Here is a 115,343-nt window from a genome sequence, read left to right as displayed (position 1 = left end):
CGAGTGATGCGTGGAACGGGCAGACGGAAGCGAGCCGTCAGGGTCTCAAACTCCGGCCAGCCCATGCGCCGGCTTTTCTGACTACGCCGTCTCAGACAGCGCAGCCAGGTCCGACGCACCTCCCGGTAGAAGCCGTTGAGCGCCGGATAATTGTGCGGTCTGCCATAGTAGCCGTAGTGTCCACGCAGAACGGCGGTGAGCCATTCGTGTTGCATGGCCAGTGGCGTGTGCATGAACCGCCAGACCTCCTGGCGCAACGCCGTCAGCTTACGCGTCAGGCGTTTCCCTTCCGTCTTGTGCTTCACGATGAACCGACCATCTCGGGTCCGCCCGCAGTAGTGGGTGAAGCCGAGGAAGGCGAAGGTCTCTGGCCGCCGCTCGCCGCGCCGCTGACGCGAGAGTGCCGCGAACCGGCCAAACTCGATCAGTCGCGTCTTGCCCTCATGGAGCGTCAGGCCGAAGCTGGCCAGCCGCGCCTTGAGAGCCAAGAGCATTTCCTGCGCATCTACCTTGTTCTCGAAGCCCATAACGAAGTCGTCCGCATAGCGCACTGTCACAATGCGACCGCGTGCATGGCGACGACGCCATTGGTGGACCCAGAGATCGAGGATGTAGTGCAGGAAGATGTTGGCAAGGAGCGGGCTGATGCCTGCCCCTTGCGGCGTGCCTCTGTCCGTATCGTGCTTCTCGCCGCTCTCAAGAATGCCAGCTCGTAGCCACAGCCCGATGAGCCGTAAGATGCGAGGATCGGCGATCCTGTGCGCCACCATCCGCAACAGCCACTCGTGGTCGACCGAGTCGAAGAAGCTGCGTATGTCGGCATCGAGCACCCAGTTCACGCGCTGACTCATGATCGCTGTATGCAAAGCATCAAGCGCCATGTGCGGATTGCGCCCCGGCCGGAAGCCGTAGGAGAACCCGAGGAAGTCGGCCTCGTAGACGGCGCTCAACACCTCGGCCACTGCGCTTTGGACGATCTTGTCCTCTAACGCCGGCACACCGAGAGGCCGCTTACCGCCATCGGCTTTGGGAATGTAGACCCGCCGCACCGGCTGTGGCCGGTAGCGACCAGTGTGGACTCGTGCGCAGAGGTCGCGGACGTTATCCGTCAGCCCCTCTTCGTACTTCGCCACCGTCACCCCATCGACTCCCGCGCTGGCCTGCCGCTTTTGTCGTCGGAACGCCCGAAGAAGAGCGTCTTCGTCGACATGGTGCAGCAGGGCCGTGAACCGGGTTTGGGCGGCCTGGCTGGCCGCCGCGTTCACCCGCTTGAGGTTCGGCGGCAAGGCGACCCGGCTCTGTGTCCGGACCCTGGCCTTCTCGCGCAGGCTCCCCTCGGGCTGGTCCCTTCCCTCCATGCGTCTCGTTACCTTCGACGACTTCACAGGTAGTATGGACCAGTCCGACTCCCGACCTCAGCTCGGACCGCGGCTCTGGCAGTGCCTTGCCGCTGTCCCCCACTGGAGACCAATCCAGCGGATCCGGTCGGGCCTCTCATGTTCCGATGATTGCCTTCCATGCGTGATCCGGCCATCGACCCCGACGGAGCGGCATCGTCTCGCATAACGACGATGCTCGTGTTGCCTTCGTGACTAGGGAACACACTCGGCCTCCGCGAACATCCACCTTTCGAGGCTCATTCCCGCACCCCGCATGGCTCCTGTCTACACTTCAGACCTCGCGTTGCCACGACGCCCGCAAGACTCGGTCCCGGCTCGCCTGCTGCGGCTTTGGCCGGATGGGACTTGCACCCACAAGCATTCATCAGCTTGGCATGACGTACTCCCGTGGCGTGGTGTAGCTGAGTGCGGGTCACCGCGTTCGCCGGCATGGGCCGGATCGGTCGCTGGCGATTGCCGGGAAGCTGACGGCGGGATCATCGCCCAACGGGACGATGGTTTCCAGTGTCATGTAGCGGCCGCGCTGGACCGCCCACTCGTCGTTCTGGTCGAGCAGGATCGCACCGACGAGGCGGACGATGGCGTCTTCATTGGGGAAGATGCCGACCACTTCGGTGCGGCGCTTGATCTCGCCATTGACCCGTTCGAGCGGATTGGTAACCGGTATGAGATTTCTCGGTGCCAACGTTCCGCTGCGGTGTTCGACATCGTGGCGTATGGTGCGACCATCGGGACAGAGGCACCGGGAGCACGAACGTGCGGGCAGGCCGATACACACGATGAGCCGAGAGCTCGTGTTAGTAGCTGGCCGCCTCTGCGACTTGCCCGGTTGCGCCGTGAGCGCGAGTCCGTAGTTGTCGTGTCGCCCGCCGCTCCCGCAATAATCAACGGAAGGGAGGACGCGCAGATGCGACGCGTGATTGGTATTGATGTTCACCGAACCTTCGGCGAGGTGGTAATCTGGAAAGACGGCATCCTTCGACATGCGGGCCGGGTCGACATGACCCGGACCGCCCTTGAAGGGATGGGCAAGAGTCTGCGGTCGACCGACGAAGTGGTGATCGAGGCGACTGGAAATAGCATGGCGGTGTCGCGGGTGCTGACGCCATTCGTGGCGCGGGTGACTATCGCCAATCCGTTGCAGGTGAAGGCGATCGCTCAGGCGCACGTCAAGACTGACAAGATCGACGCCGGTACACTCGCCAGCCTGCAGGCGGCGGGCTCCCTGCCGCAGATCTGGACGCCTGATGCGGAGACCGAACGCAAGCGCAGGCTGGTGGCGCGGCGCTACCAGGTCGTGCGGCATCGCACGCGGCTCAAGAACGAAGTGCATTCGATCCTGAATGCGCACCTGATCCCAAAGTGCCCGCATGCCGATCTTTTCAATGCCCGCGGCCGGGCGTGGCTGGCCGTTCAACAGTTTCCGGACGATGAGCGCGCGGCGATCGATCGGCACGTTCGTGAGCTCGACCGGCTGGCGGAGGACTTGGCCCTGCTCGACCGCGAGATCGCGCAGGACGCCATCGACGATTCCGCGGTCAACAGAGTGATGACGATCACCGGCGTGAATGTGACAGTCGCTACCGGGATCGTGGCGGCGATCGGCGACATCAGCCGGTTCAGCAGCCCGCAGAAGCTGGTGAGCTATTTCGGGCTGAACCCGAGGGTGCGGCAGTCGGGACTGGGAGCCGCCCATCACGGTCGCATCAGCAAGATCGGCCGCAGTCACGCACGCGCCATACTGGTTGAGGCGGCCTGGGCAGCGGCCAAGGCGCCCGGTCCACTGCATGCTTTTTTCGTGCGCATCCGTGCGCGGCGTGGCCACCAGATCGCCGCGGTCGCCGTGGCTCGGAAGCTCACTGTGCTCTGCTGGCATTTGTTGACAAGGGGCGAAGATTACCTGTGGGCCCGCCCAGCGATGGTCGCCAATAAGACCCGCGCGATGCAACTTCAAGCCGGACATCCGCAACAGAAAGGCAACCGGCGTGGACCAGCCTATACCTGCAACATCAAGGCGCTGCGCGACCGCGAGATGTCGATTGCCGCCCAGGCGGAGCGAAGCTACGAACGGTTCATGTCGCAATGGAAAGCGCGGCGGCCAAAAACCGGCGCGCGGGCGCCTCAGTTCGGCAAGACAAAATAGGGCAGTCCGGTGACGCTTGCAGCCGACGCGTCACGCTTCGCCACGAGGTCGCCCGCGCCCAACAACCATAATCGCAGCTGACGGCAACTTCCAGCCGGGCCAGTCCCGTTCCACGCAGCCGCCGTGCTCGGGCGGATCAAGGCCAAGCCTTGCTGTAGCCGCAAATGCGGCCAGCCTTGGCCGCCTCTGCGCGCGGCGGCTGCGTGATCGGTGGCCGGGACGGAAGAATGACCCGCGCGACCGAACAAAAGAATGGACTTACAGCGATTTTCGCAGTCGTCGTCTCGGTTTGAAGAAATCGCTTGTCCATCTCATCCGTCGAGTGCAGCTTGGCGCGATGCGCGGCTGGGAAGCTCATGTAGGCGAGCACGTCGGTTTCGGCCTCGTCGAGGAAGGCGGCGAGCTTCGGGAGCTTGGGGCGGAGCTGGTCGGTGATGCGCCGCCATTGCGCCCGCGCCTCCTCGGCATGGTCCTGGGCAAAGGCGGTGGCGATGAAGGCGGAGACGACGCGCCGGCCGCTCTTGCCGGCATGCGCCAGCGCGTTGCGCATGAAGTGCACGCGGGGGTCGTTGAAAAAGCTGAAATTGGCTGATTCCGTTCTCGTCGGCGATTCGCGATTGGCGGAGCAATCGAGATGCTGGGGCGCAAGGAGCGGGATCAGTTGGAGCTCTTCATCACTGGCTCGCTCAGACAGCTCGTCCCAGATGAGCACGTGCTGGCACGGGTCGATCGTGTGCTCGACCTATCTTGGCTAAGGGAAGAGGTCTCCGACCGCTATAGCGCGAACGACGGTCGGCCGGGCATCGATCCGGAGGCCGCGGTCCGCCTGATGCTCGCGGGTCTGCTCACCGGCATCGTACACGATCGCAAGCTGATCCGAGAGGCTCAGGTTAACATCGCCATTCGCTGGTTTGCTGGTTATGGCCTGCATGAGCGGCTACCGCACCATTCCAGCCTGACGCGCATCCGCCAGCGCTGGGGCGAAGAGCGATTCCGTAGGATCTTTAAACGCACGGTCCAGGCCTGTCTGAAGGCCAAGATCGCAACAGCCGAAGTGGTTCACATCGATGCGTCGCTAATCCGCGCCAACGTGAGTTGGGACAGCCTCACCGAGCAGCATGTGGTGGATGTGCTGAGCGAAAATCAAAGCGAAGATGAAAGCGAGGATGAGAGAAAGGGCCGGCAAAGCGGGAAGTACAAAAAGGTCTGCACGACTGATCCCGATGCGACAATGGCTACGAATGCCCGAAACCGGCGGCTGGAACCCGCTTACAAGCAGCACACTGCCGTCGATGACAAGGTCGGTGTCATTCTGGATGTCGCGGTCACGACTGGACAAACGAACGAAGGAGAGATGATCGAGCCGCAAGTCGATGAGATCGAAGCGATTACGGGCATCGACATCAAGGTCGTCACCGCCGATGCGGGCTATGCCTACGCTAAAGTCTACGGCGCGCTCGAGCGGCGCGGCATTGATGCCCTCATCCCAGCTAAAGCCGAACCAATCAAGAGTCGCGTACCGCTCAGATGCTTCCGGTACGATGCCAAGAACGACATCTTGAAGTGCCCGCGAGGACGTATCTTGCGCCCCGCGCGGCCCATCAAGCACGGCCGTTTCTTTTACTCGAAGGCGAAGGATTGCACCCGGTGTCCGCTCAAGGGGGATTGCCTATCCAAAGGGCGGGTTAACAAAGCGGTCGTTGTCGGTGACCATTATCCGGCACTGCTGCGCGCCCGCCGCCGTCGCGAGCGATGGAGTAAGCAGGATCGACATCTCTATCAACGCCATCGCTGGCGCTCAGAGGGCTTCCACGGCGAAGCCAAAACTTGGCATGGGCTGGCGCGCGCCGTACGGCGCGGTCTACCTGACGGCGTCCGCCAACAACCTCAAGCGGCTGGCAACCGCTCTCCTTGCGCTTATTCTGTCTTGGATTGTCCCTCATAATGCGTTTGCGGCTTCAGATCGCGCCGTAGCGCGGGCTTTGACGCGAGGGCCATGATAGGCCGGTCGCTGCATCGCGCGAATCTATGGGCCACTTCTTCAACGACCCCACGCGGCAGCGCTGCCAGGAGGCGTTGAGCACCTTGGCCACGGTCGCCTTGATCCCCTCGTGGGCGTCGGAGACCACCAGCTTGACGCCGCGCAATCCCCGCCGCGCCAGCTTGTGCAGGAACGCGGTCCAGAACGTCTCGGCCTCGGACGGGCCGATGTCCATGCCGAGCACCTCGCGCCTTCCGTCGCTGTTGACGCCGACCGCGATGATCACCGCGACCGAGATGATGCGCCCGTTCTGGCGCACCTTCACATAGGTGGCGTCGATCCACAGATAGGGCCAATCGCCCTCGATCGGGCGGTTGAGGAAGGCCTTCACCTTGTCGTCGATCTCACCGCACAGCCGCGACACCTGGCTCTTGGAGATGCCGCTCATGCCCATCGCCTGCACCTGGTCGTCGACCGAGCGGGTCGAGACGCCCTGGACATAGGCCTCCTGCACCACCGCGGTGAGCGCCTTCTCGGCCATCCGCCGCGGCTCCAGGAAGCCGGGGAAGTAGGAGCCTTTGCGCAGCTTGGGAATGCGCGGCTCGACGGTGCCGGCGCGGGTCTCCCAGCTCCGATCGCGGTAGCCGTTACGCTGGACCTGCCGCTCTTGGCTCTTCTCGCCGTACGCGGCTCCGGTCAGGCCCTCGACCTCCAGCTCCATCAGCCGGTGGGCAGCAAAGCCGATCATCTCGCGCAACAGATCAGCATCGGGGATCTTCTCTACGAGCGCGCGCAGGTTCATCATGTCGTCGGTCATCGGTGGTTCCTCGGTTGCGTTGGCGTGTCACAACCCGATCCTACCGGAGAACTGCCGGTGACCACCGCAAAGCCGCCCGCCCGCTACGGCGCTATTTGAGGGCGCGCGTCCGGGCGGCTTTGCTCTACCGAGCTACACCACCTCTGAGGAGTACGTCATGCCAAGCTGATGAATGCTTGTGGGTGCAAGTCCCATCCGGCCAAAGCCGCAGCAGGCGAGCCGGGACCGAGTCTTGCGGGCGTCGTGGCAACGCGAGGTCTGAAGTGTAGACAGGAGCCATGCGGGGTGCGGGAATGAGCCTCGAAAGGTGGATGTTCGCGGAGGCCGAGTGTGTTCCCTAGTCACGAAGGCAACACGAGCATCGTCGTTATGCGAGACGATGCCGCTCCGTCGGGGTCGATGGCCGGATCACGCATGGAAGGCAATCATCGGAACATGAGAGGCCCGACCGGATCCGCTGGATTGGTCTCCAGTGGGGGACAGCGGCAAGGCACTGCCAGAGCCGCGGTCCGAGCTGAGGTCGGGAGTCGGACTGGTCCATACTACCTGTGAAGTCGTCGAAGGTAACGAGACGCATGGAGGGAAGGGACCAGCCCGAGGGGAGCCTGCGCGAGAAGGCCAGGGTCCGGACACAGAGCCGGGTCGCCTTGCCGCCGAACCTCAAGCGGGTGAACGCGGCGGCCAGCCAGGCCGCCCAAACCCGGTTCACGGCCCTGCTGCACCATGTCGACGAAGACGCTCTTCTTCGGGCGTTCCGACGACAAAAGCGGCAGGCCAGCGCGGGAGTCGATGGGGTGACGGTGGCGAAGTACGAAGAGGGGCTGACGGATAACGTCCGCGACCTCTGCGCACGAGTCCACACTGGTCGCTACCGGCCACAGCCGGTGCGGCGGGTCTACATTCCCAAAGCCGATGGCGGTAAGCGGCCTCTCGGTGTGCCGGCGTTAGAGGACAAGATCGTCCAAAGCGCAGTGGCCGAGGTGTTGAGCGCCGTCTACGAGGCCGACTTCCTCGGGTTCTCCTACGGCTTCCGGCCGGGGCGCAATCCGCACATGGCGCTTGATGCTTTGCATACAGCGATCATGAGTCAGCGCGTGAACTGGGTGCTCGATGCCGACATACGCAGCTTCTTCGACTCGGTCGACCACGAGTGGCTGTTGCGGATGGTGGCGCACAGGATCGCCGATCCTCGCATCTTACGGCTCATCGGGCTGTGGCTACGAGCTGGCATTCTTGAGAGCGGCGAGAAGCACGATACGGACAGAGGCACGCCGCAAGGGGCAGGCATCAGCCCGCTCCTTGCCAACATCTTCCTGCACTACATCCTCGATCTCTGGGTCCACCAATGGCGTCGTCGCCATGCACGCGGTCGCATTGTGACAGTGCGCTATGCGGACGACTTCGTTATGGGCTTCGAGAACAAGGTAGATGCGCAGGAAATGCTCTTGGCTCTCAAGGCGCGGCTGGCCAGCTTCGGCCTGACGCTCCATGAGGGCAAGACGCGACTGATCGAGTTTGGCCGGTTCGCGGCACTCTCGCGTCAGCGGCGCGGCGAGCGGCGGCCAGAGACCTTCGCCTTCCTCGGCTTCACCCACTACTGCGGGCGGACCCGAGATGGTCGGTTCATCGTGAAGCACAAGACGGAAGGGAAACGCCTGACGCGTAAGCTGACGGCGTTGCGCCAGGAGGTCTGGCGGTTCATGCACACGCCACTGGCCATGCAACACGAATGGCTCACCGCCGTTCTGCGTGGACACTACGGCTACTATGGCAGACCGCACAATTATCCGGCGCTCAACGGCTTCTACCGGGAGGTGCGTCGGACCTGGCTGCGCTGTCTGAGACGGCGTAGTCAGAAAAGCCGGCGCATGGGCTGGCCGGAGTTTGAGACCCTGACGGCTCGCTTCCGTCTGCCCGTTCCACGCATCACTCGCACTTGGGCGCAGGCGCGGATATGACGCGGGTTACCCTCGGGAAGAGCCGGGTGCGGGAAATCCGCCCGCCCGGATCTGTGAGGGCGAAAGCCGAATGGCTGAGCTACTCGACCACGATCTCGAATTGGTCGCAAATCATAAGAGTTTGTCGCTGATCTCGTAGCTGCAGAACTCCAAGGCCGGCCCCAATTAGACTCGAGCCAGGCTGAGTGTCAGCGCTTTTGGGTTAAGGCGCAAGGGAGAGCATCAATTTTGCCCCACGCAACGCCGCGCGGCTCTGGGCTCTTACATCATCACGCGCCCAATCGAGACCGTAACTCCACGTCCCACTGATTGGGCCGCACGAACGAGTACGGTCCATCAGGAACTTGCCGCGAGGTCCTCGAAGCAGCACAGTTCTTCGAGTAACAGAACGTAACAGCTACTCGTTGCACTACAAGCTTCTACTCTGTTGAAGCGAACCAGCGGACACTTCGCTTCTGATCGAGGCAATCAAAGGCAGCCGCGAGGATGGCGCGACGGCATGCCACAATACCCATGCTCCTGCCTAACACAACGGCAGACAGCGCTTCGAGATCGCCGAGAGAACAAGTCGATTCGGCTCCATCAACGAGCCCTCGTTTGAGACCCGACAAGCGGTCCTTTGGCACCCCTGCAAAGCGAGCTCGCGAACCAGCCCCTTGCGCGCGGATTAACGGCTCGATCATCCACCGCTAAACGCGCCATCTTCTCGCAGATCACAAGACGTTCGGCGTCACGGAGCATGGAGCGAACTGCGACCATGCAGCAAGGACACAGCGCTTTGCACGGCACGTGCCGCGAATCACAAATAGGTTGGCCTAAGGCCCACTCTCATCTGTTATCGTCTACGATCGTCGGGGCGGTCCGGCAGCAGCTGGTCGTGCCGAACCCGCCCCTAACATCACCACAAGGGAGGCGGGATGGTGATGCTTCTTTGTAGGCAGCAAGAGCCGTGCCTCGACTAACCAAGAGAGAAGAGGGGGGACACGCTGAGAGGCGACAAGATGAACTCACTGCCCTGCATGCCGTCGCATAGAAGTAAGTTGCCAAATGAGCGTCGAGTTCTGGCCAAGACTAGATAAATTCCATGCGATGGACAGGCAGCCCGACCACGGAACGCTCTTCTGGCATTTCCTTCGAAGCGAGCCCACCGGCCATGACCACCGTTCCGCAACCATCCTTGTATTTCCCGGGGAGCGAGGCCAGCCGAGGTACGGTTGCGATGGCATTCGCGCAAGCGGTAGTCACCGCTGAGATCAGGAGCGAAACGAGCGGCCGAGGACGGTGGGCCGGCCGTGCCCGGTCCCTTTTCGTACAGAGGCGTTGGATAGCGCGCATGCGACGTTTTTTTGGGGGCACACCTCTGTGCTCCTCGTCTGAAACGAAACACCTCACCGCGCCAGCCGTGCTCGGCTGACTTGAATGAGCTAAAGCGAGAGCCCCTTGGGTCCCAACAACTGTTTGTTTTAGATCGCTCCATAACTAGCGTTGATCTCTCACAATTTGTCTTGGCTCAGCAGAGTGACTGACAAGACGCTTACCTCCCAATATTCCGCTAAAGCAAGGCCTCGCTAGACGGCGTAAATCGCCGCATCTGAGCACCGTATACGCTGGTGTTATTAGCCGCTTGACGGTGCCTTCGATACCGCTGAGAGCGGGCACCACGCTTAGCCCGGGCATGCAGCGGCTAAGAGATCTCACGATAGAACGTTGCAGCGCGCCCGACTGTCATGCCCGAAGATCGGCGATCGTCTTTTGAGAACGGAACCCAAATCAACACGCCTGATTCAAACGTGCCGCTTAGCAGGGTCTCTCGGCCAGAGCCGCTCCTAAGCGATAACGGATTTCCTCAGGAAGTTAGCGAGCTCTGGGCAACTGCGCTCGCGTGGCATCCGATCGATACCCCTTGGGGCATTTCGGCTGACCCATAGTCCCTGTTTCATTGTGATCGCCTGCTCGCGATCACAAGCGAAGACTTCCATCTTCAAGAACAGAAGTCACCGCTCTCGCCCATCAGCTGTGCATTACCCGCTAGTTCTATTGTGCTCCTAAGCACGCGTATCACCACGGCATTCTTAACAACAATCGTAACATGGCGCCTGCATGCAGCTGGTCGACCCAGCGGCACGCAACTTGCTCACCGAGCATAAACGCGTTGGAGATCCACATGAGCAATGGCTTCGTAGCTTGTCCCCACTCAGACACCGAACAGCGGCGCATACGCAATAGGAACACCGCAAGGAAGCGCGTCAAACCCGGTCATAGAGTTGTGAATGCTCACGACAACCGCGCGACGCTGACCTCGCGATTACCTAAAAAGTTACGTCTTTGCGTTCATCCGAGCCTATGTGGACGCCGCACGCGCCTTAAACAAAGCAGGGCCTTTAGGCAGCACGTCGTTAGTTTTGCTCGCCGGCTTCCGCAGCGCCGGTCCGCCGGATACATCCCGCTCGTCCTGCACGAGTCGGAACAAGCGGCGCATCACACCGTAGGAGCGACGGCACCGCCCGCACCCAGTCTTATGCCAAAGCGCCAAGAAAGGCAGTCGCTACTACCGTCTCGGAGTGAGGACCTACAACCAAGCCCGCTGGTCCTCATCTCGGCGGCCACCGGGAGACGGATGACAGTCGATATCAGTCGGACCGCTCGTCTACCCCGCAATCAACTCCCCAAGCATGAACCCATCGCGTGGCAGCTATGAACTACGACTTGATCAATTGCGCAGCCAACACGCAGTCGCTTTCACCTCTGTTCCAAATGCTGGTAAGCAAAGCAGGAAAGCTGGGCTTCGGTTCAGTAGCATATGCGGCAGTAACATACGCCCCGCCCAAACGCCTTCGTGAAAGTCCTGCCCCCATGATCGCCTCGAACTTTCCATCCCACTGGAGTAAGCCCTACGCAGAACACGAATACGGCAATATAGACCCCGCAATTCATCGATCACGGCGTTTTTCACGCCCAATATGCTGGGAGGAGCTGTCTGCACGATGTCGATTGCTGCCAGAAGAGCAACGCGCACTGGATTTCTACAAAATAGCGGGCTTTAAGCGCGGCGTAAGCGTTCCCCTTTTCGCAGCGCAGGGCCATGTATCCGTGGCGCTGTTTGCCTCCGAAAGCGATCGGGCTGATCCGAAAGGCTCCTTACTTCACCTCGCCGCTCTGGCCTCTCAATTCCACATCGGTTATGGCCTTATCGCGCCCCTACCAGATGAGAACCGATATCTGAATGTTACTTTCACTCCACGTGAAAAAGAGATCCTCTTGCACGCGGCGGAAGGCAGGTCTTCCTGGCATATCGGCCGGCTCCTCCACATCAGCGGGAATTCAGTCGACTTCCACATGAAAAACATCATGCGAAAGATGGGTACAAGTACGCGCACTGTGGCAATCAGAGAAGCCTACCGCGCCGGCCTTATTCACTACGCTTCCCCAACGAACGAGGAGTGCCGCTTCTCAAAGGGACATACAGTGAAATCGAAGAACCGTACTTTGGCAAGGCAATGAAGCATAGCCGCTGCCGGTGCCCACAAGTTCAGACGATCCCCTGAGCTTTTCTGGTCCTGATCCGACGGATGCCCGGCGCGCGAACTGCTCAGAGAATAATTCCGGTGCTACCGATCCAACGCTGCGCTTGGTCACGTCCGGCTAAGTGAGAACGACCATAGCTTGCACCCGAAGTGATGGATAGTTCGCTTACAATGCTCGACACTGCGCCGCCTAACTTGCGTGGGAGATCAACACGTTCGCTGCGCCCCGATTTCTCAGGCTCATGCCGCGCGGCAATTAGGGTGGAAGCTCCCCACCCAGATTGTCGCGCTATACAGGCTCACTTGCTTTCAAGCGAGAGGAACGGTTGATGCGACTGCGAACAGATACTCCCGATCCATCATGCGCTCGCAAGTCCCGACTGTTCGCGGATCAATCCTTGCTGATGATGCAAATGCGACGCTGGCACATTCAGGCGCTTCCCCCGGGGTGGCGATAAAAGATGCCGCCGAAGACATGCCGCTCTTCACGAATGAGGCTGGCACGGTCGCCGACTAGCGAATGCATCCCAGAAGTGCTTGTAAGCCTTGGCAAGACCGGTGCCTTCCTGATATTGTTCGCGTAAATAGGACACCGGAGCAAGTATGGCAAAACAGGTAAAGAAGAAGATTGCGCGACGCGAGTACAGTAGAGCGGACGTGAAGGAACTCCGCGCCCATTCAAGGGCCAAAACACCGGTCATTCAAATTGCAAAGCTTACAAAGCGTACCGTTGGGTCGCTGCGTCAGAAGGCGCGAAAACTTGGCTTGCCTCTCGGTCACCGGCGCTAATCAGGGTCCTAACTCGATGACTCTCTATTATTGTCCCTCTCGTAACCACGCCATTGATGATGGCATTAGCTAGTGATCCGCCCTTCAGGGCGCCTGCGCCCGAAGCAGCAGTCGTGGGCAACGACAAACCTTCGCTATCAGGCCAGTGCGATCCTCTCGTGTTCCATGTGGATTGGAACGTGCGGGGTCGTTCCCTTATTCCACAACATCTCGGTAAATTCGTCGCCCCCCGGGCAGGATGCTGCATCTCGTTCACCCTTGAAGGGAAGGGCGCAAATAGAGCTTGAGCCCCCTAACCCGATTTGGCGGTTTCGCGATCGCATTTGATGTCTGTATCTCGTCTGGCTTGCCCAATCACAAGCGTCACATTATGCAACTCTCAAAGCATGGTGCCCCGCGGACCAAACGAGCTCTGCGCCTGCCGTCACGACATCGCGTTTTGACGAGTTGAGTCTGGATTATTGCGCTGCATCGCTCGGCTCTCACGAGCTTATCGTGGTGCGGTGATCCATTCATGTGTGTCTACCTTACAGCGATCAGGCGCGAGCATCTCCTGCAAATGGGACGCTATTTGACTTGCCCAGCCGCGCATTCGTCTCTCTTAGCTTTCTGATATCCCCTGGAGCTCGCGTTCGGTTTTCGATTTAATCCACCAGGTGTGTGCGGCTACCAAGTGGGTTTCAGATACCTCGGGTAAGAGTGGATGATCGCGCTAGCTCCTGTCGCCATGCGCACGCGGCTCTGCCGGGCTGGTTGAGCGATCCACGAGCCGAATAGCCGGCACTAGCCGAGCCGCGGCAGCGAGGGAGAGCCCCGGCAACTAACCGGATCTAGTGACTTTTATCGCGGGGAAGGCCCCCCGTCCGCCAGCGGCGGGCTCGCCACAAAGCCGTGGGACCGTGCCACGACCCTTGTCGAGGCGTGGCCCAACGCGAGCCGTCGCTGGACTTTGTGCAAGACAGGTTCTCCAGTGGATCTCAGGATGGCGCGTCGCCCGCGAACTGACGGCGATCGTCGAGCGACGCGACAAGCCAGGAATGATCGTGTCCAACCACGGCACAAGTGTAAGCGGCAAGGTGAGGCCGTCAGATGGCGTGGTTCCATGGCATAAGGGCGTGGATTTCGCTGCTCAGCCAGCCGTTGGCGATACGCTGAAGCGTGAGAGCAAGCCAGGCGAGCGGATCGACGTTGTTCTTCTTCGCTGTCTGCAACAGTGTCGCGATGGTCGCCCAGGTTCGTCTGCCGCCGTCGCTGCCGGCAAACAGACTATTCTTTCTCGTAATTGTTTGTGGCCTGATGGCGCGCTCGACGACGTTGGAGTCGAGCTCGATGCGACCATCGGTCAGGAAGCGTTCGAAGATGGCACGTATCCCTCCGCCAAAGGCCGTCTTGTTTGAGGGACGCGAGCGCTGCAGGTCCTAGGGGTAATCCTAGGAGAAGCGCTATGACGATTTCGAGGGCGGAGGTGATCACATCGGTCGAGCGGCGGCGCCGGTGGTCGCAGGATGAGAAGGAACGGCTCGTTGCAGCATCGCTCGAGCCTGGAGCCAGTGTTTCCGAGGTGGCTCGCATGGCCGGCCTGCATGTGAGCCAGCTGTTCAGGTGGCGCAAAGAGCTTTGCAACCACGGTGAAGCGAGTATAGCGCCATTCGTGCCGGTCGAGATTGGGCCGTCTGTTCCGCCGCGGGAGGTGGCCGCAGCGTCATTGACGACGGCGGCGGTGCGTCGACGGAAGAGCGAGGGCATCATCGAGATTGATCTTGGTAGCGGCCACCGCATCCGGGTCGATGGCGAGGTTGATGGAGACGCGCTACGTCGCGTTCTCGATGCTTTGGTCCGCCGATGATCCCGGTTCCGACGGGCGCACGGGTGTGGCTCGCGACAGGCTACACGGACATGCGCCGAGGCTTTCCCTCGCTGGCACTCCAGGTGCAGGAGGTACTGCGCAAAGACCCGCTCAGCGGTCATCTGTTCGTCTTCCGCGGTCGCCGAAGCGATCTTGTGAAGGTGATCTGGCACGATGGCCAGGGAGCGTGCCTGTTCACCAAAAGACTCGAGAGAGGAAGGTTCATCTGGCCATCGGTTGCCGGCGAAGCAGTGACGATCTCGCCGGCGCAGATGAGCTACCTGTTGTCCGGAATCGATTGGCCTAACCCGCAAGAAACCCAGCGTCCGACGCGGGTCGGATAGCCGTTTTGGGTTTGAGTTTGCTGTTTGATCTGATTCAATGGCTTCATGACATCGAAGCCGGGCGCTCTTCCTTCGGACCTCGCGAGTGCCTACATGGCGCTGCTGGCCGAGCGCGAGGCTTTGCAGGCAAAATGCGATGTGGCCGTCGCGGATGCTGCCAGTGCGCGGGCGGAGCTGTCGGCCAACGAGGCGCTGATCGCGCACCTTGAGCTGCGGATCGAGAAGCTCAAGCGCGAACTGTACGGGCAGCGCTCCGAGCGCACGGCGCGGCTGATCGAGCAATTGGAATTGGAACTCGAAGAACTCGTCACCACGGCGAGCGAGGACGAGCTTGCCGCGCGGGCCGCCGCGGCGAAAACCCAGAGCGTGCGCGCCTTCACGCGCAAGCGGCCGGTACGCAAGCCCTGGCCGGACGACATCGAACGCGAGCGCATCGTCATTGAGGCACCAAAGACCTGCGCCTGTTGCGGTGGGGTGCGCCTTGCGAAGCTGGGCGAGGATGTGACCGAGACGCTGGAGGAGATCCCGCGCCGGTTCAAGGTCATTGAGACCGTGCGCGAGAAGTTCACTTGCCGCGATTGCTAGAAGATCAGCCAGCCGCCGGCACCGTTCCATACCACGCCGCGCGGCTTCATCGGTCCGCAATTGCTGGCGACGATCCTGTTCGACAGTGGGGTCGAGGACTGGCGCGCCGCTTAACCAGTTTTCCCGGTCATGCACGTTTCCAGCCCGCGCCACATCGCACGCAGCATGCAGATTTCCCGCACTACGCGCTCCCATTTGCTTCATGACAAGGCTTATGGACCTATCATGTTGGAGCAGCTTTTACTTCGGCGGCACTCGCCCGGTAGCCGTTGAACAGCTTCAAGGTGTCGTACAGCCACGAGTTACTCCACTGCTTCCAGCCGAAGCCCTTTTGTTTCCGTGCCTTCGCCAGATGGCGTCTGACCTTCCTCTCTACCCAGTCTCTGATGTAGGCGAAGCATTTACTGGACTCGCCTATGCGGAAGTAGTTTACCCATCCTCGGAGCTTTGGATTGATCAGGCTTATCACCCGACTAATCGGTTGCGACCGATAGCTGCGAAACACTTCCTTGAGCCCCCGCAGAAGCGCCGTCCGCTTTTTGAGCTTGGGCGTGTAATACGGCCGCATCACTCCGCGCGGACTGCGGAGATAGCGGAAGTCGACTCCCAGGAAGCCGAAGCTCTCGCCTCGGGCCAGGTCAACTATGCGACTCTTCTCATCATTCACCTCAACCTGTAACTTGGCGAACTCCTCCCGCAAGCGCTTGTTTATAGCGCCGAGCAGCCAGTCATGTCGCTGGTGGGCATCGATCAAGACAACCATATCGTCAGCAAAACGTGCATATTCGATATTGGTGTACTTGCCGCGACGTGTAACTTCACGTGCTCGCTCCAGCATCTTGTCCACCTCATTGAGGTAGAGGTTACTGAGCAAGGGTGAAATTACGCCGCCTTGCGGAACGCCTTTCTTGCCAGAAGCTTTCAGCATAAGCCGCAGAAGATGCATGACGTCCCCATCATCAACCCGCAGGGCTACCTTCTCCAGAATCCGATCATGCCGGACGTTGTCGAAGTAGGCCCGCAAATCAAGATCGAGAACCCGCGTCTTCCGCTCAGCTATTGCTTTAGCAACTCGCTTGATCGCTTCATGTGTTGTCCGCTTGGGCCGATATCCAAACGATCCCGGTTGGAAATCCGCCTCGAATACAGGTTCGAGTATGAGCTTGAGCGCCCCCTGTACCACTCTGTCGCGGATAGCCGGAATCGACAGAACGCGGACCTTGGAGCCCCCGTCCTTCGGTATTTCCCGCTTCCTTGATGGAAGTGGCTTATAAGTGCGCTCGATCAGTTCGTCTTGTAATTGCTCGAGCAGAGACTCCACGCCTCGCGCTTCGATGGCTTCGAACGTCACCCCGTCTATTCCCGGTGCGCCGTCGTTTTCTTTCGCCATCTCACACGCTGCGCGCAGGGTCTCCATCTTGCACACGTGGACGTATAGACCCCAGAAACGCCAGGACGGTTCAGCCTTCGCCTTGACGTATAGTCTCCGCCTCAGGTCTTGCAAATCGATGGACGCCTTTATCATCTCGTCCTTGCCTTCCTTACGTTAGAGACATCACAAATGGCAGGGACCCTTTGCTCCACGGGAGTTACTCCGCTTCATCGCTACTCCAGTCCCGGCCGCCACCTTCTCATCTTCGGTCGATTTCCCGGGATCTCCGGTTATACGACCTACCTTCTTCCGGCGATTTCTCTCCGGGATGAGGAAGGCTTCTCCAGTTGCTCAGCATGTCCTTGTCACCGTGCTGTCGCTTTCACCCCGCCGAAATGACCCGTCGTGTCAGTTAGCATTCGACGGATCATGCTGCCTTCGCCCCTAAACTGCGGGCTCGACTTTCGGTTTTCAGCATTTTCGAGGCCACAACGCGTTCTCTTTTGATACGGCCCGATGACTCGTGGTCTCCCCAAGGGAGTTTTGTCGATAGGCTTCAAAGGTTCTATTTCTATCTCCTCTGCTATCCACACTACGGGGAGCTAACTTTTTCCCCGGCAGGACTTACTCCTGCTGAACATGCCAGCCTTCGCTGGACGCACAGTTCGGCATGCATATCCCGCTCAACCGCCAGAGTGCGCGCTTCAAGGCTGAGCGGATCGACCTGCCGCTGTCGACGCTGGCCGACCAGGTCGGCCACGGAACCTTCGCCGTCATGCCGTTGTTCCAGCTGATCGAGCGTCATGTGCTCGCGGCCGAGCGCCTTCATGGCGACGACACCACCATCCGGATCCTGGCGAAGGGCAAATGCACGACCGGCCGGATCTGGACCTATGTGCGGGATGACAGGCCCTACGGTGGGCCGGCGCCGCCGGCTGCGGTGTATTACGCCTCGAGCGACCGACGGGGCGAGCATCCCCAGAAGCATCTGGCCGCCTTCGCCGGTATCCTGCAGGCGGATTGCTATAGCGGCTTCGAGCCGTTGTTCGACCCGCAAAGGAAAGCGACGCCGATCGCGTCGGCATTCTGCTTCGCGCATGCGCGGCGGGGCTTCTTCGAGCTGGCCGATATCGAGAAGAACGCCAGGGAAGGCAGCAAGGGTAAACCGGTCTCCCCGATCGCGCTGGAGGCGGTCAGACGCCTCGATGCGTTGTTCGAGATCGAGCGCGCCATCGACGGCCGCAGCGCCGACGAGCGGCGTGCCGTGCGCCAGGAGAGAAGCAAGCCGCTTCTTGAGGACATGCACGCCTGGCTGCTGCGCGAGCGCGAAACCCTCTCGCGCTCCTCCGAGGTCCTGAAGCCCATGAATTACATGCGTAAGCGGCAAGCTGAGGCCGTCAGATGGCGTGGTTCCATGGCATAAGGGCGTCGATTTCGCTGCTCGGCCAGCCGTTGGCGATACGCTGAAGCGTGAGAGCAAGCCAGGCGAGCGGATCGACGTTGTTCATCTTCGCTGTCTGCAACAGTGTCGCGATGGTCGCCCAGGTTCGTCCGCCGCCGTCGCTGCCGGCAAACAGACTATTCTTTCTCGTAATTGTTTGTGGCCTGATGGCGCGCTCGACGATGTTGGAGTCGAGCTCGATGCGACCATCGGTCAGTAAGCGTTCGAATATGGCACGGCGCGAGACGGCGTAGCGGATCGCCTCAGCCAGTTTTGATTTACCCGAGATCCGCGGCAAGGTCTGCTGCCAGAGATCGAAAAGATCTGCGACGATCGCCGCGGAGGCTTCCTGGCGCGCGGCAACGCGAGCGTCGGGGCTTTGACCGCGCACGGTTTTCTCGACCTGCCAGAGCTTTGCCATCCGCTCCACCGTCGTCGTTGCCACTTCCGAGCTCTCTGCAACATGCAGCTCGTAGAACTTGCGCCTGCTGTGTGACCAGCAGCCAGCCAATGTGATGGCATCATTGCCGTGATCGGATCGCGCGAGCTTGTTATAGGCGGCATAGCCATCCACTTGCAGGATCCCGCGATAACCATTGAGATGCCGGACCGCGCATTCGCCGGAGCGGCTGTCTTCGAAGCGATAAGCCACCATCGGGGGACCGCCGCGGCCAAAGGTTCGGTCATCCCGGGCATAGGCCCATAAGTAGGCTGTCTTCGTCGATCCAGAGCCAGGAGCAAGCGTCGGCAAGGTGGTTTCGTCGGCAAAGACTCGCTCGGCCTTCTTGACCTCGCTGAAGACGTAGTCGGCCACGATCTCGAGCTTGAAGCCTAGCTTGCCCATCCATTGCGCCATCAGCTGGCGGTCGAGTTCGACATCATCGCGCGCGTAGATCGCCTCCTGTCGGTAGAGCGGCAGGCCATCGGCGTATTTGGCGACGGCGATCTGGGCCAGAAGCGCTTCCGTCGGAATGCCTCCTTCAATGATATGGGCCGGGGCCGGCGCCTGGATGACGCCATCCGCGTTCTTGAAGGCATACTTGGGACGGCGGGTGACGATCACACGGAACCTCGCCGGCACCACATCAAGACGCTCCGACACGTCCTCGCCGATCAACACCTTCTGCTTGCCGGCATGCTCAGCCAGCTCTTCCGGCTCAATGACTGTTTCGATCCGTTCCAGATGGGGCGCAAAGCCCTTGCGCCGACGAGGTGCGCGCTTGCTGCCCGCTTGCTCACGGCCCTTGCTGACCTGGGCCTTGATCGCAGCGATGCCAATCTCGATTTCCTCGAAGACGAGGGCCTGCTGATTATCGTCCTCGTTCGCAGGGTCGAGCTTTCCGATCGTCGGCCGAACCGGGCGCGGTCGGAGGCCTTCAGGATCTGAGTCAACCGCGCGATCCGTGCATCGGCATCGGCGTTGCTCGCCTTGAGATCGGCGATCTGGCTCTCCAGGGCGTCGGCGCGAGCCGCTTTCTCAGCCATGGCAAGCACCATGGCTTTCAACATCTCTACGCCATTCGGGAGGTTGAGATCGGGCGGCGACATCGACCCGACCAGAGCACATTTTGCTCCGTTCCTCTTGCCCTTTCAGGCCCACTGATTCACTTCGCCGCAGTGCTTTTACCCAACAATCTCTGGCGGCTTGACCGCCACGGTCTGGACCCGCTTCCAATCCATCCCATCCACCAGTGCCATCAACTGCGCCGGATTCATCTGCACCCGATGATGCCCGATCCGCGGCCAGTAAAACTTCGCCTTTTCAAGACGTTTTAAATAGAGGCACACGCCGGACCCGTCCCACCACACGATCTTTATTCTGTCGGCTCTTTTGGCCCGGAACACATACAGCGCGCCGTCGAACGGATCTGAGCCGGCATCCCGCACAAGCGCAACAAGGCCATCGATACCCTTGCGGAAGTCGACTGGATGGCTGGCGAGGAACACCTTCACACCAGAGGGGATCATGCCGAACGGACCGCCCGGAGCACCCGCTGCAAGTGCGCCTCGTCGACATCCACGCCGACGCGCACCATGACCTAGCCAATGGTAATCTCGATCACTGCGCCCGCCACCGAAGCCACCACTCCCTCGCAACCCCAATGCCGCGAGCGATGACGCCGCTCGGCCCGCGCGTCACGTCGCCAGGCGAACAGCTGTGACGGGTGAATGCCGATCCGGCGGGCGATCGCCGAGACGCTCGCGCCGGGCTCCAGTGCCTCTGTCACAACTTGCGCCTTGAACTCGTCCGACCAGCATCGGCGAAGCCGCGGTGCCCCCTCAAGGCGGTCGGCGACCGCTTCGATCATATGGAAGGTTCTAGTTTCAGAACTAGGCGCAGACATAGAAGCTCACATCGGCTCACAAACTCAGCAGCCAATAGCCGATCGCTCATCTCCTCCGCCAGACGGGATCTCCTTGCCGCTTACTTACATGCTCAGGCGCTGGGCCGACTTTGCGCGCTTCCTCGACGATGGCAAGATCTGCTTGACCAACAATTGCGCTGAGCGTGCATTGAGAGGCATTGCCTTGGGAAGGCGCAACTGGACCTTCGCTGGCAGCCAACGTGGCGCCGACCGTGCCGCTATCATGCTGACGATGATCACGACCTGTCGCCTCAACGACGTCGATCCCAAGGCTTGGCTCGCCGACGTCCTCGCCCGGATCGCCGATCTTCCCACCTCGCGTCTGCGCGAACCGCTGCCCTGGGAATGGAAGCTCCTGCACCAAGCCGACGAGCCCACCGATCAGCAAGCTGCCTAACCTTCACGCAGCGCTATCATAGCGCTACCCGGCCCCCGCATGCATGCGTCAATCGGGCGGCCTTCGTCGTATGCGTACTACCTGGCGTCACGACGCTAAACGCTTCTGTCCCAAACGGAGACCACACGGCCAATAGCGATCCGAGTAGCGCTCCGGCGACACTCCTAGATCCTTCGAAGGCCGCGCACAACCCACTGCATCGCTGCGGCGATGACAACAATTCCCGCCCCTAGCGCCGCAGCGATTGCGATTCTAACTGATAGCTTGAAAGGTCTTTCAAACGAAATAAAGTCCATCAAGCGGAACACGGTGCCCTGGATCAGATAAAGGACCAGCGTACGCTGCCCAAGACCTACCGCAACGAAGAGAACCACGCGACTAGAACAGCCAAAGCGCCAGACCTGCAGCAACACTTCCATTGCAATTGCCGAGGCAGATGCAGAGCCAAAAAACATAAGCAACACTTGCTTGGCGGACTCTGTATCGTGAACCAGTACTAGGTTGTTGTAGGCGTAGGTAGTTTTGTTCCAGTTGAAATAGCACGCACAAGCCATTCCACTAAGCAAGACCATCAAGAGCGATTTGTATCGTGAGATTATGGCCGTCCGCCATTCCTTCGAATGAGCGAACACGACTCCAAGGCAAAAGAATGGGTAAGTGTATCGCGCCAATGGCACTATCGAAACTGTCAACGGAGTGAGGGCAACAACGATCGCTGACGTGCCAATCACCCAGGCCGATACCCGGCCGCACAACGCGAAAAGACTCCTCATGAAGAGGAATGAGGCAAATGTGGTCCAAATGAACCAATATGAGCCTACTAGCTCCTTCGCAAGGTCAAACAGTACATCACGCAGGCTTGTTGGCGCTGACCCCGTAGCTAGCTTGAACGCCCCCAACTTGATTGCTTCGAGAAGCGTGCCGCAAAATAGCGCCGGCAGCAACAATTGCTTCACACGATCAGCGACGCTGCGCGACAGCGACTTGTAAACTAGCGCTCCGTGGGACAAATAGCCGCTTATCGCCATGAAGAGCGGCATGTGAAACATGTAGATGAACTTGAAGTAAGGCGAATGCCAATATTCGTTATCTCTACAAATAACGTATTGTATCAAATGTCCGATGATCACCAAGATGATGAGCATGCCTTTAGCAAAATCAAGGCTTAGGTCTCGCGGCGCTCCTTTGAGCGCCTGCGAACTACACTCGGTTGATTGTGCTGAGCAATGAAACATGATGCCTCGGCATACGATTTACGACCCGCGGAGCGCCAGTTGGGCTGACCCGATCGGGCTCGAAGGCTTCCCGACCGATTGGTGCACCCTCCGACGAAACTGACGTAATCATTGCGACGAATGCGACAATTCCGCCGTTCCGTTCCTCGTCTTTGCTCATCTTTCCAGATTGGTACAATCGGTTGTATTGATGCGACACATCCAGATGGTGAATGATGTGAGACGATCGCCGCCCGGCCACCGTTACCAGAGCTCTTGCACAATTAGTCGTCTTGCTACCCGCAATCAATCGGCTGCGTTTACGCACCCCATGGTCTCCGCAATAATAAGGCTCTCCTTGAACAGTAACACTCGTGGCACGCAGTTTGCTCTTTTAGGGCAAAGCTCACGAGAATAGGGGAGGTCCGCATGCACACTTCGTCTGCATGATCCAGATGCCCGGGAATAACCAGATTCCTCATCCCGTTACTATCATGCGCCACGCAGCCTGATCGATCTCGAAGACGAACGCAGTCTTCTCTAGCGAGGCGCCCTTAGACATTGGATGCAGGAACGTGAAATAGTGAAGTACCTGCGCTTACGCCCACAGACCCCCTTGGCGGAACGCTGCGACTGGAGATGAAGGTCGTGATTTTGGATCACCTAGACTGGGAGCGTGTAGGGCAGCTATGGCCCGCTGACCGGTGGCGACGAGGCTGCGCAAAAACAGCTCAATCGCTGGCTCTTTTTGGTTTGATCCACGACAGCCTAAAAATACTCGAATGAACTCGGGATCGGCCTGAGGCGAAACCGCTTAAGCCGCCTTCCTGAGCACGCCCACATGCCCCAATAACATGCCGGCCACTATGCCTCACTGGCCTGCCAACGCCAAAGCTCGTTCTGCACACTGGGAGCCGATCGCCAGGAAGGATGGAGACATGATCAAACCCATTGCAGGCGTCGGGCGCGCCGAGCAGCCGCGTGCCGGAGCCCGCTCACATAAAATGCTATATGTCCAGGTTTTGGCGGCAATTGCTCTCGGCGGCATCGTCGGCTGGCGCTGGCCGCACCTGGCCACTAATGACTGGATCAAGGCGCTGGGCGAGGGCTTCATCAAGTTGATCAAGATGGTGATCGCTCCGATCGTCTTCTGCACCGTCGTCTCCGGCATCGCCCATATCCATGATGCCAAGAAGGTCGGACGCATCGGCGTGAAGGCGTTGGTCTATTTCGAGGTCGTCTCCACCTTCGCGCTCATCATCGGCCTCATCATCGGCAACGTCGTGAAGCCGGGCGCGGGCTTCACCAGTGCGGCAGCCAACGCCCAAGTCGTCGCCCATTACGCCATGCAGGCCGAAGGCCAGAAGTCGGTCGATCTCATCCTGCACATAATTCCCGACACCGTGGTCGGCGCCTTCGCGCAAGGCGAGATCCTGCAAGTGCTGCTGTTCTCCGTCCTGTTCGGCTTCGCTATCCTTGGGCTCGGCGAACGCGGCCATGTGATCCGCAGCTTCATCGATGATGCCGCGCATGCGGTGTTCGGCGTGATCTCGATCGTAATGCGCGCGGCGCCGGTCGGCGCCTTCGGCGCGATGGCCTACACGATCGGCAAGTTCGGGACCAGCGCGATCCTCAATTTGATGGGCCTGATCGCGACCTTCTACGTCACTGCGGCGCTATTCGTGCTCCTGGTGCTCGGCATCATCGCGCGCCTTGCCGGCTTCTCGATCTTCAAGTTCCTCGCCTACATCAAGGACGAGCTGCTGATCGTGCTCGGCACCTCGTCCTCGGAGAGCGCGCTGCCGTCCTTGATGGAGAAGCTGGAACGTCTCGGCTGCTCAAAATCGGTGGTCGGCCTCGTGGTGCCCACGGGTTATTCGTTCAATCTCGACGGCACCAACATCTACATGACGCTAGCGACGCTCTTTATCTCGCAGGCGCTCGGCTACGATCTGACGTTCAGCCAGCAACTCACGATCCTGCTCGTGGCGATGCTGACCTCGAAGGGGGCCTCTGGCATCGCCGGTGCAGGCTTCATCACGCTGGCGGCGACGCTCGCGGTCGTAGATCCACGGCTCGTGCCGGGCATGGCCATCGTGCTGGGCATAGACAAGTTCATGAGCGAATGCCGCGCGTTGACCAACCTCTGTGGCAACGGCGTGGCCTGCGTGATCGTTGCCTCGTCCGAGGGCGAGCTCGACCGAGAGACCTTTAATGCGGCTCTGAGCTATTAGTTGCAGCCGTTATGGCCGTCATCTCGCACCCTGTCATGGCGCGGCGGCCTGCACGGTGCACAAGTTGGTATGAACATACGTCTTGAAACCGAGCACCGGAGCCGTTCACTCGGCAGTATGTCAACGGCCATTGATGCCATCTTTGTAAGTGACGTGCCATCGTGGTGTCGCACATCAACTTAGAGAGGGCAGGGCATCGGGTCCCCACCTAAGTTTGAATGACCATAATCATCGCGAGTGCGGGTGGCCCCGTACGCCCGGCAGCACGCGGCCCGACCCCAGGCGCCACCATCGGACGGTGATTGCGCGTGTGTTGTATTTAAATGACCTTTTCGCTGGCCTCTGGAGGCCAACTATCCATTAGCCAAATATAGCCCATCATTGAAATCGATTGTACAGCGGCGGGTGGGCCGCGCAATAGTAAGCAGCAGCTCGGTGCGAGCTCGCAAATAGAGATCCCTCGATGAATATTAGGGCGCAGAGCGCTACCGGAAGCACGATTGTTGATGCGCTCCTATTTGCCTACTGCTTGGTCAGATCTCACCGATTGTGGACGCTCTATCCAACCATAGGGTTGCCTGTCTCGCCTGCGACCGCGTGCTCTCGGGTAGCCGCACCGTTTCCTCGACCTCGCAATTTCCACTTGTGAACGCGGATCTGAGCCAAAGGCGACTTACCCCGGTCAAATGATCCGCCAGAGCCTCGCAACAGAGCTGCCATTGCCCTCTTCTCAACGTTGTTTCTCGTTACTCGACGAGTGCCCTTATTGAGCAACCCGCCGGCGCGTCCCAGGCTCCTGGCTCCACCGGTTAACACACATCGCAACGAAAAGGATAAGGACAGATGCCAGAGTCGTTACCTACACTGGAAATACACCAGAAGATCGTTTCTCATCTTCGGGTGACATGCCCGGTTATCTTGGACATTGGATGCAATGATGGTAGCGACACACAGCGATTTCTTGAGCTGTGTCCAGACGCCAGCGTCTACTGCTTTGAACCTGACCCTCGCGCAATAGCTCGCTTCAAGGAGAATAAGCGTCTGGCTCGACCCAACGTGGCGCTCATGCAGCTCGCCATCAGTGATCGAAACGGTACCATCGAGTTTCATCCAAGCAATGGGGACGGAGATGCGAGGGGGTGGGACTTATCGGGCTCCATACGTAGACCCAAAAATCACCTTTCAGAATATGATTGGGTTCGCTTTGATGACTCGATTCTGGTCGAGACCCGGCGACTAGATGACTGGAGCGGCGAAGCTGGTCTCAGCGGCCCTGTTGATCTACTCTGGATGGATGTTCAAGGAGCTGAGTCGGACGTAATCGCTGGCGGTCAGAAAACCCTGGGCAGAACACGGTTCATCTACACCGAGTATAGTGACCGCGAACTGTACGAAGGCCAGCTTTCACTGCGCTCCATCCTTGACCTCCTTCCCGCGTTCGAAGTGGTTACTCTGTATCCGCGAGAGATTGAGGGCGACGTTCTGCTTAGAAACAAGGTGCTCCGGTCTGTTTGAGGAAAGCCACGCTCGGCAGAGTGGACGACCGACATGCGCGGTTCGCGGGCTTGTTTGTACCGCAGCACTCCCATCGCGGGGCCGACGATGAAGTGGCAAGTTGCCGAAGCTTTGTTTGCATACCGCCTAGGGTGGCTCGTTGGCTATCCAAAGCGCGCCAGGATACGGCTCAGACAATTCCCAGCCCGGAGGCATGCATGGGCAGATCGCAGGCGGCGCATAGATCGATGCGTTCCCGTGGGAGATGCTCGGCCAGTGGCCGGCGGGCTGGCTTGCGGCGCTCGAACGATGGCACCGCCATCTTGTCCGCTGCCACCTGAGACCGGTCTGGGCTGCACAGCTTTTTCCTCCAGGCCAGCGAGCGGTAGCTCGAGCCAGCCCAGCAATGCGCCTCGCCCCGGAGGACTGTCCGAACTGCTCGTGCTGGAGCTTCTTGAGCGTGAGCTTGAGCTTCTCGATCAGCTAGGTCCCCGCTTGCCTTCCGCCTCCCGGCGAACCGGACTTACGTCCGCCGCGCAGGCTGTCTGCAGCGTCCGAACCGCTGATCGCGCAACCGATTTAACTCCATTGAGCGCGGCAACTCCAAGATGGTGGTCAACGACAACACCGAGGCCGACAGCAATGGCATCATGTCGTGGGCTGATCAGAGCCGCCTAGCCTGGCACTAAATCGGGCCCGACAAGCCTATGCAGAATGCGCATCGAAGACTTCAATGGCCAGCTGCGGGGCGAGCCGCTGTTTACGTCCCTGCCCAGGCCCGTGTCGCGCCTGGGTGCCGGCGGGCCGATTACAACGACGCGCGACCACACTCCCAGCTCGGATGGAAGACCCCGTTCGGGTTCGTCTTCACCTGCCATCCGTGCCGGGATCTGGCGCTGCGCTATGCGAAGGCTCCGCGTCAACTCCCGTCGCTACGACCCCAGTCGGGACTCCAACAGCCGGAGTGTACTCAGGGCTGGATAATCGTTGGGGGTCAGTCAAAGTCTACGGCTGCTGATGTAGTTCCAGATGGAGTCGCCAAGTTCCATCCCTTTGACGGAACGAGCTGCCCGTCCAACAGTCAAGCACGGATGACGCCAGACTGAAGAGAGGGACGGACGCCGGCACTGTCGTCCCCCGGAATGTCTACTGAAGGAGCAACAACGGCTCACATCTAGGGCCAAGTAATCTCACCCCACGCGCCAAATTGCTACCTCTCGGTAACATGGCATGATCCAATCCGTCGGGCAGGAATGACAAATTGGGGTTCGCTTGCTGGCTGTGGGTCCATCCGGTTTGGACCGTGCAAACCACAGCCACGGCAATCGAGGACGACGAACTGTCCGTGATGACGACTACCGCATCCTGCTCACATCTCGACAAAAGCTCGACAAGTTCACAAACCTTCATCTTCCTAACCAACTTCTCGCCATCTAACCTCCTACAACAACAGCTTCTGACTCTCTTTGACATTTCGCATTGCTCGGCTGACTGATCCGCCCTCAGTCGGTCGTCATTCTCCTGTTAAATACAGAGCCCACCTCGTGGTCATCGCCTTCCCTATAGCCGCTCGGCATCTCCTCGCCAATCGCGACAGCAATGAGCTTTGCGTGGACGCACCCCTCATTACAGGTAATTTGGACAGGGCTGCCTCCACCGCGGACGCAATGTATGTTGGAGCCGCTACGGCGGTCAGCAGCCTATCTCTACTCGCGCGCTCATTGTCCTTGCATCATAGATTTTGTGTTGGCACGTCGTTCACAGGAACCGCAATGACTTGACGGCCGCGTATGTAGTCCGGTGCTATATACACCGAATAACTGTGCGTCTTGCGATCACCCCAGCCGTTCGCCACATCGACCTCGCCACCTTGCGAGGCACCACCACTCGCTCGCTCAGCGCCCGGAAAGCCCGCCGAATGAGCAGACCTGGCGTACTCACCGGCGCCGCCTGGGACAACCATGCTTCGAACACTCGATGTGCCCTCTCGACTGCACTAGGTTGCAGCCGAGGGGGCATCCGCTTCACAGGCGCTCGACCTGGCGCCGCAGCGCCTGTCCGGAGAGGGTCATGGGCTTCAGCCCACCGAAAGGTTTATCACTCTTGTCCTAAGAGGTTCATGGGCCGCCTCCCGCCATAAGTTCGGACCGGAGAATAGTCGCCGTGTTCAAGGCCGCAACAAGCGGGAGATCGCCAAAGGCCACTTGGCAGAGAAGATAGTTAGCTCCCGCTTGCTCCAGGTGATCAATAAGGACACTTCGCACAGAAGCGGCGGTTCCGACAACGCACAATTCACTTTCAATTGCTGCTTCGAAGGTTGGCGGAAGGTTCGGAGGGGCAGGTACCCCGCTGAGATCATATAGGACCCTAAAGCTCGTGAGCCATCTGTCGTAAGCCGCTGCAGCTAGCGAATACGCATGAGCTTCCGAAGTGTCTGCTACAATCATGCGAAGCAAACCGAGAAGCGGAGCCCCTCCGCGCCAATTGCACGCGCGGTACGCGTCAGTCGATTTCCGAACCATAGAGGCCGGGCCAATGCTCGCGATATTGGCACCGATCTCAGCGGCCGCTCGCGCAGAGCCGGGCTGGCTCACGGGAATCCAGGTCGGTGGATGGGGACGCTGATAAGGCGTAATTGCTAGCGGCACTTCGTGGAGGCGATAATGCTGACCTTCGTAGGACAAGGTCCCGCCTCGCATCGCTCTGAACAAGATCTCCATTCCTTCGGAATACAGCTCGCGAGCGCTCTCGGCGCTAACCCCGAAGTACCCCAATTCAATCGGTAGAGAGCCCCACCCGATACCGAGCTCAAGACGACCGCCGCTCAAATGATCCAGCATGCATGCCTCTTCATAGGCCCGAAGGGGGTGCTGAAGGCTTAGCAGCATGACCATCGGCCCAATGCGGAGCTGCTTCGTACGCTGCGCAACGCTCGACAGAAATACGTTAGGCGAGGGCGATCGCCCGTGCGGTGTGCAATGGTGCTCGGCAAGATGGTACGCGTGGTATCCCAACCGGTCACACGCTTCGGCCAACACCAGTCGATCGTTATATTGCTGCGATAAGTCGAGACCGTCTTCGTCCAAGTGGTCAAAGATTCCAAGCCGTATTCGACGTGATACATTTGCCACGTTAGTCCTCCCGATTCGACGACATCGTTCTTATTAATCAGATCAGCCCCCCGGCAATGTCACTGACCACAGATAAACAGGTGTCCATCTGCTCCGCCGTACCTATTGAGATTCTTATGAAGCCCCCAAGGTCCCCCTCGGGAAACACTGCAACGTTCACATTCTTCCTCTCTAAGGCTTGCTGCCACCATCTACCGTCGTACCCAAGCGGTACGCGAGCCAATACAAAGTTTGCATGTGATGGCAGGACATAGAATCCAAGCGCCGACAGCGCCACCATAGTCCTCTCCCTTTCCTGAACAATGCATTCAATGCACTGATCGTAGGCATTACGATGCTCGAGGATGCTGACGCCAACGGACTGGCTAATCACGCTCATGTTGAAAGGGTTCTGTATGCTACGCAGTCTTGCAATCACCCGCGCGGTTACCGAGGCCAAAGCCGATGCGAAGGCCCGCTGCAGCGTAACTCTTCGAAAACGTCCTTAGCAGCAGAAGATTCTGATATCGGTCGATCAGACCCAGTGCATTGTCTGGAGCAAAGTCGACATACGCCTCATCGAGCACGATAAGCTGATCCGTTTCAGCGACCAGTCGCTCAATTTCCGCAATCTGAACGAATGTCCCTGTTGGGTTATTTGGGTTGGCGAGCACGATGAACTTTGCGTCTCCTGCCGCCTGCCGAACACTTTGGCTCGCCGGCAGAGCATTGTGATCGGCCCAATCAACTTCAAGCAAGCGCGCTCCGTTCACCGCTGCCAATTTATGATTGAACGAAAAGCCGGGCGACAACATTCCGACAGTATCGCCAGCAGCAAGAAACCCCCGGTAAATCAGTGCGAGAATCTCCGATGAGCCATTTCCTGCGATCACCTGCTCGACAGAGACCCCATAGGCTCGCGCGGCCGCTGATCGTAAACCGCCGCTGTCCTCCTCCGGATACCTATTATGGGTTCCAATCGCGGCAAACGCAGCCCGCATGACTACGTCAGGCATCGGGAACGGGTTTTCGTTCCTGTTGAGGTTCACGCATGGCAGCGAGTACGCGGCGATCCCGGCGGATGTGCCTTCCGCGAGACTCCTGTCTGCCATAGCATGTCGATGAACGTATTCCTCGTCACCTGACATCCAGATCCTCCTCTACGCAGCCCGACATCCGCCTGCTGCCGCAGGTCGCGCTGCTTTCCCAATCTCTGTTGCGGACCAGCCGCACCTCACCTCTTGGTTTGTTCAAAGCCGGTCACAGTGGCCCACATTGCGCTCTATGGATTCGGTTGAAGACACTCGAGGCTGTCACACAGCAAGGCGTCAGAATGCAGCCCTAACCGACAGCATCTAGCGCGATCGCCATAGCCATTGCTTACCAATCGAGCTCACTCGGCACGCCTGTGCGCTTCCACCTTTTCAGTGTACAACCTGACCCTGCGTTCGATTCAAGTGCTTTATCCCAAGCCGCTCCTGCAAGACCGACGTTATCGGCTGGAAGCACACACAATCCGAACCAATAATGCCGCGTTCACAGATCACTCCTTTCGCCACAGGGCCGCGAAAAGCAAACCGCCTGCCCCGCCGAGCCTGTTCAAATGACCTGTTGAGCCTCTGCCGCTGAATGCCGCACCGATCAGAATCAGCCCGGTGCCACACCGCACGATGGCTCCGATATTACCGATCTCCCTTGTTGCACCCGTGCTCTCCCGCCGAGAAGGATCGTTCAAAGTGCCGCAAACTGCCACGTCCAACCGAGCGGCCCGCAACCGATCAACTGAAAACATGGATTTGCCATCGAGAGGAGGGCGCTGAGTCGGCGAGCGAGGCGCTTGCTCGCTCTATCGCGCCGCTAGTTGCTGCACGCTCACTTCCGCCAACCATATCTACTTTCGATTAGCCCATCTTCGTGCTGGCAGCCCGCAGCCGACGTAGTGATCAGACCGACCGTAATAGCTCTCAGGATTCCTCTGGCCGCGCGACGTGCGTCGCCTTTTTGGTCGCTTAAACTCGCTCCTCTAGGCGGGGGGCACCTGAGCTTCTCCGTACCCGGGCCGAGGAGCCTGCGTTTTTTCAGGTGTCCGGTCCTACGCGCCCCAGGTCCGTCTCCGTTCTGCCTCATAGCAGCCAAACCCCTTTGTAAGGAGCCGGGCCGACGTGACGAATTTGAATACAAACTAAGGGACCCACGTTGCATATGCCCGGCCGCATCTATACTCCCGAAGACCTCTTAATGCTCGGACGTCTTCTTGATGAGGCCGTCGCTGCGCTCCCCGATTGCATGCGAACTCCTGCGAATCGCACAGCACTCGCGACGCTCATTCTTGAACGCACGTCCGCCGCGGACGACCTGCGTTCATTTGTCAGGCTGATGCAGCTTGTAGCGCCCTCAACGTAGTTCAGGCCGGATGCGCTATTAGCGCAATATTGCGCTACATGGCCGGCCGCAACACCTGCGTATCGTTAGCTTCGTTCGATCTACGACACGCCGCCGCCCTGCCAGGCAAGCGGTCCGAAAGCGCTTGAACCTCCCCTGGCGTCAGGTTGTACAGGTCCGGCTATGAACAGGCCTTCATTCTATAAGCGTCGGTGGCGGCGCATTGGTGAACTTGCAGATGCCACCGGCGTCACGGTGCGCGCATTGCGTCACTATGAGCAGACCGGACTGCTCACTGCTTCTCAGCGTACGTGCGGCGGCCATCGCATGTACGACGCCGACAGTTTGACACGCGTTTACCACATAGTCGCACTTCGCCAGCTCGGCCTTTCGCTTCAGGAAATCCGGAGCGCTCTTGAAGGACGCTCGTCTCTTCCGCGTTTGTTGAGCGAGCAGCTGGAACGTGCAGAGCGCGAAGTGATGCGCGCAACCGCGGTCCGCGATCTGCTGCGCCGCCTCGCTCAGAATGTCGACGCAGATGTCCGGCTAGACGAGCTACCCAACCATCTGAACCGACCTCCGGGTAAAGTCGACATGTGAGTACCTCTGCTCGAACGGCGCGCTCGGCGGCAATCAGAGTGGGGCCGTCGCCTGTCTTGACGCCGCTGCGCGACACCGTTTCCGCGGGACAACAAGGGCATACGGGTGATTTGCTGCGGCCAACCCGTGTCACGTGGAGGCCAGTTATTGAAGGCTTAGCGCGACATGCTCCGCCGCGCGTCTGAACAGCCCCAATTGGAGGACGCGCTATTCAGGAGCCAGGCTTGGCTCCTCCTGTGACGAACCGAGGCGAGCGGCTTCCTCAAGCAAGACCTGACGCATCCACTTGCTTGCAGGCTCATTGTTGTGCAGTGCAGGCCATTGCAGCGTCTCCGTAAAGCCAGGCAATGGCAGGGGAAGCTTTGCAACGCGCAAGGGTATCGATTTTGCAAAATGCCGCACCAACGTTGCCGGCATGGTCGCTACCCGGTTCGTCCCGACGAGCATGTGGGGCATCATGCTGAAGCCCTGAACCACGACCTCCACGCGCCGCTTAACTCGATGCTCCTGCATGAACCATTCGTCGATTGACGGGACGCGAGAACGGCCGAACCGGACAGCAACGTGCCCCATGGACATGTAGCTTGAGAACGTCAGCGGTCGCGCCAATCGCTTGTTGGAACGGCAGCCCACGCAAACCAGCGTCTCATCAAATAGCGTGGCCTTCGGATGCTCATCCGTCGTGTACACGTCGGGAAGAATGATAAAGTCGACCGCACCCCGCTGAAGAGGGTAGTCGAATGGATCGGCCAGTGGCATCAGCTCGAATTTGATGCCGGGCGCCTCTCGCGCGACGCGCTCAATCACCTTGCGAATAAGCACGATAGCCGCGAAATCGGACATGCAAAGGCGAAAACGGCGATTTGATTCGTCCGGCCTAAAGGGCTCGCGAGACGTGATGGAAAGCTGAATGTGCAGTAACGCTTCGCGAGTAGGTGAGGCGAGAGCCTCCGCGCGTGGGGTTAAGACAAGTTCACGGCCGCTCATCGTGAACAACTCGTCCTTGAAATATGCACGCAGGCGGGCGACCGCCGCACTCATTGCGGGCTGGCTCAAGTTGATGCTGCGTGCTGCTGCCGTCAAGTTACGCTCTGCTATCAGGGCATCAAGAGCGACGAGCAGATTTAGATCTAGGCCACGAAACCGCATTGTTCATTCATCCGCAGTGTAGATGTAACTCATCTAAACAATCGATTTTACCCGCGCGCGCCACGATGAATAAAACTGATGCGTCCGACGCAACACGTTAGATTTTGGAGACCACGATCGTGGCGCTGCGCATTGAACATAGTGAACCGCGACTCATAGGGACACCGCCCCAGGCATTTATTGAAGCTCACATATGGTCTCAGCCCTGCAGACCCCTTGGTCTCGCGACCCAGTTATCAAACGGCAATGGGCTTTTTACCGCTATCAATCGGACATCGCGCCCCATCCAATCGACACCACCATGCGTGTCCCTTGCAAACAGCAACAGGCGCTATCCCAGTTCGAGCGCGCCATGTCTTACATTAGTAGCCCGTACCAGTTCACACATTCATCGCACCTCGATCACCCCATCAAACATCTTTAAGGCGAGTAATACATCAGAGATGCTTTGTCTCGCAACTCACAGGACGCCGATATGTCCGCGAGAGGACGCCGATATACCATCGTATATTGTACAACCTGACCGCACCGACCTTCTTTCTAGCAGGAGTCCTGTAGGGCTCCCGCGGCCTATAGCTACGCATTACGCCGCATTCCCAAGACGTTCTTCGCCGAACCGCAGTAGAGCGCCTGCAGCAGCAGCCCCGTGCGCTCGATTCCGTGCGCACCCTGCTGTAGCGCCTCACCTCATGCATACACGGCAATGAAGCCAAACGTAGGAGATGGGTCGATGCGCCCCCCAATACAGTGGCGGACGTGCTGGGAGAATGAGCTGGAGCTATCGGATCATATCCAGCTCTCGGCTTTCTTTCGAGCGGCTTACGGACCGACCGGAACGTTCAATGCGCGTCCCTTTGAGGGCTTTCGGAGCTGGGCGGGTGCGAGGCCGGAGCTCCGGTTTATCGGCTACGACAGCAGGGGCGTTGCGGCCCATCTTGGCGCGCTGCGACGGTTCATCAAGGTCGGCGATGCCGACGTGTTGGTGGCCGAGCTCGGATTGTACGCGGTACGCCCCGACCTAGAGGGTCTGGGAGTGCCACACTCTGTACGTGCAATGTATCCTACACTACACCTGATGGGCGTTCCTTTCGGATTCGGCACAGTCCGTCATGCGCTCAAAACGCACATCACGAGGTTGCTCGATCGCCCAGGGCTGGCCTCGATCATTCCGGGTATACGCGTCCGTTCTACGCTGGCGGAGGTCTATCCTGCTTTGCCGCCCACGCGAACAGACGAGGCTCTTCTCGTCGTTTTGCCTGTCGGAAAGCCGTTGAGCGAATGGCCGCCCGGAACGACAATTGAGCGAAACGGGCCCGAACTGTGACAGGCCTCTCTCTGCACTTCACAAGCGTTGGCGATGGTAGGCAGTATGCTGACTCACCAAGCGTTCACTTGACGTTCGACGACGGGCCGCACTCTTTTTATACCCCGCACATCTTAGACCTCCTCTCCCAACATAACGTGCCGGCGACGTTCTGCGTCATCGGCAGATATGCAGCAGAACATCCGCACATTACGCGCCGGATAATTGCCGACGGACACGAAATCGCAAACCACACCATGAATCATCCCGATCTCTCGAAATGCGAGCCAACGAAAGTCGCGTCGGAGATTGCACAGGCGAACTGTGCCATCAAGTCGGTTTGCCCCGAGGCTCGGCTCCGACATGTGCGTGCGCCATATGGGCTCTGGACCGAACACGTGCTCTCCTGCGCCGCGCGGGCTGGGCTTGGCGCACTTCACTGGTCTGTAGACCCTCGCGACTGGTCTCGGCCTGGCGCGGATGCGATCGTCAACGCGGTACTGAGCTCCATCCAACCTGGAGCCATTGTTCTTTTGCACGATGGCTGTCCTCCCGATGAACGCAAGTGGGGTCGTGATCAAGGGCTGCGCGATCAGACAATATGCGCCGTCAGCCACCTAATTCCCGCATTGCGCAGTCGCGGCTTTGCAATTCGTCCTATTCCTCACTTTCACTGAGACCAGAATGAGCCTGCTTGTGACCGCCAGCACTGCCACGATTGGATCATACACAATCCTTTCAGCGTTTTATAAGAGCGCTCAAATGATCTATGCAATAAAGAGCCGGGCCTCATCGCCGCCACTCACGGACGTCGATCAGGAAACGATGCCAAGTGTCGACGTTATCGTTCCTTGCTACAATGAAGCGCCCGACACCCTGTCGGCGTGCTTAGGCTCGATTGCCGCCCAGGACTTTACTGGACGACTGCGCGTCTATGTCGTTGACGATGGCTCTCAAAACCTCGCTGCTGTCAAAGCTGTCCACGACGCGTACGCGCAAGATTCACGATTTCGCTTTATCATTCTGCGAAAGAACGTAGGCAAGAGGAAGGCGCAGATCTGTGCCATCCGGCAGTCATCTGGAGACCTTGTCCTCAACGTCGACTCTGATACGACGCTCGCAGTCGATGTCGTCACAAAACTAGCAGCTAGAATGCACGAGCCGGCAGTTGGTGCCGCTATGGGCCATCTGGTCGCGACCAATCGGGATCGCACTTGGCTCACGCGGCTAATCGACATGGAGTACTGGCTTGCTTGTAACGAAGAACGCGCTGCACAAGCCAGCTTCGGTGCTGTTATGTGCTGCTGCGGCCCCTGCGCCATGTATCGCCGTTCGGCTCTTACATCGCTGCTCGACAAGTATGAAACGCAATATTTCCGCGGGAAGCCCAGTGATTTCGGCGAGGATCGTCACCTCACAATACTTATGCTGCAGGCAGGGTTTCGAACTGAATACGTTCCAGATGCGATAGCCGCAACCGTCGTACCCGACAGGCTCGGACCTTATTTGCGTCAACAACTACGCTGGGCACGCAGTACTTTCCGCGACACGCTGCTAGCACTGCGGCTGCTGCCTCATCTTAATGGCTATCTCACACTAGATGTTATCGGACAGAACCTTGGCCCTCTTCTTTTGGCTCTGTCCATAATGACCGGGCTCGCTCAGCTTGCGACCACGCACACCATACCATGGTTGACGATCGTTGCTATTTCGTCGCTAACGCTGATGCGGTGCACCACAGCGGCGATTCGTGCTGGTGAGGTGCGATTTCTTGGCTTCGCGTTGCACACGCCAATCAATCTGTTCCTAGTGCTTCCCTTGAAAGTCTATGCATTGTGTACATTGGATAACAGTAACTGGCTCTCCCGTACGACCCCTCCGGCATCACTCTGCGGGGCTCCGGAAACGATTCACGAACGTGACGCCTGTCACCACGATGCCGCTCGGCGACAGCCGGCAGCGCTGGCGGTCACGGGGGAGGGGACCACCCGTTAAGGCGCTCCAACGCTCGGCCTGTGATCTAGGACAGCGCTCACACGCGGCGAAAACAAGCGCACTAAAGTTAGGAAGGGTGAATGACATTCGATAAGGTTCTGCGCTTGCTCGAGCGGGAGATGGAGGCGGACGACCCGTGGCGGCTCAACGCGAACCCATTCGAGCAAGAGCGCCACGCGCACTTGCTCCGTCTGTGCCTCGCGGAAGGCGCGGTCGGTAACGCGCTTGAGGTGGGTTGCGCAGCGGGCGTCTTCACGGCAAAGCTCGCGCCCCACTGCCAGCAACTCGTAGCAATCGACGTTCTGCCGCGTGCGATCACTCGAGCAAGGGAGCGAGCTCAATGGCCTCATATCGCCTGGCACATCTCTGACGTGCGGGACCTCGACGCAACTAAATCATTCGACCTGATCGTGGTGGCTGAAGTGCTCTATTATCTTGAACATACCGGCCAGATGGGTGACGCCATTGAGAAGCTCACGCGAATGCTGGCGCCCAGCGGACGGCTCGTTTTCGGATCAGCGCGTGACGCCTCTTGTCAGCGTTGGGGGCATCCTGCGGGTGCCGAAACAATGCTTGATGTTTTGAATGAACATCTGGTCGAAACTGAGCGCGTACAATGTCGTGGCGCGAGCATCGACGAAGATTGTTTGATTGCGTCTTTTCGCACTAAGTCGAACTTGCCAGACTAGTGCATTCGCTGCGGCGAACATGGAGTGACTATGCGCATCTGTGGAATCAAGCTGACACATGACGGAGCGGTTGCCGTTGTGGAAGATGGGCGCTTGCTCTTCTGCATAGAGCAAGAAAAGCGAGACAATAATCCACGCTATCAAGCCATCACCGACCTCAGCGCAGTCACTCTCGCGCTGGCCGAACACGGCTTAAGGCCCACGGATGTTGACCGATTTGTCATCGACGGCTGGGACGGGCTGACCCACTCGCAATTTGATGTCCTAAGCGAAGGGGTGCCGCTCACCCTTAAGGGAGCGCCATATATCGAGTCCCACGAAAACACGCTCCTCACGCCCTATGACGGGTCGGGCCTCATCCTCGATCGGGTGCCTTTACGTTATCATAGCTATGCTCACGTAGCCGGCCACGTGGCCGGCGCTTACTGTACCAGTCCTTTCGCCAAAGCCCGAGCCCCTGCATTGTGCTTAGTGTGGGACGGCTGCATCTTTCCGCGCCTGTATCATGTAGCTCCGGCCGGAGCCCGCTTCCTCGACACTCTTTTCCCTTTCATCGGCCATGCCTATGCTATCGCTGGGCACCACTTCGGGCCCTATCGTCAAGCCAGCAGGGCAGGCTGGGATCTTGGTGTCGCAGGTAAGCTTATGGCGTATATCGGGCTAGGCGCTCTCGATGAGGGCATTCTGGCAGTCTTTCAAGAGATGTATGAAGCGTGTCTAGCCGGTCCTTCCGAGCGTGCTCGCGCTTACCGTGCCAGCATAAACGATCCCGAAGCCTTACTTACCGCCACTGACTGGTTTTTCGAGGCATGCGGTCGTCGGCTCACCAACACGCCTCCCGAAGATGTACTCGCATCTTTTCACGTTTTTCTGGAGCGGCTGCTGGAGCAGGAAATAGGACTTGCTCTGCTACGGCACTCAGGTCTTCCGGGCCTACGGCACCTGTGCATCGCTGGAGGGTGTGGACTTAATATAAAGTGGAACAGTGCTCTGCGCGCGACGGGTTTGTTTGATTCAGTTTGGGTACCCCCATTTCCAAATGATAGCGGCTCAGCAATTGGCGCGGCTTGCGCCGCCATGGCCGAGCCAAACGCTTTGACTCCTTTGGAGTGGTCAGTTCACAGCGGACCGGCCTTGACCGGAAACAACCCATCAGGCCATTGGGAGGCTTTGCCCTGTACCATCGTTGAGCTTGCGGCCCTTATCGCTACAGACAAGCCCGTAGTGTTCCTCACCGGCCTCGCGGAGCTCGGACCCAGAGCACTCGGCGGCCGCAGTATTATTGCGGCTGCAACCTCCAAGGAGATGAAAGACCTTCTGAACGATATCAAGCTACGGGAACGATTTCGTCCCGTCGCTCCTATTTGCCTCGAGGACCGGGCTGCTGAAATTTTCGATCCCGGCAGCCCAGATCCTTACATGCTCTTCGACCATCAAACCCGTTGCGAATGGCGGACAAGAGTTCCCGCTATCGTGCACCTGGATGGTTCTGCCCGATTGCAAACAATCTCCCGAACGTCTCCGCAAAAGATCGCTGCTCTTCTGGTCGAGTATGAGAAACTTACAGGGATTCCGCTGCTCTGCAACACGAGCGCCAACCATCCTGGGCGAGGGTTTTTTCCTGATGTTGCTAGCGCTTGTGACTGGGGCCGCGTCGACCATGTTTGGTCCGACGGCTTTCTCTGGCAACGATCCGTCGAAGCTGGTCTGACATTATCCAATTCCGCTCTGGTCACTGACTAAGACAGCCTATGTCCAATCCAGCGATTCAACTGACTGACGTCCAAAAGGCTTATCATGATCGAGACGTCGTAGGGGGTCTGACCTTTAGCGTCGCTAAGGGAGAGTGTTTCGGGCTACTCGGTCCCAATGGGGCAGGTAAAAGCACGATCGTTCGGATGATCCTCGGCCTCATGTCGCCCGATGCCGGCCGGATCACTGTTTTGGGTGAGCAGGTGCCGGCACGCGCCCGTTTGGCGCGCGCGGGCATCGGCGTCGTCCCACAAGTTGATAATCTCGAGGATGCGTTCACTGTGCGCGAAAATCTCCTCATATTTGGACGGTACTTTGGACTGAATACGCGCGAAAGTGAGGAGGCTGTGCCTTCGCTGCTCGAATTTGCTCGACTTGAGGGCAGAGCAGAGTCACGGGTCGCGGATCTGTCCGGCGGCATGAAGCGACGTCTCGTGCTGGCCCGTGCCCTGATCAACGATCCGCAACTGCTCATCATGGATGAACCCACGACCAGCCTCGATCCCCACGCCCGCCACTTGATTTGGGAACGCCTGCGTCTTCTGCTCGCTCGAGGAAAGACTATCCTGCTGACGACCCACTTCATGGAAGAAGCTGAACGACTTTGCGATCGCCTCTGCGTACTAGAGAATGGACGTAAGATCGCCGAGGGTGCGCCTAATGCTCTGATCGACTCTCAGATTGGCTGTGATGTCCTCGAGGTCTACGGCGGAAACCCACTCGAGCTCCGTGCAATGATAGAGCCTCACGCTGCGCGCATCGAGGTGAGGGGAGAGACACTGTTTTGCTACGCGCCGGATCAGGCGGCGGTGCGGCTTCGGCTTCGCGGATGCACCGGTCTGCGCCTTCTGGAGCGGCCGCCTAACCTGGAAGACGTCTTCCTGCGGCTGACGGGACACAGGATAGATGCATGAAGACGATATCCAAAGCAGCCTTGCCATCCGACGCACTCAGTTGGATCAGCGTGTGGCGCCGCAACTATCTGGCATGGAGGAAGGCCGCCGCTGCTTCGCTGCTTGGCAACTTGGCCGACCCGTTGACCAACCTCTTGGGTCTCGGCTTTGGGCTCGGCCTGATTGTCGGCAATGTAGACGGTCACTCCTATGTCGATTTCTTGGTCGGCGGAATGGTGGCAACCAGCGCTATGACCGCTGCAAGCTTCGAAACTCTGTACGGAACGTTCGCCCGCATGCACAGCCAACGAACCTGGGACGCAATGATGTGCACTCCGCTCACGCTGGGTGATATCCTCCTCGGTGAATTGGTCTGGGCAGCAAGCAAGGCCACCTTGGCGGGTACCGGAATCGCGCTTGTTGCTACGGGGCTTGGCTACGGCACCTTATTATCCACGTTCTATTGTTTCCCCGCTCTCGCCCTCACCGGCCTTGCGTTCGCGAGTGCGGCGCTCGTCGTTGTCGCGATTGCTCCAAGCTACGACTATTTTGTGTTCTACCAGACTCTCATCTTGACCCCTATGGTGTTCCTATCCGGGGCAGTCTTTCCCATTGCGCACCTTCCGCCCGCTCTCCAGTTGGCTGCAGCCGCGTTACCTTTGGAACATTCGATTGCGCTAATACGGCCTGCAATGCTCGGGCGACCACTCGATAGCATCGGCGCGCATGTTGTTATCCTTTTCGCTTACGCAGTACTGCTCTTCTTACTGTCGGCAAAGCTCTTTCGGCGACGCTTATCACGCTGACGATGCCCAGCCGCTTAATGAACGCACACCCTTCTTCTCGGCCTGCGCTTGCCGGCCTATTCGCGCGCAACGTCGCGGACGTTCCATTACTGGGCCGCCCTAAAGATCATGATTACTACCACACTTGCTGGAGGATAGAATGCTGTGTCTTGGATTGAGCGGCGGATTGGATAAGGTCCATGAATATCGACCAGCACTCTCGCACACATTTTTGCATGATGGCGCTGCTGTCCTGGTGCGCGACGGGCGAGTGTTAGCCGCTGTTGAAGAAGAACGCCTAAACCGAATTAAGCATTCCAACAAATTTCCCGCCCAGGCCATCCGCTACTGCCTGGCTGCTGCGGGAGCGCAATTAAAGGACATCGATCGCATCGCATTCTATGCAACCGAGTCCTATTGCAACGCGATGCTTCGGCTTCTGTTTGGTTCGGAAACGCAGAGTGGCATCCCTCTCGACGCCAGAACACTTCTACAGCTTATGCTATCGCAGGAGTTTGATACTGAGATTGAGCCATCGCGCTTGTCATTCGTCAGTCACCATCATGCGCATGCAACAAGTACTTTTGCTATGTCCGGCTATGACGAAGGTCTAGTCTTGGCAATCGACGGCGGCGGTGATTTTCTCTCCGGGATGGTGGCCATTGGATCGGGACGTCGTCTTACTCAACTACATACCTTCCCAGAGGACGGTTCCCTCGGATTGTTTTACTTAGAGGCAATCAAGTGCCTCGGTTATGGCCTGTTCGACGAGTACAAGGTTATGGGCCTTGCTCCGTACGGGGACCCCTCGCGTTTCCGAGTACTATTTCAGCAATTCTACGAATTAAAGGAGAACGGTGGCTACAAGATACATTTGAACGACATCGCTCCGGCATTAGAGCGCGACATACACGTTCGCCGCAAGGGAATGCCGTTCACCCAAGAGCATAAAGATGTTAGTGCGGCCTTGCAGGAGGCCTTGGAACGTATTGTTTTCCATGTTCTCAGGCATCACCGTGAGGTGACCGGCATGAAGCGGCTATGCTTGGCTGGCGGTGTCGCCCACAACTGCACCCTGACCGGTAAGTTGCTCTATACAGGACTATTTGATGATATCTTCGTGCAGCCCGCAGCGCACGATGCTGGATGCGCACTCGGCGCCGCTCTCATGGTTTCCGAAGAACAAGGACGTCCCGCACCCCGTGAGCGGCTTCAGCATGTCTATTGGGGCCCGGCACTTGGGGATGACGATGCTGTAGAGCGAGAGGTTGCTGCATGGCGCGGGCACATCGACGTGCAAAGAAGCGCGAACGTAGCGAGCGTGGTAGCTGAATGGATAGCCAACGGGTCGGTTGTTGGCTGGGTCCAAGGCCGCTCCGAATTTGGTCCGCGCGCCCTCGGTAACCGCAGCATTGTTGCTGACCCCAGACCAGCAAAGAACAAGGACCGCATAAACGCCATCGTTAAAAAACGCGAGGGCTACCGGCCGTTTGCACCTTCCGTATTGGAGGAACATGCCGCTGAGTTTTTCGATCTTCCTAAGTCCGCGGGAGCTTTTCCGTTCATGAACTTTGTCGTTCGAGTTCGTGATTGCAAGCGAAGTGTGCTTGGTGCGGTTACGCACGTCGATGGTACAGCACGGCTGCAGACGGTGTCACGTAGATCGAACCCGCGGTACTGGGAGCTGATTAATGAATTCCACAAGCGGACGGGCGTCCCTGTCCTCCTCAATACATCTTTCAACAACAATGTCGAACCGATCGTGCAGTCAGTTACCGACGCAATGGTCACGTTCCTTACGACAGATCTTGACGCCCTCGTGATCGGATCGCTTCTCATCACGAAGCGCGTCGCCGCGCCAGAGGACTGGGCTGCGCTCCGCGTTTCCTTACCGGCCTACACTTCACTTCGCCGTACCCCGGATCACGTCACCGCAGAGTGTCGGGAGATCGTCTGCGAGACTTATACCACCTTCTCCGATGGCGGCGCTGTGCGCATCTCGCCCGATCTATTCGAGTTGCTGCATGGAATCAAAGGGGACGCCACCCTCGGCGAGCTTCTCGCTCACGTAAAGGGCGAGCGGCGCGACGCAATCATCCTTGAACTTCGGCAGTTGTGGGAAAAGCGCCGCATCTGCTTGCGTCCCGCCGCCACCAATCTGGGAGATCTGCGCGATCAGGCGCATGCGACTGGATAGGTATCGCTTTGTCTAGCTAGCGAACGGCAATCCATAACGGACCTCTTGGTCGCGAAGCGGACAAGCTCTCGCAACCTAACGCTCGGCTGGCGACGGCCTCGCGGACGATAACACTGCCGGTATTCTCCTGCCGTCCAGGGTGAACAACTTATTCAACTGCCGGAGCAAGGGATTCAAGATGACTCATCAACAGCGCTTCGTCATTTCCAGGCGTCGCACCGGTTTCGGCGATTGCTTATGGTCGCTCGCGTCAGCCTGGCAATACTCCAAGCGAACAGGGCGCACTTTGGTCATTGACTGGCGCGGATCTTGCTATCTCTCTGACCCCTTTACAAACGCCTTCAGCGTGTTCTTTGAGCCGCTCGACAACATCTCGGGCGTACCCGTTATTTGCGACGATAAGATCAATCAACTCTGCTTTCCTGGGCCGTTTTTTCCACACTGGTGGAATAGGCCTGCAATTGACGGCGTTTACCGGTCGGATGACCAAATTTTCCACGAGCGTGATGAGCTGCGCAGGTTGTTGGTAACGTCAGAGGATATCCAGGCGAATACTATCGTTTGTGACGCTTGCTTAATGTGGGGCTGTGATCAGGAGGCCGAGCGCATCATATTCCAAAGCATCACACCACGCCAGGAAATCAGGCGTCGCATCGACGATGTTTACCATCGAGCGTTTGAGGGGCACGATGTAATCGGGATACACGTTCGGCACGGGAACGGTGAAGATACTATGGGCCATAGGCCTTATTGGACCGACCCACGAGTCGCTATGGAGCAGGTATGCGCTGCAGTTGAACGGGCAAAAGCATTACATCATACACGACCGACAAGGCTCTTTTTGTGCACTGACAGTCCCAGCGTCGCTGATCACCTTTCGGCTGTCTATTCTGAGCTCTTCAGCATTCCCAAACGCTTCCGAGCGAACGATGCTGGCCCGCTGCACACTGCAGATCTTGGAGTCGAGGGTGGATTCGCCGCTCTCGTGGAAATGTACCTCCTGGCCTACTGCCATACCGTTATCCGATTTCCGCCGACAAGTGCTTTCTCGCGCTACGCAAGCCTAGTCGTCCCCCAAGTAATCGAATTTAGCTTGGACGATCCAAGCCACTTGATCTTAGCCGAAAGGTCATCCGCCGAGCACGCGCCAGATGCGCGCTCTATCGCCGGTCCTCACGAGCGGCGGCCAGCGAAGCCGGCCTTTTGATGCTTGCCACAGGACCTCAAGCCCCCACCAGCGCCAAGAAAGGCTTAAATGAGCCTAGCACTTACTTCGGCGGTCACCAGGTACAACGCCTCGGTGCCATATCTGGACATCGGTTCGAAGCCATCCAATGGACTCCGCGCGAAGCGAGGGTGCGACACTGGTGTCGTAATGTCTCACCGACCTATGCCGTTCTAACACAGCGCGCGTCGATCACCTCTACCAGGATCCGCATGTCGGCAAGGTCCCGTTCCTGATGCATTACGGCGACATGACGGATTCGACCAATCTGATCCGCCTGATACAGCAAATCCGGCCGACTGAGATCTACAATCTCGCCGCCCAAAGCCATGTTGCCCTTCGAGAGCCCGGAATATACCGCTAATGCGGACGCAATCGGGGTGCTGCGCCTCCTGGAAGCAGTCCGCATTCTTGGAATGGAGAGGCACACGCGGTTCTAGAAGGCTTCGACCTCGGAGCTTTATGGCCTGGTGCAGGAGATTCCGCAGAAGGAGACGACCCCATTCTATCCGCGCTCGCCTTATGGCGTCGGCTGTATGGCTACTGGATTACGGTAAACTGCCGCGAAGCCTATGGCATGTTCGCCTCCAACGGTATTCTGTTCAACCATGAGAGCCCGATCCGTGGCGAGACCTTCGTGACCCGCAAGATCACGCGTGCCGTCGCGCGCATCGAGGTCGGCCTGGAAGAGGCGCTCTATCTTGGCAATCTCGAAGCCAAGCGGGATTGGGCCATGCCCGCGACTATGTGGCGGGCATGCATTTGATCCTGCAGGCCGATAAGCCAGACGATTTCGTGCTTGCCACCGGAGAGATGCATTCCGTGCGGGAGATGGTCGAGCTGGCCTTCGCGCAGGTCGGCCGCCGCATCGAATGGCGGGGCGTGGGCGTCGAGGAAACCGGCCTCGACGCTAGAAGCGGCAAGACCCTGGTCCGCATCGATCCGACCTATTTTCGACCCACCGAGGTTGATCTTCTGGTCGGCGATGCCACCAAGGCGCGCACCAAGCTCGGGTGGAAGCCAAAGCGGAGCTTTGTCCAGCTGGTTCAGGAAATGATGGCGAGTGATCTGACCGAAGCAAAACGGGACGCTGACAATGGCAACCGCTTCCTTTGAGCTGAAGGTCACACGCGTCTACGTCGCCGGTCATCGCGGCATGGTCGGCAGCGCGCGCTGGTGCGCCGGCTCGCGCAGGAGGAGGTTGAACTGATGACTGTCGACCGGCACGGTCGACCTCTGCAACCAGGCCGCCGTATTGGACTGGTTCGCAACGAAGACGCCACAAGTCGTTTTCCTCGCCGCGGCCAAAGTCGGCGGTATTCTCGCCAACAATTCGCGGCGCGCTGAGTTCATCTACGATAATATTGCCATCGCGGCGAACGTGATCCGTGCCGCGCATCTGAATAGCGCCGAGAAGCTGATGTTTCTTGGTTCCTCCTGCATCTATCCGAAGCTGGCCTTCAGCCGCTTCGCGAGGACACACAGGCCGCTGGAGCCGACCAATGAGCCCTGCGCCATCGCAAAGATCGCCGGGATCAAGATGGCCGAGGCCTATCGCAGCCAGTATGGCAGCGATTTCGTCAGTGTAATGCCGACTAATCTGTACGGCCCTGGCGACGGTTGTCATCCAGAATACAGCCACGTCGTAGCCGCGCTGATCCGGCGCTTTCACGAGCGACGCTTGCCGGCGCGGAAAACGTTGTGGTCTGGGGCACCGGCTTGCCACGGCGCGAATTACTTTATGTCGACGACATGGCGGATGCCAGCGTCCATTTGATGAAGCGCTATTCTGGGTCCGAGCTCGTCAATATCCGGAGCGGCGAGGACATCATCATCGCCGAGTTCTCCCGCCTCGTCGCCGAGGTCATCGGTTATCGAGGCGAGATCAGTTTCGACACCTCGCGTCCCGGCGGCACGCCACGCAAGCTGCTCGATGTCAGCCGCCTTGACAAGCTCGGCTGACGGGCGACGACGTCGCTTCGTGACGGCTTGATGCGCGCCTATGAAGCCTATCAGGCGATCACTCGGCTCCCGGCGCAAACCTAGATACGATTACCACAAGCAGGAGTTACCGCAGGGGGCAGGAACGACATGCCACACGAGGCTGCCACGCGGTCATAGCGATGATCCTCACGATCATCTAGGCGCTCATTTCTTCGCGTGATGCCTTGGTCTCGGGCTCTCGGTGTCGTTCGGCTCGTCCTGCTGACCCATGACGCACCGCCTCAGCGTGGAGCCGCGGACGAGCTCTATCCTGAGACGCCGGTCTGCAATTCGCTTCTTGGCAACGGTAGTAGCGATGAGGCATCGGCGTTCCGTGGTTGCGGCCGAACTCGCACCATCGGCTTACAGTCCCTCGTTTGACCTTCTCGCCATTGCGACGTGCCGGTTCCAGACTCGACCGCGCTGACGGCCGTCGTCAGCGGACGTTTCTTGGATCGGCCATGCTGACATACCGGGCGCCCTCCAGTGGAGACACCGGATCAGTCGCATCAAGCCGTTGAGCGAACACGCGGAGGACCGCGTCACCGGCCGGGCAAAGCGCCTTTGTCCGACCGCCTCACTCTGCCATTTTGCATGCACCTGTCAGTTAATCACTCTAGGTCGACGGCACCAATGCTTCGTGAATAGGCCTCCGACCGTGAAACCACCGCTTACGGGCGCGGTGTTGACGGCTCGAGGCGACCGAGTCAGCCGGCCATTGCGAATGCTTCGTCAGCGTCGTGCGAAATCCGGGACAGCCTTAAGCGTCGGAGCGACGCGCTGCGGCCGGAGGAGGTCAACGAGCACGACGAGCTCGCAACCCAGTCTGGTGCCTGATTACGTGTCTTGAGCGAAACGTGCCGGCTCCTACAGCTGCCTCTACAGCTGTTACGGCCGTTGTTCCCGCGTAAACCACAGTAACCGGACCTCGTCCGAACGCACTTTTGCCCGACTACGGCTGAGCTCGCATGCCGCGCCTCTCGCAGCCCTCCCAACCGGCCGCAGGGCGCTGGAAGCGATTTGCGGTGGCACCTTCATCGGTACACCAGCCCAGGACGAGCGGAGCGAGCTGCATGACGACGACTTTGAAAGAAGTCCGATTGTTTCCAATCGAAAATGGCGGCTCTCGCAGAATTCGGCGAACCTGTTCACCTGAGCCTAGATGCTGCCCGCCGTAGGGACCGGCATGGACGACAGACGACCTGCTATCTCTGAAAGCACTCAAGGATCATCTGCATAAGATGCGCCAATATGGCGCACTCCTTGCGTTATGGAGCCTCACATATTCAAACTGGCGACGCTGCACCGGAGCAAACCTCTCGTCCAGGACTGACTCTTTAATCATTGTTGGCCTTGTCGTCGCCGCACGAAACGTTGTTAGGTCCGCGACAGCGCAGGCGCCACCGCCGGCGTAACAATAGATGGTCGAGAACAACGAATCGGCGGAAACCGGACAATATGACTAGCGACGTTTTGTCTTGTTCAACATCACAGTTCAAGTCACCGGGAGCGGAGGCCTCTCGCAGCGACGCTCAATGGGCACACCCGAAAGTTCCTGAGATCCTGCTGCGCATAGCGGAACAACTCGCCGCGCCCTCTCGGCTCGAGCTTCGGCTGGAGGCTGTCGTCGCGTTAATACAGTCTCAGCTTCAGATGCAACATTGTGTGGTCTGTCTGCATGCCGGTCACAACGCTCCGGCGATTGCCGTGGGCGCGGGCTGGACTGAAGGGAGCGATCAGCGTTTTCGACTCCGCCTGCCGCAAGGAGCCGTCGAGCGCGTGCTCAATACGGCCACACCCCTTATAATAACCCATACGCAACCGAACAATTCCCAGACCACAAGCGATTCAGGTTCATCTGACGCCACGGCACATAGTCGATTGTCGTTCATCGCCGTTCCAATCGCTGTCGAGAGCACGACGGTCGGGATGCTCTCGGCCGAGCTGTTCCGGGACGGATCCTCAACGTTAGATCTCAATTCACACGTGACCCTTCTCCTCGCTATCGCGAACATGCTCGGCCACTTTCTGAGGTCATACCTCTCCACGGCCCACGATGACAGCGAGCCGCCTCTTGCGACCGATGGCAACCAGACAAAGTTGCCGCAGGATGATCAAGCCGAAGCGGACCGCAACCTAACGCTACCTGGCGTAGTTGGTCGCAGCCCGGCGCTGCGCAAGTTCCTCCGCAAGATCAATGTCGTCGCTAACTCAAATGCAACGATACTCTTGCGAGGCGAGTCCGGTAGCGGAAAAGAGGTTGCTGCGCAAGCGATCCACGACCTATCGCCCCGAGCCAACCGCCCATTCGTCAAACTAAACTGTGCGGCATTATCGGAGACTATTTTGGAATCTGAGCTGTTTGGACACGAGAAGGGCGCCTTTACCGGAGCCATCAATTCGCGCAAAGGGCGCTTCGAGCTGGCTGACAAAGGCACGCTGTTTCTCGACGAGATTGGTGAAATCTCACCTTCATTTCAAGCGAAGCTGCTGCGAGTGCTACAACAGCAGGAATTTGAGAGAGTCGGCGGTACACACACGATAAGAGTTAATGTTCGACTCATAGCAGCGACCAACAAGGATCTAGAGGTCGCCGTTTCGCAGACACAATTTCGCGCGGATCTCTACTACCGTCTGAGCGTCATCCCTTTGCTTGTCCCACCATTGTGTGAGCGCCGCGACGATATTCCGTTACTCGCTACTGAATTTCTTCGTACGTTCAACTCCGAGAACGAGCGCTCGTTGACTTTCGAACCAAGCGCGTTCGAGGTATTGAAAAGCTGCGAATTTCCCGGCAATATTAGGGAGCTTCAGAATTGCGTTCAGCGGACTGCCACCATGGCGACCGGTCCAGCAATTAACAGTCGCGATTTCGCCTGCAAATCCGATGGTTGCTTCTCCGCTCGACTTTGGAAGAGTAAGCAGCCGCCATCGATGCCGTCACAACCGCTGCCGCATACGGGGGCATGCGATGCTTCATCCACACGAGCCGGCGTGAACGAACCCACTCACGGAACCACGCTCTCACACCTGCAAGTTACGAGAGGTGAGCGAATAGTTGATCGCGAGCACCTTATCGCGGCCATGGAAAGGGCGGGATGGGTACAGGCGAAAGCAGCACGGCTACTCAAACTGACGCCGCGCCAAATTGGCTACGCACTCAAAAAACACGGAGTCGAGCTAAAGCAGTTATAATCACCCTTGACTCCAACCGCGGGTGGTTTGAAAGCATAGGTTCAAGCTTCAGCTTACCGGGCCACTAAGGCACGAGCAAATCACACGCAGACTCCGCCGGATCCTACTCGTAAGATAGACCGCTTTCAAGGCAGAGGCGCAGTTCAACCGATCATCTACACCACGGTGCGCCAGCGACAGCTCACACCGTTGCTCATCTGATGCTTTCGTGTGGCGGCCCACCTTGACTAACCACTTAACGACTCTGCTCATCTACGCACCTGACCACACTGGTTCAATGAATTGGCTTCTCCAGGCGCCTTTACTTCGACGATACATCAGGCCACTTAGGCTGGATACTCGCTTGCAATCCGACGCCACGTACATCTCCTGGACACGCTGCTCACCGTGCGTCGAACGCCGGAAGTAACCGACCGCGCTGCTAAATGTCAGCCAGCGCCAACACCGTACGACAATGTATCTGATCGCCGACTCACTTTGATACACCACTCGGCCGCTCGCGGGTTGACAGAACCAAGCGACATTCCGCACTCACACCGGCCACGTTTGACTTCAGACACGAAGTGATTGCGTTCGCATCAGGTATGGCCCAGCTACAGAGCCGAAAGACGTCGGCGATACACGCCTTCTTTTCCTGTTCCGTGGGTAGAGGCCCGCCGGCTTTGGCATACATGAATGACAACGAGTTTAGCGCGGCAACGATACTAAACGTTAGCATATAGTACTTGAATCTGTTGCTCCAGCGAGATGAGTTGAGCTGCCTTCGACGCATGATATCCTCTCAAGGTAGTTCGCTTAGGTGGACACGGTGTGCTGTAACGTTTGCAGGTCGCAAGTCGACGACTTAGAGTGCTACCGAGAGGGTATGGCTCGAACGGCTCCCTAGTGGGCCATCGCAACCTGACTGATCATCTGCACGGACGATGACCAACAATTCATTGATTCCGGTTTATCGACCGCACGGCCAAACCGAACCACGAGCAGCGCCCCTGTTTGTGGAGTGGCCCGGGCGGCTCACGATGCCTGGTACATCGCCCAAAGATAAAACCATTGCGGCCTCGCGCGTCTCGTCTCTAACTGCTCATTTTCTTCACATCGTACAATCTCTCGCTGCGTCCGATTCAACCCCTCTCTTAACCAACTGAGCACGTTTGTAAGCAGCCCTGCGCCTGCGCCCCACACTCGCCGCCCCGGTTCAACGAGCCGGTACCTCAGAGAGTGCTCAACGGTCACCATCATTGCCTCGGGGGCTGTATCTCGCAATCAACAGCCAGCACCGGCCAAGTTGTTCTGACTATAGCGCCCACTTTTCGCAATGCCCTTTCCTTCGCTCGGGCCTACACTTACATCGGCGTGGGTCTTGCACAGAGCGCACAGCTGATCCGTTGGATCTGCGCATGATCTTGTTGATTCTCTCGTTACGTCACGTTGTACGCATCATTCGCCGAATTGCGAAAAGGTACACTTCGATGTTTCAGCAGACATTCACGTTCATCGGGAGCACGCGATCGCGTCAACTTCCATCGCCACTCTCCATTGATCGGCGTGCTTACAACTCAGGTAGGCACGAGCCAAGTTCTGACAGTGTGCGCGAGGAGGCGCAGCACGTCTGGCAATTGTGCCTTTCACCTCAAGAGCGGATAACGTACATTCGGAACAATCGGTCGTATTTTGCTTTTGGCAGCTATCGAGAGATGATCGAAGTTGTCCGCGGCCGTCGCTTCAGCGGTTGCGCGCCGCAACTTGTGAATTGGCGCCGCCGATTCAGAGCGAGAGTATGGCGCTTCTCCGCACTGTTCTGCCTTGCGACATGGATATTTGTTTTTTACGCTTTCCGCTCGCTTCTCCCCTGATCGCAATACCGCGAGGTTTCCGATCCATAGACCATGAGCGGGCGTACGGCCGTCCGCTCTGAAGCCATTCTCCAGAGAGCCAGGGAGGAGGCGGTGATCCAGCATGCGTAGCACCGGCGCGCAGCAAGGTTGTCTGCCCGCTACGACACTATGCGATTGCAACCCGCCCTGCCCAGTCGACTAACAGCAAACGTCAAGGCTGAGCACATCGGCATCCTCCTCACAACGCGAGCAATCGCGGCTGCGCTACTTCGGATACGACGGTAGGTACAGTCACATCTCTTCGGCGGCAGTAGCAATCGCAGCGACGAACTTGATGAAAAGATTAAACTCGACTTTGGTTTCAGATGTCCGGCCGAGGATAAGTTTAGCTATATCTGTTCTATTGCATTGCGTCCGCAAACTCGGAGTTAACGCCGATACCGCTTTGTCAAAAAGATGGCCCAATCTCAAGAGCCTTTCCGGCTCATAGACGCCGCTCATTTCTACCGGAGCACGGTTAGCGAGGCGATCCGTCGCCTCAGTAGTGACGCATTTGACTTTTGAAACAATGCCGAGCTGCGCGAGTATGAGTTGATTTGTCAACTCAGTGAGATGGCGGGTTGCTTCGCCTGGCGCTTCACCTCCGCCCACTAACCTGCCAATCTCCGCAACTTGCGCTTCGATATTTTGCCTGAGACGTTCCTGAGAATCGCTCGGGTCAGCCGGAGCAGGCGGGTCAGCAAGCGATTCGAGGTGGGGCCGCCGGGAAGGTAAGGGGCTTGTAAACAGTCGCCACCACGACAGATAGTGCCTCAGTTTCGGCAACCACAACGTTAGGGCCTGATCTCCCATGCTGATTTGGTCCGCCGAAGTCGAGTTTCTGGTACTGTTCATCATCATCGTCACGACCACCCGTTATAAGGTTCTGTACCAGGACGCGCGGCCGGCGATACCCGAAGCGACGCCGTGAGTGAAACGGCTAGTCAGCGTATAACGCACGCCATGCGGCCCCTTTGACCTGAGTACCAGGCTTGATCGACATCAGTGAAATCGATTGTTCTGATAGAGCGCATTCATATTCTGAATTGGTCGGCCGCACTGACATCGGGGCCGATGCAGCGAACGCCTCCTCCCACTCGCTCGCGTCTGCCTTTCCCCCCAAGACGCGCTTTTTGCAAATATGGCAGAACAAATGGTGGTGCAGTATTGCGAGCATGGCCAGCGCTATGCAGTGTTTGGTCCAAGGCGCTCTACGGACGCAGGGAGCGCCGGCCGTACCTCTGATCAGCCGCAATCGCATTCGAGCGATTAGGGCTGTAACCTCGTGTCCGCGCCAACGTAACTCGTCACGATCTCTCGATCGCTCCGAACCTGATCGCGCTCGACTTCACCACCACAGCTCCACACCGGCTCTGGCTGGCTGACATCACCTATATCCCGCCTGTCGAGTGCCGGCTGTATCGCGCCGCCACCACCGACCGGTTCAGCCGCAAGATGGTCGATCGGCCCATGCGCGATCACATGCGGGCAAACTCCCCTGTGCTGTGAGAGCCGGCTCCGGAAATCTGAACAGGGCGATAAGTGGAGTTTCTGCCTGACGGCGGGCAAGATTGGCCCGCGAATCAGGAGAGACGATGACGAGACGCGCACGCCGGAACCACACACCGGCTTTCAAGGCGAAGGTGGCGCTGGCCGCTGTCAAGGGCGACCGAACGATAGCTCAACTGGCCGAGCACTTTGACGTTCACCCCAATCAGATTACGGCATGGAAAGCCCAGCTGGAGGGTGGAGCTTCAGGAGTTTTTGGACCTGGCGGCGCCACGCCCGCCGTGCCTGCGATCGACGTGAAGTCGCTGCACGCCAAGATCGGAGAACTGACGCTGGAGAACGATTTTTTAGAAGGAGCGCTCACCAAGGCGGGATTGCTGAGCGCAAAGCGATGATCGACCGTGAGCACGATCTGTCGATCACCAGGCAGGCGGAAGTTTTGAAGGTCAGCCGCGGCAGCGTCTATTACCTGCCGCGTTCGGTATCGCCCGACGACCTCGCGCTGATGCGGCGGCTCGACCGGTTGCATCTGGAGTTTCCCTTCGCCGGTTCGCGAATGTTGCGAGGCCTGCTGGCTGCCGAGGGGAGCAAGATCGGCCGCCGGCATGTCAAGACGCTGATGCGGCGGATGGGGATAGAGGCGCTGTACCGCCGTCCGCGCACCACCAAACCTGAGCCCGGCCACAAGATCTATCCGTATCTGCTACGCGGCGTGGAGATCACGCGCCCGAACCAGGTCTGGGCAATGGACATCACCTACATCCCGATGGCGCGCGGCTTCGTGTATCTCGCTGTCGTCCTCGACTGGGCGACCCGCCGGGTCCTGTCGTGGCGGCTGTCGATCACGATGGAGGCGGCGTTCTGCGTCGAGACACTGGAGGACGCTTTGGCGCGTCACGGCAGGCCTGAAATCTTCAACACGGATCAGGGCTCGCAGTTCACCGGCTGGGCCTTCACCGGCGCGCTGGCCAGCAACGGCATCGCCATCAGCATGGACGGTAAAGGAGCTTGGCGGGACAACGTGTTCGTCGAGCGGCTATGGCGCAGCGTCAAATACGAGGAGGTCTACTTGCGGGCCTACGACAGCGTGTCCGACGCCCGCGCCTCGATCGGCCGATACCTCGACTTTTACAATGGCCGACGTCCTCACTCGAGCCTTGACGGCGGCACACCGGATCAAGCCTACTTCAACCCGCGGCCAATCTGCATGGCGGCCTAACCCCGGCAGAGGCTCCACTTATCGACGCGGAGATTCTGTTCAGACAACCGGGACCAGCTCTGTGAAACGACCATCCGCCAGCAGCCTCTGACGGACTGATCCATGATTGTGGTCGGAGCGGGCAGTACGCCCCACATATCGCGTGCGGAGCCCTGCGGCTGCGGGCTGTAGCTGATCGACGTGCCACAAGGGTGACTGCTTCGACAATGCTTTGATGGAGCGCTTGTCCACCACCCTGCCGAGCTCGTTCACAATCGTCAGGAGGAGACTCGCGCCGATGCACCGCATGTATATCTCCGCGTTCGTTCGTGATTGCTACATTCGCGCCCGGCTCCATTCCACCATCGGATCGCCCCTCCGATCATCGCCCTCAAAAGCCAAAGTGGCTACGATCCATCATTTAGATGGGCCCCATCCAAACACTCAATTTTACTAAGCTCGGACAACCGCGCATACGCGAGAGCGGGCATTCGACAAGCTGCGCCGGGCGCGACCCGGCTGTTTTCTGATCGGTCACTTGAGGGACTTCGATGCAAGCCAACTGCGTAAATAGGTCGTACCCTCCGGGTGACTGCGACGGGCAGACCGGACGACAAAGGCAAATACGGTCATAGTAAGCGGACGTAGCAGTACATTCGGATCGCTAATGACCCGCCAGCGATTTCGTTCGACTCCGGGACTAGCGAGACGTCTGCGGTCGTCGCTTTCCACCAGCGCACTTCTGCCGGATGGTCCCGCTCCCATGACCCTCACCCCCGATCCGTTTCACCACGCGACAATTGCACCCGCATCTACAGGTTACGAGACTTGCACAGCCGCAGCGACCGCCCGCACTTGCCTGCCTATGAAACCAAAGGAGTGGCAATGGCCGCCCGTTTCCGCTACCTCGCCGCAGTTTTCATACTTGCGGTCGGGCTGCTTTCCGCCGCGTCTCAGGCAAAGGATCGCCGCAATGTTCGCGAACCGGCCGCGCCTAAAGGGGTATGCGCGCGCTTAGACCCGTCAGGTGGAAATGACACCACCAGATTGCAAGCCGCTATAGACCATTGCGTCCCTAGCGCCGCCGTATATCTAGGCCCAGGGACGTTTCTTTCGGGTCCGATCGAAATGAAGTCCGGCACAACACTGTGGCTCGCTCGGGGCGCGATACTGACGGCTGTAGCCGACCCAAAAGCATACCAAAAGAGCTCGGGGAGCTGTGGCCACATCGATCGGAGCGGTGATGGCTGTCGCCCCCTCATTAGTTTCACGAAGACTAAAGGCGGCGGTCTCTATGGATACGGTACAATCGACGGCCGAGGCGGGGCCTTGATGGCGGGCACGGCTGAGACTTGGTGGCAACTGGCCCGTCGTGCACAAAGTGAGGGCGCAAAACAAAACGCGCCTCGATTGATCCAACTGGACCATGCTGAGGACGTCTCTGTTCATCGCATCACCTTGCGCAACGCAGCAAACTTTCACATTGCGATGAGCCACGTGGAACGTGCTACCATCTGGGCGGTCATCATTGATACACCCGCTGATGCCCGCAACACCGACGGAATAGACCCAGCCGCAAGCGAGGATGTGACGATAATCCACTCCTTTATCCGCACCGGCGACGACAATATCGCGATCAAGGCTGGCACAAGCGGCCCTGCACGCCACATTTCCATTTTAGACAACCAATTCGGCTGGGGGCACGGCATGTCGATTGGTAGCGAACTGAATTCCGGTGTCAGTGACGTGCTGGTTCGCAACCTGACCCTGGACGGCACGACATTTGGTCTGCGCATTAAAAGCGATCCCAGTCGAGGCGGTTTAGTTGAGCGGGTGAACTACGAGAATATATGTATGAGAAATAACAAATGGCCCATACACTTCGACACGCGCTACGGTCCCTTCGCTGGCAATAACTTGCCACTTTATCAACAGATCGTCCTAAGGCACGTCTATGGGACTGATGGCACGCTCGTTATGCGAGGCTTTGATCAACAGCATCCGCTCGATATTGCGGTGGAAGATCTGCGCTTTTCTCCCCGCGCAACTTGGCAAGTGGAGAATGCAACAGTGACCGCGGTCAATGTATTTCCATCTCCGCCAGGTGCCGTCGCTACTCCACATTACGGCGCATCGACCCCGTGCGTAGTTGCTTTCCGCCGGTTCCCTGAAGCCACCAGTAGCAAAAACGATGGCATTGAGCGCGACCCTCGCGCCGCTGCTCCAATCGATCGCTGACGATCACAAAGGATTGGCCGGTGTAAGAGCCGGATTGCATGATTGCGGTCAGCTTCGTACCCGCCGTGCTTGGTACGCAACTCGCACCAGTGCTTCCTGACACTCACGCTCCCACACAGATGGTCCCAATTCGGGCCCGCCAAGACAGCCCGTCTGCAGGCCCGTCGCTAATCGGCCCGACGCGCTGCTATTGCGGGCCCTCCCGCTGCGTTCTATCGCGCTTGCGGGATCCAGCCCGTGTCGTGCGAGAAGAATGTCTGGAGCGACCATTGCATTGCCTCCCGATCGCTTAGCTGGCGCGCATATCTTTCTCTTGCTCTAGGATCGGCACCAATACCTGAGGATCTGTATTCAGCATAGTAGGCGTTCATTAAGCGGCGGCTCTTGCCCGGGTCCCATTCCACCCACCCCTCAGCCATGACCGGCGCATTAATCTGCGACGATAAGAAGATCACCGCAGCATAGGGACGCCATGGACGCCCGAGAGCAATGTCGCGCGCGCCCTTGTCGGCTGTCAGCGTGCAATGATCAAACACAAAGGCGCTGTCTTCATCCGGGACGGCTCTGCTTTGTGCGGTATAGACGACTGCGTGGTTTGCAACACCGTGTAGCTCACATTGCTTAAAGTAGGCCTTGGCGTTACCAAATATAAAATCGATATGGCCTTCGACGTAGCAGTCTACGAAGAACTGACGACTGGCTTTCCCGTTCGGCCCCTTGTTGACAAACAATGTGTCTTGCGCACCAAGTATTCTGACGTTTGCAATAACATCCTTGTCGCCGGTGACAGAAAGTGCCACTGCCTGAGATGCTGGATTACCCAAATTGGCAGAATAGTCGTTCCAAACAGTCAGATTTTCGAGCCGGAAGTTATCGCCCGACGCACCTAAGGTCGCGGAACGGACAGTCCCACCCGCAGTGGCGGCGCTATCACCGTAGACAATCACCGCTTCATCCGGCCCACCACCGGTGCCCCTGATATTGACATTGGGCTTCGTCACTCTAACCTTTCCGCGATAGGTACCCGGCGCGACTACTATACTTCCACCAGCCTGAGGTAGCGCGTCTACCGCGTCTTGTATTGACCTATACGCGCCCTTTTCAGATAACGATACCTTCAGTTGCTCGGCATCGCCTGAGCGAACACTCGCAATCGTTGCCATTAGTGCGACCACGCACAACACCATCTTCAACTCGATCTACTCCTGTTTGGCCTGCGATGTGGCTTGATTATCCGCTTGCTTGCAATAGCGCAATGACACTGCTCGCGACCACCTTCCCAACCGGCTGAGCTACTCGTCGAACATGGCCGCGCGTATGTGGCGAACTTTAGATTCAGTGACAGGGGCGTCGAGGCATTATCGGCTAACAGCCACAGACAGCTGGATGCAAGCTTGCAAAATGGCACGTAATTCGCGGCTGATGTTCAGACACGTCGCGATCCGAAGACATTGCTTGTCCCGTCCAAATACGTAGGTTCCGTTTGCGTGCGGGTGGAGATAGGGGCTGAAGCCGACCGGATAGTCGCGATTGTTCTTCGACGCGGTGTCGCCTATGCGACATTCTTCATCGCAGTCTCTCTGAGAGAGCTGGCGTCATAGCCTCGCCTCCAATGGGACGTGACTTCCGGCATAATACTCGAGACGACCTTACTGGCAAAACAGCATGAGAAGGCCACTTTGCGATGACAGCCGAGTATCTTCTCGCCCTCCCACTTGCAACCTTCCGGCTTGCTTATCCCTGAGGCAGCGATCTCGATTCGCCGTCGAGACGCGACGGCTCGGCTCAAGTCGGGCCCGGAAGATACCTCGCCTCGGCATTTGCAAGCTCCGAGTATTCCAAGAGCTCGAATATTTCCTCTAGTGGCGCAATTTGCGGCTCAACGCCAACTACCCCCTCGTCGGCCACGATCCTTTCACAGACGCTCCGCATGGCGGCTATCGATGCTCGAAGCGGCTGATTAGCCCAGATCACAGCTGCTATGCGCGCATCCCGGAACTTGGAGTTTGGCGTACTATGGTATCTGGTTGGGACGATTACAAGCGACAGACGATTATCCCATTTCTTCGCAAATGAAAGAATTTCGTCAGCTGTATTCTTACGCGAGTGAATAAGGATCGCATCGGCGCCGGCATCAGCATACGCGTTCGCGCGCAATAGCGCTTCCTCCATTGGCTGGTTCGCTATCAATGCCTCCACCCGGGCAACTAACACTAACTCTTCAGCCACTGCATCCTTTACTGCTCTCAGGCGCCCCGAAAACTCGGAAACGTCTGCCAAAAGATGCCTGTCACCAACAAGAGAGTTCATCTTGGGGAAGCGACTATCCTGCAGGGCTACCCCAGCGGCTCCCCGTTGGTGAAGCTTCCGCGCCAAGAGACGGGCGTTGTTGAAATTGCCGAATCCACTGTCACCATCTACCAGCACGGGCCGATCGCCCGTATCCACGATGCGCTCGACGACATCAACAACTTGGGTCCAAGATGCCTCGTTCGCATCGCGGTATCCAAGCGCGGAAGCAATAGACAAGCCCGAAGCCCAGATCCCCTCAAATCCTGCTCGCGTTGCAATGGCAGCGGAGATACCATCGTGCGCTTCAATAAGGAACGAAAGCGTGCAATCGCTACACACGAGGCGGCGCAGCATCTCTGCACGATTGCAATTTTGTTGTTCTGGCCTTCTACTGCTGCCCGTCACTCCTGACATGATTTTCTCCCGCATTCCCGATGAGGCGTTCTCACAGACGTTCGCCACTTGTCAACGCGCAGCTTCCGAGGGAATTCCACTCAAGCTGTCCTACCAGTCGCTATTTCGGTCGGAGCGAATTTGTATGGGTGCCCATGATAGGTTCTCGTCCACGCACACGATGTCGGCAGCCGGCTCGAGGTGGCGCCACTGATCTCCCCTAATCCCGGGGCCGCCCCTTCTCCAGGGCTCTTCCCGAACTTACACTCGACGCTCCTGATCCGGTCCCGTAGACGGCCTTACACCTATCCGCGCATCTGCGCTGCAAGCGGAGTGCCTACCCGCTAAGTTCGAGAATTGCCCCTCAGCCTGGTAGGCTCTTTGCTGCTCTTGCCATGGTGCGCGAGGACCGTGCGCGTTTTCGGACAACAGCCTACGATACTTTCCCCGAAAACGACCCCCCAGACCTAGGGATGGATGCTACTATTAGTTGGCGACACGTTTGCGCTCCCGGAGTATCCCTCTGGCGACCGCCTTGCATAATTTTGAGAGGTTGCGTGAGGATTTGACCTTAAGTTTCGCTTTAAGGTCAGGTGGCGGATCCAGGTCAATGTGTTGGGCGCCGAACGTCGGCGGGACAGAGTTACTTCGAGTAGGTCTGCCCGGCCGAGTAAATCTTGCAGGCCGGCGAGAGGGTCTGCGGCATCATGCGGCATGGGATGGCTCATAGGTTCTGTTCACATGGTGTCGGATAACGCCCCATCGATCAGGACGGCGCAAATGGCTTACATGCTCGCAGGCATCGGCTGGCGGAGTCCCACACTGAGTTAGCAGCCGCAGAGCGCGGGCTGAGCGCGGACTCTGTCGCTTCTTGCATTTTGGCGAATCCCACCGCGTCCAATTTCTTATTCACTGCCTCGCACAAATGTAGATCGCGACGCTGCTCGGGATCCCGTTCCCACCCCCAAAGCGGCGCTGGCAGCCGAGCGCGCGAAGGTTTGGCGATCGGCGCCGAGCCGTTCCCTGTGGCCTACGCCGAACAGCTACCTTACAGAAGAATGTCAGAACCAAAAGAACTCGAACCATTTCCTGCGGCCACCACAAGCACAAGGCCATAGCGGTCGGCCGGCTTGTCCGCAGTCAGCGGCAACAACATCTTTGTGCAGCAGGAGACGGCCGTGATGCCAGGACATACAAACACTACCAGGAACGAAGGCGGACACCCAATGGCATCGATGACGGTGCGTCGGGACGCTGCGGAGAAACTCTCTCGCTCGTGTCCTCGGGCGTAGTGTAGCGACCGGTGCGGCGCCGGGTACGCCAGCGTGAACCGAATCGGCGCTTACCAGTAAGCTGACTGGATCATACCCAATGAGCGCCGGTTTTCAGTTTCATGTAGCGGCCGTGCCGTGCCGTCTAGACGCCGTCCTGTTCAAGCGGGATCTGCCGACGAGCCTCGCTTGTTGGTCGATGACGCGGCACGCCACGCTTCGAATCAAAACTGCGGCCCGCCTCGTCCTACATTCTACATGTCGCGTAAGCGACATCGAGCCGCGCACATCGCGACTACCGGCCAGGAAACGCGTGGCCCGAGTCCTGCAAGGCCAGCTGCTAGTATCATTAGAGTGCGCCCGCCAAGGCGCTATCAGGAGCTTCGCGTGACCCTCAATCTGCTGGACCGCCAAAATGTAACAGATGGCTCGCCAGCGCCCGCCGCGTGCCGATCTGGCAATAAGCGGCGCACCCAAAATGCCGAGGGGAAGACGCTCGTATTGACTGGTGCTTCCCGCGGTATAGGCCACGCGACCGGCAAATTGTTTTCGGCAGCTGGATGGCGGATCATCACGTGTTCTCGGCAGCCATTCGACGGTAGCAGTTGTCCTTGGGAAGCAGGATTGGACAACCATGTTCAAGCCGAACTGAGCGACTCTCGAGCGCTGCAGCACGCGATCGCGGAGATCAAGGAGCGGCTCAAAGGCGGCCCTCTGCATGCGCTTATCAACAATGCGGGCATTTCCCCGAAGGCCGCTGACGGCAGCCGATTAAATTCGCTGAACACTCCGGTCGACACCTGGAAGAGCGTGTTCCATGTCAATTTGCTCGCACCCATCATGTTCTCGCAGGGGCTCTTCCATCAGCTAACGCTCGCTTCTGGTGCAATCGTGAACGTCACCTCGATCGCCGGATCGAGAGTGCATCCGTATGCCGGTACCGCCTATGCGACATCAAAGGCGGCACTTTCGTGCTTGACCCGCGAGATGGCGCACGACTATGCGCCTTACGGGGTTCGCGTCAATGCTATTGCACCAGGCGAGATCAAGACAGACATTCTGTCGCCGGAGACAGAAACCAATTTGATCCCAACTATCCCGATGCACCGGGTCGGAACGCCGGACGAGGTCGCGAAGGTGATCTTCTTCCTTTGCTCGGAGGCTGCCAGCTATGTCACAGGTGCCGAAGTGCCTGCAAATGGAGGGCAGCATGTGTGATCAGACACCAAGAAGAGTTACTCACGCGTGATCGATAAATTGGCGGCGCATGGAGCGTTGAGCGCTCGCGTTACTCCCGACCAGCAATGCCTGATTCCGCAGTTTCGATCCAACGGCCGCGCCGTAGCCAGGCTCGCGCCGTTGCTCGCACGCTGCGGCGCGACCGCGATGGCATGCCTCTTTCGCCTGAAAGATACTACGTTTTGACCCACGTTCCATTCCGGCCCCAAGAACATTTTTTATGAGCAGCCACATCGACGCAAGCCCGATGCCCAAGGGGCGGCAGCCAGAAGGTGAAATTTATTAAGCGTGGCCTCTATCAAACAAGTCCCGCTAATATGCTTCGACTGGGCATGTCACATTTCGAATAATGCTACGAGTAAGAACATATCAGCACGCGGCTACGTCCGCTTTGCGACAATCGGGTGCATCGACGCTGTCTGCCTCCGGCCGTTTTCCTTCCCTATCCGTCGGCACACTTGTTGCAAACACCTTCCAATGCAGCCTCGCGTTAATAGATCGCGAGAAGGGCGCGCCGCGCAAGGCGCCCGATCGTTCAAACACGGCAACCGAGGAATTCGTATGAGCATAGTCACTACCCAGAGCGCCGCGGAGATGAAGGCCCGCAACAAGCAACTGATCGATGAGGCCTTAAAAATCTACCCGGAAAAGACCGCCAAGCGCCGTGCCAAACACCTGAACGTACACGAGGCGGGTAAGCCCGATTGCGGGGTTAAGTCGAACCTGAAGTCGATCCCCGGAGTAATGACGACTCGCGGCTGTGCATACGCTGGCTCCAAGGGGGTCGTGTGGGGTCCGATCAAGGACATGATTAACATCAGCCACGGTCCGGTCGGCTGCGGCCAATATTCCTGGGCTGCACGCCGCAATTACTACATAGGCAAGACCGGGATCGACAGCTTCGTCACCATGCAGTTCACCTCCGACTTCCAGGAGAAAGACATCGTGTTTGGCGGCGACAAGAAGCTCGGTAAGGTCATTGACGAACTTCAGGAGCTCTTTCCGCTCAACCACGGCATTACGATTCAGTCCGAGTGCCCGATCGGCCTTATAGGCGACGACATCGAGGCTGTGTCGAAGGCGAAGTCAAAGGAGTACAATGGCAAGACCATTGTACCGGTTCGCTGCGAAGGTTTTCGCGGCGTCTCGCAGTCGCTTGGCCACCACATCGCCAACGATGCGCTGCGGGACTGGATCCTGGACAGAGTGTCGCCGGAAGCGACACCCACGTTCGAGTCAACGCCCTACGATGTCACGATCATCGGCGACTACAATATCGGTGGGGACGCTTGGTCATCGCGTATCCTGCTCGAAGAGATGGGCCTGCGCGTGATTGCGCAATGGTCCGGCGACGGCAGCCTCGCCGAGCTGGAAGCAACGCCCAAGGCAAAGCTCAACCTATTGCACTGCTACCGTTCGATGAACTACATCTCCCGACACATGGAGGAAAAGTTCAGCATTCCATGGTGCGAGTACAACTTCTTTGGCCCTTCCAAGATCGCAGACTCACTGCGCAAAATTGCCAGCTTCTTCGACGAACAAATCAAGGAAGGTGCCGAGCGTGTGATCGCCAAGTACCAGCCGCTGATGGATTCGGTAATTGAGAAATACCGCCCCCGCCTACAGGGCAAGACAGTGATGCTGTTCGTCGGCGGCTTGCGTCCCCGCCACGTAATCGGCGCCTACGAGGACCTTGGTATGGAGGTCGTGGGAACGGGCTACGAATTCGGCCATAATGACGACTACCAGCGAACTGCTCAGCACTACTTAAAGGACGGCACACTGATCTATGACGACGTCACGGGCTACGAGTTTGAGCGTTTCGTCGAGACCATTCAGCCAGATCTCGTCGGCTCCGGCATAAAGGAGAAGTACGTCTTCCAGAAAATGGGCATTCCGTTCCGTCAAATGCACTCCTGGGACTATTCCGGTCCTTATCACGGCTATGACGGCTTCGCGATCTTCGCTCGTGACATGGACATGGCAATAAACTCGCCCGTTTGGAAGAAACTCAAGGCACCTTGGAAGGATACTCCAGCGCCAGGCCTAATGGCCGCGGAATAAAGGGAATGCAGATCTGGCTCCGCCGCTGCGAGAAGGCGGGCCAACCCAATCGATAAACCAATCGCCGAAAAGGAGAGTGCCGCGTTGACACAGAATGCCGAACACGTGCTCGATCACTTGGATCTATTCCGAGGTCCGGAATATCAGCAAATGCTCGCCAACAAGAAGGCGCTGTTCGAGAACCCGCATGACCCAAGGGAAGTCGAGCGGATCAGCGAATGGTCAAAGACGCGAGAATACCGCGAGAAGAACTTCGCGCGTGAAGCGTTGACTGTGAACCCCGCCAAGGCCTGCCAGCCACTAGGTGCGGTGTTCGCTGCCTCCGGTTTTGAGGGCACACTGCCCTTCGTTCACGGCTCACAGGGTTGCGTCGCATATTACCGAAGTCATCTTTCGAGGCACTTTAAGGAGCCAAGCTCCTGCGTCTCTTCCTCGATGACTGAGGACGCCGGGGTGTTCGGTGGTCTAAACAACATGATCGACGGGCTTGCTAACGCTTACAACATATACAAGCCAAAGATGATCGCGGTTTCCACTACGTGCATGGCCGAAGTGATCGGTGATGACCTCAACGCCTTCATCAAGACAGCGAAGGAGAAGGGGTCTGTTCCGGCACAATACGATGTTCCCTTCGTTCATACACCTGCCTTTGTCGGCAGCCACGTGACCGGGTATGACAATGCGCTCAAGAGCATCCTTGAGCACTTCTGGGATGGCAAGGCAGGCACCGCCTCCAAACTAGAGCGCAAGGTGAACGGCAAGATTAATTTCATTGGTGGGTTCGACGGGTACACAGTCGGAAACATCCGGGAAATTAAGCGCATCTTCGAGTTGATGGCAATCGAATATACTATACTCGCCGACAACAGCGATGTCTTCGATACTCCGACCGACGGCGAGTTCCGGATGTATGATGGCGGAACGACCCTGGAGGACGCGGCTAACGCGATCCATGCCAAAGCCACGATCTCAATGCAGCAACACTGCACCGAGAAGACACTGTCCTTCGTCGAGGGGCACGGTCATGAGGTTGCCGCCTTCAACTATCCCATCGGTGTCAGCGCGACCGACGAATTCCTAATGACTGTGTCCCGCATGACCGGCAAGCCGATCACGAAGGCATTGGAGCGGGAGCGCGGCCGTCTCGTCGACGCCATGGCAGACTCCAGTGCGTATATGCACGGCAAGAAGTTCGCGATCTACGGCGATCCGGATCTCTGCTACGGGCTCTCTTCATTCCTCCTGGAGCTCGGTGCAGAGCCGGCTCATGTGCTGTCTACCAATGGTGGCAAGGCTTGGGCAGAGAAAATGGAGGATCTGTTTGCTAGTTCACTGTTCGGCAAGAACTGCTCTGCATATCCCGGCAAAGATCTCTGGCACATGCGCTCGCTATTGTGCACTGAGCCGGTCGACTACCTGATTGGCAACACCTACGGGAAGTACCTCGAGCGCGATACCGGGACGCCACTGATCCGCATCGGTTTCCCTGTGTTCGATCGGCACCATCAACATCGGTATCCCGTCTGGGGCTATCAGGGCGGCATAAACGTTCTTGTCAAGATACTGGACAAGATCCTGGACCAGATGGACAGGACTGGAGCGGACTATAGCTTTGATATCATCCGCTGACGTAACTGATGTGGTCTAGCGCCGGCCAGAGCAGGGTCGACGGCCGGCGTCTAGCCAGAAAGATCCACATCGCGGCACAAGGCTCGCGCGGCGGGTCGAAGAAATAGGAGATACGTATGAGCGTCGACACGTCCGCCATCGAGGACGTCTTCCACGAGCCGGGTTGTGGCAGGAACGACAACAAAACGGCGGCCGAACGTACTACGGGGTGCACTAGGCAGGTGAAGCCAGGAGAGGCGGCCGGCGGATGCGCATTCGACGGCGCCAAAATCGCGCTACAGCCGTTCACCGACGTTGCGCATCTGGTCCACGGCCCAATCGCCTGCGAGGGCAATTCCTGGGACAACCGAGGCAGCGCCTCCTCAGGCTCCGATCTCTGGCGCCGAAGCTTCACGACCGACATGAACGAAACCGATGTTATCTTTGGCGGCGAAAAGCGCCTTTATCAAGCGATCGGAGAGGTGATCGGCAAGTTCGATCCGCCGGCTGTCTTTGTTTACCAGACCTGCGTGCCAGCCGCGATTGGGGACGACATCAAGGCCGTGTGCAAGGCTGCTGCGGCCAAGTTCGGTAAGCCTATCATCCCCGTAGATTCGCCGGGGTTCGTCGGGTCGAAGAACCTCGGAAACAAGCTTGCCGGCGAGGCACTGCTTGAGCATGTGATCGGCACTGAGGAACCGGACTATACCACTCCCTACGACATCAACATCATCGGCGAATACAACTTGTCCGGCGAGTTCTGGCAGATCAAACCGCTGCTCGATGAACTTGGCATCCGCATCCTTTCTTGTATCTCCGGCGATGGGAAATATCGCGAGCTGGCCTGTTCGCATCGCGCAAAGGCTGCGATGCTGGTGTGTTCCAAGGCGATGATAAACGTCGCCCGTAAGATGGAGGAACGCTACGGCATTCCCTACTTCGAGGGCTCGTTCTACGGCGTGCAGGATTCCAGCAACTCCTTGCGGACGATCGCCCGCATGCTGATCGAGCGCGGCGCGCCGCTGGAGCTTGGAGGGCGTACCGAGGCTGTCATCATGCGTGAGGAAGCAAAGGTACGCGCGGCGATCGAGCGCTTCAAACCACGATTCAAGGGTAAGAAGGTTCTGTTGATCACCGGCGGTGTTAAGTCGTGGTCGGTGGTCGCGGCGCTGCAGGAGGCCGGTCTAGAGATCGCCGGCACCTCCGTGAAGAAGTCCACCAAAGAGGACAAAGACCGCATCAAGGAGCTGATGGGCCGGCACGCCCATATGATCGAGGAAGCGGCGCCGCGCGACATCTACAAAATGTTGATGAACTCCCGGGCTGATATGATGCTCTCCGGCGGCAAGTCGCAGTTCGTCGCGCTGAAGGCGATGATACCTTGGCTTGACATCAACCAGGAGCGTTCTCAGGCGTACATGGGGTATATCGGCATGGTCAAGCTGATGGAGGAGATTGATAAGGCGCTCTACAATCCGATATGGACCCAACTACGCCGTCCCGCGCCTTGGGACGAAGCGGAGGTCAATCGGCAGACCAACATCCCGCACACGGATTCGCACGCCGCAGAGAATTTCACCGCCGTGCGAGGTCATTCCAGCGCCGGCGGATTCAAGGAACGCGCCAATGCCTCGGGCAGGTTGGTCGTTGGGCACATTTCCGCTGCGCAGGCGACATGGGCCGTCCAGGCGTCGGAATAGGGCGTCTGCCAATGGCCATCGTCTCCACCTCCGAGAAATCCTGCACGGTCAATCCGCTCAAGATGAGCCAGCCGATCGGCGGCTCTTTCGCCTTTATGGGCCTACGCGGCGCGATGCCGCTGCTGCACAGCTCCCAGGGCTGCACCTCATTCGGCCTGACCCTGTTCGTGCGGCACTTCAGGGAGGCAGTGCCGATGCAGACCACCGCAATGAGTGAAGTCGAGGCCGTGTTCGGCGGTCAGGAAAATGTCGAACAGGCGATACTTAACATCTACAATGGCGCAAAACCGGAACTCATCGGAATCAATTCGACCGGCCTGACCGAGATAAAGGGAGAGGACGTCGAACAATTCATTTACCTGATCCGGCAAAAGCACCCGCAGCTCGAAAGGCTTCCTCTGGTTTACGTCTCGACCCCGGATTTCAAGGGCGCGTTCCAGGACGGCTGGGATAAGACGGTCGCACGAATGGTAGAAGTTCTGGTCCATCCCGTCGAGACGGGTCGGGCGCGGGATCCCACTCGCATCAATGTTCTGCCGGGCTGCCACCTCACGCCAGGCGATCTCAATGAGCTGCGGACGATCCTGGAGGATTTCGGACTGAAACCATCCTTCCTGCCGGACCTAGCCGGTTCGCTCGACGGTCACATTCCCGATGAGTTCACGCCCACCACCATCGGCGGCATCGGGGTCGACGAGATTGCGACAATGGGGCAGGCGGCATGGACGATCGCGATCGGCGCGCAGATGCAACGTGCGGCAGAGGCCATGTATGCGAAGACAGGGGTACGATTTCGCTTGTTCGACCGCCTCTGCGGCCTCGTTCCCAACGACGAGTTCATCGCGTTTCTGAGCAAGATCAGTGAGCGGCCAGTTCCGCTAAAGTACCGCCGGCAGCGCGGCCAACTCGCGGATGCTATGTTGGATGCGCATTTCTACATCGGGGGCCGTAAGCTGGCGATCGGCGCCGAGCCGGACTTGCTCTTCGATCTCTCCAGCATGCTGTACGACATGGGTGCCAATATCGCAGTCGCCGTGACCACAACAGCCTCGCCCGTGCTGCAGCGTATCAGGACGGAGGAGGTCCTGATCGGAGATCTCGAAGATCTCGAGGAGCTTGCCAAGACCCACGGCTGCGATCTCCTCATCACCCATTCGCACGGCCGCCAGGCGGCCTCGCGCCTCAAGATCCCGTTTTTTCGCGCCGGCTTCCCGATGTTCGATCGTCTTGGCGCCGGCCACCAGCTCTCGGTCGGCTACCGCGGCACGCGCGATCTCATCTTCGGCCTCGCCAATCTTGTCATTGCCGATCGCGAGGCGAACCACCAGCCGACGCCCGATACTTGGCGAAGCGTTGACCGCGACTTCAAGACCGTCCCGTCCTACCCGCAATAACCCAAAGGAGAATAGATCTTGAAAGTCGCCTTTGCCACCCAGGATCTGAAGTGCGTGGATGCGCATTTCGGCTGGGCCAAGAACATCGCTATCTACGACGTCAATCCGGACGCTCACCGCATCCTACAGGTCATCGAGTTCGGTGACGATCTCGCGGAAGATGGCAGCAAGGATAAGCTGACGCCGAAAATCGACGCCATCAAGGACTGCGCGATCCTTTATGTCGCTGCGATCGGCGGCTCGGCCGCGGCGCGGGTGGTTGCCAACAAAATCCATCCGTTAAAGGTGATCAAGCGCGAGGCGATCGAGACCCTCTGCATCAAGCTCGAAGATGCGCTGAAGGGCTCCCCACCGCCCTGGTTGCGCAAGGCGCTCGCAGGCACGAGCAAAGCCCCCCTCCATTTTGACGACTGCAGGAAGTTTCCATGACAGACACTGCTTAACCCGCTTTCTCCCGCACTGCGACTCAAGTCGCTCGCGCTCGCAATCGAGCAAGAGACTGGCGTCATGATCTTGCCCATGATAGAGATGCACCCCGAAGAATTTGAGCGCATGGACCTGCTCGGCGGGCGGTTTCATCGTCATCAACAAACAGCCACGCGACGTGCACCGCTTAGACTTCGACGATTTCGGCAAGCTCGCAGCCACGGTTAATATGTTTGTCGGCTGAGCGGCGCAGGCCAGACGGACCTGCACGATCTATCGACGGCGCTTACGCCGAACTGGACCTCGATCCTGAGCGTCGCGCAGAAGGCTCATGATGCCTTCACCAAGCTCGATCGCAAGCGCAAACAGAAGAGACAGAAAACAGCGCAAAATGATCGCAATCATGTCCTACGTAACCCGCGACGGACGAGCCTGGATACCGGACTATCTGGTATCAATCGATCCCCAGAAGTGCATCGGCTGCGGCCGCTGCTATAAGGTTTGCGGCCGGCAAGTCATGACGCTGAAGGGCATCAACGAGGATGGCGAGGTCATCGGCCTCGATGATGAGGATGGTGATTTAGAGAGGAAGGCCATGGTAATGCAAGACGCCGGTGCATGCATCGGCTGCGGCGCCTGTGCGCGGATCTGTCCTGCGAACTGCCAGACTCACACCCCGGCCGCTTGAACCCAGGCCGGAGCGGACGAACCAGCCGGTCGATCCGCCGCCGTTTGAGGCAGCGTTCCCTCCGCAAGCCATCCGTCGACCCGGGTGCGGCTCGGCGCCGAACATCACTGCGACGAACCCGATCGCACCCGTTCCCCGCGTAACTGTTCTACTTGGAACTGTAGAACACACGGAGCCCCGCGAACCTGACGACGGTCTGCTGCCTCGTGCGACCGTGCTCTGAGCCTCGAGAGGTTGTCCTTGAACAGACCGAACCCGCTAACCGGCGTTTGTGCGCCTGTACCACCATGCTCCCGGTGCAAGTTGTATTGCTGCAACCAGATGGGCAACTCCTGAGCACTTTGTTCTTAGTGTTATGGAGCTTAGCGCAGATGTGCTTAATGCCCAAGGCTCGGCAAACGCATCGCCGACAGCGAACTATTCGTCACCACGCGGATCATCGCTGACGACGCGCTGACCGTGACGCCCTAGCTTTGCGGTACGCCACGGCAGCGTTGAGAAAACGAAAAAGAACCGTTCGCAGTCTCGTCCGATCGACCTCGAAGAAGGCGAAGCGGGATGGTAGTACACAGCCATGGACGAAGCCGCCGACAGCGACAGAGCTAGCGCCGCCGACCTATCACAGGCGCGATGGTGTTCGGCCGCCTTCCTGCCGTCAGCCTACATTCGGCGAACGTTTTGATACATGGGATTCCGGACTGCTGTGTGCGGTACGCCCGGTACCGCCGTGCCATTCCGCTTCTGCGCCACCGACGCCGGTTGTCGCAGATCCGACACGCGAGGCGGAGCAACGGCCGGTGGCGGCGAAATGCCAGTGATTTTCGTCTTCTGTGCTCTGGCACGAGAGTTGCGATCAGTCGAACGATCCATAACAGCGGGACGTGCGATGATTGATTTGACGGAGAGCGCGGTGAATGCTGTGAAGGCAGCGATCTCGATGGCGCCACAACCAACGAGCGGTTTGCGCATCATAGTCGAAACCGGCGGCTGCGCCGGGTTCAAGTACGTGATGGCCCTCGCCGTGGAAGCCAATCCGGACGATACTGTTATCGAGCGTCACGGCGTTAAGCTGTTCGTCGACCGCAAGAGCCTGAACCACCTCAACGGCACCACCATGGACTTCGTCGTGAGTCTGGATGGCTCCGGTTTCACGTTTGATAACCCCAATGTGAACTCACGCTGTTCCTGCGGACGGTCGTTCGGCTGAGCAGCGCTCGGATGAAATGTTCGTCCAATTCGAACATCGCAGGCAGTGCCGGGATGAACAAAAGGGGAGCGTGAGCGCATCGATGAGACGGTGAACCTTTAAACAGATCGAGGTGACGCGATGATGCGTTATCTCTGTTGCGCGGGCATCTGCAGCTGCCTGCCTTCGGGCCGACGGCGCTACGTGCCACCCCGATGAAGGTGCCGCCGTACGTCCGGTGCGGCGCAGCTCGATTTTCATTGCCGCACTAGACAACGACTAGCGAATTGGCGACGTGATGCACGCACTGCCCGAGTCCCTATGGAAACAGAGAGCATCGCATCCGCCGTGCAAAGAGCGCACGAGCAGCGGCTCCCGCAACCAGAAGTTCAGATCATGAAAGTCACCATCCGCCGCTCAACCGAGACCGGTCTGTCGATTTACGTGCCGAAGAAGGATCTCGAGGAGCCAATCGTCGAAGCCGAGCACGAGACGCTGTGGGGCGGGTGGATCAAGATCGCCAATGGCTGGGTGCTCGACCTGCCGCACATGGCCTCCGACACCCAGTTGCCCATCACGATCAGCGCCAGGAAGCGGGGCGGAGAGGGATAGGAGTGATCAATGCGCTCGCCCCATAGACGAATTCGCCGGCCCCACCGCGGCGCTGAAGCACATCAGAAGACCTCACCAAGTCCGCCCCTGCCCGTGAGAGGGCACCCCTGCAAGCTCCTTCGCCAAGCCACATTCGTTTTCGCCGCTTAAGTTGCCGCCAATCAGAAGAGGCTAGTACAATTGCGCAACGGGAAGCCCTCTTCCGGGCGCTGCCATTTGACCCCGCCCACCTGGCGTAGCCCGCACCGACCTCGGCGATGATCGCTGACACGGCTTTTTCGATGGCAAGCCGCCAAAGGCCAAGGTGGACCACAGTTACCGAATGGCCGCGCGCGGGCAGCTTATTGCTCAAGCGATCTTGATCTTCGCCGCTGTATTGGGATGGGACTAAGATTTTATGCGAGGCCGGTTACGGTGGAGTTGAAGGCGTGCTGCATCGGCTACGGTCTTCACATTTTTCGCCTGCAGCAGCAAACGGGCAACTCCTGCGCACCTACCGGGCGGTTGAAGAACTCAGCCGCGTCCACAAACGAAGGCAAAGTCGTCGCCGATTTGGATCTAGAAGTGGCTCATGGCCGACACATGACAACTCGATGCGGGGCGATCCGTCGCGGGTGACTTGGCAGCCATCAAGGAAGCCCTTCAGGGCACCGAAGGCACATTTGTTGTCGGGGTTGTCCTCGAAGGTGAGATGCGCCTCTTCGACAAGATCGAGGAAGTCTCTGTCCCGGTTGTCCATCTTGACAATGTTCGTCTGCGACCGGCGAAGCTCCAGCCGAAGCCGTGCACCTTAGCCATCAGCCCGGTCCCGCGATCAGCTTCGGCAGTCGCATCAGCTTGTAGGCGGTGGCAGCGAAGATAAAGGCCCATTTGGCGCGCTCACCACCATAAAACCTGGTCTTCTCTTGCCCGGCAACCGTATTGATCCCGCCGAATGCCTCCTCGACCCGCTTGCGGATGCGCTGGCTTACGGCTAGTGATCGACCCCAAACTCAGAGCTACGGCCGCTGGTATTCTGTGAAACAGCGCGTCGCATTCATCGAGCGCAGCTCATTGACGAACTCTTCCGCATCGTGGGCCTTGCCAAGGCCAAGCGTGATAGGCGCCGGCCATTCAGCACGCGGCTTCATCATGTGCAGCGCCGCCATGCATTCGGCATGCCCGCCAGCATGAGGCAGGCGTCGGCCAGCCGGTCGTGGCGGTTCTGCATCAGCCCGTGTCCACAGTGGCGTCCTCTTGCCTTTGCCCTTCCGGCAGCGCGGTAGCGCCTAGCATCGGGACTGGTGGTCGACGCATGGAGGTCCTTCCAGCGTTTTTGGCTACGGAAGTCGGGCCGGCGGCTCGCCAGAGCCGTCCTTCGGACTGACGATTGAGCACCCGGCCGCCGTTTTTCGAGAACATCGAACATCCCGGACCACGTCGTCACCGCCGATTGCGACAAACCAGCGGACAGCGGGGGTATTCCAGTCGCTCCATCACAAGCCGTTCCGCGCGGATCGAATAAAACGCCTGCAACAGCGTCGCCCGCAGCAGCTTCACTCGGCGAGATCGCAGCCCGCCCAATCGGCGAATAGAGCGCAGCGCACTCCCGCTCCAACGCCGACAGCGCCTCGTTCACAATCGTTAGAATCGCGGCGGATGATCACGCCGCACCCGCGCCTCCAGATCAAGCTAGCTATTCAGCTCGCCCATTCGATTATCGCCGCCACCCCGGCACCATCTAAGAAGTTTGTCGGAGCCGCCAATGGATCACGGTACACCATCAGCGGCGAGCGACTTTTCTTCAACGGCCTGCTAGAACGCGACGGATGCCCTACGCTTGGCGGGCGTCCCCCTTCGGCACGCGACCAAACGCTGTCTTTAGAGCGAACTCCTTTTTGCGCCCTAGGCTTCAATTCTCTTCATTTTGGTTTGCGCGCTCGGCCAGGTTCGGGCTGACGCTCTGACTCATGATAGCCAGATACGATCGGTCGAACCGGGGATGCGCAGACCATTTTCGATAGAAGCGCTCTCTGGTAGCGCCAAATTCGTCCATTTTCCAACGTGCGTCGGCTACCAGACATACTCGACTTCTGTAACGACCAGTCTTGCAGGCGCACACCAGCGCAGGGACCCAACGCTGGCACGGAGGTTGCTGAAGGCCGTAGAACGACGCATCAGACGCTTGGCAAGTTCCGAGCTTCCAATCTATTCGGTCTCCAGGAGAATGACCAAATGTACGCTTCAGCTCAACATGGCGCTAGCAGGAGCGATATCCTCACCGCTCTCGGCGATACCAAGCAGGTCGGGCACAAGGGCTGCAGCACCTCAGGTTGTGGCGGTCAAGGAAAGTGCGGATCGCAAAAAGGGCAGGGAGATCTTCCGGCCGGACTCTGGGACAAAGTGAAGACCCATCCATGCTATAGCGAGGAGGCGCATCATCATTACGCGCGCATGCATGTCGCGGTGGCACCCGCTTGCAACATTCAGTGTAACTACTGTAATCGCAAATACGACTGCGCAAACGAGTCGCGCCCTGGCGTGGTCAGCGAGAGGCTATCGCCCGAACAAGCTGTCAAGAAAGTACTGGCGGTCGCCTCGGCCGTCCCGCAGATGACGGTACTCGGCATTGCTGGCCCGGGCGATCCGCTGGCGAACCCCAAAAGGACGTTCAAAACCTTCGAGCTAGTCAAGACCGCGGCCCCGGACATAAAGCTGTGCCTGTCCACAAATGGGCTTATGCTGCCGGATTACATCGACGCCATTGCCAAGTTCAACGTCGATCATGTCACGATCACCATCAACACGGTCGATCCTGAGATCGGCGCTCGGATCTATCCCTGGATCTTCTATAAGCACAAGCGTTACACCGGCCATGAAGCGGCTAAGATTTTGACTGACCGCCAGCTTCAGGGGCTTCAGATGCTCACCGAGCGCGGTGTCCTCACCAAAGTCAACTCTGTAATGATACCGGGGATTAACGACCACCACCTTGCGGAGGTCAACAAGGTAGTGAAATCGCGCGGCGGTTTTCTGCACAACATCATGCCGCTTATCTCCTCACCGGAGCACGGCACTGCTTTCGGCGCCAGCGGTCAGCGTGGCCCGAGCCCTCAGGAGTTGAAAGCCGTTCAAGACTCCTGCGAAGGCGAGATGATTATGATGCGGCACTGCCGTCAGTGCCGCGCTGACGCTGTCGGTCTGCTTGGCGAGAGCCGCACCGCCGAGTTCACCGTCGAGAGGATCATGTCAATGGAGCTGAACTACGATATGGACACCCGTAAGGCTTACCGAGCCAAGGTCGAGAAGGAGCGCGCCGCCATGATTGTGGCAGGGCATGACGCGCTTGCCGGACTGGCGGATGTGTCAAGCGACATCAAGGTGCTGGCTGCGGTCGCGACTAAGGGCTCTGGTTTGATCAATGAGCACTTTGGCCACGCTGCGGAGTTCCAGGTTTACGAGCTCTCGAAGGCAGGGGCGAAATTCGTAGGCCACCGCCGCGTCGATGTCTATTGCCAGGGCGGCTACGGCGAGGAGGGCAGCTTGGCTTCGATTATCAGCGCAATCAATGATTGCCACGCAGTGTTCGTGGCTAAGATCGGCGCCTGCCCGAGGGAGGCCCTGATCAAGGCAGGCATCACGCCAGTCGATCAATTCGCCCATGACTTCATCGTCAAGTCGGCGATCGTTTGGTTCACAGCCTATCTGGAAAAAGTCAACAGCGGCGAGATTGCACACGTGCAGCGCATTCAGGCCGCCAGTCGCAACGCCACGGTTATTTCTGCAGCTTGAGGAGACATCAATGCCATTCAAGATCGTTTCTTCGCAATGTACGGGCTGCTCCGCCTGCGAGTTGGAATGTCCGAATGCAGCAATCCATGAGAGGGATGGCTCTTTCGTAATCGATTCAAAGAAGTGCACTGAGTGCATCGGGCACTTCGACCAGCCCCAATGTGTGGCCGTTTGTCCTGTGGACAGAACCTGCGTCATCGATACCTCGCTACCGCGCTACCAGGCGCCTGCTAGAGGGGAAACAGCATGACCTTCATGGTCATACCGACAACGCGCCAATTGACGTCAAGAATGCCCCGCAGCACCCGCGGCATTGGAGGCAGCTTTCGGCTCGCGGTCTGCTCGGGCGACTGCTCCCAGCCTGGCAGCCGCCCGAGCGTAACCGCTGAGCCCCGACCGGCGGGCCGGATCGCCGAGCGGCGGCTCGAGAACCAGGAGCTACTGGAGCTCGATCCCAGTAATACAATCGACGCCAAGGTCTTGCTGAGCGTGTTCGAGAGGACAGACACTATGATGAGTTATGGCGGCGTCGAGGCTCTCGACCGGAACGCCAGGTCGACGCAATCGTTGTCTGAATTGGCGGTCCATAGCGCGGGCGCCTACCAGTTCAACGCCTGGCCGAGCAATTTGGTGTGCCGTCGCGAGACGCTCCGCATCGCACGACGAAGATGCGAGTTCGAAAGCTGATCGAGAATGGCAGCCTGCAGCCGATAGTTGCCGGCGGGGCCGGCGAAAATTCAGACGCTAGCATGTACCGGCTAACACCGGTGCTCCCTGGAGGGATAATAAGAGGAGGCCAATGTCTACCCGGTCGTGGTCCAAGGCATTTTACGCATGGCTACCGTGCATGCTTACCTAACGCTACGCTGCAGTGCAGTTGACGGCCCGCCATCCGACATCCATTTCAGCGTTACGGCCCGTGCCGTGGCTGGCGAGCTCATGGTGCGGGCCGAAAGCCATTATAGCCTCGTGCAAAACGCGCGCGGCCGCCGGCCACCCTTCCGCTGGAGCGAGGAAATGCGAGTATGAGCGACCACGTGAACGACGACGACTTTATCGAGCTAACGGCCCAGCCGTTTTTCAGCTATGGAGAGAAAGTGCGGGCAACGCGCACCATTCGAAATGATGGGACGTATGCTGGCAAGGAGATCGGCGATGTTCTCGCTGTGAAGGGCGAGATCGGCTATGTCGTCTCGATTGGCACCTTCCTCCAGCGATTCTACATTTATGGCGTCGATTTCATCGAAAGCGGTCGCCGCGTCGGGATGAAGCGCAAGGAGCTTGATCGCGTTGCGCCGCGCGACGGTATCAGGCACGTCCAACTACCGGACGAGTGCTGATAGTCGCGCTGGATTGACAATTGTTAGTGGCCGGCACGTAAGGGGGCAGTCGATCGGCACCACGACCGCGTCTTTTCCAAGAAGCGACCGACGATGTCTAGGCGCGCGCCAACCAACTAGGCGCATTATGTTGCTGACCGACACTATGCAGACCTGTCGATCCGAATCGTTGATTCCGCGGGTGGCGGTCGGTCGCCTCCCAGGCGAGAAAGCGGGCGGTACTGCATGCGCTTGCGGCACGAAGGCATCACCGGATGCACATCGAAACATGAGAGGGCACACGAGCGACGCATCTCGCTGGCCAATGGCCGGTCTGAGGCCTCACGATCGACGCTCGCTTCAGCGCTCGTCAGCCAGGGTAAGACCAGAATATCCCAGAGCATCGGCGTAACTAGGCGCCGCCGCATCGACCCGGCTCGCTCTATCTCGGCTCTCGGGTTTCCCTGCCGCGGCCAGTCCAGCCATAACGTGACAGGCGTCTTCCTAAGGAAGCCGCGCTATCGCTGTGCGGTCCATTGCTCGCGCCAGAAGCTCCTTTTTATCGCGCTTTGGCGAGACGCCTGCAGTTCAGGTTGCCCTCATTACGAACGTCTTCAAGCACCTGCATGATTGCAACAGCCGTTAGCGACGGTATTCATCGCTTATCCGTGGCTTCGTAGCACTTGTCGACGACAGCGAGATGTTCGCGCCGGGAGCGCGCTTCCTGCCTTAGGCGATCGGTTTAGCGCTGCGCTCCATCAAGAAGGCGCCGAACAGCAGCCGAGCAGGGTTCAGCCAGCCTACGCCCCTTTCGGGACAGTCGGCCTCCGCCTGAGGCGAGGAGGCTGCCGCTCTCGATTCCCCCATGTGACAGGGTCTGGGCGGCATAGCTGATCCACTTTCGTCGGTCACAGACATTGGACAATGGCTGCTTAACTGTCGCAATACCGATCTGCACCGACGCGTCTAAACGCTAGCGCCCACCCTGAAGCAACCTTTCCCCCCGCCTATGGCAGCGCAGATACGCTGTGATCTTACCATGGCGGCGCTCCTTTGTCTGGATCCTCACACTGGCCTGACTTTCGTAGAGGCGACATCCCTTCCAACTTCGGCTCCGGGCGAACCACTTTCCGAGCGTACTCAGCGCCTTAGTCCGTGCGGAGCCAACGGCACACCAGTTGCACTTCGCATACAGCAACACGGTGGGAGCTGAGAGCTCGCCTGGCGGCTCCAAACTCTCCCTACCGAATCCCCGGGTCGCCGCTTCTGACGGTGGCTCAATGCGACGCGAGACTGCGCGGTGCTTTTGGTACCCGCTTAATGGAGAACAACATGTCGTCACTGAGGCAAATCGCATTTTACGGCAAAGGTGGTATCGGAAAGTCGACTACGTCCCAGAACACGCTCGCAGCGCTTGCTGAGATGGGCCACAGAATCCTTATCGTGGGATGCGATCCTAAGGCGGACTCTACGCGCTTGATCCTGCACGCTAAGGCGCAGGACACCATTCTCAGCCTCGCCGCCAGTGTCGGCAGCGTCGAAGACCTTGAGATCGAGGACGTCATGAAAATCGGATATAAGGACATCCGCTGCGTGGAGTCCGGTGGTCCAGAGCCTGGCGTCGGTTGTGCTGGGCGGGGGGTCATCACCTCCATCAATTTTCTGGAACACAACGGTGCCTATGAGGACATCGACTACGTATCCTACGACGTGCTCGGCGACGTCGTCTGCGGCGGCTTCGCAATGCCGATCCGCGAGAACAAGGCGCAGGAAATCTACATTGTGATGTCCGGCGAGATGATGGCCATGTACGCCGCCAATAACATCTCCAAAGGCATTCTGAAATACGCCCATTCAGGCGGCGTCCGTCTTGGGGGGCTCGTCTGCAACGAGCGTCAGACCGACAAGGAGCTGGAGCTAGCGGACGCGCTGGCGAAGAAGCTGGGAACTCAGCTCATCTACTTCGTGCCGCGAGACAACATCGTGCAGCATGCTGAGCTGCGCCGCATGACGGTGCTGGAGTATGCGCCGGACTCCAAGCAGGCGGATCATTATCGCAACCTCGCATCCAAGATACACACCAACGGCGGGAAGGGCGTTGTTCCGACCCCGATCAGCATGGACGAGCTTGAGGATATGCTGATGGAACACGGGATCATGAAGGCGGTAGACGAGAGCCAGATCGGCAAAACCGCGGCCCAGCTCGCGACGCCATAAGAATCCTGCCGGTCTCCTGGTCTCATGGGGGCCGGCTATCCAGCGGTCTTTCCAATAGCGGCGAGGCATTTCTTGGCTAAGGTGCAAGCGAGTAACATGGAAGTGTCGAACTCTCGATCGGCTGAGCCGAGCGCCGTTGTGCAACAGGTCGGAATCGCGCTCTATCGACTGCTCACGGGCAGCAATCCAGCGGAAGCCGAAATCAGCGCCGACGATGATTTCGATCGTCATGCACTGGCCTCAATCCTGGTCGCTGCCGCGTTGGATGGCGGCTCGATCGTAGAGCGCGTTGGAATTCCAGAGCATGCCCTGAGAACACTGCTCGCCGGCTTTTTCCCGGCGGCCGCGGCCCGTGCCTTCACATGGATACCAAACTCATCCTCCGACGTCCATGACGAAACCGCTGTCCTGCGCGAGCTCCTGCTCGCGCAGCGTTCGACTGCCGGCGACGTCGGCCATTGGCTCGCGGCAATGGTAGCGCGACGTGCAATGGAGCCTCACCACCTCTGGCAGGATCTCGGGCTGCGCGGGCGTACGGAGCTGTCCCGTCTCCTGACGCGCCATTTCGCGCCACTGGCCCGCCGGAACACCGGGAATATGCGTTGGAAACGCTTCTTCTATCGCGTGCTCTGCGAACGCGATGGTTTCGGTATGTGCACGGCGCCAGTCTGCACCCAATGCGCCGATTTTGGTCGTTGCTTTGGCGAAGAGAGCGGTGAGAGCCGCCTGGTCGAACGCAAGCTGTAGCTGAGGTGGCACGTGCATTGCTCACTTCGATGATTGGAATGAATATGGAAAGACGCAGATGACGGCACCCCGCCCGACACCATCAGACCCCGATCAGTCCCGATCTCTCGTCCACCAACAACATCCTCTCGACCGATGGCACACCAAGCGCCAACCTCAAAAACGCAAGACGATGCCGATCGCATCGGCGGCAGTTTCCGCAAGCATCAACAACGCCACAGCTTCATGGGGAAGTGACGGACTTGCGCGAACACCGGTCCGTCGTGCCAGCCAACTCGTCCGACGACGGTCGGCTCCGGACTACCAGCATCGGCCACTGTTGCCGACGCCTCCGGAGTGAGCGCGCCGATGCGGACTCGCGGCGTGCAGATCGCCACCAACTAGATGGCGGCCGGCCCGGAGGTTGGGACGCAACGCCATTGCTCGGCATATCAGCGCACCCGCGAAGCAGACCCGGCCGGTAGAGGCCGCAGAGTACGAAGGAACTCGAATGTCTGATGGAATTATCGCGCACCTCAGCAAAGCCGCTTCTGCCGAAGAGTTCTTCGCGCTGTTAGGCGTCGACTACGATCCCAAAGTGGTCAACGTTGCGCGACTGCACATTCTCAGGCGCATGGGCGAATATCTTGCTAAGGAGAGCCTTACCGATCTGGCGGACGACATCGTTACTGAACGGTGCAAACTCGTGCTTGAGCGCGCATATTCAGATTTCGTCACGTCACCACCGATTGAACAGCGCGTGTTCAAGGTCTTAAAGGACGCCGCGCTCGACACCAAGCCTGTACCTGTACTAGTGCAGATTGGTAACGAAATTGAACTGCCCTCAGTCGGACTTGCTACGCCTGGTCGCAGCGGCGTACTGCCCTCCGGGCGCCTAACGGTTACACCCGAAACCTCCGCCGACTGAAAAGCTCTCGTTCTCCGGTTGGTGTGATTGCCATTCCACTCTGAACTGTTTTGGGGAGATTAGTCTTGGAGAAGATCATGCACTTGCTCGTTTGCATCAAGCAGGTTCCAGACTCCGGACAGATCCGCGTGCATCCCGTGACAAATACCATCATGCGTCAGGGCGTGCCGACCATCATCAACCCATACGATCTCTTTGCATTGGAAGCTGCCCTTGAGTTGCGCGATCAGTTCGGCGGCGAAGTCACGGTGTTGACTATGGGCCCACCTTCTGCCGAGGACAGTCTTCGCAAGGCGCTCACCTTCGGCGCGGATCGTGCGGTGCTCCTGACCGATCGCTTTTTCGCGGGCGCGGATACCTTAGCCACAACCTACGCTTTGGCGACAGCGATCCGTAGGATCTCGAGCGAGTTCGGCGCCCCCGATCTTGTCTTCACAGGAAAGCAGACCATCGATGGGGACACCGCACAGGTCGGCCCTGGCATCGCAAAACGGCTTGGCCTGTTTCAGCTCACCTATGTCGGCAAAATCAGCGCACTGGACTTGCATACCCGCACCATCGACGTCGAGCGACGCTCTGAGGGTGGCGTCCAGTTGCTTCGGACACGGCTCCCCTGCCTGGTCACAATGCTCGAAGCGACGAACCAGATCCGCCGCGGTGCGATGGCTGATGCGCTGCGCGCTGCCCGCGCGACCATCCTGAAATGGAGCGCGCAACAGGCGGGGGTTGATGACATTTCAAAATGCGGCTTGCGCGGCTCGCCCACCGTCGTCAAGCGCGTTTTCGCACCCGCCGCCCGCAACGAGAAGGTCACGATGATTGAGCCTGACGAGCAGCCCGCGGAGGCATTGATCAACGCTATTTTCAGGCGCCGGCCGGCCCTCGAGATCGAACTCGCGGCACTGGCGCGCGGCTATTGAGCTAATGAAAGACGCAACATGAGTACCGCATCTGAAATCGGCGCTTCCCCTTCGGGTCGCGCCGCAGCTAAGAAGCAGCTGTCTGACCGCTTCAAGACCTACAAACATGTCTGGGTCTTCATCGAGCAAGAACGCGGCCAGGTCCACTCCGTATCCTGGGAGCTAATGGGTGCTGGCCGCAAGCTTGCTGACAAGCTCAAAGTTGATCTCGCCGCAGTCGTGATCGGGCAAGAGGGCGAGGCATCGCAGGCCGCCGCTGCCGAGTCCTTCTGCTACGGAGCTGACCTCGTCTATATGGTCGCCGATGATCTGCTCAAGGACTATCGCAACGAATCCTATACCAAGGCGCTCACCAACCTCGTCAATAGCTACAAGCCCGAGATCTTGCTCCTAGGCGCGACCACTCTAGGCCGCGACCTAGCAGGTTCAGTCGCAACGACATTGCTCACTGGTCTGACTGCCGATTGCACAGAGCTCGACGTCGATGCCGACGGTTCGCTCGCCGCGACGCGTCCGACCTTCGGCGGCTCGCTGCTCTGCACGATCTATACGCTGAACTACCGTCCGCAGATGGCTACAGTCCGGCCGCGCGTGATGCCTGTGCCAGAACGCCGCGCGCGGCCGATCGGCCGCATCATCACCCTCCCGCTCGGACTTGTCGAGGACGATATCGTAACGAAGGTGCTGTCGTTCCTACCGGATCGCGATTCCGCACGATCCAATCTCGCTTATGCCGATGTTGTCGTTGCCGGAGGCCTCGGCCTTGGTTCGTCTGAAAACTTTCGGCTCGTGCGCCGGCTCGCCGACGTGCTAGGGGCCGAGTTTGGCTGCTCGCGCCCCCTGGTGCAAAAGGGTTGGGTCACATCCGATCGGCAGATTGGCCAAACCGGCAAGACCATCAGGCCAAAGCTCTACATCGCCGCCGGAATCTCAGGAGCGATCCAGCATCGCGTCGGTGTCGATGGCGCCGACGTGATCGTCGCCATCAACACCGAAAGGAACGCGCCTATCTTCGAGTTCTCGCATTTAGGCATCGTTGCCGACGCGATCCGATTGCTGCCAATCCTAACCGAGGCGTTTCGCGCCCGACTGTCGCCGCATTCGCGCGACAGGACCGCAAGATAAGACAAGGAGAGGCCTCGTGACCGCAGAGATATTTGACATCATCGTCGTCGGGGCAGGTATGGCCGGCAACGCAGCAGCCCTCACGCTTGCCAAGCGCGGCCTGAAAGTTCTTCAGCTCGAGCGTGGCGAATATCCCGGCTCGAAGAACGTGCAGGGTGCGATCCTCTATGCCGATATACTGGAGACGCTGGTCGCCAACTTTCGAGAGGACGCGCCGCTTGAGCGGCATCTGGTCGAACAGCGCTTCTGGATGATGGACGACCGCTCTCACACCGGCCTGCACTACCGCTCCGACGACTTCAACGAAGAAAAGCCGAACCGCTATACTATCATCCGCGCCCAGTTCGACCGGTGGTTCTCGCAGAAAGTTCGCGAAGCCGGCGCCACGGTGCTATGCGAGACAACGGCAACCGAACTAGTACAGGATGCTAACGGCAAGGTGGTGGGTGTGCGGACTGACCGCGCCGATGGTGAGATCCATGCTGGCGCCGTCGTGCTTGCGGAAGGCGTCAACGGCCTTCTTGGCACCCGGGCCGGCATACGCAAGCGGCCTACGCCGGACATCGTCGCACTCGCCGTGAAGGAGATGCATTTCCTACCGCGCGAAGCCATCGAGGCCCGCTTCAATCTTAAGGGGGATGAAGGGGTGGTCATCGAGGCTGCGGGCACTATCTCCCGCGGCATGACAGGCATGGGCTTCATCTACGCCAATAAGGAATGCATCTCGCTTGGCATCGGGTGCCTGGTCGCACACTTCACACGCACCGGTGAGACGCCGTATGGTCTGCTCGATCGCTTTAAGCGGCATTCTTCGGTCGCTCCGCTGATCGAGGGTTCGGAGGTCAAGGAATATGCCGCGCATCTCATCCCCGAGGGTGGCTTCAAGGCCATTCCGCAGCTATATGGCGAGGGCTGGGTCGTCGTAGGCGACGCCGCCCAGCTCAACAACGCTATGCATCGCGAAGGCTCGAACCTCGCAATGACATCGGGGCGACTCGCTGCCGAAGCGATCATCCAAATCAAAACGCGCGGAGCCCCAATGACAGCGACGAACCTGTCGATTTACGAGACGATGCTGGACCAATCGTTCGTCATTAAGGACCTGAGGAAGTACAAGGACATGCCCGCGCTGATGCACACCCATTCCCGGAACTTTTTTCTGACATATCCGGAGCTCGTCTCGAAATCGATGCAGAATTTCTTGCGGGTGGACGGGACACCAAAGGCCGAGAAGGAAAAGCAATCACTAAACTCCTTCGTCAACAGCCGTTCGTGGAGCGGCCTGCTCGGTGATGCCGTTCGCCTCGCGCGCGCTTGGCGGTAACGCTTCTCTCACACCCTCATGAGGGCTAACCATGTCGACCGACCGATCCGTGCGTGTCGAGGACAGGCTATTCTACAACCGCTACCTGCTTGATCCTGGGCGCCCTCACATCAAGGTGCGGCCACACACGACGCCATCCTCGGAGCTCGTGAGCATGCTGACAACCTGCCCGGCTCACTGCTATGTAGCCAACGACAAGCACCAGATAGAAGTCGCCGTGGACGGCTGCATCGAGTGCGGCACTTGCCGCGTGATCTGCGAGGAGAGCGGTGACATCGAGTGGAGCTATCCGCGCGGTGGTTACGGCGTGCTGTTCAAGTTTGGCTAATAATTCGGCTCAACGTAGCTGTGATCTTTCAGGAGGTGCCCATCCGTTCTGAGGCGAGAGAGCTGAGTTCCGAAGCTTCAGTGTTCCGGGGAGAGACTGGATGAACACCCACAAGAATGCGCCGTTGATGCCCAAAGGTCGATAGGCGATGCTGCGGAGGAGAGTAGGCTGCCCAAGCCGGTGGCTGACCCGTGAAACACCTTGCCGAAGACGATTGAAAAACTAGGTCAAGCGGTTCCGCGCGGAAGGTGTTGCTGGGTCGCGCGATCGCTCCTCCAGACCCCATTCATCGCCAAGTCCCGCCAGCCACATGTGCGGGCTCGACGCATTGCGCCGCCATCGCTACACCGGCAAGCAGATCGCCGACGAGGTCGAAGTGTCGACGGCCACCGTCAGCCATCCTCGTCGCTTAGAATTGAACCGGATCGCGAGGAACTGACTGAGCGGGAAGGCCGATATGAGCGTGAAAGCCCAGGCGAGATCATTCGCGTCGACATCATAACGCTGTGGTGTTTTTGAAGGTATCGGAGACCGCATTACCCGGCGCTCCGAGCCCGTCTGCATTGACGACCACTCCCGTGTCGCCTTTTCCGAGATCAAACCCTTGGCGCCCAAGGGACGTTGCTGCACTTTCGGACGTCCCCAAGACCCCGCGCGACATTTTTGGCGCGCAATAGACGTGTTTCTGTTGCCTAACCTCGTCTGCAATGTCCCCGGCCGCGCGCCGCAAGCCGTCCATCACCGGAACAGTTGCGCCCCTCCACGTGCTGAACGCCGCGGGATTTGGTTACGCGAAGAAGTACTCACACCATGCTCGCGCAATCATCAAAACGTCCGGCCTGCTGATGTTGCCATTTAGAGAGACATTTTCTCTTTCTTAAATGGACCATTGACCCATTTCTGTCGTCTCCCCTATGAAGCGCCAGCTGCAACGAATGCGGATTGAACACGACCGGGGATCGCAGATGAGCCACATATCTCAAGCGTCCAGTGCGCGAGTTACGATTCCGCTCCTTCAACATTGGAAGGAGGAAAGGCGGCGCATAACGATGACCACCGCATATGATGCCGTGACAGCGCGGATTGCCGATTCCATCGTCGATATCCTCCTCGTGGGCGACAGCGTCGGCAATGTCTGCCTGGGCTACGACAATACGCTTCCGGTCAGCATGCCGATGATGAACTATCATCTGGAGGCTGTCGCGCGCACAAGACCTCGTGCCCTGCTCGTGGCTGATATGCCGTTTCTCAGCTTCCATGTCAGCCCGCAGGAAACTATCCGCAACGCAGGTGGCTTCCTGCAACGGGGGGCAGATGCCGTCAAGCTGGAAGGGGGCGCCAAGCGCATCGACATGATACGCGCGCTGGTCCAATGCGAAATCCCGGTGATGGGACACCTCGGCCTCACGCCGCAAAGCGTCAACGTCATGGGCGGCTTCAAGGTGCAGGGTCGCACGAGCGAGGCTGCGTTGCAACTGCTTGAGGACGCGCACAGCCTCGAGCAAGCCGGATGCTTTGCGCTCGTGCTCGAGGGCATTCCGGCCGAGCTTGCAGCACGTGCGACCGAAATCTTGCAGATACCGACTATCGGGATCGGAGCCGGAGCCAAATGCTCGGGCCAGGTGCTCGTATTTCACGACGTTGTGGGATTGACGGAAGGGCACCGGCCGAAATTCGTGCGCTCCTATTCGAACGGATTTCAGGTCATGCAGGAAGCGCTCGCACGCTGGGCGGCCGATGTCCGCGAGGGCGCATTTCCGGACGATCACGAATCCTACAGTTTGCCGGAATCCTTGACGGAGGTCCTGGCAAACTGGACGCCAGGCGAGCGAAGCGGATGTTAGCATCATGCGCACCATAAGAACCGTCCGCGAACTGCGCGACGCCCTCGCAGAGGCTCGCAAACTGGATGGCAGCATCGGATTTGTGCCCACCATGGGATACCTGCACGAGGGTCATCTTGCGCTTGTGCAGGCGAGTCGGACACGCTGCAGCACCACGGTCCTGAGCATCTTCGTCAATCCAACTCAGTTCGGTCCGAAGGAAGATCTCAGCGTCTATCCGCGGAACTTTCACCGCGACGAACGACTGTGCCGCGACGCAGGCGTCAATATTATCTTTGCCCCCGAGACGGAGGAGGTCTATCCGTCCGGGTTCGAAACCTTCATTGAACCGGGTGCGTCGGCACAACCTCTCTGTGGACCGTTCAGGCTGGGACATTTCCGCGGCGTTGCGACCGTCGTCTGTAAGCTGTTCAACATGGTGCAGCCCGATCTGGCGTTCTTCGGACAGAAGGACTTCCAGCAATGTGCCGTGGTACGGCGGATGGTCGTCGATCTCAATCTGCCCATTGAGATCGTCACGGTCCCGACCGTTCGTGATCCGGACGGCCTCGCAATGAGCAGCCGCAACCGCTATCTCAGCGCTCTTGAACGTGACCGCGCCCTTTCTATCAGCCGAGGCCTGTTCGCAGCGCAAGCCGCCTTCCAGGAGGGAGAGCTCGATCCCGCCCGGCTGCTGTCAATCGCCCATCAGACCATGGAAGAGGTCGACGAGCTCCAATACCTGGAGATCGTCGACGCAGAAACAATCACGCCAGCCATGGGCGAGCTGTCGCGTCCCGCTGCGATCTGCGTAGCAGGGTATATTGGCTCAACTCGGTTGATCGACAACATCTTGCTCGACACTAAGAGCCTTGCCAGGTGACCCTGCGCTGATAGGCGAGCCACGTCCGTCGCAGCCAGGGGGCCAGGCGGCGCTCCAGCGCGCGCGTGCTGATCGCAGGGCGCCCTTATTGCGATGATGTTGCTGCTCGTTCGGCCTTTTGCAGCTTGAGTGCACGACGCTTCATCGTCGCGGTCAGCTTTTTTGTTTTTTTCGTGCGAGGTTTCTTTGGTGCAATGATGCCAGCTTGGGATAGTTGGTTCGGTCCGGTCTTCGTCATCACATTCTCCGAATATGTTTGGTCAAACACACGGTTGATTTCAGGCCGACACCGCGGCAGCTAACGCCGCACGGATGGCCGCTCGCCAGCTCGCGGCGGGGAAGCTGGATAACGCGGGCCGGGTGGCGCACTCAGCAGCAAAAACAAAGCCCTATTGGCCTCATACCGGGCGGCCGCCCGGCTGCGTTTCGAACCTGCCATGATCAGCATGCCTTCATCCGTCGAGAGCGACCATGACCAACTGCGGCCGCGGCGACCGAGCGAAATCTCATAATAGGAAAATGGCTCGGACATCGAATTCATTGTCTGCGTGCGGCGAGCTCCGGACCATCCCCGCTCGGACGCGCCTGCTTAGCAGATGGGGACCATATCAAGCATGTTGCGAACGTGCTGATCAACCTCTTGCACCCCCCTGCGATGAAAATCGTCAATAAATTCCGATTCTGCGCCGAATTCCGTTGGACTGCCGAGCCCGTTCTCGCCATGACTTGCAATGTCGTCCGTTCGTACCATCAGAACCTGGTGGGCATCCGGAGCAGAGTGTATATTGCGCTATTTTCAGACGAAGACCAAATTTACGGTGTGTGCTTGCTGGTACCGTCATTTTCCTTCACGTTTTCGGAGTCGCCCGTGTTGGACCCAACGACGAGTATCCTTCTCCGCGCCGTACTCGATGAGGTCTGCCAGGAGGTCTCCCTCAGTGAGATTGGCCTTCGCGCACATGTCGCCTCTAAGTTGATTGAAGCCGCGACCAACGGCGAGACTACGGCGGAGGGCCTCAGGCAGGTCGCGCTTGACGCGCTTCGCTCGAAGCCGACGATGTGGCGCTAGGTCCGGGCGAGACTGTGCAATCCAAGTGACTTCATCACTGACGGGTATTAGACGCGTAGGACCGTGCGCCATTTCCGGTGATTTGTACGTCTTCGCCCTAATAGCTCCATCTCAAGTCTCAAGCGAGCTCCCTCCAGCCGATGCCTGAGTACGGAAAGACTGCCGGCCAATTTAGCCAGTTCCTGAAGTCCCAGGTCGCCGAACGCAAACTGATCGAGCTCTTCTTCTTGTGCCGCGATGCTAGCGAGACGCTTGCAAGCCTTATCCGTCAACACCAACTGCATGACGCGCGCGTCCCTGGCACAGGGCTTGCGACGGAGGAACCCCTTCGTTTCCAATACCTTCGATTGTATCGTTATGAACGACGGATCAACTTTCATTAATTTAGCAACTACGTTGCCCGGAACGCCCTTTCCTTTATTCAAATCCGTCAGTGCCATCAAGATCATCAATTGAGGCCCGGTGATTCCAAGTGCATTCGCCCGGAAGTCGCGAATGTCCTCCAGACATACACTAATGGATCTAATTTCCCATGTGAATCGCCGGGCCACTTGCTGGGTCTCAGTGGCGCCGTTTCCGTCTTGTATTACTAGCTTAGACAATAGGGCACCATCGGGAGTCCACTTTCAAGCTCGTCTCGAGATGAACGCATTCAAGCAGAAGCCAAGCTCGCTCGCCTGCATTTAATCTGATGTTCCGTGCAAAGGTCGCGGGACCCGACGACCCAATCCATCGCCTGCTACAAAGATCTGGGAAGTATAACTACCGGGCGTTTGATCCGGTCCGTTCCAGAGCGGCTGCTGCAAATAGCGCGACGGTCTCATCGAAAGTGAGACCGGGATGCAGAGTCCATAAGGAAGTCATTCCTGATCGGGCGCCATCCGTTCCCACATCTTCCTACTTCTGGTATATCGGCCAGCCAATTCGCTACGCGCTTTGCGCCGAGGACCACGCAGACGTTTGAGAGCAGGGATGTACACCTTTGCCTCCAAGAGCAGGCAGCGGCTGCGAGATGCACGGCCTTACCGATCGACTACGCCGCAGCTTTGCACATGCGCGGTGGTGAAATTCGTCGAAAACGCGGCTCTGACGTAGGAATCGAGCGTAACGCGGGAAACAGTAGCTGAATATTACAACCGTATCGGTGCCGCATACTCGGTCAACGCTGCCGAGCCTTACGCGGCGTGGACGTTGGGAGACGAACGTGGACCTTCGCCGGCTCAGATGCAGGCAGCAATCGTGCCATCCCGTACTCTAATAGAGACCGGCGAGATGAACGACGTTGGTCCGCAAGCGCGCTGACCCGCTGGCCGAGCTCCCAGAACCTTGTAACAGTGTCGCCGACTTACTCCCGTGGGATTGGAAGGCGACCGGACAGCCAAAGCAGCCACCCGAGCGTCACCGCCGGCCCGCAGACGCGTGCGCCTGCCCAGGTTACTGGTCGTATGCATACTATGCAAACTCGGGAGGCCGCTGGCACCCAAGGCAGCAGGCAATAAGCGTTGCATATTAGCTGCCCTTCGGCAGCGCAGCTCCTTCTCTGGAGCTGGCTCGCCCTTTCTCAGAGGGGCGGGACCCCGGATGTTCCGCACTTGATCTGCTTTCCTCGCCAATGCTGCGTCGGCCGGCTGCATTTTTTGGCCTTGATCGCCACTCTCCTCGTTAACTCGTTCTGGAGGGTCCACCTATACCGACTATTCTGGCGAGCGACATCTCGACTTCAACAATTGACTCTCGCTGGGGCCGGAGATCCAAAAGGACAGGGTCTAGTCTTTCTTCGAGTCATGCAAGTGTTGCATGAATTGGTCCTGCCTATTAGTAGGCGGCCGGATAAGCTGTTACACGCGGCTACCCACTTCTTCAAATCTCGTTGGGTATCGCCGCGCGCTGTACGGCCCGCCGCGGGCGAGGCTGCCAAAATGATGATGCGCTTGCAGATTGATGATCGGTGTCGGTGAACTGATTTGACGATCTTGGCTGTCGTTGAATTGCATAGGAGAGACTATTTCGGGTCCGTCGCCAGCGTGGAGAACTCAGATGATGGACGCAATGTGACACGTCGTTGAAGTCAAGCTGCTGAGCCGCGGCATCATGCCCGCGCGGCGTCATTGTAAGCCTCATTTCATTTTGATAGTCACTGTGCACGTGAGCCCCTTTTTTGATGCTCCTAAGCGGGATAGATACCTATCCGTCCATTGGACATCAGCAGTATGGACGACATGTGGATTGCTGGAAGACGCGACATGCAAGTGAAAGAACAACTCGAACGAGCCCTGAATGGGCTCATCTGGAACGTTGTCGAGGTGCAATCACAGCTCGAGGCGATTCATGAGAGTTGGGCTGAGCTGTTGGGCGTCACTCAATCTCAGTGGTTGATGTTGATGGCCGTCGATGAACTCGATGACGGATCAGGCGTCTGCGCAACATCTGTTGCCAACAAGCTGCGAATTCACCCCGCCTACGTGACCCACCAGGCCAATCAGCTGAAAAGAATGGAGCTGTTGTCAGGGCAACCGTCAGCCGATCACGCACGATACCTGCGTGTCAGGCTGACGCACAAGGCTCGTACGACACTCCGAAAACTTTCAGTCAAGCGAGACGCGCTCAATTCCGCGATGCTAGACGGCTTCGATGAGGAGACGCTTTGCTATCTCAACGAACGACTGGCCCTGTTCGCTAAAAATGGCCGATTAGCATCGCAGAAACTGCGCATCGGTATCTTATAGGCTTATACTTATCCTGCGTGCCTAAAGCCCGACTCCGTCGCCGAGCGCCGCATTTCCATTGATACGCTCCATCGGGCCCCGGTATTCAGCGGCGGCCGGCAATGGGGGCCTGCCGAGACGGCTGTGCGGAAGGCAGTCTCTTTGCTGCTGGACTTGCGAATAACAGTTGCCGCGCTAAAGCGCCGGATGCGATTGCAGCTTATCGATCAGCCAACTGAAGATGCGATCATCAGAAGTTACGAAATTCTCGACCTGAGCGACAGGAGCCCTCGCTAGGCGCGGTATCGGCAACTGCAGATCGACCGGACCTGTCCCCTCGACGTCACGTTCCAATTCGATCGCTTCTGATAAACTGACAATACCGCGTCCGCCCGCTACCACAAGCGCGGGACACTTCAATTGGCGCAGACATCGCGATCGATACGCTGACATCATCTTCTCATTTGGCTCTTTTGCAGCCGTCGCAAGCCAATTGATAGAAGCCGTCATGCGAGCCCAATTCCAGAGGCCGCCATCGCAGACCGCTGCAGCAACCCGACGATCAGATGCCGCGAAGTCAGTAGCGAGAGCCGCGGAGATCCCGTCTCCGTACACGCCAATGCGCCTCGCATCAACGTCAGACCGGGCTGACAAATAATCCAGACAGGCGGACAATAACATGTCCGATTCACCTCGTTGGCGCCTCGAGACCTCGTCGTGTGTCACCACCAGAACGGATATGCCCCGGTCAACCACGACCGGCAATAGCCTTCCAAGCAGCATCGTAGCGGTCTCGCCGTCGCCGCTGATGCAAATAACGGCTGGCGTATTCGCGCTTCGGCCGGACAAGTAGAGTGCGGCAATTTCGTAATGATCGTAGCATTCGATTTTGACATGCTGGATCTTCTGCTCCAGCGAATGAAACTTCCAGACCGTGGCGTCTATCCGGGCCGCAACCTCTTCATCATCTGAACTGTCCAGATTTAGCAGCCGCTTGGCCACTTCCCAGGTAGTTAACGCGCACAGCCAGGCACTGGCCGCTTCGTTCCGGTATCCCAAGGTTCTATTCGTATCACCTAAAGACTCATGGGCAGCGCTGATGCTAATCCACCTCGTGGCCCACTCTCTTGGGCCCATCGATCGAGAGGCACCTTCGAGATTGTCGAGAAACGCTGCGGCGCTCTTGCGCGTGGATGCAAGATCCTCTCTCACCTGAGGCCATGCGGCGCCGTCCATCCAGTCGCTCCTCTCCAGCTAGCATGGCTTTGAGTGCCAGATAGCTTCGCGTTATCCGCAAAATTCTAACCGGCTAGAGAGCAGAAACCGCTTTGGATGAGGCCACCTCGAGCTGAAATCCTGCTTTTGCCGATGATGGCACGCAGATTTTCTGCGATTTGGCCTTGCCTACCCGCTACCAGGAGCTCGCTTCGGAATAAACGGCGCTGCAAAAGATGCCATCCAGCTGTACCTAAATATGCAGCGGCTTTCGTTTAATTCGGCCATCGGTTAACGGGGCTGTAAGCGCTGACCCGACCGAACTCCGCCACACATCGTACTGCGTGAACGCCTTCTTTAGCTGCCCCGAATACGGGGCTGGCCTCGAAGGGCGAGAAGCAAATTGCGCAAGAAAGAGCGTGACGAGGCGACCAGATTTAGGGCGCTCCAAGTGCATCCTCCAGGATGGCCTTCAGGCGTGCAGCTCCCTTGGCCAGCTGGCCATCGAGGTCGGATTTGATGGCCGCAGCGCAATCGCCTCCGAGCTCGATGGGATGAACGGCGTCGTTCTGCTCCGGCGCACCTAGCGGCAGAAGCTGATAGGCCTTTATCCCGAGCGCATGGGTGTCATTGGCCCAAGCAGCGATGCGTGCCTCACCATAGGAAGCGGCTCGACCACGGGCAACGGTGCACAGTCTATTGCATCCGCATAGCTGCCCCATGAAATAGGCCTGAAGGTCTATCAGAGAATCGTCCCACATGCTATGGAACCTCTCATCTGTTTGACATGCGATGCGGTTTTTGAAGGTTGCCCTGACAACGCTTAGAATTCTACTTCCCGTCTGCATCGCCATCCTGGCGGGCAGCACGTCGACTGCGCTCGGGTGGGGACAGCTCGGGCATTCCGTGTTTGCTGAGCTCGCGCAGCGTTTCCGCGGGCAGGGCTGTATCAACGCTTCCTATAGCGCTGCTCACCGTGCTCTGCCCTCGACCGTCGCCGACGGATCGTTCTTCGAATCTGACTGACGAGATAAACGCCCCAAATGATCAGCATCTTGCCAACGCATTCCCTGCTCCTGCCAAGCCTTAAGGTACGTTGACAGGCGGCATGGCTTCCGTCGGACGCAACGCGAAACTCTCACGCTGGTGCCCGCGCATGGCGAAGATAATTGCAACGATGGCAAGGACAATCAGAGACCCACGCATGTCGAAAGGATACTCCCCAACTCTTATCGCAATTATGAAGCCGCTCAAATCTCACTGGCGGAGGTCATGGAGCATCTTGTACGGCCAACGTCCAAGCATCTTAAATGGTATGCCAAGCCTTAAACGAGGCCTGCTGCTGCCACACGGCTCAGTTGTCTCAAGCTGTGCCCGAAAAATGCATTTTCAAAGCGCAATAGCCGAAATTCTGCGCGCAAACGGACTAACAACAGCCGCAACACACTTGCTCCGATTCGACGCTGGCAGACAGCCGAGGCGCTCATGCGCGAACATGATCTCATCTCGGGAAGCTTCCTGGGCCTGACAGGAGCAGGATTTGTCCTCCTGTGCGCCAGCCTGTTCGCATTTACCATTTAATAGAGAACCGCTAGCTCGGAGCCGGCGCGGATCAGCGACAGTTACTTTGATGTTTGGGTCTAAGCAGAGACGTGCGCTTGCCTTGGACCGGGCAGGTGAGCTATAAGCCGAGTTCATTGTTTAGGTTAATTGAGGAACTCAACCGCAGCATTTTCTTGCCGCACATCCAGCGCCCTTTTGTTTGGGAAGAGGATCAGATGCTGCGGCTGTTCGATAGCCTGATGCGCAATTACCCGATCCAGACATTTATATTTTGGCGTACCAAGGACGAGATCAAGGCGCGCAAATTCATGGAGCGCGTCGAATGGGATGCGGACCTCAGCGATTTCTACGATCCGGGCAAAAGCAAGAAGGACGTAGAGAAGGTCTTTGTGCTCGACGGGCAGCAGCGCCTCCAGACGCTCTACGCGCTTTTTTGCGGCCCAATCACTTCCGCCGATAATCGCAGGGCAGAAGCGTATTTCGATATCACGAGCGGGATCGTCCCGGATGACCGGGGATTGCTGCACCGCGTTCAGTTTTTCGGCGGAGCCGCTCCAGTTTCCCTGGTACCGCATCGCCGACGCGCCAAGCCGCGATGGACAACGAAATTCCGAGGAAGTAGCCGACCGCATCAATTCCTCCATGGACAATCTGAATCCCACGACCCGCTAGACAAGCGGGAGGCGCCTCCGCAAGCCAAGGAGCGAGAGAAACGTGTGCGTCGGAATTCCGGCCAGTTGCTATCGCTGCTCCGGGAGGAAAAGCACTTCTGGATTCAGGAGCTCGATGGCGTCGCGAACGAATATCCGTATGACAGGATTCTCGACATCTTTGTCCGGGTGAATTCGGGCGGCACTAACCTGGATGCGTCTGACCTCATGTTCGCAGCCATGAAGGAGGCGTGGTCCGACGTCGAAGAGGTAATCGAACAGACAACCGAGATGTTGAATGGCACGAATCTGCAATTCGACAAGACTTTCCCATTGAAGTGCCTGCTCGTGGCTCACGGCCGGGGCGCGGAAGCATCCCCCGAAAAATTCACGGGTCCGGATGGCCATGGGTTGATGTCCGCCATCAATACGAATTGGGCAAGGGCGGAGCAGGCCTTCCAGGAATTGCGGGATTTCCTCAAGAACGACCTGAAGATTTATGCTGACAAGGTCATACGAAGCTATAACAGCTTCATCCCCCTGTTCGACTTCCTCTATCATAACCCCAAACCCAACGAGCCGACCCGCACGCTCCTGAAGGCCTATCACTACAAGGCGCAGTTGTTCGGCTGGTACTCTCAAGGCACGGACACCGTCGTGAACGCGCTCCACACGATCGTTGGCAAGCCGAACCCCGGCGGATTCCCGATGACGGAGATCAAGGACTATTTTAAGAAGCGCGGCTCGGCGACAGAACTGACGCGCGCGCATATGAATGAAACGCGGTTGCGCTTCATCCTTCTGAACCAGGTCTACGTCGACCAGATGGGTGCGTCTCCTTTAGATGTAAACTTCAAGGGCAACGATCCTCATGTCGATCATATTTATCCGCAGAGCATGCTGCGATCGAAACTGGGTTTCTTAAGCGCGGATATCAATCATCTGGGCAATCTAAGATTTATGGGGGCGACTGACAACATCCGAAAACGGTCTGAGCTGCCTGCCGAGTATTTCGCCCGTATGAAAGCGGGAGGGATGGACATCACCAAACATCTTCTCTTGCCCGAGTATGCTAGGGACCCCGCGAAACTCGCGTTCGACAATGCGTCATATAAGGAATTCCGCGACCTTCGCTTTGAGAGGATGTGGGATATCTTGTCGTCAACAACGAATCCTGAAGTCACGTAACAAGCAACGTCCCTTAAGCGGTTAAACGGCACCATGTCGACCATTCACGAGAAGATCGTCGAGGAGCTCATTGCGGAGCTGGCCGACAAGAAGTCATTGAGCGCAGAAAAAACCAAAGCGCTTCACAGCCTGCTGATCGCCGACGGGAAACTGCGTCCGGACGATCTCATCCAGTTGTTCTCGGCCGACGAGGGTGAGGTCGCATGATCAAAATTGTCGCGGCTCATATCGAAGAAGTCCGGGGTATCCGCAAGCTGGATATCCGGCTTGACCAGGCAACGTTCGCGATTTCGGGACCTAACGGGTCGGGCAAAAGCGGCGTCATCGACGCCATTGAATTTGCCTTGACCGGGCAAATTGGCCGGTTGACGGGGCCCGGTACAAAGGACCTTTCCGTCAGCGAGCATGGACCCCACGTCGACAAGGTGAAGTTTCCCGATGCTGCCTTTGTTAAGCTGGAGGTGTATTTTCCGTCCCTGAAGAAGGCCGCATCCATCACGCGCAAGGTGTCGGCACCCAAGAAGCCTGTAATCACTCCAAAGGATTCTGCCATCAAGGCGGCATTCGATGAGATCGCCTCGCATCCCGAGATCACGCTGTCTCGCCGTGAGATCCTGCGGCTCATTTTGGTGGAACCAGCGAAGCGGTCGGACGAGATCCAGACAATTCTCAAGCTAGATGCGGTGGGGCAAACTCGCGGTGCCCTGAATACGGCCCATAATCGGCTGCAGACCGCGCTGAAGGCCGCTGGGGGCCAGGCCTTGTCGAGCCGCGACACGCTTGCGCGGCATCTCAATATTGGCGAATTCAGGCCCGAAGAAATCCTTGCCTCGGTCAATGCCCGGCGCAAAACACTGAATCTGCCTGAGATTGCCAAGCTTGCTGCGGACACGAAGCTGGATCAGCGGTTGCCAGAGCCTGGCAAGGGTGCAGACTTCAACAAGCAGGCTGTGCTTAGGGACCTCAACGCGCTGTCCGACGGTATTTCAGAACTTCCCAAAGCCGGGGCGCCTGCGGCGGATGCCATCCTCGCGGCTATTTCACGGCTTGAATCTGATCCATCGCTGCTCAGTGCCCTTCATCATCGTGCCTTGGTCGAGCGCGGGCTTGACCTTGTCGACGGTCCGCTCTGCCCGCTTTGCGATCACCCCTGGGCTGACGAAGATCATCTGCGGAGCCACCTGGCCGCGAAACTCGCAAAGTCGCAAGAAGCTGCGACGTTGCAGGCAGCGATGCTCTCGTCCGCGGGCGATCTTTCCCGCGAGTGCGCCAAGCTACGGGAGCTGCTCGTGGCGGGCTACCGTGTCGCGGTTGGCCAGAATCATGCTGCTTCGCGATCGGCGATTGAGGGATGGGGTAAGGAACTAGAAGGGCTGCGGGCTGACCTCGGTAAAATGGAGAGTATCATCGGCCTGAAGCCGCGTCTGACATCTGGCTGGGCCGCACCTCCGAAGGACTTCGCCGACGTCCTTGCATCGCTGGTGGCCACCGTGGAGTCCAAGCCGGATCAAACGGCAACCGTGGATGCACAGACGTTTCTCTCGGCCGCACAGCTTCGGCTCGATGATTATCGCGAGGCAATGCGACGGAAGCAGCGCGCCGAGACGGCAAGCCAAGCTGCGAAGGTGGCTTATGATGCTTACTGCACCGTGATGGAAGCGGAGCTCGATGCGCTCTATCAGGATGTGCAGGAAGATTTCAGCACCTTCTATCGGCTGATCAACGAGGGCGATGAAGAGAAATTTACAGCCAAATTGTCGCCGACCGCTGGCAAGCTGGATTTCTCGGTGAACTTCTACGAACGGGGCCTCTTCCCGCCTGCGGCCTTTCACAGTGAGGGGCATCAGGACGGCATGGGCGTTTGCCTCTACCTTGCTTTGATGAAGCGCCTCTCAGGAGATAAATTCACGCTCGCCCTCCTCGACGACGTCGTGATGTCCGTTGACTCAGGTCATCGGTATCAGTTCTGCAAGCTGCTCAAGACGCATTTCCCGAACACGCAGTTCGTCATCACGACGCATGACCGCTTGTGGGCGGAGCAGATGCGCTCGGCTGGGCTGGTGACGGGCAAGACATCGCTCTCGTTTCACGGATGGACTGTGGAAACGGGGCCCCTCGTCGAGTCCAATGCGGAAGTATGGGACGATATCGCGGCGGCTCTTGCGAAGAACAAAGTGCCTGAGGCGGCAGGGACGCTTCGCCGGCACCTGGAGTATGTCGCGCGGCGTTTGGCGGATAATCTTGGGGCAAGCCCGATTTTCAAATCAGATGGAAATTACGAACTGGGTGAACTCCTGCCGAGCGTTCTGGTGCGGCTGCGCGAACTGTGCGGCAAGGCGGCCGATGCGGCTCAGTCATGGGGAAACAGTGCTGAGAAGGATGCCGCGCTTGAGCGGAAGAAGTTGCTTTCGACGTGCAACGGCGCCGTCAATGTCGAACAATGGGCCGTGAACAAGGCGGTTCACTACAACGAGTGGGCCAACTTCGGGCGCAAGGATTTTGAACCGGTGATTGCTGCCTTTCGTGAACTCCTCGGTTGCTTCCGGTGCGATGGATGCGAGTCCTGGCTATATATTACGCCACGCGGCCATCCGGATTCCGTGCGCTGCTCGTGCAGCCGCGTGAACCTGAACCTCAAATCGAAGGGGAAGTAAGCCGTTGTTTGGCGAACTGCCAGGCGTCATTTCAGAAATTGGGTGTGGACTACGACAGCACTTTACTCGCTATTTGACCTTCCCTGCGCGGCTTCCTAGCTTTGGACCATGTTTGAGATCACAGGCGACGATATTGCGGCTTTGAACGACACGGACCTGCGCACACTCGTGGGCCGCCTGTGTGGAGCCGAGCTACGCCGAGGAGGCCTCTCAGTCTCCGCGGTGACTTATGGCGGAAATCAGACTGCCAAGGACGGCGGCTTGGATGTCCGGATGGCGGCGCCGGCCGGATCAGCCGTCAATGGCTTCATTCCCAGGCCTCAGACCGGTTTTCAGGTAAAGGCACAGGATATGGCGCGAGCCGACATTCTCCATGAGATGAAGCCCAAGCCGTCACAGGTGCTACGCCCCTCGATTATCGAGCTAGCCGATATGGACGGGGCTTATGTCATCGTCAGCTCCAAGGGGTCGGTGACAGACATCGCCCTGAACGACCGCCGGGCCGCGATGGAAGAGGCACTTGTGGGCACGGCTGCCGCTGAGAAGCTTGTCCTGGACTTCCTCGATCGCGACCGCATGGCGACGTGTGTTCGCGACTGTGCCAGAATCTCATTGAAAATCTTCTAGCCGCGTTCCTGCATGGCGGGTTATTGGACGAACTCCCCACGCGTATTCATTTTGACGAAACGCTGAGGCGTTGCAAGGCCGCCGGTATTTTGAACAACGAGTGCGTGACCGAGCTGAAGAAGCTCGTCTCCCTTCGGAATCCCCTGACGCACTTCAGGAACGTGGATGACGAGCGAAGTCTTCACCGGCGCTCGATGGCGACCGGGCGGTACACCAGCGATATATTAAGCAGGGACGCTTGGTTCGCCATTTCGCTCGCATCGCGCATGGATGGGCAAACCGCAGTTCCGGCTCGACGACACTCCCGGCTCCTTTCCACCGGGATGTCGAAACCGTCAAACTCGATGATCTATAAATGGATCAAAACGGCTTAAATGATCTATTTATAAATCATTTCCTTGACAAAGGGTTCCATGCTGGTCTATAAATAGACCTTGAGGCTTCTTACGGCCTATTTATGGATCAATCGTGCCCAAGACCAACCGTCCTGTTTCACCTTATGCCGCCGATGCCGCGATCCGGCTGGGGCAGCTCATCCGCCGAGGGCGCATTGATCGCCACATGACGGTGGCGGCCTTGGCGGAACGGGCAGGGGTTTCGCGCGGCCTGATACAGCGCATTGAGGCGGGCGATACCGGTTGCGCCATTGGTGCCGTGTTCGAGGCTGCGGCGATTGTCGGCGTGCGCCTGTTCGACGCCGGCCAGACGACCATGTCGCGCGACGTAGAAACTCACAATCAAATAATGGCCTTGCTTCCCAAGGCAATCCGCAGCCACCGCACCGAGCCCGATGATGACTTCTGAGCAAAAACATACCCAAGCCTATGTATGGGTTTGGCTGCCGGAGAGCACGCAACCCGTCGTCGCGGGGCTCTTGTCCGCGAGCGGAAAACAACTCGTCTACAATTATGGGCAGAGCTATCTTCGACGGAACAATGCGATCTCTCTTTATGAGCCGGAATTGCCGCTCAAGAGCGGCGTGCTTCCGCTGCTCAATGGGCTCAACATGCCCAACTGCATTCGCGACGCGGCACCCGATGCCTGGGGCCGCCGCATCATCATGAATCGCAGGTTTGGGGGAGGCGGAAAGGATGTTGACCCCGGCAGCCTTGACGAGCTCACCTACCTTCTTGAGTCCGGCTCGGACCGAATCGGTGCGCTCGATTTCCAAGCATCTGCGTCGATTTATGTACCGCGCGAAAGCGCGGAAGTGTCGCTTGCTGAACTCCTGAACGCGGCAACGCTGGTTGAAAACGGGGTGCCGCTGACGGCCGAACTCGACCTGGCACTTCTTCACGGCAGTTCGATCGGCGGCGCGCGGCCAAAGGCCATGATCACGTCCGGCGACAAGAAATTCGTGGCGAAGTTCTCGTCGCAGAATGACCTTTTCGGCGTGGTGAAAGCCGAATTCGTAGCCATGCGCCTCGCCTCCATCATCGGTCTCACCGTCGCGCCCGTGACCCTCAAACGCGCGGCTGGAAAGGACGTGCTGCTCATCGAGCGCTTTGACCGCGAAAAAGCCGAGGAAGGCTGGCGCCGCAAGTCCATGGTGTCGGCGCTCACGCTGCTTGAGCTAGACGAAATGATGGCCCGCTATGCGAGTTACGAGCAGCTTGCGACGGTCATTCGTCATCGCTTCACATCGCCTAAAGAAACTTTGAAGGAGCTCTTTGGCAGGCTTGTCTTCAACATCCTGTCCGGCAACACCGACGATCACGCGCGAAACCACGCGGCTTTCTGGAACGGCAAAGAGCTCGCGCTTACGCCCGCTTACGATATCTGTCCGCAGAACAGGACGGGCGGCGAAGCCTCGCAGGCCATGTTGATCATAGGACAGGAGCGCGCGAGCCAAATCGCGCTCTGCTTGAAAGCTGCCTCCCTGTTCCTTCTTAATGAGGGAGAAGCGGTCGCTATCGTGACCGGTCAAATCAAGGCCATCAAGGAACGCTGGGCTCACGTATGCGACGAGGCCTCGCTTAGCGAGGTCGACCGCAATTTCCTGTGGCGCCGACAATTCTTCAACCCCTATGCGTTCATCGATGCTCCCGAAGCGGTAACGCGCCTCGTTGCTTAGCCCCATTGGCCGCAAGCTCCCGCGCGGGCGCGAGCGGCGCGAAGAGACCCTCTCCATCGGGGAGGAGGGGGAGCTATCGATCCAGCGCGGATTCCTGAAGCTTCAGGACGACACCAAGCCCACGCGCTCAACGGCTAAGGCGAAGAGCGAAGGCCCCGCAGCTATCCCGGAAAGCCTGGTGGCGGAACTCACCGCCTACCAAACGGCAGCACTTCGCAATGCTTTTGCCCAGCACTCCGCCGCTGCCTTGCGCGCCGTGGTGCACGCGCTGGCTGAACAGGCATTCTTCCACGGCGTCGGTCAATCTTGCCTTCGCATCACTCTGCGCGAGGTTTATCTACCCTTGGCGCTCAGTCATGCCGCATCGACCTGCAGGCAGAGCCGAGTGGAATTCGCGGATTACGTCCGGGAATTTCGGTCGAAGATTCAGAGTACCGCCTGGCGCACGATATAGACGGAACGTCTATCTGACGATCGAAATGGCTATCGCCGCCATCCCAGACGGTGAAGAGGCCCGACGACTTCTCTTCGCCCTAAGCTTTTGTGCGCCGGAACGGCTACCTATCTCGTTGGTGCAGCAATTCTTGGACGACCGCTCGAAAGTCGTAGCGGACACCGCTCTTTCGTTGCTCCTGACGTTCTCGCTACTTAAGGCAGATATTTTCGACGACGGCACGAAGCGTTTGTGGTGCATCGGCTTGTTCAGGCAGTCGGTCGTGCAATCGCGAGACAAAGAGGCGAAGCCACGGAAACAAATCGTCGTGTGGTCCACGCTTTGCATCTTCAGCTTCCATTGTTCATAGCTCGGCAAAAGGATGCCGGTTACTATTGTGGGCAGCTAACCCTCATGTCATTGCCCGTTGGAACGATGACGAGAATCCGCCCGAGCGAACCGACGTTTGGTTGGCTGTTGCCACCGCCGTCGCAGCATACTTGCATCAGTTAGGAGACCTCAATTCATCCTTGATCATGTTGGAGCAAATCACTGCCGGCTGTGAGGCACTCCTTGCGCCTAATGATCCACTTCAGATGGACCCGTTCAAAGAATACGCCGACAGGCTGGCCGACGAAGGGCACTTCGGCGAGGCTGAAGCGATTTGTCGCGAGTTGATCAAAATTCATTTTGCGGCGTCAGGAAAGATTGACCACAATATTGCGTCAAGCTTTCTCCAGGTGGGCAGCATGCTCACCAACAAGGGAGAGCATGAAGAAGCTCGCCTTGTTTTGCGCCAGGCGCTTGAATTCTATGAAAGCGAACAATCGACGTCCGGAGCGGTTCTATGAAACTGCCTCAGCGCGCTAGCGTGGTCAGAACTTTGTTGCGTCCAGTTGGACGAGGCGGAGGTCCTTCTGAATAAAGCTCTTGCGCTCGCCAATGACGAGGCACCTGACAACAGTCTGCTTCTTGCTCTCGCATATGACGGTCTAGCTCTCCTGCGCTGCGCGCAAAAGACTTTTGATGTAGGTTTAGATTATGCCCGGCGCGCAGTTGCAGTTACCGAACAAGTAGGCGGGCGACCAGTAGGTCTTTGCAGGCGACTGGTCAATCTCGCAATGCTTAATGCCAGCGAGGGAAATACTTGGCTGCACGATGCTGTTACGAGGAGTTGCTCGACATAGTGGCGTGCAATGTTAGTTCTGGCTTTCGAACGCGAATTCGGAATGACGTTGGGGAGCATTTTTACCGCTGCCGTGACCTTTACCGGTCACGGGAAATCGGGCGATTAGAAATGGAAGATCAAATTCGTGAGCAAGGAGAGGATATCCGTCAAATAAGCATTGGCGAACGTGGGCGAACGGGCGTCGCTGGTTGATCGGCTCAGCCGCTGCCTATACGCGCTTGCGCCGCTTACTGAACGGGGGATCGCGATTGGGCATCCTCGAAAAGGCACAGCTTAGCGAAGCCGCTTTTTAGCGGGCCTCATAGACCGTGTGAAAAACCGTTAGAGCGGCCTGCCTCGGCCGCTCCTGGATTTGTTTCTTTTCACAACGGCTGAACCGCACCCCATCCCGCTGTCAAAAGGAGAGCCTACCTGCGGTTCATCCTGAGCGTCCCGATCTTCAAGGGTTCGGCTGCGAGCGCAAAGGTCAGGTTGCGCTGGGACGTCTTTTCATGTCTGCGCAGTACCTGGATAATCGACGTGTGATCCGTGGTGAAGAGCAATTTTTCGTCCAGGCAAGCCTCCACGTCGCCCTTCGGCCGCTTGTCCGATACGAGACCGAAGGCCAGGATCGGGCGGATCGTGGGGTGAACATTGATCCCTGGCGTCGTCGCCTGCGTTTCCCCAAGTACAGGGTCCGTCTCCCAATACTTGTCACCATCAAAGAAAATCATCGGCGTCACTTCGTCGAGGGTCTTGGCGTAGTAGTTGCGCTCCACATCCTGATAAATTTCCCGCATCGTCCCGCCGCCGCCGCGGCCGTAAATGATGCCCGCTCGCGAATTGTTGACGAGCGCTTCCTCTCGCAAGCTGTTCTGGAAATATTTCGCGTAGTGCGTCGCGAACGGCATCGTTGGCTCCGCGCCATAGAGCCATGTCGGGATCGCCAAACTAACGGGCAGGATTGAAGGCGCCTTAGCGCGGACCTCAAGGGCCGTCTTCAACCAGTTGCGCGCTTCATCGATCGCCCCGAGCTTCTCTTTCTTGATCGTCCAATCATCTTTAAAAAGATCGTCGAGGAAGGGGGCTTTTGGCGCGGCGCTTATGAGCCCAATTGCTTCGTCGAGCGGTCCAACACTGTCGAACGAAGAAAACGCTACCCCGAGATGCGCGGCCTCCATCACGCCCGGCCCGCCGCCCGTGACAAGCAGAAAATGCTCCCGGGCGAGATCGCGCGCGAGATGGGCGATGGTTACATAGGCCTTGTGATTGCGCGGCAGGCTGTGGCCACCCATGACTCCCACGAGCGGCCGTTGAACCGTCTTCAGAAAGACCCGCAGCGCATCGGCGATCGCGGCGTCATGCGCGGCCTGCGCCGCGCGGATGGCGAGCGATGCCGGCAACGGGCCCCCATCGCTGGCGAACTCGCGATAGATCGCGAAGTCTCGCGACAGCGTGAAGCCCATCGGGTCCCATGGGTTAAAGCCTCCCAACAAATCTTCGGCGGTGTAGAGCTGGTGGGGCACGGTGGCAGGCATCGCAATACTCCGGAGAAACATGACAAGAATATAAAGGTGCGAGGCGTCCGGACGCGCGTTATACACCTTCCTGCACGTATTGCGCGAGCGGTCAATTCGTGCATGATGTCTCGCCGAGCGGGGGAAGCGGTCATGGTCACTCCAGTGACGGTCAAAGCCTATGCGAGTCCAGGCTGCGTGCTTTTGACGTTCAATTGGGAGGACGGCGTCGACCATCCGGATTTCCTGGGCTTCGCCATCGAGCGCAACCCGGGTTACGGGCGCGACGGAAAACCGCAGTTCTTGTTCAACAAGCTCGATTTTGTGCCGCTTGCGGATGACGCCCGCCCGAAGGGAAGCGACCGGGCGCCGATCCAGAAGTTTAACTGGTGGGATGGCGGCATCAATACCGACGACCAGGGAAAGACCTTCGAATACACCGTCATTCCGGTCCTGGGTACGGGCCCAAGCGACCTGAAATTACAAAAGGGGGCTGCCGGCAAGCGAAAGGTCGCCGTGCCAAAGCCGCTCCAGGGACAGATCGCCACCTATTTCAACCGGGCTGTCGTGAGCGCGCAGAGCTTTGCCAAGCAAAAGGACAAGCCGCTCGACAAGCAAATGGATTGGCTCGCCAACGGCCTTCAAAATGCGATCCCGGACATCCTTGAGGAGAGTGACGCGTTCGAATGCGCCATCTACCATCTGACGGACAACCGATGGGTCATCCCCGCTTTTACTAGCTTCGAGGGGCGTGGCTCGATCGTCTATTTCGACAAAGCGGACGATTCCAAATCCCGCACCGCCGCCCATCTGATCGCGGACGAACGCCACAACATCTCGATCCACAAGCGCGATGCCATCTCAAAGCTGATGCACGACAAGTTCATTGTTTCTTATAAGAAGAAGCATGAGCAGGCCGTGCTGATGGGCTCGACAAACTTCACGCCCGAAGCCCAGACGGTGCAGGCGAACCTTCTGCACATCATCCATTCGCGCGAACTCGCCGCGCTCTATGCGGAGCGCGCCAATCTTCTCGCCAAGAACATCGGCAAGAAGGATATGGAGACGCCTGCCTGGAGCGATGTGACAGACGTTGAAGATACCAAGATCCGCGTTTTCTTTCTGCCGGAACCCGGCACCCAGCGTGACTTTTTGGACACGGTCACGGAGGCTGTAAGCAAGGCCAAATCGTCGGTGTTGTTCTGTATGTTCACAGCGTCCGACAAGGCCCTCATGGAGGCCATCTTTGCGAAGGGAGATTCACCGAAGCATCTGATCTACGGTCTGTTGAACAGTATTGATGATCCCGACAAGCCGACCAAAAAGGGTGAAAAGCGGAAGCTTCCGGAGATCGCAAGCACGATCTTCCACCGCTCGCAAGCGAATCCGGACACGCTTCCCTATTCAGCCTTCGGCGCCAATGCGCCGCGTGGCTTCTTGCCCGAATTGAGGACGATCGACACAACGCGCTACGACGCGTCGGTCACCAAGAGCAAGGCCAAGGCCGCAAAAACGAAATCGAGCGTTCCGCCGATCCATGTGCACCACAAGTTTATCGTGATCGACGGCGACACTGCGGCGCCGACCATCTACACCGGTTCCCCCAATTTCAGCAAAGCCTCGGAGAATTCCAACGACGAGAACGTCTTGGAGATAAAGGGCAATGCCGCGCTCGCTCAGGCCTATGTCGCGGAATTCATGCGCCTCTACAACCACTATCGGGCTCGCGCCATTTGGAACAAGACCCATGAGAAAAAGGGAGCGAAACCGAAGCCGGGCTCTGAGGCCGACCCGATTGTGCTCAAGCAAACGCGCGATGAGTGGGTAAAGGATGCCTTTAAGAAAGGGACGAAAGCATCGCTCGCTAGAGAGCGTGGTCTATAGGCCGAACGTCCGAAAGGGCGGCCCGACCGACTTGCTTTTTGACTCTGCGCATAACTTTTCAATTGACGCCGAATGTATGCTGTTCGCAGCCGATTAAGACTGAGCGATTGCAACCATGGGCCAGACTGCACGATCGCCAGTCTTTCTCCGTCTTTCCAAACGCGATTTGGTGATCGCCGTCGCAGCTTGTTTGTCCATCGGTCAACATTAGGAGCGTCTCATGAGAATTCGCCGAATGATCCTGCTCGCTCTCGTGCTGCTCGAAGCAACGCAGGGCGTGCAGGCGCGCGACGTCAAGATCGCAACGTGGAATCTCGGCTGGCATCTCAGTCAGGCTGAAGCAAAGGATTGGATCCGTGATTGCGGCCAGCCTTTCGCACTCAATCCCGCCAGCGGCTTGTTCGAACCATCAACAACCGGGGCAACAAAGCCAGGCTGGGCACTCAAATGGAGTCGTAACGCCAAGATCAAATGGGACATTGCCGCAAAGCCCCCATGCGACGTCTATCAGGCGAACTTCAAAATCGTCCCGGTGACCGAAGCGGCCTATCAGAAACGCTCTCAGCAGCTCCAAGATTTCATCGGCAGGAACCTCGATCCGGACGTCATGACGTTTCAGGAGGTGAGCGGCGCCACCGCCGTGCGCGAAGTTCTGCCAAACAACGGTGCTGATTACGAGATCTGCTCGTTTGACAATTTCAAGGTCCAGCGGCTCGCCATTGCCTGGAAGAAGAGTCTTGGCACGGGCGCCGAGTGCGCTGTCGCTGCGACCCTGTCCCTGCCGGATCTCGCTGCGACGGATCAGGTCCGTCCCGGGCTATCGCTGACGCTTCAGATCGACGGTAGACCGCTGCGGGTCATGACCGTGCATCTCAAGTCGTCCTGTGTTAGCCCGCTCGAGGACCGAGGCAAACTTGATGGCGGCGGCGACACTTGCCCGATCCTCCAGCGACAGGTTCGTCCGCTCGAGGATTGGCTAGAAACAAGCTCCTCCGGCATGCCGGTCATCCTGATGGGGGATTTCAACCGCAATCTCTCGCATGAGAAAACTTCTATCGTGAAATCCGCCATCCGCTCCGACGGAAGCGACCCAGCGACGTCCCTCCCAACCGGCGTTCTCGTTCGCAGCTTATACGGCGAGGTCAACGATGGTGCCCCCGCTTCCAGCGCCCTTGCGCACCTGGAACCTGAATGCCCGGTCAATGCTGTCGCCAAGCAGCTCTGCGAACGCTCTAAGCGGGAGCTATTCGACCAGGATGCGCTGAAGCCGCTAACGCGCGCAGATAGCCTTGGCTGCCGCAATCCGATCGGGTTGGACCAAATGCTCGTGAGCTCGAGCCTTTCAGTCCCAAGTCCCGCCACCAAAGTCGCCATCGGTCGCTTCGGACGCACGCGGCCGGCCGGGCAAGGCCATCCCGATCCGTTGTTAGCGATCTCGGATCATTGTCCGTCCACGGTAACCCTGAGCTTCTAGCGTGGCAGTGACCGGATAACTTCCGACGCCCGTCCTCGACCATCTCACCATCATGAAAGTACGACATGTCTTCATTCGTAATCCACACCTTAGATGCAGCGTCGGACACATTCAAAAACCTCCATGTGGTCGTGTCTAGCGAGCAGGATGTGCGAAACACGGCAACGGGACTGGACGCCCTCGTGTTCAAAGACGGACTGCCGTGGAAGTACTTCGATAATCACGGCGCCTCATTCAGCATTACCGAGGAGTAGAGGCTCGGTGCCAATCGGTTCTTTCATCGTTCGTTACATAAGGAGGACTCACCATGCCACTCGGTGAAAATCAGACCAGCGACGAAGCCCTCGACGGGCAAAAGCCAGGCGATAAGGGCAGCGGCGTTTTTGCGGTGCCGGACCCGACAAGCCCCGAGCAGGGTGCGTTCAAGAAAGTGATCGTGTCCGACATCACCTATCCGGATTGCGTCCGGCGAGGCCAGAACTGCATCGTCTACAAATGGCTGCCCAAGAAGCTGAGCCAAGGGACAACCGAATGTCCGACCAAGGGCGTCCTTTGCAACAAATCATGCGCGCATGATCTCTGCCTTTGCATCAACGGCACCTGTCAGTGATGCGATGTGGAGGCTCTTTCGCTTCTTTCTGATCACGTTTGTGATCTTTGCCGGTGTCGTCGGCGGCCTCCTGTACACCGCCGATCAATGGATTCCGATCGTAACGGCGCGGCTCGGCAAGACGGAGGAGGCCAACAAGCTTCTGGTCGTTCTGCCCGCTGCCATCGCGACGTTGCTCGCAGCGCTGACGAGCGGCGTCAGCGCGCTGATGCAGACGGGTGCCCAGCGGGCGATGAATCGGGAGCTCGCAGCTCAAAAAGCCGCGATCGACGAGGATCTCGACCGGAAACGGAATACGCTTTTCGAACAACTCGACAACAAGAAGACGGATAACATGAGGGTCTTGGAGGATCACAAGACCTCGCTTGCCAAGGAGCTTGATGAGCACCGCGATGAGATCAGTCGTAAGCGAGCCGAGCTTAGCGAAGAGATAGAGCACCTAAAGGAAGCCCGGGACACCGCGACCTACTATCGTTTCTTTGTCGGACAGCTGCGCGTCGGAGCGTTTTCAAGCAGGGAGACGAAGCCTTACCAAGCAAAGCTAGTCATCGCGCGTGACAGGCTGCGCCGGGAGAGCGATCTTTACCTGGAATGGTGCGCGTTTATGCAGTGGGGCCGTCTTCTGGAAGAGAATGCCGGGAAACGAAAGGCCGCTGGACAAGCGGAAGTCTGGGAGGAGCCTATCCCGGAGCATGGCGACCGCGAGCTCGGCGTGATTTTTGCCGACAGCGGCGAGCGCGTCCTGGCATTGATCGAAGAAGCAATTACCTACCTGCGCACGACGCGTTGAGAGAAGAACTGCGAGCACTTTCACGGTGGTCGCCAAACAACTGCTATTGATATTTGTAACGGACCACAAGCGCGTCTAAGGCGATTCAGCCCTCTGCGCGGAGCCTTCCCCGCCCTGGCGCTTGAGTTCTTGCGCTTCGTACTGTGCCTTGAGCGCTGGATCGTTGGTCTTGCCTGCGATCGCATCCGCGTTGCTGCCGGCCAAAGGCCGGGCGCGGCCTTGATGGCATCCCCAACGTCCTTGATCCCTTGATCTCCTAGCCCTTGCGGATGAACGGCTTCAGGTAAGCGTCGAGCTTGCCTTTGCTTGGTTCTTCGAGCTCCTGCGTCAGGGCGGCGAGGTATCGCGCTTCGTCAGCTCGGCCAATATGCTCATGCGCCGTAAGCTGCTCAACACGTCGGGCAACGAGCGCTCCCGTGTCATAAGCGCGGCGATGTCGCTTGTCGATCTCTATTGTGACACGCCCATTTCCGGAAACTGCAACGGCGCGGCGCTGGCCGCGTGCTGCGACAGTTTCGTGGCTGCAATGGGATTGTTCAATCAATGGCCTAAGCTGCGGCAGGCGATCGCCGGACGACATTCGGCACAGCGAGCCACGATGAGGGGGAAGCCAGCCGCTGACCCGTCTGACGATCTTTCACCGGGAAAATACGGGCCCGACGGCATACATCATGGGCTATATCCTGGAGGAGGTAAGAACAAACCGGAAGTCAACGGAATTTTTACGCTTCGCCGAAGCGGACCGGTAACGCATAGAAACTATGCCGCCGCTTGTCCGCGGGGCAGGTTAGAATGAACGAGATCACAGTAACACTAGCTTCGGTCGACGCCTGCGTGAAAGGGCGACGGACACGCTCGCTCAGATTTCCCCCAGACATCGAAGGGCAATTTGAAGCCGACATGCACGACAAGCGGTGTAAGCGCTTGACGCTCGGACTGCTCGTTTCGGCTCCCCTTTATAACCTTTTTCTGCTCGGAGATTGGCTGCTGGTGCCAGACGTCGTGCGGCTGGCGATGTGGGTACATTTCTTGTGGATGCTATTGGTCGCCTGGCTTGTATCACGTAAGCCGAGCCCGTTCGTACGGGAGCTTCTAGCAGCGAGTGTTCCGCTGCTTATCATCTTGCAGATCGATCTCGGTTTTGCCTTGACGGCAAGCGAGAGCGCCGCTCACTACCAGTACGTGGTGATTCCGACTTTGCTCTACACCAACGTCTCTCTGCACAGACTCGAATTCCGCTTCGCACGAGCCGTGACTGCCGCGATCCTGTTGCTTCACACCGCCTTTGTTCTTTCCGCGAGCTTCATCTCCGCCCCGATAGCGGTGACCATCATCGTTCAACTCCTCATCTGCGGTTACATCACTCTGATCGCAAACTATACAATGGAGCGCGATCTCCGTAGAGCCTACCTCTATTCCCTGAGAGATCGTCTTCGGCATGCCGATGCGGACGCCGCTTCACGGCGCGATCCATTGACGGGGTTAGCGAACCGGCTGCACCTCGATGACGAACTGACGCGAGTTTGGTCTCGCCCCGAGTGCCGAGCATCGCCGGTTTCAGCTGTCATGATCGATATCGACCATTTCAAGCACTTGAACGATCGCTACGGACATGCTGCAGGCGACCTCTGCCTGAAACGAGTGGCCGCTATACTTCAGGCAGAGATACGAAGGACGGGTGACCTCGTCGCCCGGTATGGAGGCGAAGAATTCCTGATAATCCTGCCGGATATGGCGATGATGGATGCCGCGCGGCTGGCCGAACGCATTCGTCGATCGATCGAAATTGCCGCGATCCCCAATGAAGGCCGGAGCCTCTTGGGCATCGTCACGGCCAGTTTTGGCGTCGCAGCTTGTTCGCCGTCGGATTTGTCTCCTCTGGAATTAATTGCTGCGGCCGATCACGCCCTGTATGCCGCCAAAGGCAAAGGACGAAATCAGGTCTGGCCTCCCCTTGTAGCCGACGCCACCGTTCGCTCGGTGATTGAACCATTGACGTTTATGGTATCATCCTCAGAAGCAGCACGAGGAGCTTGATTTTCCGGCTGGGGCAAACCCGATCTAAGCTGCGTAAGCCAGGGCCATACACTAAGCTCTCGATTGCTTCCGTGCCTCTCCTGATCCGGCCTGGCGCAGCCGATCTCGCTTCAAGTCTGATCAAGGGAGAAGCCACTTGAGCGGTCGTATTCAGATTCCAGGATCTGAAAAAAGCGACTCGCTCGCTCCACGGCAGAGACTTGGCTACGGCTCCGCTTTGCCAAATGAATCTGCGTATAACTGTTCAATCCTCTCGACTTCCTCCCGGGTCAGCGCCGCGAACTCATTGGCTTGCGCGCGGTTTGATAGCTTACCCTGATTTTGCCGAAGAAAGCCGAAGAGGTTGTTCAGCGTCCTCTCGGGCATATCGACTAAACGCTCGACGCCGGCGCGGAACGTGTCGAACCCTTGAAGAAATCTGGCTTCATTCGGAAGATCTTGCTCAATCGTCTGACGTACGCAAGCGTATAGAAATTCAGCGTGCGGCGTCGCATCGAAGAAGCGATAGAAATCGGCAGTATCGTTAAGTATCTTGACATTGCCGCTCGGCGTTCCCGCCCATTGGATGCAAGGAAGCAATCTTGCCGAGTAGCTCTCGAGCACACCTCTGTACTCGGCGATGCGATCGAGAATGGCCGACGATACCGGAAAGTGCACGCCCTCGGGGTTAAAGCCCCGGCGGGCGAGAACATGGTGCATGAGATAGCGATGGATTCGTCCGTTGCCATCCTCAAAGGGGTGGATATAGACGAATCCGAACGCAAGTAGGGCGGCGGCGATGACGGGATCAAGGTCATTCTCCGCACCCTTATCAAAGGCGATCAATCCCGACATGAGCAAGGCGATGTCTTCCTGACGCGCGCTGATGTGGTCTGGAATAGGGCGCTGGGTATCGCGGTCGTGCTCTCCGACAAAACCACCGTCCTTGCGAAAGCCGAGCTTCACGAAGCGTTCGTCTCCGATCACGATGCGTTGCAGGCGAAGCAATTCCTGCTCATCCAGCGCCGCGCGGCCGGCCTCACCAATAGCGCGGCCCCACCGCTGGACCCGGTCCTGCGGCGGTCCTTCTCCTTCGATCATATAGCTGGACCTTGAGTCCTTTAGCAGAAGAAAAGCCGCCGTGCGGGCGAGCAGATCCTTCGGGACCTGACTGACAATGGCTCGAGCGCGCTCCTTCCAGTCTTGTGCGATAAATTCGCTCAAGACAGGCGTCTTGAAGACGAGCGGGCAGAAATTTGGCGATCCTGGAAGGTTATTGCGGACGCGGTGCCGAGCCGAGTTCTGCCCAGCGGAGCCGAACTGAATGTCGGTATCGAGCGCATCGACATAGGACACCTTCTCGGCAGGCGGTAGGTTCAGCTCTCGACCGAGGAGCCACTCGTACAGGAACCAGATGCGACGCGTGTAAAGACCAGTCGGCTTCTGTTTGACGAGCTCGACGATTTCTCCTTCGGCCACGGCAAGGAAAAGCCGCTTCAGGACAGCAAGATCCAGGCCCTCGTATTTCAGCGCAAATGTTAGATGCCCCTCAAGGGAAGCTTCGGGGGCGTGCCGAGGTGTGTAAAGGCGCCAGCCGTCCCGCTCTAAGATACGGTGCTTGGTCCCGATCGCCGAGAGCGTCCGTGGAATTGGAGCAGAGAGGTGATAGGCGTCGATGAGGGCGGCATAGCCGGCCGGAGCACCGGCTTCAGGCAGCCGCCGGTCATGAAAAATGGTCCCCACTCCTGAAAATTGCGCGCTCAACGGCATATTCCCGAAATTTCAGCGGCGTTTCCGCGTAACCGCTAGGAATTATTATGGTAATTCATGAAAAACATTCTCTCAAGGTAAATCTCATGAAAACTGCTGCGATCAAGACGTCGTCACTAACTTAGCTGAAGGCCCGCATTGGGCCGATACAGAGCGCAGATGAGGACCCAAAGGTATGACTTCTTTCCTCTGCTTGCGCTTCTTCTTGCGCCGCTCATCTGTCGGATCGTACCGGCCCCGGAGCGTTCTAGTCAGACGGCGCTTTCTCTGCGCTCGCAGAGAGGGGCGGACCTCGCCGATCTTACGAGATAAGGTTCTTCAAGGCCGGATAGTTCGCGCCGAACACGAAACCGTCTTCGCTGCGGGAATCGAAGGCGAGCAGCCAGAGAACTTGGCTTCATTGCCTGAGAACCTGAGAATGTCAAAGGTGCAAAAGCTGCGCCCTTTGGCCTGGGATTTCAATCTCTTGGATTGATGCGGCACCTCAGGGCACCTTAGGCAGGCCCATCGCTGGTGAGACCCGTCTTTCAAAGGTCGAGCACAATCGAGCTAGCGGACCGGAACGGCAATGGGCGGCGCGATCCGCGCCCGAGCCTGGTTATAGACCTCAATGACGCCCGGCATGGCTACGGTTACCGCAACGCCGAACGGAACTTGCTCGTCTATCTTGCTGCCTCTGTCAGGCTCGCGCTGGATGATAAGCTCGATTTCAGAATCCGCTGTCAGAGCCGGCGCCTTGTCGCCCAGCCAGCGTCGCGAGAAAACAGTCCCCTTGCTTGCCTGATTGACATCAGGCTGCGTCTTGGATGGCTGCACGCGAAACTGATCGATCTCATCTGAACCCGCCGAAAGCGAAAGCTTCACTGAACGATATGATTGTCGACCGGGATGCACGGGTGTGAACCATGCAAGCGTTGCAGTCACCGAGTGGGGGAGAGATTGGCCGCTCATGCAAGCTGGTAACGGAACCACAACCGAACGTCTTGTCTCCTGCGCCAGCGTTCCGACCGCCCAAAACGTCGCCCTGTCAGACGCGCAATAGATCGCATCTTCCGGACTAACAACGCCGTAGCCTAAGAAGCGCCGGATATTATCTTTCTGCCTGACGAATTGCTTTGGATCAGCTGGACCTAGCACGCTCTTAATGAGCTCGGCGCTATCTTGCGGCCACGACGCTGTATGCACCAACAGCGCCTTGAGAAGTGCGGCGCGCTGGTGATGGGGCAGGGACAGAAAGTCCTGCCCGTAGGTGTCTTCCAAAGCGTCATGAATTCTGTGAGCCGTCCTGGAGGCCAGAGCTGCCGCAGCACTTGTGCCGGAGGTGTAATGCTCCCAATTGCTGCTGCCCTCGCGCGGCGGAGCTGCAACCTTGAGCCCATGCGGTCGAGCAGGCCCACTTGGCCTCACAGCAAGCGCCGTTCCACTGCCCACCATGGTCAAATGCTCGCGAGAGCCAGGCATCAAAATATCGGGCTTGACGCCGTTTGCAAATCCTGGACCCAATCCGCTGGATGGGTTGGTGATGATCATGGGATGATACGGATCGACCCTGCCTCTAGCGCTACGGCGATCGGCTGCGCTGACGGCGTCGATATTGGCGGAGCCTACCGTGATCCCGTTCACCGTTTCCGACGGTGCAAGCAGCCGGCGAGAAGTGATCAATCGCGACAGCGCGGACAGCGTATGTCTGGCCCGATCGGGCTGTTCCGTCGCTTCATAAGCAGCCATGGTGGGGATGGATGCTATCTCGAATGAGCCGGCGTGATTGCCGGCACTCACGCAGAACAGAATTCCATATCGATGGGCTAATCTGTCGACCAACCTCGCCCAGGGCGACAGCCGCCCATGAAATGGCTTTCGTACATTGCCGAGCGAAAGATTGACGATCACAACTGACGGAGCGGTCGGGTCGTCGTTGCGCCGCATCGAGACCACGGCTTGATAAACCAGGTCGACAATCAGCCGGTCCTCAGGAAATTGATCAGCAGCCCCCAAGAGCGGTATGCAATGGATGCGGCGCGCCAGCGGCGGCTCATCCATGTTTCGGTCGCCATGCACGATCAGAGAGGCCATAGCTGTGCCGTGAGCCCTTTCAGCCACGACGGCGGCGCCCTCCAGATCGAATTGATCGTCGACATTCATTCGATCACGAAGCAGAGGGTGCTGGGAAACGGGCACGCCATCCAATAAGGCCAAAATTGGTTGGCCTCCAGAAGGAAGCGGTCCCTGTCCGCCTTGGAGCTGAGTGGCGTCTTCGACTTGCACCGGGGCAACAATACTCTGTGGTCGAATGTGCATGACCGGGTCCATGCCGCTCAACCCGGCTGCGGAGCGCTCGGTAATTTGCCGGACAGCGGCAACTGGCAGGTTCGCCAGAATGGCATGATAAGCGATGTCCGGGATCCGGCACTGCGATACAAGAGTGCCACCGACCGCCCTAATCTCGTTGATGACTCCTTGTTGGTTCGAAGCCGCCATGTCCTCCGACGACCGAAACACAAGCTCAATCTCAACGGGGAGAATTTCCTCATCTCCCATAAGCTCGATCTCGTGCGCAAGGATCTCTCGGTCGCCGTCTTGAACACGGTCCCCCGGGCCCCATACTCTGATGTCACGGAGCGTCGCAAAGACATCTCGCCAGGGTGCGAACCCATCCCCAATTGCCTGGCCGGATATCCATCTCTTCCAGAGCGACAGGATGTTCTGCAAAGCCGTGACATCTGGCACAAGAAGATAGGCCTCAGGCGACTTGTCCTTCTCGTCCCCCTCCAGCTCCTCTTCATCGATGAGCTCCAGACCAGGCACTCTTCGGATCGCATTTGCAAAATTCGCAACTGCTCCCCGAACCTCAAAAACCAGGAGCCGCTCTGGCGCCAGCGCGGAAGGGTCTGATCGCAAAGTTAAGCCGGTTGGGTCTCGACCCAAGACTTGTTCGAGGCGACGGAAGCGGGGGCCGAATGCTGCATTCTGTGCAGCAGCCGTGAATTTAGCCGGCCTGGGGATCGGTTGCGGCCTGCCTTTTGGTCTTGCCGCCTGATTGCCTGGCGTCAGTCGCAGCAGAGGCTTCGTTGGATCGGCCGCCATGCAGGTTCTCTGGCTTTACTCTCGATGACCAAAATTCGAGTTCAGTCTTGATCGCAGAATCAATCGAGATCTCACCAAGACCAAGTATTTGTCGCCGCCGAACGTTCTGGCAGAAATCAAGCACTTCAGCATAGGACGTTGCGTCGATCGTTTGCGCGAGGTCGAAGGCCGATAGCGAAGGACGCTCGGGCCAACCCCCATAAACCCGCTCGATGAAATGTGCGATTTCCGCAACTTGGGGAGCTGGAAACGCAATCTTCAGCTGGAAACGTCGCCATACGGCCCGATCAAGGAGTTCAGCATGATTGGTAGCAGCAATTGTCACAACATAGCTGGGAAGTTTATCGATTTGCATCAAAAGGAATGAAACGACGCGCTTGATTTCGCCCGTTTCGTGGTCATCTCCACGCTCTTTCCCGATGGCATCAAACTCGTCGAAAAACAACACGCAAGGCTGGGTCCGCGCATAGTCGAACAGCGCCCGAAGGCGCGCGTTCGTTTCGCCTAGATAGCTTCCAACCAAAGCATCATACCGGACGACGAAAAACGGAAGGGATAGGCCTTCTGCGATCGCTTCTGCAAAGGAGGTTTTACCATTGCCGGGAGGGCCAGACAGGAGAACGCGATGGCGCG

Annotated in this window: 75 protein-coding genes and 18 pseudogenes (2 of these 93 only partly in view); 67 read left to right on the top strand and 26 right to left on the bottom strand. The window is 58.4% G+C overall.

Annotated elements, in window-relative coordinates:
• A protein-coding gene (gene ltrA, locus ML401_RS37625; RefSeq protein WP_376717416.1) for a group II intron reverse transcriptase/maturase crosses the window boundary here: on the bottom strand, positions 1–1,385 show its 5' portion. The gene continues 25 nt to the left of window position 1, outside the view; 1,385 of the gene's 1,410 nt are visible here — the first part of the coding sequence; the start codon lies at positions 1,383–1,385; its stop codon lies off the left edge, out of view.
• A 427-nt stretch (positions 1,386–1,812) separates the two neighbouring features.
• A pseudogene (locus tag ML401_RS37620) lies at positions 1,813–2,061 on the bottom strand (transposase); the annotation flags it as partial.
• Between the two features lie 264 nt (positions 2,062–2,325).
• Between ML401_RS37620 and ML401_RS37615 the strand changes: the two are divergent.
• The gene (locus ML401_RS37615; protein WP_285813394.1) at positions 2,326–3,543 is read left to right on the top strand and encodes an IS110 family transposase; all 1,218 of its coding nucleotides are present in this window, start codon (positions 2,326–2,328) and stop codon (positions 3,541–3,543) included.
• Between the two features lie 312 nt (positions 3,544–3,855).
• Here ML401_RS37615 and ML401_RS37610 read toward each other — a convergent pair.
• Positions 3,856–4,105: pseudogene (locus ML401_RS37610) on the bottom strand (transposase); the annotation flags it as partial.
• A 72-nt stretch (positions 4,106–4,177) separates the two neighbouring features.
• Between ML401_RS37610 and ML401_RS37605 the strand changes: the two are divergent.
• A pseudogene (locus ML401_RS37605) lies at positions 4,178–5,543 on the top strand (transposase).
• A 51-nt stretch (positions 5,544–5,594) separates the two neighbouring features.
• Here the strand turns inward: ML401_RS37605 and ML401_RS37600 are convergent.
• A pseudogene (locus ML401_RS37600) lies at positions 5,595–6,341 on the bottom strand (IS256 family transposase); the annotation flags it as partial.
• Between the two features lie 548 nt (positions 6,342–6,889).
• On the opposite strand from ML401_RS37600, the gene ltrA (ML401_RS37595) reads away from it, so the two are divergent.
• The 3 genes and pseudogenes from ltrA (ML401_RS37595) to ML401_RS37585 form a co-directional block, all read left to right on the top strand.
• Positions 6,890–8,299 (top strand): group II intron reverse transcriptase/maturase, encoded by a 1,410-nt coding sequence (ltrA, locus tag ML401_RS37595; protein WP_376717416.1) that lies wholly within the window; start codon positions 6,890–6,892, stop codon positions 8,297–8,299.
• A 2,694-nt stretch (positions 8,300–10,993) separates the two neighbouring features.
• Entirely contained in the window at positions 10,994–11,800 is an 807-nt protein-coding gene (locus ML401_RS37590; protein ID WP_285812909.1) for a LuxR family transcriptional regulator, read from the top strand.
• Between the two features lie 1,614 nt (positions 11,801–13,414).
• Positions 13,415–13,718, top strand: a pseudogene (locus ML401_RS37585) (IS3 family transposase); the annotation flags it as partial.
• On the opposite strand, the pseudogene ML401_RS37580 reads toward ML401_RS37585, so the two are convergent.
• Positions 13,698–13,979: pseudogene (locus ML401_RS37580) on the bottom strand (transposase domain-containing protein); the annotation flags it as partial. The pseudogenes ML401_RS37585 and ML401_RS37580 overlap by 21 nt on opposite strands.
• Before the next feature lie 77 nt (positions 13,980–14,056).
• Here ML401_RS37580 and ML401_RS37575 point away from each other — a divergent pair.
• The 3 genes and pseudogenes from ML401_RS37575 to ML401_RS37565 all read left to right on the top strand — a co-directional run.
• Positions 14,057–14,458 (top strand): transposase, encoded by a 402-nt coding sequence (locus ML401_RS37575; RefSeq protein ID WP_285812908.1) that lies wholly within the window; start codon positions 14,057–14,059, stop codon positions 14,456–14,458.
• Positions 14,455–14,802: an IS66 family insertion sequence element accessory protein TnpB gene (tnpB, locus tag ML401_RS37570; protein ID WP_285812907.1), complete on the top strand. Its 348-nt coding sequence runs from the start codon at positions 14,455–14,457 to the stop codon at positions 14,800–14,802. The genes ML401_RS37575 and tnpB (ML401_RS37570) overlap by 4 nt, the downstream gene beginning before the upstream one ends.
• Positions 14,803–14,847: 45 nt before the next feature.
• A pseudogene (locus ML401_RS37565) lies at positions 14,848–15,471 on the top strand (IS66 family transposase zinc-finger binding domain-containing protein); the annotation flags it as partial.
• Between the two features lie 139 nt (positions 15,472–15,610).
• Here the strand turns inward: ML401_RS37565 and ltrA (ML401_RS37560) are convergent.
• Positions 15,611–16,912, bottom strand: a complete 1,302-nt coding sequence (gene ltrA / locus ML401_RS37560; RefSeq protein ID WP_285812906.1) for a group II intron reverse transcriptase/maturase — start codon at positions 16,910–16,912, stop codon at positions 15,611–15,613.
• A 508-nt stretch (positions 16,913–17,420) separates the two neighbouring features.
• Here ltrA (ML401_RS37560) and ML401_RS37555 point away from each other — a divergent pair.
• Positions 17,421–18,143: pseudogene (locus ML401_RS37555) on the top strand (IS66 family transposase); the annotation flags it as partial.
• Between the two features lie 13 nt (positions 18,144–18,156).
• Here the strand turns inward: ML401_RS37555 and ML401_RS37550 are convergent.
• From ML401_RS37550 to ML401_RS37540, 3 genes and pseudogenes are all read right to left on the bottom strand, one after another.
• Positions 18,157–19,748: pseudogene (locus tag ML401_RS37550) on the bottom strand (IS66 family transposase).
• A 75-nt stretch (positions 19,749–19,823) separates the two neighbouring features.
• The gene (gene tnpB, locus ML401_RS37545; protein WP_285812905.1) at positions 19,824–20,168 is read right to left on the bottom strand and encodes an IS66 family insertion sequence element accessory protein TnpB; all 345 of its coding nucleotides are present in this window, start codon (positions 20,166–20,168) and stop codon (positions 19,824–19,826) included.
• Between the two features lie 71 nt (positions 20,169–20,239).
• The gene (locus ML401_RS37540; RefSeq protein WP_376717415.1) at positions 20,240–20,509 is read right to left on the bottom strand and encodes a transposase; all 270 of its coding nucleotides are present in this window, start codon (positions 20,507–20,509) and stop codon (positions 20,240–20,242) included.
• Positions 20,510–20,621: 112 nt separating this feature from the next.
• On the opposite strand from ML401_RS37540, the pseudogene ML401_RS37535 reads away from it, so the two are divergent.
• A pseudogene (locus ML401_RS37535) lies at positions 20,622–20,963 on the top strand (transposase); the annotation flags it as partial.
• Positions 20,964–21,127: 164 nt separating this feature from the next.
• Here the strand turns inward: ML401_RS37535 and nolL are convergent.
• The gene (nolL, locus tag ML401_RS37530; RefSeq protein ID WP_285812904.1) at positions 21,128–22,198 is read right to left on the bottom strand and encodes a nodulation factor fucose acetyltransferase NolL; all 1,071 of its coding nucleotides are present in this window, start codon (positions 22,196–22,198) and stop codon (positions 21,128–21,130) included.
• A 983-nt stretch (positions 22,199–23,181) separates the two neighbouring features.
• On the opposite strand from nolL, the gene dctA reads away from it, so the two are divergent.
• The 3 genes and pseudogenes from dctA to ML401_RS37515 form a co-directional block, all read left to right on the top strand.
• Positions 23,182–24,411 (top strand): C4-dicarboxylate transporter DctA, encoded by a 1,230-nt coding sequence (gene dctA / locus ML401_RS37525; RefSeq protein WP_376717464.1) that lies wholly within the window; start codon positions 23,182–23,184, stop codon positions 24,409–24,411.
• Positions 24,412–25,254: 843 nt separating this feature from the next.
• On the top strand, positions 25,255–25,926 hold the full coding sequence (locus ML401_RS37520; RefSeq protein WP_285812902.1) for an FkbM family methyltransferase: 672 nt from the start codon (positions 25,255–25,257) through the stop codon (positions 25,924–25,926).
• Between the two features lie 569 nt (positions 25,927–26,495).
• A pseudogene (locus ML401_RS37515) lies at positions 26,496–26,837 on the top strand (transposase); the annotation flags it as partial.
• 1,185 nt (positions 26,838–28,022) lie between these two features.
• Here ML401_RS37515 and ML401_RS37510 read toward each other — a convergent pair.
• Entirely contained in the window at positions 28,023–29,036 is a 1,014-nt protein-coding gene (locus ML401_RS37510) for an LLM class flavin-dependent oxidoreductase (protein WP_285812901.1), read from the bottom strand.
• A gap of 37 nt (positions 29,037–29,073) precedes the next feature.
• A pseudogene (hisC, locus tag ML401_RS37505) lies at positions 29,074–30,067 on the bottom strand (histidinol-phosphate transaminase); the annotation flags it as partial.
• A gap of 1,513 nt (positions 30,068–31,580) precedes the next feature.
• On the opposite strand from hisC, the gene ML401_RS37500 reads away from it, so the two are divergent.
• Positions 31,581–31,997, top strand: a complete 417-nt coding sequence (locus ML401_RS37500) for a MerR family transcriptional regulator (protein ID WP_285812900.1) — start codon at positions 31,581–31,583, stop codon at positions 31,995–31,997.
• 207 nt (positions 31,998–32,204) lie between these two features.
• On the opposite strand, the gene ML401_RS37495 is transcribed toward ML401_RS37500, so the two are convergent.
• Positions 32,205–33,146 (bottom strand): LysR family transcriptional regulator, encoded by a 942-nt coding sequence (locus ML401_RS37495; protein ID WP_285812899.1) that lies wholly within the window; start codon positions 33,144–33,146, stop codon positions 32,205–32,207.
• A gap of 730 nt (positions 33,147–33,876) precedes the next feature.
• Here ML401_RS37495 and ML401_RS37490 point away from each other — a divergent pair.
• The 12 genes and pseudogenes from ML401_RS37490 to nifA all read left to right on the top strand — a co-directional run bounded on the left by ML401_RS37490 (position 33,877) and on the right by nifA (position 49,163).
• Positions 33,877–34,470, top strand: a complete 594-nt coding sequence (locus tag ML401_RS37490) for a NodA family N-acyltransferase (RefSeq protein WP_285812898.1) — start codon at positions 33,877–33,879, stop codon at positions 34,468–34,470.
• Between the two features lie 11 nt (positions 34,471–34,481).
• A complete protein-coding gene (gene nodB / locus ML401_RS37485) occupies positions 34,482–35,126 on the top strand; it encodes a chitooligosaccharide deacetylase NodB (protein ID WP_285813393.1) in 645 nt (214 codons plus the stop codon).
• A gap of 7 nt (positions 35,127–35,133) precedes the next feature.
• On the top strand, positions 35,134–36,444 hold the full coding sequence (gene nodC / locus ML401_RS37480; RefSeq protein WP_285812896.1) for a chitooligosaccharide synthase NodC: 1,311 nt from the start codon (positions 35,134–35,136) through the stop codon (positions 36,442–36,444).
• 80 nt (positions 36,445–36,524) lie between these two features.
• A complete protein-coding gene (locus ML401_RS37475; RefSeq protein WP_285812894.1) occupies positions 36,525–37,133 on the top strand; it encodes an SAM-dependent methyltransferase in 609 nt (202 codons plus the stop codon).
• A 30-nt stretch (positions 37,134–37,163) separates the two neighbouring features.
• Positions 37,164–38,876 (top strand): nodulation protein NodU, encoded by a 1,713-nt coding sequence (gene nodU, locus ML401_RS37470; protein ID WP_285813392.1) that lies wholly within the window; start codon positions 37,164–37,166, stop codon positions 38,874–38,876.
• Positions 38,877–38,884: 8 nt separating this feature from the next.
• The gene (gene nodI, locus ML401_RS37465) at positions 38,885–39,799 is read left to right on the top strand and encodes a nodulation factor ABC transporter ATP-binding protein NodI (protein WP_285812893.1); all 915 of its coding nucleotides are present in this window, start codon (positions 38,885–38,887) and stop codon (positions 39,797–39,799) included.
• Positions 39,796–40,584, top strand: coding sequence for an ABC transporter permease (locus tag ML401_RS37460; RefSeq protein ID WP_285812892.1), 789 nt, complete (start codon positions 39,796–39,798; stop codon positions 40,582–40,584). The genes nodI and ML401_RS37460 overlap by 4 nt, the downstream gene beginning before the upstream one ends.
• 139 nt (positions 40,585–40,723) lie before the next feature.
• Positions 40,724–42,760 carry a carbamoyltransferase gene (locus ML401_RS37455; RefSeq protein ID WP_285812891.1) on the top strand — a complete coding sequence of 679 codons (2,037 nt, stop codon included), beginning with the start codon at positions 40,724–40,726 and terminating at the stop codon, positions 42,758–42,760.
• Positions 42,761–42,938: 178 nt separating this feature from the next.
• A complete protein-coding gene (locus tag ML401_RS37450; protein WP_285812890.1) occupies positions 42,939–43,967 on the top strand; it encodes a nodulation protein NodZ in 1,029 nt (342 codons plus the stop codon).
• Between the two features lie 193 nt (positions 43,968–44,160).
• Positions 44,161–45,101 (top strand): annotated as a pseudogene (gmd, locus tag ML401_RS37445) (GDP-mannose 4,6-dehydratase); the annotation flags it as partial.
• A pseudogene (locus ML401_RS37440) lies at positions 45,082–46,031 on the top strand (GDP-L-fucose synthase family protein). The pseudogenes gmd and ML401_RS37440, both read left to right, overlap by 20 nt.
• Positions 46,032–47,426: 1,395 nt before the next feature.
• The gene (gene nifA, locus ML401_RS37435; protein ID WP_285812888.1) at positions 47,427–49,163 is read left to right on the top strand and encodes a nif-specific transcriptional activator NifA; all 1,737 of its coding nucleotides are present in this window, start codon (positions 47,427–47,429) and stop codon (positions 49,161–49,163) included.
• 2,126 nt (positions 49,164–51,289) lie between these two features.
• Here nifA and ML401_RS37430 read toward each other — a convergent pair.
• Positions 51,290–51,898 (bottom strand): hypothetical protein, encoded by a 609-nt coding sequence (locus tag ML401_RS37430; RefSeq protein WP_285812887.1) that lies wholly within the window; start codon positions 51,896–51,898, stop codon positions 51,290–51,292.
• 734 nt (positions 51,899–52,632) lie between these two features.
• Between ML401_RS37430 and ML401_RS37425 the strand changes: the two genes are divergently transcribed.
• Together ML401_RS37425 and ML401_RS37420 are read left to right on the top strand one after the other, a co-directional pair.
• A protein-coding gene (locus tag ML401_RS37425) for an IS3 family transposase (protein WP_376717463.1) occupies positions 52,633–53,765 on the top strand; the annotation gives its coding sequence in 2 pieces (ribosomal slippage) (positions 52,633–52,888 and positions 52,888–53,765; 1,134 coding nt in all).
• A 1,107-nt stretch (positions 53,766–54,872) separates the two neighbouring features.
• Positions 54,873–55,982, top strand: coding sequence for a glycoside hydrolase family 28 protein (locus ML401_RS37420; protein WP_285813390.1), 1,110 nt, complete (start codon positions 54,873–54,875; stop codon positions 55,980–55,982).
• A 212-nt stretch (positions 55,983–56,194) separates the two neighbouring features.
• Here the strand turns inward: ML401_RS37420 and ML401_RS37415 are convergent, their stop codons facing one another.
• Together ML401_RS37415 and aepX are read right to left on the bottom strand one after the other, a co-directional pair.
• On the bottom strand, positions 56,195–57,145 hold the full coding sequence (locus tag ML401_RS37415; protein WP_285813389.1) for a pectinesterase family protein: 951 nt from the start codon (positions 57,143–57,145) through the stop codon (positions 56,195–56,197).
• A gap of 622 nt (positions 57,146–57,767) precedes the next feature.
• Complete coding sequence (gene aepX, locus ML401_RS37410) at positions 57,768–58,688, bottom strand: phosphoenolpyruvate mutase (protein ID WP_376717414.1); 921 nt, start codon at positions 58,686–58,688, stop codon at positions 57,768–57,770.
• A 1,637-nt stretch (positions 58,689–60,325) separates the two neighbouring features.
• On the opposite strand from aepX, the gene ML401_RS37405 reads away from it, so the two are divergent.
• The 10 genes from ML401_RS37405 to nifT all read left to right on the top strand — a co-directional run bounded on the left by ML401_RS37405 (position 60,326) and on the right by nifT (position 70,855).
• Entirely contained in the window at positions 60,326–61,156 is an 831-nt protein-coding gene (locus ML401_RS37405; RefSeq protein ID WP_376717413.1) for an SDR family NAD(P)-dependent oxidoreductase, read from the top strand.
• A 582-nt stretch (positions 61,157–61,738) separates the two neighbouring features.
• Entirely contained in the window at positions 61,739–63,241 is a 1,503-nt protein-coding gene (nifD, locus tag ML401_RS37400) for a nitrogenase molybdenum-iron protein alpha chain (RefSeq protein WP_285812886.1), read from the top strand.
• Between the two features lie 84 nt (positions 63,242–63,325).
• A complete protein-coding gene (gene nifK / locus ML401_RS37395) occupies positions 63,326–64,870 on the top strand; it encodes a nitrogenase molybdenum-iron protein subunit beta (RefSeq protein ID WP_285812885.1) in 1,545 nt (514 codons plus the stop codon).
• A gap of 116 nt (positions 64,871–64,986) precedes the next feature.
• Positions 64,987–66,549, top strand: a complete 1,563-nt coding sequence (gene nifE, locus ML401_RS37390) for a nitrogenase iron-molybdenum cofactor biosynthesis protein NifE (RefSeq protein ID WP_285812884.1) — start codon at positions 64,987–64,989, stop codon at positions 66,547–66,549.
• Positions 66,550–66,560: 11 nt separating this feature from the next.
• A complete protein-coding gene (nifN, locus tag ML401_RS37385) occupies positions 66,561–67,943 on the top strand; it encodes a nitrogenase iron-molybdenum cofactor biosynthesis protein NifN (RefSeq protein ID WP_285812883.1) in 1,383 nt (460 codons plus the stop codon).
• A gap of 18 nt (positions 67,944–67,961) precedes the next feature.
• Positions 67,962–68,372, top strand: coding sequence for a nitrogen fixation protein NifX (nifX, locus tag ML401_RS37380; RefSeq protein WP_285812882.1), 411 nt, complete (start codon positions 67,962–67,964; stop codon positions 68,370–68,372).
• Between the two features lie 237 nt (positions 68,373–68,609).
• Positions 68,610–68,867, top strand: coding sequence for a CCE_0567 family metalloprotein (locus ML401_RS37375; RefSeq protein WP_376717462.1), 258 nt, complete (start codon positions 68,610–68,612; stop codon positions 68,865–68,867).
• Complete coding sequence (fdxB, locus tag ML401_RS37370) at positions 68,773–69,057, top strand: ferredoxin III, nif-specific (RefSeq protein WP_376717461.1); 285 nt, start codon at positions 68,773–68,775, stop codon at positions 69,055–69,057. Before ML401_RS37375 ends, fdxB begins: the two co-directional genes overlap by 95 nt.
• 886 nt (positions 69,058–69,943) lie before the next feature.
• Positions 69,944–70,264 (top strand): iron-sulfur cluster assembly accessory protein, encoded by a 321-nt coding sequence (locus ML401_RS37365; protein WP_285812881.1) that lies wholly within the window; start codon positions 69,944–69,946, stop codon positions 70,262–70,264.
• A gap of 375 nt (positions 70,265–70,639) precedes the next feature.
• Positions 70,640–70,855: a putative nitrogen fixation protein NifT gene (gene nifT, locus ML401_RS37360; protein WP_128929926.1), complete on the top strand. Its 216-nt coding sequence runs from the start codon at positions 70,640–70,642 to the stop codon at positions 70,853–70,855.
• A gap of 797 nt (positions 70,856–71,652) precedes the next feature.
• Here the strand turns inward: nifT and ML401_RS37355 are convergent.
• Positions 71,653–72,520 (bottom strand): annotated as a pseudogene (locus ML401_RS37355) (transposase).
• 549 nt (positions 72,521–73,069) lie between these two features.
• On the opposite strand from ML401_RS37355, the gene nifB reads away from it, so the two are divergent.
• The 14 genes and pseudogenes from nifB to panC all read left to right on the top strand — a co-directional run bounded on the left by nifB (position 73,070) and on the right by panC (position 86,219).
• Positions 73,070–74,626, top strand: coding sequence for a nitrogenase cofactor biosynthesis protein NifB (gene nifB, locus ML401_RS37350; protein ID WP_285812879.1), 1,557 nt, complete (start codon positions 73,070–73,072; stop codon positions 74,624–74,626).
• A 10-nt stretch (positions 74,627–74,636) separates the two neighbouring features.
• Positions 74,637–74,876, top strand: coding sequence for a 4Fe-4S binding protein (locus tag ML401_RS37345; protein ID WP_285812878.1), 240 nt, complete (start codon positions 74,637–74,639; stop codon positions 74,874–74,876).
• Positions 74,873–75,313 (top strand): hypothetical protein, encoded by a 441-nt coding sequence (locus ML401_RS37340; RefSeq protein ID WP_285812877.1) that lies wholly within the window; start codon positions 74,873–74,875, stop codon positions 75,311–75,313. The genes ML401_RS37345 and ML401_RS37340 overlap by 4 nt, the downstream gene beginning before the upstream one ends.
• Positions 75,314–75,651: 338 nt before the next feature.
• The gene (locus ML401_RS37335; protein WP_285812876.1) at positions 75,652–75,966 is read left to right on the top strand and encodes a nitrogen fixation protein NifZ; all 315 of its coding nucleotides are present in this window, start codon (positions 75,652–75,654) and stop codon (positions 75,964–75,966) included.
• Between the two features lie 1,311 nt (positions 75,967–77,277).
• Complete coding sequence (gene nifH, locus ML401_RS37330) at positions 77,278–78,162, top strand: nitrogenase iron protein (RefSeq protein ID WP_285812875.1); 885 nt, start codon at positions 77,278–77,280, stop codon at positions 78,160–78,162.
• A 96-nt stretch (positions 78,163–78,258) separates the two neighbouring features.
• Positions 78,259–78,909 (top strand): nitrogen fixation protein NifQ, encoded by a 651-nt coding sequence (locus ML401_RS37325; RefSeq protein ID WP_285812874.1) that lies wholly within the window; start codon positions 78,259–78,261, stop codon positions 78,907–78,909.
• Between the two features lie 490 nt (positions 78,910–79,399).
• Positions 79,400–79,711, top strand: a pseudogene (gene nifW / locus ML401_RS37320) (nitrogenase stabilizing/protective protein NifW); the annotation flags it as partial.
• A 182-nt stretch (positions 79,712–79,893) separates the two neighbouring features.
• On the top strand, positions 79,894–80,736 hold the full coding sequence (locus ML401_RS37315) for an electron transfer flavoprotein subunit beta/FixA family protein (protein ID WP_285813384.1): 843 nt from the start codon (positions 79,894–79,896) through the stop codon (positions 80,734–80,736).
• A gap of 18 nt (positions 80,737–80,754) precedes the next feature.
• Complete coding sequence (locus ML401_RS37310; protein WP_285812873.1) at positions 80,755–81,861, top strand: electron transfer flavoprotein subunit alpha/FixB family protein; 1,107 nt, start codon at positions 80,755–80,757, stop codon at positions 81,859–81,861.
• A gap of 16 nt (positions 81,862–81,877) precedes the next feature.
• Positions 81,878–83,185 carry an FAD-dependent oxidoreductase gene (locus ML401_RS37305; RefSeq protein ID WP_285812872.1) on the top strand — a complete coding sequence of 436 codons (1,308 nt, stop codon included), beginning with the start codon at positions 81,878–81,880 and terminating at the stop codon, positions 83,183–83,185.
• A gap of 31 nt (positions 83,186–83,216) precedes the next feature.
• Positions 83,217–83,513 (top strand): ferredoxin family protein, encoded by a 297-nt coding sequence (locus tag ML401_RS37300; RefSeq protein WP_285812871.1) that lies wholly within the window; start codon positions 83,217–83,219, stop codon positions 83,511–83,513.
• A gap of 262 nt (positions 83,514–83,775) precedes the next feature.
• Positions 83,776–83,952, top strand: a pseudogene (locus ML401_RS37295) (IS481 family transposase); the annotation flags it as partial.
• A gap of 526 nt (positions 83,953–84,478) precedes the next feature.
• Positions 84,479–85,357 (top strand): 3-methyl-2-oxobutanoate hydroxymethyltransferase, encoded by an 879-nt coding sequence (panB, locus tag ML401_RS37290; protein WP_285812870.1) that lies wholly within the window; start codon positions 84,479–84,481, stop codon positions 85,355–85,357.
• A gap of 4 nt (positions 85,358–85,361) precedes the next feature.
• Positions 85,362–86,219 (top strand): pantoate--beta-alanine ligase, encoded by an 858-nt coding sequence (gene panC, locus ML401_RS37285; RefSeq protein WP_285812869.1) that lies wholly within the window; start codon positions 85,362–85,364, stop codon positions 86,217–86,219.
• 85 nt (positions 86,220–86,304) lie between these two features.
• On the opposite strand, the gene ML401_RS37280 is transcribed toward panC, so the two are convergent.
• Positions 86,305–86,457, bottom strand: a complete 153-nt coding sequence (locus ML401_RS37280; protein WP_285812868.1) for a hypothetical protein — start codon at positions 86,455–86,457, stop codon at positions 86,305–86,307.
• Between the two features lie 878 nt (positions 86,458–87,335).
• Positions 87,336–87,728, bottom strand: coding sequence for a MarR family winged helix-turn-helix transcriptional regulator (locus tag ML401_RS37275; protein ID WP_376717412.1), 393 nt, complete (start codon positions 87,726–87,728; stop codon positions 87,336–87,338).
• Positions 87,729–88,457: 729 nt separating this feature from the next.
• Between ML401_RS37275 and ML401_RS37270 the strand changes: the two are divergent.
• Positions 88,458–88,660 (top strand): annotated as a pseudogene (locus ML401_RS37270) (IS66 family transposase); the annotation flags it as partial.
• A gap of 838 nt (positions 88,661–89,498) precedes the next feature.
• The gene (locus ML401_RS37265; RefSeq protein WP_285812866.1) at positions 89,499–90,014 is read left to right on the top strand and encodes a MarR family winged helix-turn-helix transcriptional regulator; all 516 of its coding nucleotides are present in this window, start codon (positions 89,499–89,501) and stop codon (positions 90,012–90,014) included.
• A 174-nt stretch (positions 90,015–90,188) separates the two neighbouring features.
• On the opposite strand, the gene ML401_RS37260 is transcribed toward ML401_RS37265, so the two are convergent.
• On the bottom strand, positions 90,189–91,229 hold the full coding sequence (locus tag ML401_RS37260; protein WP_285812865.1) for a S9 family peptidase: 1,041 nt from the start codon (positions 91,227–91,229) through the stop codon (positions 90,189–90,191).
• A 416-nt stretch (positions 91,230–91,645) separates the two neighbouring features.
• Positions 91,646–91,969 carry a hypothetical protein gene (locus ML401_RS37255; RefSeq protein ID WP_285812864.1) on the bottom strand — a complete coding sequence of 108 codons (324 nt, stop codon included), beginning with the start codon at positions 91,967–91,969 and terminating at the stop codon, positions 91,646–91,648.
• 891 nt (positions 91,970–92,860) lie between these two features.
• Here ML401_RS37255 and ML401_RS37250 point away from each other — a divergent pair.
• The 8 genes from ML401_RS37250 (at position 92,861) to ML401_RS37215 (ending at position 101,248) form a co-directional block, all read left to right on the top strand.
• On the top strand, positions 92,861–94,609 hold the full coding sequence (locus tag ML401_RS37250) for a DUF262 domain-containing protein (protein WP_376717411.1): 1,749 nt from the start codon (positions 92,861–92,863) through the stop codon (positions 94,607–94,609).
• Between the two features lie 33 nt (positions 94,610–94,642).
• Positions 94,643–94,816: a hypothetical protein gene (locus ML401_RS37245; protein WP_285812862.1), complete on the top strand. Its 174-nt coding sequence runs from the start codon at positions 94,643–94,645 to the stop codon at positions 94,814–94,816.
• Positions 94,813–97,263 (top strand): ATP-binding protein, encoded by a 2,451-nt coding sequence (locus ML401_RS37240; RefSeq protein WP_285812861.1) that lies wholly within the window; start codon positions 94,813–94,815, stop codon positions 97,261–97,263. Before ML401_RS37245 ends, ML401_RS37240 begins: the two co-directional genes overlap by 4 nt.
• Positions 97,264–97,371: 108 nt before the next feature.
• Entirely contained in the window at positions 97,372–97,890 is a 519-nt protein-coding gene (locus tag ML401_RS37235; protein WP_285812860.1) for a hypothetical protein, read from the top strand.
• A gap of 468 nt (positions 97,891–98,358) precedes the next feature.
• Complete coding sequence (locus ML401_RS37230; RefSeq protein WP_285812859.1) at positions 98,359–98,694, top strand: helix-turn-helix transcriptional regulator; 336 nt, start codon at positions 98,359–98,361, stop codon at positions 98,692–98,694.
• The gene (locus ML401_RS37225) at positions 98,684–99,964 is read left to right on the top strand and encodes a type II toxin-antitoxin system HipA family toxin (protein WP_285813382.1); all 1,281 of its coding nucleotides are present in this window, start codon (positions 98,684–98,686) and stop codon (positions 99,962–99,964) included. The genes ML401_RS37230 and ML401_RS37225 overlap by 11 nt, the downstream gene beginning before the upstream one ends.
• On the top strand, positions 99,957–100,418 hold the full coding sequence (locus ML401_RS37220) for a hypothetical protein (protein ID WP_285812858.1): 462 nt from the start codon (positions 99,957–99,959) through the stop codon (positions 100,416–100,418). Before ML401_RS37225 ends, ML401_RS37220 begins: the two co-directional genes overlap by 8 nt.
• Positions 100,419–100,867: 449 nt before the next feature.
• On the top strand, positions 100,868–101,248 hold the full coding sequence (locus ML401_RS37215; protein WP_285812857.1) for a tetratricopeptide repeat protein: 381 nt from the start codon (positions 100,868–100,870) through the stop codon (positions 101,246–101,248).
• Positions 101,249–101,993: 745 nt separating this feature from the next.
• Here the strand turns inward: ML401_RS37215 and ML401_RS37210 are convergent.
• On the bottom strand, positions 101,994–103,103 hold the full coding sequence (locus ML401_RS37210; protein ID WP_285812856.1) for a hypothetical protein: 1,110 nt from the start codon (positions 103,101–103,103) through the stop codon (positions 101,994–101,996).
• A 132-nt stretch (positions 103,104–103,235) separates the two neighbouring features.
• On the opposite strand from ML401_RS37210, the gene ML401_RS37205 reads away from it, so the two are divergent.
• From ML401_RS37205 to ML401_RS37190, 4 genes are all read left to right on the top strand, one after another.
• Positions 103,236–104,966, top strand: coding sequence for a phospholipase D-like domain-containing protein (locus tag ML401_RS37205; RefSeq protein WP_285812855.1), 1,731 nt, complete (start codon positions 103,236–103,238; stop codon positions 104,964–104,966).
• A 235-nt stretch (positions 104,967–105,201) separates the two neighbouring features.
• Positions 105,202–106,440, top strand: a complete 1,239-nt coding sequence (locus ML401_RS37200; protein ID WP_285812854.1) for an endonuclease/exonuclease/phosphatase family protein — start codon at positions 105,202–105,204, stop codon at positions 106,438–106,440.
• Between the two features lie 307 nt (positions 106,441–106,747).
• Positions 106,748–107,050 carry a hypothetical protein gene (locus ML401_RS37195; protein WP_285812853.1) on the top strand — a complete coding sequence of 101 codons (303 nt, stop codon included), beginning with the start codon at positions 106,748–106,750 and terminating at the stop codon, positions 107,048–107,050.
• Positions 107,013–107,840, top strand: coding sequence for a hypothetical protein (locus ML401_RS37190; RefSeq protein ID WP_285812852.1), 828 nt, complete (start codon positions 107,013–107,015; stop codon positions 107,838–107,840). The genes ML401_RS37195 and ML401_RS37190 overlap by 38 nt, the downstream gene beginning before the upstream one ends.
• A 256-nt stretch (positions 107,841–108,096) precedes the next feature.
• Here the strand turns inward: ML401_RS37190 and ML401_RS37185 are convergent, their stop codons facing one another.
• The gene (locus ML401_RS37185; protein WP_285812851.1) at positions 108,097–108,420 is read right to left on the bottom strand and encodes a hypothetical protein; all 324 of its coding nucleotides are present in this window, start codon (positions 108,418–108,420) and stop codon (positions 108,097–108,099) included.
• A 212-nt stretch (positions 108,421–108,632) separates the two neighbouring features.
• Between ML401_RS37185 and ML401_RS37180 the strand changes: the two genes are divergently transcribed.
• A complete protein-coding gene (locus tag ML401_RS37180) occupies positions 108,633–109,877 on the top strand; it encodes a diguanylate cyclase (protein ID WP_285812850.1) in 1,245 nt (414 codons plus the stop codon).
• 204 nt (positions 109,878–110,081) lie between these two features.
• Here the strand turns inward: ML401_RS37180 and ML401_RS37175 are convergent, their stop codons facing one another.
• From ML401_RS37175 to ML401_RS37165, 3 genes are all read right to left on the bottom strand, one after another.
• A complete protein-coding gene (locus ML401_RS37175) occupies positions 110,082–111,626 on the bottom strand; it encodes a Fic family protein (RefSeq protein WP_285812849.1) in 1,545 nt (514 codons plus the stop codon).
• Between the two features lie 549 nt (positions 111,627–112,175).
• Entirely contained in the window at positions 112,176–114,431 is a 2,256-nt protein-coding gene (locus tag ML401_RS37170) for a S8 family serine peptidase (protein ID WP_285812848.1), read from the bottom strand.
• A 181-nt stretch (positions 114,432–114,612) separates the two neighbouring features.
• A protein-coding gene (locus ML401_RS37165; RefSeq protein ID WP_285812847.1) for an AAA family ATPase crosses the window boundary here: on the bottom strand, positions 114,613–115,343 show its 3' portion. The gene runs 346 nt beyond the window's last position; 731 of the gene's 1,077 nt are visible here — the last part of the coding sequence; its start codon lies beyond the right edge, outside the window; it ends in the stop codon at positions 114,613–114,615.

The organism is Bradyrhizobium sp. 62B, assembly GCF_030272265.2.
Lineage (GTDB): Bacteria > Pseudomonadota > Alphaproteobacteria > Rhizobiales > Xanthobacteraceae > Bradyrhizobium.
This window is presented reverse-complemented; position numbering and strand designations above follow the sequence as displayed.

Excerpts from the sequence above, each read along its gene's own strand:
- ML401_RS37500 (WP_285812900.1), top strand. The coding sequence starts at position 31,581 with ATGAACAGGCCTTCATTCTATAAGCGTCGGTGGCGGCGCATTGGTGAA.
- ML401_RS37225 (WP_285813382.1), top strand. The coding sequence starts at position 98,684 with ATGACTTCTGAGCAAAAACATACCCAAGCCTATGTATGGGTTTGGCTG.
- nodU (WP_285813392.1), top strand. The coding sequence starts at position 37,164 with ATGCGCATCTGTGGAATCAAGCTGACACATGACGGAGCGGTTGCCGTT.
- ML401_RS37190 (WP_285812852.1), top strand. The coding sequence starts at position 107,013 with ATGATCTCTGCCTTTGCATCAACGGCACCTGTCAGTGATGCGATGTGG.
- ltrA (WP_285812906.1), bottom strand. The coding sequence starts at position 16,912 with ATGATAAAGGCGTCCATCGATTTGCAAGACCTGAGGCGGAGACTATAC.
- ML401_RS37325 (WP_285812874.1), top strand. The coding sequence starts at position 78,259 with ATGGAAGTGTCGAACTCTCGATCGGCTGAGCCGAGCGCCGTTGTGCAA.
- ML401_RS37450 (WP_285812890.1), top strand. The coding sequence starts at position 42,939 with ATGACTCATCAACAGCGCTTCGTCATTTCCAGGCGTCGCACCGGTTTC.
- ML401_RS37460 (WP_285812892.1), top strand. The coding sequence starts at position 39,796 with ATGAAGACGATATCCAAAGCAGCCTTGCCATCCGACGCACTCAGTTGG.
- ML401_RS37240 (WP_285812861.1), top strand. The coding sequence starts at position 94,813 with ATGATCAAAATTGTCGCGGCTCATATCGAAGAAGTCCGGGGTATCCGC.
- ML401_RS37495 (WP_285812899.1), bottom strand. The coding sequence starts at position 33,146 with ATGCGGTTTCGTGGCCTAGATCTAAATCTGCTCGTCGCTCTTGATGCC.
- ML401_RS37245 (WP_285812862.1), top strand. The coding sequence starts at position 94,643 with ATGTCGACCATTCACGAGAAGATCGTCGAGGAGCTCATTGCGGAGCTG.
- ML401_RS37200 (WP_285812854.1), top strand. The coding sequence starts at position 105,202 with ATGATCCTGCTCGCTCTCGTGCTGCTCGAAGCAACGCAGGGCGTGCAG.
- ML401_RS37195 (WP_285812853.1), top strand. The coding sequence starts at position 106,748 with ATGCCACTCGGTGAAAATCAGACCAGCGACGAAGCCCTCGACGGGCAA.
- ML401_RS37235 (WP_285812860.1), top strand. The coding sequence starts at position 97,372 with ATGTTTGAGATCACAGGCGACGATATTGCGGCTTTGAACGACACGGAC.
- ML401_RS37255 (WP_285812864.1), bottom strand. The coding sequence starts at position 91,969 with ATGTGGGACGATTCTCTGATAGACCTTCAGGCCTATTTCATGGGGCAG.
- ML401_RS37300 (WP_285812871.1), top strand. The coding sequence starts at position 83,217 with ATGTCGACCGACCGATCCGTGCGTGTCGAGGACAGGCTATTCTACAAC.
- ML401_RS37310 (WP_285812873.1), top strand. The coding sequence starts at position 80,755 with ATGAGTACCGCATCTGAAATCGGCGCTTCCCCTTCGGGTCGCGCCGCA.
- ML401_RS37415 (WP_285813389.1), bottom strand. The coding sequence starts at position 57,145 with ATGGCAACGATTGCGAGTGTTCGCTCAGGCGATGCCGAGCAACTGAAG.
- fdxB (WP_376717461.1), top strand. The coding sequence starts at position 68,773 with ATGTCCTACGTAACCCGCGACGGACGAGCCTGGATACCGGACTATCTG.
- tnpB (WP_285812907.1), top strand. The coding sequence starts at position 14,455 with ATGATCCCGGTTCCGACGGGCGCACGGGTGTGGCTCGCGACAGGCTAC.
- nifH (WP_285812875.1), top strand. The coding sequence starts at position 77,278 with ATGTCGTCACTGAGGCAAATCGCATTTTACGGCAAAGGTGGTATCGGA.
- ML401_RS37205 (WP_285812855.1), top strand. The coding sequence starts at position 103,236 with ATGGTCACTCCAGTGACGGTCAAAGCCTATGCGAGTCCAGGCTGCGTG.
- tnpB (WP_285812905.1), bottom strand. The coding sequence starts at position 20,168 with ATGATCCCCTCTGGTGTGAAGGTGTTCCTCGCCAGCCATCCAGTCGAC.
- ML401_RS37315 (WP_285813384.1), top strand. The coding sequence starts at position 79,894 with ATGCACTTGCTCGTTTGCATCAAGCAGGTTCCAGACTCCGGACAGATC.
- ML401_RS37275 (WP_376717412.1), bottom strand. The coding sequence starts at position 87,728 with ATGGCACTGACGGATTTGAATAAAGGAAAGGGCGTTCCGGGCAACGTA.
- ML401_RS37590 (WP_285812909.1), top strand. The coding sequence starts at position 10,994 with ATGAACTACGACTTGATCAATTGCGCAGCCAACACGCAGTCGCTTTCA.
- ML401_RS37260 (WP_285812865.1), bottom strand. The coding sequence starts at position 91,229 with ATGGACGGCGCCGCATGGCCTCAGGTGAGAGAGGATCTTGCATCCACG.
- nodI (WP_285812893.1), top strand. The coding sequence starts at position 38,885 with ATGTCCAATCCAGCGATTCAACTGACTGACGTCCAAAAGGCTTATCAT.
- nifT (WP_128929926.1), top strand. The coding sequence starts at position 70,640 with ATGAAAGTCACCATCCGCCGCTCAACCGAGACCGGTCTGTCGATTTAC.
- ML401_RS37430 (WP_285812887.1), bottom strand. The coding sequence starts at position 51,898 with ATGATGATGAACAGTACCAGAAACTCGACTTCGGCGGACCAAATCAGC.
- nolL (WP_285812904.1), bottom strand. The coding sequence starts at position 22,198 with ATGTTTCATTGCTCAGCACAATCAACCGAGTGTAGTTCGCAGGCGCTC.
- ML401_RS37340 (WP_285812877.1), top strand. The coding sequence starts at position 74,873 with ATGACCTTCATGGTCATACCGACAACGCGCCAATTGACGTCAAGAATG.
- ML401_RS37185 (WP_285812851.1), bottom strand. The coding sequence starts at position 108,420 with ATGTCGTCCGGCGATCGCCTGCCGCAGCTTAGGCCATTGATTGAACAA.
- panC (WP_285812869.1), top strand. The coding sequence starts at position 85,362 with ATGCGCACCATAAGAACCGTCCGCGAACTGCGCGACGCCCTCGCAGAG.
- ML401_RS37265 (WP_285812866.1), top strand. The coding sequence starts at position 89,499 with ATGGACGACATGTGGATTGCTGGAAGACGCGACATGCAAGTGAAAGAA.
- ML401_RS37345 (WP_285812878.1), top strand. The coding sequence starts at position 74,637 with ATGCCATTCAAGATCGTTTCTTCGCAATGTACGGGCTGCTCCGCCTGC.
- ML401_RS37280 (WP_285812868.1), bottom strand. The coding sequence starts at position 86,457 with ATGACGAAGACCGGACCGAACCAACTATCCCAAGCTGGCATCATTGCA.
- nifA (WP_285812888.1), top strand. The coding sequence starts at position 47,427 with ATGACTAGCGACGTTTTGTCTTGTTCAACATCACAGTTCAAGTCACCG.
- ML401_RS37475 (WP_285812894.1), top strand. The coding sequence starts at position 36,525 with ATGACATTCGATAAGGTTCTGCGCTTGCTCGAGCGGGAGATGGAGGCG.
- ML401_RS37540 (WP_376717415.1), bottom strand. The coding sequence starts at position 20,509 with ATGATCGAAGCGGTCGCCGACCGCCTTGAGGGGGCACCGCGGCTTCGC.
- nifN (WP_285812883.1), top strand. The coding sequence starts at position 66,561 with ATGGCCATCGTCTCCACCTCCGAGAAATCCTGCACGGTCAATCCGCTC.
- ML401_RS37365 (WP_285812881.1), top strand. The coding sequence starts at position 69,944 with ATGATTGATTTGACGGAGAGCGCGGTGAATGCTGTGAAGGCAGCGATC.
- ML401_RS37490 (WP_285812898.1), top strand. The coding sequence starts at position 33,877 with ATGCGCCCCCCAATACAGTGGCGGACGTGCTGGGAGAATGAGCTGGAG.
- ML401_RS37455 (WP_285812891.1), top strand. The coding sequence starts at position 40,724 with ATGCTGTGTCTTGGATTGAGCGGCGGATTGGATAAGGTCCATGAATAT.
- ML401_RS37180 (WP_285812850.1), top strand. The coding sequence starts at position 108,633 with ATGAACGAGATCACAGTAACACTAGCTTCGGTCGACGCCTGCGTGAAA.
- ML401_RS37420 (WP_285813390.1), top strand. The coding sequence starts at position 54,873 with ATGAAGTCCGGCACAACACTGTGGCTCGCTCGGGGCGCGATACTGACG.
- nifE (WP_285812884.1), top strand. The coding sequence starts at position 64,987 with ATGAGCGTCGACACGTCCGCCATCGAGGACGTCTTCCACGAGCCGGGT.
- ML401_RS37335 (WP_285812876.1), top strand. The coding sequence starts at position 75,652 with ATGAGCGACCACGTGAACGACGACGACTTTATCGAGCTAACGGCCCAG.
- aepX (WP_376717414.1), bottom strand. The coding sequence starts at position 58,688 with ATGTCAGGAGTGACGGGCAGCAGTAGAAGGCCAGAACAACAAAATTGC.
- nifD (WP_285812886.1), top strand. The coding sequence starts at position 61,739 with ATGAGCATAGTCACTACCCAGAGCGCCGCGGAGATGAAGGCCCGCAAC.
- ML401_RS37175 (WP_285812849.1), bottom strand. The coding sequence starts at position 111,626 with ATGCCGTTGAGCGCGCAATTTTCAGGAGTGGGGACCATTTTTCATGAC.
- ML401_RS37575 (WP_285812908.1), top strand. The coding sequence starts at position 14,057 with ATGACGATTTCGAGGGCGGAGGTGATCACATCGGTCGAGCGGCGGCGC.
- nodC (WP_285812896.1), top strand. The coding sequence starts at position 35,134 with ATGAGCCTGCTTGTGACCGCCAGCACTGCCACGATTGGATCATACACA.
- dctA (WP_376717464.1), top strand. The coding sequence starts at position 23,182 with ATGCTATATGTCCAGGTTTTGGCGGCAATTGCTCTCGGCGGCATCGTC.
- ML401_RS37520 (WP_285812902.1), top strand. The coding sequence starts at position 25,255 with ATGCCAGAGTCGTTACCTACACTGGAAATACACCAGAAGATCGTTTCT.
- ML401_RS37210 (WP_285812856.1), bottom strand. The coding sequence starts at position 103,103 with ATGCCTGCCACCGTGCCCCACCAGCTCTACACCGCCGAAGATTTGTTG.
- panB (WP_285812870.1), top strand. The coding sequence starts at position 84,479 with ATGAGCCACATATCTCAAGCGTCCAGTGCGCGAGTTACGATTCCGCTC.
- nifB (WP_285812879.1), top strand. The coding sequence starts at position 73,070 with ATGTACGCTTCAGCTCAACATGGCGCTAGCAGGAGCGATATCCTCACC.